At 60.8% G+C, this 113,823-nt stretch carries 102 protein-coding genes (1 of these 102 cut by a window edge); 41 read left to right on the forward strand and 61 right to left on the reverse strand.

Going from position 1 to position 113,823, the window contains the following annotated elements:
- The 7 genes from ACRCYW_RS15035 to ACRCYW_RS15065 form a co-directional block, all read right to left on the reverse strand.
- Positions 1 to 447, reverse strand: partial view of a substrate-binding domain-containing protein gene (locus tag ACRCYW_RS15035; protein WP_438550862.1) — the start only. 564 nt of this gene lie to the left of the window's left edge; 447 of the gene's 1,011 nt are visible here — the first part of the coding sequence; the start codon lies at positions 445 to 447; its stop codon lies off the left edge, out of view.
- Positions 447 to 1,379: a ribokinase gene (gene rbsK, locus ACRCYW_RS15040; protein ID WP_438550863.1), complete on the reverse strand. Its 933-nt coding sequence runs from the start codon at positions 1,377 to 1,379 to the stop codon at positions 447 to 449. Before rbsK ends, ACRCYW_RS15035 begins: the two co-directional genes overlap by 1 nt.
- A gap of 132 nt (positions 1,380 to 1,511) precedes the next feature.
- Positions 1,512 to 2,387, reverse strand: a complete 876-nt coding sequence (gene rbsB, locus ACRCYW_RS15045; protein WP_438550864.1) for a ribose ABC transporter substrate-binding protein RbsB — start codon at positions 2,385 to 2,387, stop codon at positions 1,512 to 1,514.
- A 34-nt stretch (positions 2,388 to 2,421) separates the two neighbouring features.
- Positions 2,422 to 3,390, reverse strand: a complete 969-nt coding sequence (gene rbsC / locus ACRCYW_RS15050) for a ribose ABC transporter permease (protein ID WP_349922308.1) — start codon at positions 3,388 to 3,390, stop codon at positions 2,422 to 2,424.
- Positions 3,387 to 4,919 carry a ribose ABC transporter ATP-binding protein RbsA gene (rbsA, locus tag ACRCYW_RS15055; protein WP_438550865.1) on the reverse strand — a complete coding sequence of 511 codons (1,533 nt, stop codon included), beginning with the start codon at positions 4,917 to 4,919 and terminating at the stop codon, positions 3,387 to 3,389. The genes rbsC and rbsA overlap by 4 nt, the downstream gene beginning before the upstream one ends.
- A gap of 45 nt (positions 4,920 to 4,964) precedes the next feature.
- Positions 4,965 to 5,384: a D-ribose pyranase gene (gene rbsD / locus ACRCYW_RS15060; RefSeq protein WP_438550866.1), complete on the reverse strand. Its 420-nt coding sequence runs from the start codon at positions 5,382 to 5,384 to the stop codon at positions 4,965 to 4,967.
- Positions 5,385 to 5,600: 216 nt separating this feature from the next.
- Positions 5,601 to 6,218 (reverse strand): glutathione S-transferase family protein, encoded by a 618-nt coding sequence (locus tag ACRCYW_RS15065; protein ID WP_438550867.1) that lies wholly within the window; start codon positions 6,216 to 6,218, stop codon positions 5,601 to 5,603.
- A gap of 266 nt (positions 6,219 to 6,484) precedes the next feature.
- Here ACRCYW_RS15065 and ACRCYW_RS15070 point away from each other — a divergent pair, with 266 nt between their 5' ends.
- Positions 6,485 to 7,264 carry a hypothetical protein gene (locus ACRCYW_RS15070; RefSeq protein WP_438550868.1) on the forward strand — a complete coding sequence of 260 codons (780 nt, stop codon included), beginning with the start codon at positions 6,485 to 6,487 and terminating at the stop codon, positions 7,262 to 7,264.
- Positions 7,265 to 7,289: 25 nt separating this feature from the next.
- Positions 7,290 to 7,961, forward strand: coding sequence for a DUF2987 domain-containing protein (locus ACRCYW_RS15075; RefSeq protein ID WP_438550869.1), 672 nt, complete (start codon positions 7,290 to 7,292; stop codon positions 7,959 to 7,961).
- Positions 7,962 to 8,030: 69 nt separating this feature from the next.
- Here ACRCYW_RS15075 and ttcA read toward each other — a convergent pair whose 3' ends face one another.
- The 11 genes from ttcA to ccoN form a co-directional block, all read right to left on the reverse strand.
- Positions 8,031 to 8,939 (reverse strand): tRNA 2-thiocytidine(32) synthetase TtcA, encoded by a 909-nt coding sequence (gene ttcA / locus ACRCYW_RS15080; protein WP_438550870.1) that lies wholly within the window; start codon positions 8,937 to 8,939, stop codon positions 8,031 to 8,033.
- Positions 8,940 to 9,006: 67 nt separating this feature from the next.
- The gene (gene uspE / locus ACRCYW_RS15085; protein ID WP_438550871.1) at positions 9,007 to 9,954 is read right to left on the reverse strand and encodes a universal stress protein UspE; all 948 of its coding nucleotides are present in this window, start codon (positions 9,952 to 9,954) and stop codon (positions 9,007 to 9,009) included.
- Between the two features lie 142 nt (positions 9,955 to 10,096).
- Positions 10,097 to 10,852 carry an FNR family transcription factor gene (locus ACRCYW_RS15090; RefSeq protein ID WP_042653802.1) on the reverse strand — a complete coding sequence of 252 codons (756 nt, stop codon included), beginning with the start codon at positions 10,850 to 10,852 and terminating at the stop codon, positions 10,097 to 10,099.
- Positions 10,853 to 10,920: 68 nt separating this feature from the next.
- Positions 10,921 to 11,607, reverse strand: a complete 687-nt coding sequence (locus ACRCYW_RS15095) for a sulfite exporter TauE/SafE family protein (RefSeq protein WP_438550872.1) — start codon at positions 11,605 to 11,607, stop codon at positions 10,921 to 10,923.
- Positions 11,591 to 11,800 carry a cbb3-type cytochrome oxidase assembly protein CcoS gene (gene ccoS, locus ACRCYW_RS15100; RefSeq protein WP_438550873.1) on the reverse strand — a complete coding sequence of 70 codons (210 nt, stop codon included), beginning with the start codon at positions 11,798 to 11,800 and terminating at the stop codon, positions 11,591 to 11,593. Before ccoS ends, ACRCYW_RS15095 begins: the two co-directional genes overlap by 17 nt.
- Before the next feature lie 126 nt (positions 11,801 to 11,926).
- Complete coding sequence (locus ACRCYW_RS15105) at positions 11,927 to 14,329, reverse strand: heavy metal translocating P-type ATPase (protein WP_438550874.1); 2,403 nt, start codon at positions 14,327 to 14,329, stop codon at positions 11,927 to 11,929.
- Between the two features lie 71 nt (positions 14,330 to 14,400).
- Positions 14,401 to 14,889 (reverse strand): FixH family protein, encoded by a 489-nt coding sequence (locus ACRCYW_RS15110; RefSeq protein ID WP_438550875.1) that lies wholly within the window; start codon positions 14,887 to 14,889, stop codon positions 14,401 to 14,403.
- Positions 14,890 to 15,007: 118 nt separating this feature from the next.
- Entirely contained in the window at positions 15,008 to 15,997 is a 990-nt protein-coding gene (ccoP, locus tag ACRCYW_RS15115; RefSeq protein ID WP_438550876.1) for a cytochrome-c oxidase, cbb3-type subunit III, read from the reverse strand.
- On the reverse strand, positions 15,997 to 16,176 hold the full coding sequence (locus tag ACRCYW_RS15120) for a cbb3-type cytochrome oxidase subunit 3 (protein WP_438550877.1): 180 nt from the start codon (positions 16,174 to 16,176) through the stop codon (positions 15,997 to 15,999). The genes ccoP and ACRCYW_RS15120 overlap by 1 nt, the downstream gene beginning before the upstream one ends.
- A gap of 11 nt (positions 16,177 to 16,187) precedes the next feature.
- Positions 16,188 to 16,802: a cytochrome-c oxidase, cbb3-type subunit II gene (gene ccoO / locus ACRCYW_RS15125; RefSeq protein WP_438550878.1), complete on the reverse strand. Its 615-nt coding sequence runs from the start codon at positions 16,800 to 16,802 to the stop codon at positions 16,188 to 16,190.
- A 16-nt stretch (positions 16,803 to 16,818) separates the two neighbouring features.
- Positions 16,819 to 18,243, reverse strand: coding sequence for a cytochrome-c oxidase, cbb3-type subunit I (gene ccoN / locus ACRCYW_RS15130; RefSeq protein WP_438550879.1), 1,425 nt, complete (start codon positions 18,241 to 18,243; stop codon positions 16,819 to 16,821).
- A gap of 283 nt (positions 18,244 to 18,526) precedes the next feature.
- Between ccoN and ACRCYW_RS15135 the strand changes: the two genes are divergently transcribed.
- From ACRCYW_RS15135 to rmf, 14 genes are all read left to right on the forward strand, one after another.
- On the forward strand, positions 18,527 to 18,985 hold the full coding sequence (locus ACRCYW_RS15135; RefSeq protein ID WP_438550880.1) for a hypothetical protein: 459 nt from the start codon (positions 18,527 to 18,529) through the stop codon (positions 18,983 to 18,985).
- Between the two features lie 110 nt (positions 18,986 to 19,095).
- Positions 19,096 to 19,554 carry a GAF domain-containing protein gene (locus tag ACRCYW_RS15140; RefSeq protein WP_438550881.1) on the forward strand — a complete coding sequence of 153 codons (459 nt, stop codon included), beginning with the start codon at positions 19,096 to 19,098 and terminating at the stop codon, positions 19,552 to 19,554.
- A 101-nt stretch (positions 19,555 to 19,655) separates the two neighbouring features.
- On the forward strand, positions 19,656 to 20,294 hold the full coding sequence (proQ, locus tag ACRCYW_RS15145; RefSeq protein WP_438550882.1) for an RNA chaperone ProQ: 639 nt from the start codon (positions 19,656 to 19,658) through the stop codon (positions 20,292 to 20,294).
- Positions 20,295 to 20,302: 8 nt separating this feature from the next.
- Entirely contained in the window at positions 20,303 to 22,318 is a 2,016-nt protein-coding gene (gene prc / locus ACRCYW_RS15150; RefSeq protein WP_438550883.1) for a carboxy terminal-processing peptidase, read from the forward strand.
- Positions 22,319 to 22,447: 129 nt separating this feature from the next.
- Positions 22,448 to 25,072, forward strand: a complete 2,625-nt coding sequence (gene pepN, locus ACRCYW_RS15155; RefSeq protein ID WP_438550884.1) for an aminopeptidase N — start codon at positions 22,448 to 22,450, stop codon at positions 25,070 to 25,072.
- Positions 25,073 to 25,145: 73 nt separating this feature from the next.
- Positions 25,146 to 25,367 carry a DUF2835 family protein gene (locus ACRCYW_RS15160; RefSeq protein ID WP_438550885.1) on the forward strand — a complete coding sequence of 74 codons (222 nt, stop codon included), beginning with the start codon at positions 25,146 to 25,148 and terminating at the stop codon, positions 25,365 to 25,367.
- Positions 25,368 to 25,858: 491 nt separating this feature from the next.
- Positions 25,859 to 30,697, forward strand: coding sequence for an NAD-glutamate dehydrogenase (locus tag ACRCYW_RS15165; protein WP_438550886.1), 4,839 nt, complete (start codon positions 25,859 to 25,861; stop codon positions 30,695 to 30,697).
- A gap of 65 nt (positions 30,698 to 30,762) precedes the next feature.
- Positions 30,763 to 31,773 (forward strand): quinone-dependent dihydroorotate dehydrogenase, encoded by a 1,011-nt coding sequence (gene pyrD / locus ACRCYW_RS15170; protein ID WP_438550887.1) that lies wholly within the window; start codon positions 30,763 to 30,765, stop codon positions 31,771 to 31,773.
- An 85-nt stretch (positions 31,774 to 31,858) separates the two neighbouring features.
- Positions 31,859 to 32,395 (forward strand): cell division protein ZapC, encoded by a 537-nt coding sequence (locus tag ACRCYW_RS15175; protein ID WP_438550888.1) that lies wholly within the window; start codon positions 31,859 to 31,861, stop codon positions 32,393 to 32,395.
- 360 nt (positions 32,396 to 32,755) lie between these two features.
- Positions 32,756 to 34,960 carry a bifunctional 23S rRNA (guanine(2069)-N(7))-methyltransferase RlmK/23S rRNA (guanine(2445)-N(2))-methyltransferase RlmL gene (gene rlmKL / locus ACRCYW_RS15180; protein WP_438550889.1) on the forward strand — a complete coding sequence of 735 codons (2,205 nt, stop codon included), beginning with the start codon at positions 32,756 to 32,758 and terminating at the stop codon, positions 34,958 to 34,960.
- Positions 34,960 to 35,205 carry a glutaredoxin family protein gene (locus tag ACRCYW_RS15185; protein ID WP_438550890.1) on the forward strand — a complete coding sequence of 82 codons (246 nt, stop codon included), beginning with the start codon at positions 34,960 to 34,962 and terminating at the stop codon, positions 35,203 to 35,205. Before rlmKL ends, ACRCYW_RS15185 begins: the two co-directional genes overlap by 1 nt.
- 66 nt (positions 35,206 to 35,271) lie before the next feature.
- A complete protein-coding gene (gene uup / locus ACRCYW_RS15190; protein WP_438550891.1) occupies positions 35,272 to 37,182 on the forward strand; it encodes an ATP-binding cassette ATPase Uup in 1,911 nt (636 codons plus the stop codon).
- Positions 37,183 to 37,190: 8 nt separating this feature from the next.
- Positions 37,191 to 38,900: a DUF3466 family protein gene (locus ACRCYW_RS15195; RefSeq protein ID WP_438550892.1), complete on the forward strand. Its 1,710-nt coding sequence runs from the start codon at positions 37,191 to 37,193 to the stop codon at positions 38,898 to 38,900.
- Positions 38,901 to 39,059: 159 nt separating this feature from the next.
- Positions 39,060 to 39,239, forward strand: coding sequence for a ribosome modulation factor (rmf, locus tag ACRCYW_RS15200; protein WP_005315693.1), 180 nt, complete (start codon positions 39,060 to 39,062; stop codon positions 39,237 to 39,239).
- A gap of 141 nt (positions 39,240 to 39,380) precedes the next feature.
- Here rmf and fabA read toward each other — a convergent pair whose 3' ends face one another.
- The 3 genes from fabA to ACRCYW_RS15215 all read right to left on the reverse strand — a co-directional run bounded on the left by fabA (position 39,381) and on the right by ACRCYW_RS15215 (position 42,435).
- Complete coding sequence (gene fabA, locus ACRCYW_RS15205) at positions 39,381 to 39,938, reverse strand: 3-hydroxyacyl-[acyl-carrier-protein] dehydratase FabA (RefSeq protein ID WP_438550893.1); 558 nt, start codon at positions 39,936 to 39,938, stop codon at positions 39,381 to 39,383.
- A 77-nt stretch (positions 39,939 to 40,015) separates the two neighbouring features.
- Entirely contained in the window at positions 40,016 to 41,992 is a 1,977-nt protein-coding gene (locus tag ACRCYW_RS15210) for a Lon protease family protein (RefSeq protein ID WP_438550894.1), read from the reverse strand.
- A gap of 80 nt (positions 41,993 to 42,072) precedes the next feature.
- Positions 42,073 to 42,435 carry a helix-turn-helix domain-containing protein gene (locus tag ACRCYW_RS15215; protein WP_438550895.1) on the reverse strand — a complete coding sequence of 121 codons (363 nt, stop codon included), beginning with the start codon at positions 42,433 to 42,435 and terminating at the stop codon, positions 42,073 to 42,075.
- Positions 42,436 to 42,560: 125 nt separating this feature from the next.
- Here ACRCYW_RS15215 and ACRCYW_RS15220 point away from each other — a divergent pair, with 125 nt between their 5' ends.
- The 9 genes from ACRCYW_RS15220 to ACRCYW_RS15260 all read left to right on the forward strand — a co-directional run bounded on the left by ACRCYW_RS15220 (position 42,561) and on the right by ACRCYW_RS15260 (position 49,464).
- Complete coding sequence (locus ACRCYW_RS15220; RefSeq protein WP_438550896.1) at positions 42,561 to 42,812, forward strand: hypothetical protein; 252 nt, start codon at positions 42,561 to 42,563, stop codon at positions 42,810 to 42,812.
- Complete coding sequence (locus tag ACRCYW_RS15225; RefSeq protein WP_438550897.1) at positions 42,778 to 44,274, forward strand: replication initiation factor domain-containing protein; 1,497 nt, start codon at positions 42,778 to 42,780, stop codon at positions 44,272 to 44,274. The genes ACRCYW_RS15220 and ACRCYW_RS15225 overlap by 35 nt, the downstream gene beginning before the upstream one ends.
- 26 nt (positions 44,275 to 44,300) lie before the next feature.
- On the forward strand, positions 44,301 to 44,621 hold the full coding sequence (locus tag ACRCYW_RS15230) for a hypothetical protein (RefSeq protein ID WP_438550898.1): 321 nt from the start codon (positions 44,301 to 44,303) through the stop codon (positions 44,619 to 44,621).
- Between the two features lie 302 nt (positions 44,622 to 44,923).
- Positions 44,924 to 45,136, forward strand: a complete 213-nt coding sequence (locus ACRCYW_RS15235) for a Flexible pilin (RefSeq protein WP_438550899.1) — start codon at positions 44,924 to 44,926, stop codon at positions 45,134 to 45,136.
- 129 nt (positions 45,137 to 45,265) lie between these two features.
- Positions 45,266 to 46,753 (forward strand): hypothetical protein, encoded by a 1,488-nt coding sequence (locus ACRCYW_RS15240; RefSeq protein ID WP_438550900.1) that lies wholly within the window; start codon positions 45,266 to 45,268, stop codon positions 46,751 to 46,753.
- Positions 46,754 to 46,756: 3 nt separating this feature from the next.
- Positions 46,757 to 47,071 carry a DUF2523 family protein gene (locus ACRCYW_RS15245; protein WP_438550901.1) on the forward strand — a complete coding sequence of 105 codons (315 nt, stop codon included), beginning with the start codon at positions 46,757 to 46,759 and terminating at the stop codon, positions 47,069 to 47,071.
- A gap of 3 nt (positions 47,072 to 47,074) precedes the next feature.
- Positions 47,075 to 48,277, forward strand: a complete 1,203-nt coding sequence (locus tag ACRCYW_RS15250) for a zonular occludens toxin family protein (RefSeq protein ID WP_438550902.1) — start codon at positions 47,075 to 47,077, stop codon at positions 48,275 to 48,277.
- Positions 48,278 to 48,340: 63 nt separating this feature from the next.
- Positions 48,341 to 48,583 carry a hypothetical protein gene (locus tag ACRCYW_RS15255; RefSeq protein WP_438550903.1) on the forward strand — a complete coding sequence of 81 codons (243 nt, stop codon included), beginning with the start codon at positions 48,341 to 48,343 and terminating at the stop codon, positions 48,581 to 48,583.
- Between the two features lie 326 nt (positions 48,584 to 48,909).
- Positions 48,910 to 49,464, forward strand: coding sequence for a hypothetical protein (locus ACRCYW_RS15260; protein ID WP_438550904.1), 555 nt, complete (start codon positions 48,910 to 48,912; stop codon positions 49,462 to 49,464).
- 393 nt (positions 49,465 to 49,857) lie between these two features.
- On the opposite strand, the gene ACRCYW_RS15265 is transcribed toward ACRCYW_RS15260, so the two are convergent.
- From ACRCYW_RS15265 to ACRCYW_RS15275, 3 genes are all read right to left on the reverse strand, one after another.
- A complete protein-coding gene (locus ACRCYW_RS15265; protein ID WP_438550905.1) occupies positions 49,858 to 50,208 on the reverse strand; it encodes a DUF3653 domain-containing protein in 351 nt (116 codons plus the stop codon).
- Between the two features lie 118 nt (positions 50,209 to 50,326).
- The gene (locus ACRCYW_RS15270) at positions 50,327 to 51,604 is read right to left on the reverse strand and encodes a tyrosine-type recombinase/integrase (RefSeq protein ID WP_438550906.1); all 1,278 of its coding nucleotides are present in this window, start codon (positions 51,602 to 51,604) and stop codon (positions 50,327 to 50,329) included.
- A gap of 268 nt (positions 51,605 to 51,872) precedes the next feature.
- Positions 51,873 to 52,181 carry a YebG family protein gene (locus tag ACRCYW_RS15275; RefSeq protein WP_438550907.1) on the reverse strand — a complete coding sequence of 103 codons (309 nt, stop codon included), beginning with the start codon at positions 52,179 to 52,181 and terminating at the stop codon, positions 51,873 to 51,875.
- Between the two features lie 267 nt (positions 52,182 to 52,448).
- Here ACRCYW_RS15275 and ACRCYW_RS15280 point away from each other — a divergent pair, with 267 nt between their 5' ends.
- From ACRCYW_RS15280 to rsmF, 4 genes are all read left to right on the forward strand, one after another.
- Positions 52,449 to 53,093: a paraquat-inducible protein A gene (locus tag ACRCYW_RS15280; protein WP_438550908.1), complete on the forward strand. Its 645-nt coding sequence runs from the start codon at positions 52,449 to 52,451 to the stop codon at positions 53,091 to 53,093.
- Positions 53,071 to 53,679, forward strand: coding sequence for a paraquat-inducible protein A (locus tag ACRCYW_RS15285; RefSeq protein WP_438550909.1), 609 nt, complete (start codon positions 53,071 to 53,073; stop codon positions 53,677 to 53,679). The genes ACRCYW_RS15280 and ACRCYW_RS15285 overlap by 23 nt, the downstream gene beginning before the upstream one ends.
- Positions 53,680 to 53,736: 57 nt before the next feature.
- The gene (locus ACRCYW_RS15290) at positions 53,737 to 56,289 is read left to right on the forward strand and encodes an MlaD family protein (RefSeq protein WP_438550910.1); all 2,553 of its coding nucleotides are present in this window, start codon (positions 53,737 to 53,739) and stop codon (positions 56,287 to 56,289) included.
- A 138-nt stretch (positions 56,290 to 56,427) separates the two neighbouring features.
- On the forward strand, positions 56,428 to 57,858 hold the full coding sequence (rsmF, locus tag ACRCYW_RS15295; protein ID WP_438550959.1) for a 16S rRNA (cytosine(1407)-C(5))-methyltransferase RsmF: 1,431 nt from the start codon (positions 56,428 to 56,430) through the stop codon (positions 57,856 to 57,858).
- Positions 57,859 to 58,113: 255 nt separating this feature from the next.
- Here rsmF and ACRCYW_RS15300 read toward each other — a convergent pair whose 3' ends face one another.
- The 15 genes from ACRCYW_RS15300 to yceD all read right to left on the reverse strand — a co-directional run bounded on the left by ACRCYW_RS15300 (position 58,114) and on the right by yceD (position 70,347).
- Positions 58,114 to 58,380 carry a RepB family protein gene (locus tag ACRCYW_RS15300; RefSeq protein WP_438550911.1) on the reverse strand — a complete coding sequence of 89 codons (267 nt, stop codon included), beginning with the start codon at positions 58,378 to 58,380 and terminating at the stop codon, positions 58,114 to 58,116.
- Between the two features lie 218 nt (positions 58,381 to 58,598).
- A complete protein-coding gene (locus tag ACRCYW_RS15305) occupies positions 58,599 to 59,540 on the reverse strand; it encodes a tyrosine-type recombinase/integrase (RefSeq protein WP_438550960.1) in 942 nt (313 codons plus the stop codon).
- Between the two features lie 371 nt (positions 59,541 to 59,911).
- The gene (locus tag ACRCYW_RS15310; protein ID WP_438550912.1) at positions 59,912 to 60,691 is read right to left on the reverse strand and encodes a TatD family hydrolase; all 780 of its coding nucleotides are present in this window, start codon (positions 60,689 to 60,691) and stop codon (positions 59,912 to 59,914) included.
- A gap of 27 nt (positions 60,692 to 60,718) precedes the next feature.
- Positions 60,719 to 61,666, reverse strand: coding sequence for a DNA polymerase III subunit delta' (gene holB / locus ACRCYW_RS15315; protein ID WP_438550913.1), 948 nt, complete (start codon positions 61,664 to 61,666; stop codon positions 60,719 to 60,721).
- Positions 61,651 to 62,292 (reverse strand): dTMP kinase, encoded by a 642-nt coding sequence (gene tmk, locus ACRCYW_RS15320; protein WP_438550914.1) that lies wholly within the window; start codon positions 62,290 to 62,292, stop codon positions 61,651 to 61,653. Before tmk ends, holB begins: the two co-directional genes overlap by 16 nt.
- Positions 62,292 to 63,293, reverse strand: a complete 1,002-nt coding sequence (gene mltG, locus ACRCYW_RS15325) for an endolytic transglycosylase MltG (protein ID WP_438550915.1) — start codon at positions 63,291 to 63,293, stop codon at positions 62,292 to 62,294. Before mltG ends, tmk begins: the two co-directional genes overlap by 1 nt.
- Positions 63,283 to 64,089 carry an aminodeoxychorismate lyase gene (gene pabC, locus ACRCYW_RS15330; RefSeq protein WP_438550916.1) on the reverse strand — a complete coding sequence of 269 codons (807 nt, stop codon included), beginning with the start codon at positions 64,087 to 64,089 and terminating at the stop codon, positions 63,283 to 63,285. Before pabC ends, mltG begins: the two co-directional genes overlap by 11 nt.
- 78 nt (positions 64,090 to 64,167) lie before the next feature.
- Complete coding sequence (gene fabF, locus ACRCYW_RS15335) at positions 64,168 to 65,409, reverse strand: beta-ketoacyl-ACP synthase II (RefSeq protein ID WP_438550917.1); 1,242 nt, start codon at positions 65,407 to 65,409, stop codon at positions 64,168 to 64,170.
- Positions 65,410 to 65,491: 82 nt separating this feature from the next.
- Positions 65,492 to 65,728 carry an acyl carrier protein gene (gene acpP, locus ACRCYW_RS15340; protein WP_005300909.1) on the reverse strand — a complete coding sequence of 79 codons (237 nt, stop codon included), beginning with the start codon at positions 65,726 to 65,728 and terminating at the stop codon, positions 65,492 to 65,494.
- Positions 65,729 to 65,885: 157 nt separating this feature from the next.
- Positions 65,886 to 66,620 carry a 3-oxoacyl-ACP reductase FabG gene (gene fabG / locus ACRCYW_RS15345; RefSeq protein ID WP_438550918.1) on the reverse strand — a complete coding sequence of 245 codons (735 nt, stop codon included), beginning with the start codon at positions 66,618 to 66,620 and terminating at the stop codon, positions 65,886 to 65,888.
- Positions 66,621 to 66,633: 13 nt separating this feature from the next.
- Positions 66,634 to 67,569 carry an ACP S-malonyltransferase gene (gene fabD / locus ACRCYW_RS15350; protein WP_438550919.1) on the reverse strand — a complete coding sequence of 312 codons (936 nt, stop codon included), beginning with the start codon at positions 67,567 to 67,569 and terminating at the stop codon, positions 66,634 to 66,636.
- A gap of 73 nt (positions 67,570 to 67,642) precedes the next feature.
- Positions 67,643 to 68,602: a beta-ketoacyl-ACP synthase III gene (locus ACRCYW_RS15355; RefSeq protein WP_438550920.1), complete on the reverse strand. Its 960-nt coding sequence runs from the start codon at positions 68,600 to 68,602 to the stop codon at positions 67,643 to 67,645.
- A gap of 6 nt (positions 68,603 to 68,608) precedes the next feature.
- Positions 68,609 to 69,628: a phosphate acyltransferase PlsX gene (plsX, locus tag ACRCYW_RS15360; protein ID WP_438550921.1), complete on the reverse strand. Its 1,020-nt coding sequence runs from the start codon at positions 69,626 to 69,628 to the stop codon at positions 68,609 to 68,611.
- Between the two features lie 9 nt (positions 69,629 to 69,637).
- The gene (gene rpmF / locus ACRCYW_RS15365) at positions 69,638 to 69,805 is read right to left on the reverse strand and encodes a 50S ribosomal protein L32 (protein ID WP_005300935.1); all 168 of its coding nucleotides are present in this window, start codon (positions 69,803 to 69,805) and stop codon (positions 69,638 to 69,640) included.
- 20 nt (positions 69,806 to 69,825) lie between these two features.
- On the reverse strand, positions 69,826 to 70,347 hold the full coding sequence (gene yceD / locus ACRCYW_RS15370) for a 23S rRNA accumulation protein YceD (RefSeq protein WP_438550922.1): 522 nt from the start codon (positions 70,345 to 70,347) through the stop codon (positions 69,826 to 69,828).
- 328 nt (positions 70,348 to 70,675) lie between these two features.
- Here yceD and ACRCYW_RS15375 point away from each other — a divergent pair, with 328 nt between their 5' ends.
- Positions 70,676 to 71,065 carry a hypothetical protein gene (locus ACRCYW_RS15375; protein ID WP_438550923.1) on the forward strand — a complete coding sequence of 130 codons (390 nt, stop codon included), beginning with the start codon at positions 70,676 to 70,678 and terminating at the stop codon, positions 71,063 to 71,065.
- A gap of 39 nt (positions 71,066 to 71,104) precedes the next feature.
- On the opposite strand, the gene ACRCYW_RS15380 is transcribed toward ACRCYW_RS15375, so the two are convergent.
- Complete coding sequence (locus ACRCYW_RS15380; RefSeq protein WP_438550924.1) at positions 71,105 to 71,722, reverse strand: START domain-containing protein; 618 nt, start codon at positions 71,720 to 71,722, stop codon at positions 71,105 to 71,107.
- Positions 71,723 to 71,951: 229 nt separating this feature from the next.
- Between ACRCYW_RS15380 and ACRCYW_RS15385 the strand changes: the two genes are divergently transcribed.
- A complete protein-coding gene (locus ACRCYW_RS15385) occupies positions 71,952 to 72,533 on the forward strand; it encodes a Maf family protein (RefSeq protein ID WP_438550925.1) in 582 nt (193 codons plus the stop codon).
- Between the two features lie 85 nt (positions 72,534 to 72,618).
- On the opposite strand, the gene ACRCYW_RS15390 is transcribed toward ACRCYW_RS15385, so the two are convergent.
- The gene (locus ACRCYW_RS15390) at positions 72,619 to 73,266 is read right to left on the reverse strand and encodes an HAD family hydrolase (protein ID WP_438550926.1); all 648 of its coding nucleotides are present in this window, start codon (positions 73,264 to 73,266) and stop codon (positions 72,619 to 72,621) included.
- Positions 73,266 to 74,210 carry a 23S rRNA pseudouridine(955/2504/2580) synthase RluC gene (gene rluC, locus ACRCYW_RS15395; protein WP_438550927.1) on the reverse strand — a complete coding sequence of 315 codons (945 nt, stop codon included), beginning with the start codon at positions 74,208 to 74,210 and terminating at the stop codon, positions 73,266 to 73,268. The genes ACRCYW_RS15390 and rluC overlap by 1 nt, the downstream gene beginning before the upstream one ends.
- Positions 74,211 to 74,624: 414 nt before the next feature.
- Between rluC and rne the strand changes: the two genes are divergently transcribed.
- Positions 74,625 to 77,777 carry a ribonuclease E gene (gene rne / locus ACRCYW_RS15400; RefSeq protein WP_438550928.1) on the forward strand — a complete coding sequence of 1,051 codons (3,153 nt, stop codon included), beginning with the start codon at positions 74,625 to 74,627 and terminating at the stop codon, positions 77,775 to 77,777.
- A gap of 723 nt (positions 77,778 to 78,500) precedes the next feature.
- On the opposite strand, the gene ACRCYW_RS15405 is transcribed toward rne, so the two are convergent.
- The 4 genes from ACRCYW_RS15405 to apbC form a co-directional block, all read right to left on the reverse strand.
- A complete protein-coding gene (locus ACRCYW_RS15405) occupies positions 78,501 to 79,973 on the reverse strand; it encodes an inorganic phosphate transporter (protein ID WP_438550929.1) in 1,473 nt (490 codons plus the stop codon).
- A 357-nt stretch (positions 79,974 to 80,330) separates the two neighbouring features.
- The gene (gene dcd / locus ACRCYW_RS15410) at positions 80,331 to 80,912 is read right to left on the reverse strand and encodes a dCTP deaminase (RefSeq protein ID WP_349922219.1); all 582 of its coding nucleotides are present in this window, start codon (positions 80,910 to 80,912) and stop codon (positions 80,331 to 80,333) included.
- Positions 80,913 to 80,975: 63 nt separating this feature from the next.
- On the reverse strand, positions 80,976 to 81,620 hold the full coding sequence (gene udk, locus ACRCYW_RS15415; RefSeq protein ID WP_438550930.1) for a uridine kinase: 645 nt from the start codon (positions 81,618 to 81,620) through the stop codon (positions 80,976 to 80,978).
- Between the two features lie 111 nt (positions 81,621 to 81,731).
- Positions 81,732 to 82,814, reverse strand: a complete 1,083-nt coding sequence (gene apbC / locus ACRCYW_RS15420) for an iron-sulfur cluster carrier protein ApbC (protein ID WP_438550931.1) — start codon at positions 82,812 to 82,814, stop codon at positions 81,732 to 81,734.
- 185 nt (positions 82,815 to 82,999) lie between these two features.
- Between apbC and metG the strand changes: the two genes are divergently transcribed.
- A complete protein-coding gene (gene metG, locus ACRCYW_RS15425) occupies positions 83,000 to 85,033 on the forward strand; it encodes a methionine--tRNA ligase (RefSeq protein WP_438550932.1) in 2,034 nt (677 codons plus the stop codon).
- Between the two features lie 72 nt (positions 85,034 to 85,105).
- On the opposite strand, the gene ACRCYW_RS15430 is transcribed toward metG, so the two are convergent.
- Both ACRCYW_RS15430 and ACRCYW_RS15435 read right to left on the reverse strand, forming a co-directional pair.
- Positions 85,106 to 85,882, reverse strand: a complete 777-nt coding sequence (locus tag ACRCYW_RS15430; protein WP_438550933.1) for a CHAD domain-containing protein — start codon at positions 85,880 to 85,882, stop codon at positions 85,106 to 85,108.
- A gap of 19 nt (positions 85,883 to 85,901) precedes the next feature.
- Positions 85,902 to 86,174 (reverse strand): acylphosphatase, encoded by a 273-nt coding sequence (locus ACRCYW_RS15435; protein WP_438550934.1) that lies wholly within the window; start codon positions 86,172 to 86,174, stop codon positions 85,902 to 85,904.
- A gap of 83 nt (positions 86,175 to 86,257) precedes the next feature.
- On the opposite strand from ACRCYW_RS15435, the gene ACRCYW_RS15440 reads away from it, so the two are divergent.
- Entirely contained in the window at positions 86,258 to 87,688 is a 1,431-nt protein-coding gene (locus ACRCYW_RS15440) for a methyl-accepting chemotaxis protein (RefSeq protein WP_438550935.1), read from the forward strand.
- A gap of 158 nt (positions 87,689 to 87,846) precedes the next feature.
- Here the strand turns inward: ACRCYW_RS15440 and ACRCYW_RS15445 are convergent, their stop codons facing one another.
- Positions 87,847 to 91,062 (reverse strand): ExeM/NucH family extracellular endonuclease, encoded by a 3,216-nt coding sequence (locus ACRCYW_RS15445; protein WP_438550936.1) that lies wholly within the window; start codon positions 91,060 to 91,062, stop codon positions 87,847 to 87,849.
- Between the two features lie 328 nt (positions 91,063 to 91,390).
- Between ACRCYW_RS15445 and ACRCYW_RS15450 the strand changes: the two genes are divergently transcribed.
- Both ACRCYW_RS15450 and ACRCYW_RS15455 read left to right on the forward strand, forming a co-directional pair.
- A complete protein-coding gene (locus ACRCYW_RS15450) occupies positions 91,391 to 92,584 on the forward strand; it encodes a class I SAM-dependent methyltransferase (RefSeq protein ID WP_438550937.1) in 1,194 nt (397 codons plus the stop codon).
- A 293-nt stretch (positions 92,585 to 92,877) separates the two neighbouring features.
- Positions 92,878 to 94,071, forward strand: a complete 1,194-nt coding sequence (locus tag ACRCYW_RS15455) for an acyltransferase family protein (RefSeq protein ID WP_438550938.1) — start codon at positions 92,878 to 92,880, stop codon at positions 94,069 to 94,071.
- An 80-nt stretch (positions 94,072 to 94,151) separates the two neighbouring features.
- Here ACRCYW_RS15455 and ACRCYW_RS15460 read toward each other — a convergent pair whose 3' ends face one another.
- A complete protein-coding gene (locus tag ACRCYW_RS15460; RefSeq protein ID WP_438550939.1) occupies positions 94,152 to 94,796 on the reverse strand; it encodes a glutathione S-transferase family protein in 645 nt (214 codons plus the stop codon).
- 106 nt (positions 94,797 to 94,902) lie between these two features.
- The gene (locus tag ACRCYW_RS15465) at positions 94,903 to 95,355 is read right to left on the reverse strand and encodes an EamA family transporter (RefSeq protein ID WP_438550940.1); all 453 of its coding nucleotides are present in this window, start codon (positions 95,353 to 95,355) and stop codon (positions 94,903 to 94,905) included.
- A gap of 362 nt (positions 95,356 to 95,717) precedes the next feature.
- On the opposite strand from ACRCYW_RS15465, the gene selD reads away from it, so the two are divergent.
- The 3 genes from selD to ACRCYW_RS15480 are packed head-to-tail and all read left to right on the forward strand — an operon-like array spanning position 95,718 to position 98,511.
- Positions 95,718 to 96,755, forward strand: a complete 1,038-nt coding sequence (selD, locus tag ACRCYW_RS15470; protein WP_438550941.1) for a selenide, water dikinase SelD — start codon at positions 95,718 to 95,720, stop codon at positions 96,753 to 96,755.
- Positions 96,752 to 97,873, forward strand: a complete 1,122-nt coding sequence (mnmH, locus tag ACRCYW_RS15475) for a tRNA 2-selenouridine(34) synthase MnmH (RefSeq protein WP_438550942.1) — start codon at positions 96,752 to 96,754, stop codon at positions 97,871 to 97,873. The genes selD and mnmH overlap by 4 nt, the downstream gene beginning before the upstream one ends.
- Positions 97,867 to 98,511 (forward strand): MBL fold metallo-hydrolase, encoded by a 645-nt coding sequence (locus tag ACRCYW_RS15480; protein ID WP_438550943.1) that lies wholly within the window; start codon positions 97,867 to 97,869, stop codon positions 98,509 to 98,511. The genes mnmH and ACRCYW_RS15480 overlap by 7 nt, the downstream gene beginning before the upstream one ends.
- A 126-nt stretch (positions 98,512 to 98,637) precedes the next feature.
- Here the strand turns inward: ACRCYW_RS15480 and rplY are convergent, their stop codons facing one another.
- The 5 genes from rplY to ACRCYW_RS15505 form a co-directional block, all read right to left on the reverse strand.
- Positions 98,638 to 98,925 (reverse strand): 50S ribosomal protein L25, encoded by a 288-nt coding sequence (gene rplY / locus ACRCYW_RS15485; RefSeq protein ID WP_025326956.1) that lies wholly within the window; start codon positions 98,923 to 98,925, stop codon positions 98,638 to 98,640.
- A gap of 175 nt (positions 98,926 to 99,100) precedes the next feature.
- Positions 99,101 to 99,919 carry a hypothetical protein gene (locus tag ACRCYW_RS15490; protein WP_438550944.1) on the reverse strand — a complete coding sequence of 273 codons (819 nt, stop codon included), beginning with the start codon at positions 99,917 to 99,919 and terminating at the stop codon, positions 99,101 to 99,103.
- Between the two features lie 96 nt (positions 99,920 to 100,015).
- Complete coding sequence (gene hrpA / locus ACRCYW_RS15495) at positions 100,016 to 103,915, reverse strand: ATP-dependent RNA helicase HrpA (protein WP_438550945.1); 3,900 nt, start codon at positions 103,913 to 103,915, stop codon at positions 100,016 to 100,018.
- A gap of 177 nt (positions 103,916 to 104,092) precedes the next feature.
- On the reverse strand, positions 104,093 to 104,515 hold the full coding sequence (locus ACRCYW_RS15500; protein WP_438550946.1) for a CBS domain-containing protein: 423 nt from the start codon (positions 104,513 to 104,515) through the stop codon (positions 104,093 to 104,095).
- A gap of 84 nt (positions 104,516 to 104,599) precedes the next feature.
- Entirely contained in the window at positions 104,600 to 105,670 is a 1,071-nt protein-coding gene (locus ACRCYW_RS15505) for a helix-turn-helix transcriptional regulator (RefSeq protein WP_438550947.1), read from the reverse strand.
- 455 nt (positions 105,671 to 106,125) lie between these two features.
- Between ACRCYW_RS15505 and ACRCYW_RS15510 the strand changes: the two genes are divergently transcribed.
- A complete protein-coding gene (locus ACRCYW_RS15510; RefSeq protein ID WP_438550948.1) occupies positions 106,126 to 107,448 on the forward strand; it encodes a YjiH family protein in 1,323 nt (440 codons plus the stop codon).
- Between the two features lie 80 nt (positions 107,449 to 107,528).
- Here the strand turns inward: ACRCYW_RS15510 and ACRCYW_RS15515 are convergent, their stop codons facing one another.
- A complete protein-coding gene (locus ACRCYW_RS15515) occupies positions 107,529 to 108,395 on the reverse strand; it encodes a pirin family protein (RefSeq protein WP_438550949.1) in 867 nt (288 codons plus the stop codon).
- Between the two features lie 109 nt (positions 108,396 to 108,504).
- Between ACRCYW_RS15515 and ACRCYW_RS15520 the strand changes: the two genes are divergently transcribed.
- Positions 108,505 to 109,413 carry a LysR family transcriptional regulator gene (locus ACRCYW_RS15520; RefSeq protein ID WP_438550950.1) on the forward strand — a complete coding sequence of 303 codons (909 nt, stop codon included), beginning with the start codon at positions 108,505 to 108,507 and terminating at the stop codon, positions 109,411 to 109,413.
- Between the two features lie 144 nt (positions 109,414 to 109,557).
- Here ACRCYW_RS15520 and ACRCYW_RS15525 read toward each other — a convergent pair whose 3' ends face one another.
- From ACRCYW_RS15525 to ACRCYW_RS15540, 4 genes are all read right to left on the reverse strand, one after another.
- The gene (locus ACRCYW_RS15525; RefSeq protein ID WP_050716988.1) at positions 109,558 to 109,887 is read right to left on the reverse strand and encodes a YbaB/EbfC family nucleoid-associated protein; all 330 of its coding nucleotides are present in this window, start codon (positions 109,885 to 109,887) and stop codon (positions 109,558 to 109,560) included.
- A gap of 126 nt (positions 109,888 to 110,013) precedes the next feature.
- Positions 110,014 to 112,563, reverse strand: a complete 2,550-nt coding sequence (gene dnaX / locus ACRCYW_RS15530) for a DNA polymerase III subunit gamma/tau (RefSeq protein WP_438550951.1) — start codon at positions 112,561 to 112,563, stop codon at positions 110,014 to 110,016.
- 181 nt (positions 112,564 to 112,744) lie between these two features.
- The gene (gene apt, locus ACRCYW_RS15535; protein WP_434662368.1) at positions 112,745 to 113,290 is read right to left on the reverse strand and encodes an adenine phosphoribosyltransferase; all 546 of its coding nucleotides are present in this window, start codon (positions 113,288 to 113,290) and stop codon (positions 112,745 to 112,747) included.
- Positions 113,291 to 113,421: 131 nt separating this feature from the next.
- A complete protein-coding gene (locus ACRCYW_RS15540) occupies positions 113,422 to 113,799 on the reverse strand; it encodes a YbaN family protein (protein ID WP_438550952.1) in 378 nt (125 codons plus the stop codon).
- Positions 113,800 to 113,823: the final 24 nt, after the last annotated feature.

Raw genomic sequence — 113,823 nt, forward strand, 5'->3', positions numbered from 1 at the left:
CATGCCCCAGTCCATCACCACTACCGGCAGGCTCTTGAGCCAGTCGAGTTGATTGAACACCTCCTGCTGCCCCTCGCTGCACATGATGAGCAGGCCATCGACCCGTTTCCTCAGCATCATCTTGAGGTAGGAGAGGGCCGTCTCGGCCTGACCCTCTGTGTTGCCGAGCATCAGGTTGTAGCCCTGTTCGAAGCAGTAGCGCTCCACCCCGCGCACCACCTCCGCGAAGAAGGGGTTGCTGGAGGTGGTGACCAGCATGCCGATGCTGTTGGTCTCCTTCACTTTGAGGCTGCGGGCCACCAGGCTGGGGGCATAGTTGAGGGCCTGCATGGCGGCGAACACCCGCTCCCGGGTCTCCTCGGCCACGAAGCGAGTCTCGTTGATGACGTGGGAGACCGTGGTGGTGGAGACCCCGGCCCGGGCGGCCACTTCCTTGATGTTGGCCATCAGCGACCCTGAACCGCTTGGGCCTGCAGGAAGGCGTCCACCTCGGCCTTGGTCGGGATGGAGCTCTGGGCCCCCAGACGGGTGACCGAGAGGGCCGCCGCGCCGTGGGCGAAGCGCACCGCAGCGTTAAAATCTGCTCCCGCGAGCTCGGCCGCCAGCAGGGCACCGTTGAAGGTATCCCCCGCCGCCGTGGTATCCACCGCCTCGACCCGGAAGCCCGGCACCAGGATCTGGCGATCAGGGCTGCTGCAATAGACTCCCTGAGAGCCCAGGGTGATCATCACCTCCCTAATGCCCATCTGATGGAAGCGGGAGGCCGCCTCGGCGGCGCTGCGCTCGTCGGTCACCCGGATCCCGGTCAGCAGCTCGGCCTCGGTCTGGTTCGGGGTGATGAGATCCACCAGGGCCAGCAGCTCGGTCGACAGCGGCCGGGCCGGGGCCGGGTTCAGCACCACCCGGGTGCCGTGGGCACGGGCCAGACGGGCGGCTTCGAACATGCTCTCAAGCGGCACTTCGAGCTGCAACAGCAGGGTGTGGGCGGCGGCTATCATGGCCTCGTGCTCCCTGACCATGGCGGGGGAGAGGGCGCCGTTGGCCTCGGCGGAGATGCCGATGCTGTTCTCCCCCTCATCGCTCACATAGATGATGGCGATGCCGGTGGGGAGGGCCTTGTCGAGGATCACGGCGCTGACGTCTATGCCGTCGTTGGCGAAGCCATCGCGCATCTGGCGGCCGATGGCGTCATCCCCGACTCGTGCGATAAAGGAGACTTCTGCACCTAACCGGGCGGCGGCCACCGCCTGATTGGCGCCCTTGCCGCCGGGGACAATCTGGTATCCGTGGCCGGTCAGGGTCTCACCGGGGCGGGGAAAGTGGGGGACGCGCAGCACATGGTCCGCATTGACACTGCCGAGCACAACGAGACGATTCATATCAGTCACCCTTGGTTGAGAACATCTTGGCTTGAGTGGGCCCAAGCCGGGAGGTTCTGCTGGAGCACGGTGCGTTTGACACCGAGTGTCAAAGACTCGACGAGGGGGAGGCGAGCCTCCCCCTCCACGCACTTATTTGCTGACGATCTGCAGGGGAACCGGGATGGATTGCTCCACCGGCTGGCCCTTGAGCACCTTGTCGGCGGTTTCCACGCCGATGGCGCCGATCAGCGCCGGCTGCTGGGCCACGGTGGCGGCCAGTTTACCCTTGGCGACGGCGGCCTTGCCATCGTCCGTGCCGTCGAAGCCGACGATCATCACCTCTTTGCCGGCTGCCTGCACGGCGCGGATGGCACCCAGCGCCATCTCGTCATTCTGGGCGAACACCGCCTGCACGCTCGGGTGAGCGGCCATCAGGTTCTCCATGACGTTCAGGCCCTTGGTGCGATCGAAGTCGGCTGGCTGGGAGGCCAGCACCTGCAGCTTGTTCGCGGCCACCGCCAGGGCGAAGCCTTCACCGCGGTCACGGGCGGCTGAGGTACCGGCGATCCCTTCGAGCTGGATCACCTTGGCGCCGGTGCCGAGCTTCTCGGTGATGAAGTCACCGGCCAGTTTGCCGCCCGCCACGTTGTCGGAGGCGATATGGGCCTTGACCTCACCCTGGGCGGCGCCGCGGTCCAGGGTCAGCACCGGGATCTTGGCCTTGTTGGCCAGGCGAATGGCGTTGCCCACGGCTTCTGAGTCGGTCGGGTTGATCAGGATGGCGTTGACCTTGCGCACGGTGAGATCTTCCACGTTGGAGAGCTCCTTGGCCGGGTCATTCTGGGAGTCCAGCACCACCAGGGTGTAGCCGAGCTCCTTGGCCTTGGCCTCGGCCCCTTCCTTCATGGTGACGAAGAAGGGGTTGTTGAGGGTGGAAACCACCATGGCCAGGGTGTTGTCGGCGGCGTGGGCCGTGCCCAGCACGGACATGATGGCGGCGGCGAGCAGGGTATTGAGCTTTTTCATCGTTTCATTCCTTGTGTGTGCGTGGTTAACGTTCTTATCGGGTGCTTTTGTTATCGATCATCACGGCGAGCAGGATCACGCTGGCCTTGGCAATCATCTGGTAATAGGAGGAGACGTCGAGCAGGTTCAGGGCGTTGTTGAGGAAGCCGATGATGAGGGCGCCGATCAGGGTCCCCATGATGCGGCCCTTGCCCCCCATCAGGCTGGTGCCACCCAGTACCACCGCGGCGATGGCGTCCAGCTCATAGCCCATGCCGGCGGTCGGCTGGGCGGACGACAGGCGGGAGGTGACGATGAGGCCGGCCAGGGCCGCGAGGGCGCCACAGAGGCCGTAGACCGCGAGCTTGACCCTGTCCACGTTGATGCCGGAGAGGCGGGTGGCGGATTCGTTGCCGCCGAGGGCGTAGATGTAGCGGCCGAGGCGGGTGTGGTTGAGCATGAACCAGGCCAGCAGGAAGACGATGGCCATCAGCCAGATGGGGGCGGGCAGGCCGAACAGGTAGCCGGTCCCGAGCCAGGCGAAGTGATCCGCCCCATCGCTGAAACCGGTGGAGATGGGACGCCCCTCGGTGTAGACCATGGTCACGCCGCGCAGGGCCGTCATGGTCACCAGGGTGGCGATGAAGGCCTGTACCTTGCCCTTGGCGATGATGAGGCCGCTGATGCTGCCGAGCACGGCGCCAGCCCCAATGGTGAGGGGGACCACCAGCCAGATGGGCAGTTCCATGGCCACCAGGGTCGCGGCCAGGGCACCGCACAGGGCCAGCACCGAGCCCACCGAGAGGTCGATGCCGCCGGTCAGGATGACCAGCGTCATGCCGACGGCGATGATGGCGTTGACCGAGGTCTGGCGCAGGATGTTGAGCAGGTTGTCGGCGGTGAAGAAGTTCGGGCTCAGGAAGGAGACCACGCCGATCAGCACCAAGAGGGCGACCAGGGATTTGTTCTCGATCCACCACGCCTTGCTCATGAGACCGCGGCGGGGAAGGGTTTGGGTTGTCATCGTTGTGCCTCTTGCTCTGCTTGCCACTGTTTGCCCACGGCGGCCGCCATCAGTTTCTCCTGATTGGCGTCCTGGGTGTTAAATTCTGCGCTGATGCGCCCTTCGTGCATCACCAGGATGCGGTCGCTCATGCCGAGCACTTCCGGCATCTCGGAGGAGACCAGGATGATGCTCATCCCCTCCTTCTTGAACTGGTTGATGAGCTGATAAATTTCCTTCTTGGCCCCCACGTCCACGCCGCGGGTGGGCTCGTCCAGGATCAGCACCTTGGGGCGGGTGAGCAGCCCCTTGGCGATGGCCACCTTCTGCTGGTTGCCGCCGGAGAGCAGCTTGATGAGCTGTTCGCTGCTGGGGGTCTTGATGTTGAACAGACGCACGTAGTCAGCCACCGCCTGGCGCTCCGCCTTGCCGTCGATCTTGCCGCTCTTGTTGAACTCGTTTAAGGCGCACAGGCTCATGTTTTCACGCACCGAGAGCTCCAGCACCAGGCCATCCCCCTTGCGATCCTCGGAGATGTAGGCGATGCCGGCCCCCAGCCCGTCGGCGGGGCTGCGGGGTTGCAAGTCATGACCATCCACCTGGATCTGACCACCCGTGATGTTGCTGGCGCCGTAGATAAGCTTCATCAGCTCGGTGCGGCCGGATCCCATGAGGCCGCTGAAGCCCAGGATCTCTCCCTGGCGCAGGGTGAAGCTCACCCCTTGCACGCCGGGGCCTGCCAGATCCCGCACCTGCAGGCTGACGGGGCCGAGCTCGCGCTTGAGGCGCGGATACTGCTCCTCCAGCCGGCGGCCCACCATCATCTCGATGATCTTGTCTTCATCGAGCTCGCTCACGGACGCCTGGCCTATCCACTTGCCGTCCCGCAACACGGTGACCTGATCGCAGATCTGGAAGATCTCTTTCAGGCGGTGGGAGATGTAGACGATGCCGCAGCCCTGCTCGCGCAGCTCGCGGATGACCGCAAACAGCTGATCCGTCTCTGTGTCGGTGAGGGCGTCGGTGGGCTCATCCATGATGATGACGCTGGCATCGAACGACAGCGCCTTGGCGATCTCCACCATCTGCTGCTCGCCGATGGAGAGATCTCCGAGCCGGGTATCCGGGCCGTGCTTGACCCCGAGGCGCGCCAGCAGGGCGCTCGCCCGTTCCCGCAGTTGCTTGTGATCGATGTTGCCAAAGCGGGTGCGCGGCTCGCGGCCGAGGAAGATGTTGGCGGCGATGGAGAGCTCGGGCAGTAGGTTCAGCTCCTGGTGGATGATGCTGATCCCCTGATCCTGAGAGTCGCGCGGCCCCTTGAAGTGGACCGGCTGGCCGCGATAGCTGATGCTGCCCGCGTCGGCCTGATAGATGCCGGTCAGCACCTTCATCAGGGTTGACTTGCCGGCGCCGTTTTCACCGAGCAGGGCCATCACCTGACCCGGATAGACCCGCAGGCCCGCCTCATCGAGGGCGCGCACCCCGGGGAAGGTCTTGACGATCCCGGTGAGCTCCAGAATGGGCGAGGGGGCCGAGGAGGTTGTGCTCATTTGCAGCTTCCTTTGAGGGCTGGTTTGAGGGCCATGTCTGGCCGCTTAGAACGCCACGCCGGCGCAGAGAATGAGGTTGGCGTAAGGGGTGACCTCGCCGCTGCGGACGATGGCCTGGCTCTGGTGGGAGCGGGCCTTGAACACCTCGTGCAGGCAGTACTCGATGGTGATGGGTTTGCCCTGATCACGGGCGTGCTCCGCAATCTGATCGAGCAGGGCCTGATGGGCCAGGGGGCTGACCGTCTTGAGCTCGCTCGCCATGATGACCTTCTCCACCACCAGATCGGTGAACAGGGCGGCCACTACTGTCTGCAGGCTGGGGGTGCCCGCCATCAGCGCCAGATCGATGCGCTCTGGACCGACCGGAATGGGCAGCCCTGCATCGCAGACGGTGATCTCGTCGGTATGACCCATACGTGCCACCAGGGCACTCAGGGGAGCATTGAGCAGTACGCCTCGTTTCATACAACACCTCTTTCTCGCAGCCGGGGGGCGCCGCCCCTCTGTGCTTGCGTTTATTCAGCAAGGCAACCGGTTACGCAACCGGTTGCGTCATGGGTGCAAGATAGGCGTTATCCGTTAACAGATCTAGAAACAGATGGCGAAAATGTGAAAACGATCTCAATGCGGGGTCAGGGTGGAGCACAAATGGGGCCAGCAGGGTGCTGGCCCCGTGAGGTGTCAGATAATCAGGCCTTGCTGCACGGCGGGGCGGGTCAGCATACGCCGGGTATGGGCCGCCACCCTGGGGAAGGCTTCGATGTCGACACCATCGCTCTCGAGCCAGCTGGCGACCACGAAGAGATAGATGTCCGCCAGGCTGAAGTTATCCCCCAGCACCCAGGGACCGGCCAGATAGTGGTTCTCTATCTCGGCGAAGCCGTCGCGCATGTTCTGCGGCATCTTGGCCTTCATGGCGGCGATGGCCTGATCGTCATCGGCCCAGCGGCTGCCACGGCGGCCATGGGCGTGGGCGACGTGCACGGTGGAGACCAGGAAGCTGTTGACCTCCTGCATGCGGGCCAGCAGGAAGGGATCGTCCAGGGGGGCGAGCCCGGCAGCCGGGAAGCGCTGGGCCACATAGAGCAGCAGGGCCGGGGTTTCGGTCAGCACGCCACGCTCGGTCACCAGGGCCGGTACCCGTCCCTTGGGGTTGATGGCCAGGTATTCGGGGGAGCGCTGCTCGCCGGCGGCGAAGTCCACGAGCCTGACTTGGTGCGGGGCATTCGCCTCCACCAGGGCGATGCGTACCGCCATGGCGCAGGTGCCGGGGGCGAGATAGAGGGTCAGTTCTGACATCTTGAGATCCTTAGGCTAACGATGTGGCAGGGAGAGAACGCCCGGGGAGCTCCGGGGCGCCTTGGGCATCCTACCCCCATGTCGTGCGAGGGCCAAGCGAGTAGGATAGAGTGCCGCGAAAGAGGCGCTGATTCCAGGGATCTTGTAGGGAAAAACCGGGGACTTATGCGTGAAATCAATGGCTTTCTGAACAGAAGATAACAGGAAAAACGGCTACGCATGCCCGGTCAAATCGCTATAATGTGCCACCTTGATAGTCGTTTTCGATGTTGGATAGTCAATTGAGTAATAAAATTCGGATCGGTGGAACCCTCGAACAGTCCCTCAACCAGGGATATCGTCTGGACCTGCAAGGGGTGCTGAAGGAGGGCTGGCAACAGACACGGCGCACCGGTTTCGGCCTGGCGCTGGCCATCGCCGGCGTCATGGCGATCTGGATCCTGTTGAGCAATACCCTGCTGACCCCCTATGTGGGCGCCGAGGGGGATATGGACATGGCCCTGGTGCTGAGCCTGCTCATCACCGTCATCATGTCCCCTATGACCTCCTCCCTCGACATGCTGGGCTTGCAGCAATCCGTGGGGGTCCGAGCCCGGCCTAACCAGGTGTTCGACTTCTTTCGCCACTTCCTGCGCCTGGGTTCCCTGAGCCTGCTCGGCAGCCTCATCACCAGCCTGTTTGGCCCCTTGTTCGAACTGGTGGGATTGCCTGTGATGCTGGCTTTCATCCCCTCGGCCCTGGTCGGCATGGGGTTGGTGTTCACCGTCCCCCTGGTGCTGGAGCGCGGCTTGTCCCCCGCCCATGCCATCCTGGTCTCCCTCAAGTTGTTTGCCCGCGGCTGGCCCAGTATAGTGCTGCTGCACGGCGTCATGCTGGCGCTCTTCTTCGTGGCGCTCATCCCCATGGGGCTTGGCCTCATCTGGGTGGCCCCCCTCTACTTCAACTGCAAGGGGATCCTCTATCGGGATCTGTGCGGGGTCGCCGTCGAGGTGACCGAGGTGGGGGAGAGCGGCCCGTCCCAGGGGCCGGACCATTTCAACGCCTGACGGGCGCATTGCAAAAGGATTGCAGATGAAAAAGACAGGCGCGGCCACCCTGCTGCTGTTACCGGTACTCGGGCTGGCGCAGCCCGCCCTTGCGTCGCAGCAACTGGAGCTGCAATACGCCACCTTCTACAGCCAGATGAAGACGGCCGCCAAAGGGGATTTTGGGGATGCCCGGCTCGGCTTTTATCTGACCGATCCGCAAAATGGCCGGCGCTGCACCCTGAGCTCGGCCCGTGTCTCGACCGCGGAGCGGGAGGTGCCCGCCGAGGTGACGGTGGATGACGAGCTGCGCCTGCCCTACGACGACGATCTCAACCTGGACAAGGCCAGCGTCTGGGTCGAACTGGGCGAGCCCCACGAGCGCTGCGATCTGTCGGTGCAGGTGATGGCCGACGCCCCTAGAGGGGAGCTAATGGTGAGCGAGTTGCAGGCTCGCCAGCTGCAGATGCAGGCCCTGCTGGACAAGCTGGCGGGCATGATCGGCAAGCACTTCCTGCCGAAGATGGAAGGGGTGCGCATCAGCCTGGTCAGCCCGAGTGGCACCGCCTATCTCATCGACGGCGCCCGCCAGTTGGCGCTCTCCTGGAAAGATGGGCAACTGCTCTTGAGCCAGGCCCAGCTCGCGGACTTCGCCAAAGGCAAGCTGCAACTTGATGTGGAGGTCTTGCGACTGACCCCCTGGCTACATCAAGGCTGAACCTTGGGAAAATGAGACATAAAAAAGGAGCGCCAGGCGCTCCTTTTTTGTTGCTCGTGGGATGAGGGTTCAACGCACCTCGATCACATCCAGCACGTCCATCTCGTCGATGTTGAGCAGAGGGGCTGTGGGCAGCTCGGGGGGATCGAACGCCTTGTCGCCACCATCTATGATGCCGGAATCCCGGTTGATGCTCTTGAAGTCAAACAGGTTGTGGTCGAGCAGATGGCTCGGCACCACGTCCTGGATGGCGGTGAACATGGTCTCGATACGACCCGGGAAGCGGCGATCCCAATCCTGCATCATCTGCTTGATGGCCTTGCGCTGCAGGTTCTCCTGGGAGCCGCACAGGTTGCAGGGGATGATGGGGAAGGCCTTCACCTCGGCGTAACGCACGAGATCCTTCTCCTTGCAGTAGGCCAGCGGGCGGATCACCACGTTCTTGCCGTCGTCGCTCACCAGCTTGGGGGGCATGGATTTCAGCTTGCCGCCGTAGAACATGTTGAGGAACAGGGTCTCGAGGATGTCGTCCCTGTGATGGCCGAGGGCAATCTTGGTGCAGCCGAGCTCCTGGGCGGTACGGTACAGGATACCGCGGCGTAGGCGGGAGCAGAGGGCGCAGGTGGTCTTGCCTTCCGGTACCTTGTCCTTGACGATGGAGTAGGTGTCTTCCTCGACGATCTTGAAGTCGACGCCCAGGGTAGCCAGATACTCGGGCAGCACGTGCTCGGGGAAGCCGGGTTGCTTCTGATCCAGGTTCACGGCCACGAGATCGAAATGGATGGGGGCGCTGGCCTTGAGGCTCATCAGGATGTCCAGCATGGCGAAGCTGTCCTTGCCGCCGGACAGGCACACCATGATCTTGTCGCCATCTTCAATCATGTTGAAGTCGGCGATGGCCTGGCCCACATTGCGCCGCAGGCGTTTCTGCAGCTTGTTGAAACTGTATTTCTCTTTGGCGTTAAGCTCTTCTAGCATGGCCTCAAACCCGGGACAAAAATAAGCGGCTTATTATAGCCATGTCCCGGGGCAGGGCAAGAAACGCTTATGTCGGATGACGTCTGTCATCAACCGGGCAGCTGTAATCGTCCGGCTTGAGGATCAGGATGTCGCAGTTGAGCCGATCGACCACGTGTTCGGCTGTGTTGCCGAGCAGGGCGGCGGAGAGACCGGTGCGACCGACGCAACCCATGATCATCAGGGTGGACTTCAGGTTGTCGGCCATGTCGGGCAGTACCTCCTCCGGCAGGCCCTCCGCCACTCGGGTCCACATGTGGCCGATGCCGAACTGATCCGCATGCTCGCGCAGCAGATCCTCGTGATGCTTGCGGATGGCGTCGTTGTAGGCGTTGGGATCAAACTCGGGCAGCTCGATGGCCACGTTGACCGGGGTGCCCGGGTAGGTGTTGACCAGATAGAGGTTGGCGCCGAGCAAGTCGGCGATGGCAGCCCCCTCGCGGGTGATGCGCTCGTTGAGCACCTTCTGCTCCAGATCGTCGCTGGAGCAGTTGATGGCGGCGATGATGTTACCACCCCGCTGCCAGTGCCCCTCTTTCACCAGCAGCACGGGGCAGGGGCATTTGCGCAGCAGATGCCAGTCGGTGGGGGTGAAGATGAAGGTCTGCAGGAAGGAGTGCTTGTGGGTCGCCTTGACCACGAGATCGTGGCGCTGGGCCAGCACCTCCTGGATGACGCATTCGAACGGGCGGTTATGCCACATCACCTTGACGTCGCACTCCAGCCCCCTGGCGCGATAGGGCTGCAGTATCTCTTCCAGCCACTCCCGGCGCTGGGAGATCACCCCGTGACGCATCTCTTCGCGCTCATCCACCGACAGCATGGCGGTCATCTCGTATGAGAAGTCGTAGATGGTCAGCAGCAGGGTCAGCTGGGCGCCCGCGTCCAGCTCGGCAACCTTGACCGCACGCTCGAGGGCGATCTGGCGCTCCTCTTCGGGGTTGATCACCACCAGAATGTTTCGGTATTTGACCATGGTTCTCCTCCTTGGCAAAAAACGCCAATGATGGCAGCTCTTTAGCCTTTACAGCTTAGTCCAAGGGGAGGGGCAATAAGGTGGGCCGGATCAAAATTCGGGGCGAACAGACCCGGCCGAGAATGAATTAAGGGAGGGGGGATCAGCCGCAGGCGGGACGGGTTGCACCGGCCATGACGCCGAGGGCCACATGATCCAGCACCGTGATGTACTTGCCCTTGACGCTGATGAGGCCGGACTTCTGGAAACGGCCGAGCAGACGGCTGATGGTCTCGACGGTGAGGCCGAGGTAGTTGCCGATGTCGCCACGGGTCATGGAGAGGCGGAACTCCTTGGCGGAGAAGCCGCGCTCGGAGAAACGCACCGACAGGTTGTGCAGGAAGGCGGCGAGGCGCTCCTCCGCATTCTTCTTGGAGAGCAGCAGGATCATCTCCTGATCCCCCATGATCTCGTTGCTCATCAGTCGCATGATCTGCTGGCGGAGCTTCGGCATCTTGCCGGAGAGGTCGTCCAGCACGTCGAACGGGATCTCGCACACCATGGCGGTTTCCAACGCCTGGGCGAAGGAGGGGTGGGCCTGCTTGTGGATGGCGTCGAAGCCGACCAGATCACCGGCGAGGTGGAAGGCGGTGATCTGCTCGTCCCCCTGCTCTGTGATGGTGTAAGACTTGATGGTCCCGGAGCGGATGGCGTAGAGGGACTTGAGCTCATCGCCGGCCTTGAACAGTTCTTCACCCTTCTGGATCGGCTTCTTGCGCTCGATGATGCTGTCGAGCTGATCGAGTTCGTTGTCGTTCAGGGTGAAGGGGATGCAGAGCTGGCTGATGCTGCAATCCTGGCAATGAATTGCACAGCCACCGCTCTGAATACGTCTGCCAGGTTTCTTGTCCGGGATCATAGGCTCAAATGAATAATTGATTTATATCAAACAAGTTTACCACCAACTCATCCGTTTTGGATAGGGTTTCAAAAGGATGTGATCCCGTTCCAGAGGGTGTGCAGGCCGTAGAAGATGAGCAGCAGGGCTCCTCCCAGGCGCAGGCTGCGCAGGGTCAGCCAGTAGCGCAAGCGGTCGGCCAGGCCCCCCAGAGCAAACAGGGTCGGCAGGGTGCCTAGGCCGAAAAAGAGCATGATGAGGGCCCCGCCGCGGGCCGATCCCGCCGCCGCACTCCAGGTCAGCATGGAGTAGACCAGGCCGCAGGGTAGCCAGCCCCACACCATGCCAAAGGGGAGGGCCTGCAGGGGGGTACGGAAGGGGAGGAATCGACCGGCCAGCGGTTTGATATAGGGCCAAAGCGTCGCCCCCATGCGCTCAAGCAGCAGCACCCCCTGCCACCAGCCCACGAGATAGAGGCCGAGGGCTATCATCAGGAGCGCCGCGATGAGGCGCAAACCGGCGAGGGCATGCTTGCCGGCCCCCAGTTCACTGGTGGTGGCCAGCAAGCCGCCCACCAGGGCCCCCGTGATGACGTAGCTCAGGATCCGCCCGAGGTTGTAGTTGAGCAGATAACCGAGGCGTCCCCAGAAGTGCTGACTCTTCGGGGGAATCGCCATGGACAGTGCCGCCGAGACCCCGCCGCACATGCCGATGCAGTGACCCGAGCCCGCCAGCCCCACCAGCAGGGCCCCCATCAGGTCAAGGCTGCTGGTCATGGCGCCCCTTGCTCTCATCCTCTGGGCCCTTGTCCTCAGCCTTGGCGACCGGTTGCTCCTCATCGAACAGGATGTTCGAACCCTGCCGGTCGAGATCCTCGAACTGCTCGGAGCGAATGGCCCAGAAGAAGACCACACCCGCGATGATGACGAACAGGATGGCGATGGGAATGAGGACGAAAATGATGTTCATGGTCTCTACCTGAGTGTGCCGCTCGCGACTAAGCCCCATGGTAACCCTGTTCGGGCCCGGCGCCAGCCGCCATCGGCGAGAAATGTGGCCTGCCACGCAGGCAGGCCGTGCAATCGATAGTTGGGATCAGCGGTTGAGCCGCATGGAGTTGGTCACCACGATGAGGGAGCTCAGAGACATGCCCGCCGCCGCCAGATAGGGGGGCAGCCAGCCACTCGCCGCCAGCGGCAGCACCAGCAGGTTGTAGCCGATGGACCAGGCGAAGTTCTCTTTGATGATCTTGCGGGTACGCAGCGCCAGGGTACGGGCCGCCAGCAGACGGGAGAGATCGTCCGCCAGCAGGATGGCATCGGCGCTGTTTTTCGCCAGATCCGTGCCGCCCGCCATGGCGAAGGAGGCGTGGGCTCCCGCCAGCACGGGGGCGTCGTTGATGCCATCCCCCACCATGATGCTGATGTCTCCGGCGGCTTCCCGCCCCTTGAGATAGGCGAGCTTGCCATCCGGGGTCGCCCCCTTGATGAGCTCATCCACCCCGAGCTCGCGCGCCACCACATCGGCGGCGGCCGAGCCATCGCCGGTCAATATGGTGGTCTTGAGGCCGGCAGCCTGGAAGGCAGCAATGAGCTCCCTGGCGTCCGCCCGCACCGTATCGGCCAGGGTGAAGCGGGCGAGCAGTCGGGTCTCATCTGCCAGGTAGATGACGAGGCCGCCCTCCTGCTTGTCCGCGTCCATATCGTCAGCCAGACCCAGCCAGCGGGCGCTGCCGATCCGGTATTGGGTACCGGCAATCATGCCCTGGACGCCGTGACCTATGACCGGGGTCACGTCGCTCGCCGCCAGCAGCAGATCCGTGGAGGTAGCGCGTTTGAAGGCGCGGGCGATGGGATGCTCTGAGTAGGCCTCCAGGGTGCGGGCGATGGCGAGGCACTCGGCCTCGTCGAGTCCGGCCAGGGGCTGGGTGCTCACCAGGCGGATGTTGCCCGTGGTCAGGGTGCCTGTCTTGTCCATCACCACCCGGTTGGCGCGAGTCAGCACGTCCAGCACGTGCCCGCGGCGCAGCAGTATGCCGCTGCGGGTGAGGTGGGCGGTGGCCGAGGTGAGCGCCGTGGGGGTGGCGAGCGACAGGGCGCAGGGGCAGGTCGCCACCAGCACCGCCAAGGTGACCCAGAAGGCGCGCTCGGGGGCGTGGAAGTGCCAGAAGGTCCAGACCCCGGCGGCGATCACCAGCAGCACCAGGATGAAGTGGCGGGAGAGTACGTCCGCCAGTTGGGCGATGGCGGGCTTGTCGTCCAGTGCGTGATCCTGCAGTCGCATGATCTGGGCCAGACGCGACTCCTCGATGGGGTGGCTGACCCGGATCTCCAGCGGCGCATCCGTATTGATGGTGCCGGCGAAGACGGGCTCCCCAATCTGCTTGAGCAGGGGCAGCTGCTCGCCGGTCAGCATGGACTCATCGAGGCTGGCGGCCCCCGTCACTATGATGCCGTCGGCGGGCAGGGTGGCCCCCGCCAGCACCCGCACTCTGTCGCCTGTGCGCAGCGTCTTGGCGGCCACCTCGTGCTCCCCCTCCTCGTCGATGCGGGTGGCCATGATGGGCACTAGCCGCGCCAGGTTGGAGCTCGACTCCGATGCCTTGCGCCTGGCCCGCAGCTCGAGCAACCGCCCCAGCAGCAGGAAGAAGACGAACATGGTGATGGAGTCGTAATAGACCTCCCCCGTGTTGAACACCGTGGCCCAGATGGAGGCGACGAAGGCGCCGATGAGTGCCAGGGAGACCGACACATCCATGGAGAGGTGGCCCTGTTTCAGGGCACGCCAGGCCCCCACGTAGAACGGCTGGGCGGAGTAGATCATGATGGGGGTCGAGAGCAGCAGGCTTATCCACTTGAAGTAGATCATGAACTCCTCTTCAACGCTGATGAAGAGGTCCATGTAGAGCGCCACCGCACACATCATCACCTGCATGGAGCCAAGTCCAGCCAGCGCCATGCGGAACATGTAGCTGCGCACCTCGCGGGCGTAGAGCGCCTCCTGTTGGTGGGTCTGGAAGGGGTAGGCGCGATAGCCAATCTTGGCGAAGCCCTTGAGGATGTCGCTCAAGGAGAGCCGGTCGGGATCCCACTTGATGCGGGCGCGATGGGTGGTGGTGTTGACGTTGACATAGTGCAGGCCGGGGAGTCCCATCAGGTGGCGTTCAATCAACCAGGCACAGGCGGCACAGGTGAGCCCCTCTACGCTGAGCTGGATCTCGCGAAGTGTCTGACTGCCAGAGCCGGTTTCCACGACGAAGTCCTGCTGCACCTCAGCCAGATCGTAGTGGGTCATGGCGGCCAGTTCGCTCGGCACCAGTTCCCCCTTGATGCCGGGGGCGGTGCGATGCTCGTAATAGCTAGCGAGGCCGCATTCGAGGATGGTCTGCGCCACGGCCTGGCAGCCGGGACAGCACATGGGTTGCACTATGCCCTTGATCTCGAGGGCATAATCACTGCCAGTGGGAACCGGTTCACCGCAGTGAAAACAGCCGGTCATGGTATATCCCTCCTTGGGAGTGGCGGGGAGCCTGGGGAGAACGCCGGCTCTGAGCGAACCGGTCACTGAGCTCAGCGGCCCTTGGGATCGAGCTCTACCGCCGTGCCGGTCGGCAGGTGCACCGTCTCTTGCAGGCGCCACTCGTGGTTGAAGGCATCGACCCGGATGTGCCACTTGCCGCTGAGGGGCTTGTCCAGCATCAGGCGATAGACGCCCTTGCCATCGGCGGTCACCAGATGCTCGCTGTCATGGCCTGCCAGAGTGGGGTGGAACAGGGAGACATGCAGGGCCTGGCCACGGGGGAAATCCCCGGACAGGGGATTTAAGGTCAGTTCGTTGCCCTTGACCTCGAGGGCGATGCGGATGCTCAGGGCTGCGGCGCGATCGAACTTGCTGAGATCCTGATTGATCTCCTTGCCCTGTTTGTAATAGTCCTCGGCCACCAGATTGACCCCATCCTTGCTGGCGATGATGGCGGTGGCGATGCTGCCGACCACGGCGGCACAGGGGAGGGCGATGATGAACCAGGGCCAGAACTGGCGATACCAGGGTTGAGTCATAGTTGCTACTGCCGTGAAACTTATGCTTAACGAATGGAGGGGTTTTAGCCAACACAAGATAACAAAAAGCCCCGAAGAGTCGAGGCTTTTTGCTGCGTAATCACGTGCTTATCACATGTTACTGCGCTTTTTGTCCCTCGTTGTGGGACAGGCTGTAGACATAGGATGCCAGCAGTTGCACCTTGTCTTCCCCCAGGATGTCCTTCCAGGCGGGCATGACCCCGTGACGACCGTGGGTGATGGTCTGCTCCACCACCTGACGGGAGCCGCCGTAGAGCCAGGTGTTGTTGGTGAGATCCGGCGCGCCGAAGGCGATACCGCCCTTGGCATCCGGGCCGTGACAGGCGGCACACATGGCAAAGCGTGCCTCGCCCTTCTTGGCTTCCACCAGATCCACCTTGCGACCGGACAGGCTCAGCACATAGGAGGCCACCTCCTTCACCCCGTCCTGACCCAGGATCTCACCCCAGGCGGCCATGACCCCCTGACGACCACCCATGATGGTGGTCTTGATCTGGTCAGGCGCGCCGCCCCATTGCCATTCGCTGTCGGTCAGGTTCGGGAAGCCGCGACCGCCGCGGGCATCGGAGCCGTGGCACTGGGAGCAGTTCTGCAGGAAGAGGCGCTGACCCACCTTGCGGGCCTCCGGATCGGCGGCGATCTCCTCGATGGGGCGATAGCTCTTGCCGTCCGCCTGATAGGCCAGTTCCCGGAACTTGGCGCCATAGACCTCGTCAGCCTTGGCGAGCTCCCGATCGTACTCGACCGCGCGTCCCTCGGCCTTGGCGGAGGCCGCCGCCGCCTTGGACTCTTCCAGGGAACGAATGTCCTGGTTCGAGCTCTGCCAGCCCAGCAACCCCTTGAAGTTGCCGAGGCCCGGGAAGGCGAGCAGGTAGATGAGTCCGGTGACGATGAAGAAGATGAACATGTAGGACCACCACTTGGGCAGCGGGTTGTTGATCTCCTCGATACCGTCGAAGGCGTGGCCCATGGACTTGCCTTCCTCGGCCCCCAGCTTGTCCTTCATGCACCAGAGCAGCAGCAGGAAGCAGCCGATGATGGTGCCCAGACTTATCACGGTGACAAAAATGCTAAACAGAGTGCTCATTATTGCTTCGCTCCTGCGTTCTTGTTATCAGCACTGGGTTGCTCATCGTCGGCAAAAACCAGGTTGGCGGCCTCGTCGAAGGAGGCCTTGCGGCGCTTGCTGTAGGCCCAGACGATGATGGCGATCATGATGACCATCAGCAGCAGGGTGTACAGGCCGCGAAATGTACCGTAATCCATTTCCCGACTCCTTATTTCAGGGCATGACCCAGTGATTGCAGATAGGCGACCAGGGCATCGAGCTCTGTCTTGCCCTTCACCGCTTCGCCGGCGTCCGCGATATCGGCGTCGGTATAGGGCACGCCGAAGTGATCCCGGAACAGGGCCAGCTTCTTGCCGGTCAGCTCGCCGCTCAGCACGTTGGTCTCGAGCCAGGGGAAGGCGGGCATGTTGGACTCGGGCACCACGTCCCGCGGGTTGATGAGGTGGGCACGGTGCCAGTCATCGGAGTAGCGGCCGCCGACCCGGGCCAGATCCGGACCGGTGCGCTTGGAGCCCCACAGGAAGGGGTGCTCCCAGACGCTCTCGCCGGCGACCGAGTAGTGGCCGTAGCGCTCGGTCTCGGCGCGGAACGGACGGATCATCTGGCTGTGGCAGACGTTGCAGCCTTCGCGGATGAAGATATCGCGCCCTTCCATCTGCAGGGCGGTGTAGGGCTTGAGGCCCTCCACCGGTTCCGTGGTCTGCTTCTGGAAGAACAATGGGGTGATCTCCACCAGGCCCCCCAGGCTGATGGCAAAGATGATGCCGACCACCAGCATGGGAACGCTTTTTTCAAATATTTCGTGACGGTTATTGTTGCTCATGGCGTGACCTCTTCAATCAGGCTGGCTGTGCGACGGGTTCGAGGGAACCCTTGGGCGCAGTGATGGTGCGATAGGCGTTGTAGGCCATCAGCAGCATGCCGGTGACGAAGAAGCAGCCACCCAGGAAGCGCACGAAGTAGAAGGGGTAAGAGGCCTGCAGGGCTTCCACGAAGCTGTAGGTCAGGGTGCCGTCGTCGTTGACCGCGCGCCACATCAGGCCCTGCATCACACCGGAAATCCACATGGAGACGATGTAGAGCACGGTGCCCACGGTCGCCAGCCAGAAGTGAACGTTGATGAGCTTGATGCTGTACATGCGACCTTGGTTGAACAGGTTCGGGATCAGGTGATACACGGCGCCGATGGATACCATGGCAACCCAGCCCAGGGCACCGGAGTGGACGTGACCTATGGTCCAGTCGGTGTAGTGGGAGAGGGCGTTGACCGTCTTGATGGCCATCATGGGGCCTTCGAAGGTGGACATGCCGTAGAACGACAGGGAGACGATCAGGAAGCGCAGGATGGGGTCATAGCGCAGTTTGTGCCAGGCACCGGACAGAGTCATGATGCCGTTGATCATGCCGCCCCAGGAGGGGACGAACAGGATGAGGGACATCACCATGCCGAGGGACTGTGCCCAGTCGGGCAGCGCTGTGTAGTGCAAATGGTGCGGACCGGCCCAGATGTAGAGGGAGATCAGCGCCCAGAAGTGCACGATGGAGAGACGGTAGGAGTAGACAGGGCGACCGGCCTGCTTGGGCACGAAGTAGTACATCATGCCGAGGAAGCCCGCGGTCAGCAGGAAGCCTACCGCGTTGTGGCCATACCACCACTGCACCATGGCATCCATGGCCCCCGAATACATGGAGTAGGACTTCATGCCGGAGAGCGGTACCTCCATGTTGTTGACGATGTGCAGCACGGCCACCGTGATGATGAAGGCGCCGAAGAACCAGTTCGCCACATAGATGTGGGAGGTGGTGCGCTTGGCCAGGGTCCCGAAGAAGACCACGGCGTAGGCGACCCAGACCACGGTAATGGCGATGTCGATGGGCCACTCCAGCTCGGCATACTCTTTGGAGCTGGTGTATCCCAGTGGCAACGAGATGGCGGCCGAGAGGATGATGGCCTGCCAGCCCCAGAACACGAAGGAGGCAAGGCCGCCACCAAACAGCCGGGTCTGGCAGGTGCGCTGCACCACGTAGAAGGAGGTGGCCATCAGGGCGCTGCAGCCGAACGCGAAGATGACCGCGTTGGTGTGCAGGGGACGCAGGCGGCTGTAGGTCAGCCAGGGGGTGTCGAAGTTGAGGGCAGGCCAGATCAGCTGGGCTGCAATCAGTACGCCCACCGACATACCGACAATTCCCCAGACAATCGTCATGACGGTGAACTGACGTACAACGGTGTAGTTGTACTCAGGATGGTTCGTTGTGTGGCTCATCGTTGTATTCCGCTTCCGATGCTGTTGTTTGTTTTTTGTCCGGCAATCAGGACCATTTTCATGCCAAATTTGCCGACTTCCTCTCGTTAACATCTGTTAATAAAAGGAAAAGCAAAATGTGGATAAATGAAAATTCATTGGGAATGATACTGAACTGACCGGTAAAATAACAGTACAAACAGTGATATATTTGGCTCTGACGGGTCTCGTTGTCGCCAGTTTTTTACCTTGCGCGAGATCACGAAAATGGCATTTTTTACGTACCTTACAAGGTTGTTTTTTCATGAAAGAGAGACTCACTTCACGCAAAATCGGGCACTTGATGCTGGTGCTGGCCATTTTACTCGCCCTGATGGCGTATCGAACCTGGTTCTGGTCCCCGAACGGGGCGGATATCGCGGGGAAAAATGATCAGATTTGTGATCTGTCCCACAGCTCCTGCGCGCTCGTGATCGGGGACAAGCCCCTCTCGGCCAGTGTCGCGAGCCTGCCGGTCAAGGCTGAACATGACTTCAGTCTGCGTCTTCAGGGGGGGGATCCCGCCATCACCCCGACCCAGGCCTGGCTCGAGGGGAAGGAGATGTTCATGGGCCGGATCCCGGTACAGTTTGACGCCATCGAGGGGGGCTGGCAGGGAACGGCCCAGGTGGGTTCCTGCACCTCGGCGACCATGACCTGGCTGCTCAACATCCAGTGGAGCAATGGCCAGCGCCAACAGCTGGCGCTCTCCGTCGTCCGTTAAGTCTGCGTATTATTTGGCGCCAAGCGGGGGGCATCCGTGAAATTTGATTTGAATTTTTCAGGTGGGACTGTACCTTGCATTCATTATCAAGGAGTGAAGTTCATTTAATCATGATTGAAAAACAAGCATTTTATCGCACCCTGAACCAGCAGGCCCAGGCGCTGCTGGAAGGGGAGCCGGATCGTATCGCCACCCTGGCGAACCTCTCCGCCCTGCTCAATCAGGAGCTCGCCGACATCAACTGGGTAGGCTTCTACCTGCTGCAAGGGGAGACGCTGGTGCTCGGCCCCTTCCAGGGCAAGCCCGCCTGCGTGCGTATTCCGGTTGGCCGCGGTGTCTGCGGTACGGCGGTGTCCGAGGGCAAGACCCAGCTGGTGGACGACGTGCATCAGTTCGTCGGTCACATCGCCTGTGACGGTGCCAGCAACTCGGAAATCGTGATCCCCCTTCGCCACAATGGCAAGATCATCGGGGTGCTGGATATCGATAGTCCGATTTTTAACCGTTTCGACGAGCAGGACCGACTCGGCCTCGAAGAAACGGTGCAAATTTTGGAAAGCATGCTCTAAGTCATTGCTAGATGGTTCGCAAAAGGCCCCAAGCTCTCTATAATAGGGCCTTTGTTGTGTTCGGGCATGCCCGTGCGTCTATATGAAAGCCAAGGTTATACATGGAAAACACTGAAAAGCTGAAGAACAGTAAAGAGATCGTTGCCTACCTGGTCGAGAAATTCCCGGCCTGCTTCATCGCTGAAGGAGAGGCCAAGCCACTCAAGATTGGCATCTTCCAGGATCTGGCCGCGCGTCTTGCTGACGACGAGAGAGTCTCCAAGACCATGCTGCGCTCTGCTCTGCGTCAATACACCTCCAGCTGGCGTTACCTGCATGGCCTCAAGGCTGGCCAGGCCCGTGTCGATCTGGACGGCAACCCCGGTGAGCTCTTGACCGAAGAGCACATCGAGCATGCCAAACAGGCCCTCAAAGAGAGCAAAGAGCGTGTCTTTGCCAGCCGTCGCACCAACACCAAGGAGAAGGAAGACAAGCCCAAGCAGCCCCGTCGTCCGGCTCCGCGCAAGGCCGATGCCGCTCGCGCCGACAAACCCAAGGCCGCGCCCAAGGCAGCTCCCGCAGTGGACGCTCCCCTGGTGAAGGTGGATGCCGCTACCCTGAAAGTGGATCAGGGCGTGCGCGTCGTGCTGGGCAAGTCGCCGGTGCCCGCCACCATCAAGGAAGTGACCAAGGATGACGTACAGGTTCAATTGCAGACCGGCATGATGCTGCGGGTCAAGTTCGAGCACCTGGTTCTCTAAGGAGACACATGTTGAAGCATGGCGTAATTCGTTTTTCCCTCGTTGCCTGTAGCCTGGCGCTTGCCGGGCTTGCACAGGCCATCGAGCCGGTGCTCAAGGAAAGTGATTTGCCTGTGTTGGCTCAAGAGAGCCAACATGCTACGGCCAGCAAGCGAATTACCAATCTGTTTACCCGCTCCCATTACAAGCAGTTCAAGCTGGATGATGCCTTCTCCACGGTTGTCTTTGACAAATACCTGGAGAATCTGGATTACAGCCGCAACCTGTTTTTGGCCTCTGATATCAGCCGCTTTGAAAAGTACCGTAACGGTTTTGACACCGACCTCGAGAGAGGACGGCTGGCGCCCGCCTACGAGATGTTCAACCTGAGTCAGCAGCGGCGTTATGAGCGGTTCGAATACGCCCTCAAACTGCTCGACACTCCCTTCGATTTTACCCAGAAAGACAACTACATCTTCGATCGGGAAGGGGCTCCCTGGCCCAAGGATGAGGCCGAACTCAACGAGTTGTGGCGTCAGCGGGTCAAGTTCGACGCCCTGAGCCTCAAGCTCAGCGGCAAGGAGTGGCCCGAGATCAAGGAGCTGCTTGGCAAGCGTTACAACAACGCCATCAAGCGGATGTCCCAGACCGAGAGCGAGGACGTGTTCCAGCTCTTCATGAACTCCTTCGCCCGCGCCATCGAGCCACACACCAGCTACCTGTCACCGCGCAGTGCCGATCGCTTCAACACCGAGATGAACCTCTCGCTGGAAGGGATTGGGGCCGTGCTGCAGGCGGAAGATGACTTCACCGTCATCCGCTCCTTGGTGCCGGGCGGCCCGGCCGCCAAGTCCAATCACCTGAAGCCCGATGACAAGATCACCGGGGTAGGGCAGGACGATGGTAAGATTGTCGATGTGATCGGCTGGCGTCTCGATGACGTAGTCGAACTCATCAAGGGCCCGAAAGGCAGCAAGGTGAAGCTGGAGATCCAGCGCGGCAAGGGCGCCAACGCCAAGACCGAGCTGGTGGAGCTGACCCGCGACAAGGTGCGCCTGGAAGACAGGGCCGCCAAGTCCAAGGTGATCACCGCGGAAGGCAAGAAGATAGGGGTACTCGAGATCCCGAGCTTCTATGTCAACCTGCACGATGACGTCATCAAGGAGCTCTCCAGCCTGAACAAGCAGAAGATCGATGGTCTTATCGTCGATCTGCGCGGCAACGGCGGTGGCGCCCTGACGGAAGCCTCTGCCCTGAGCGGCCTCTTCTTCGGCAGTGGTCCCGTGGTGCAAATTCGCGATCACATGGGCCGGATCACGGTCAATGGGGACGACGATGGCAACGTCTACTATGGCGGCCCCATGTCGGTGCTGATCGACAGATACAGCGCCTCGGCCTCCGAGATCTTTGCCGCAGCCATGCAGGATTACGGCCGCGCCCTGATCCTGGGTGAGAACTCGTTTGGCAAGGGCACGGTGCAGCAACATCGCAGCCTCGCCAAGGTGTACGACTTCTACGAGCAGCCACTCGGCCACGTGCAGTACACCATCGCCAAGTTCTACCGGATCAACGGTGGCAGCACCCAGAACAAGGGCGTCGCACCGGACATCAGCTTCCCCACCGCCGTCTCGCCGGACGAGACCGGGGAGAGCCGGGAGTTCAACGCGCTGCCCTGGGACAAGATCGCCTCGGCGGGTTACACCAGGCTCGGGGACTTCAGCGGCATGCTGGCCAAGCTGAAGACGGATCACGAGGCGCGGATCAACAAGGATCCCGAGTTCGCCTACGTGTTGCAGGACATCAAGGAGTATCAGGCGGACAAGGACAAGAAGTCTGTCTCCCTGAACGAAGCCGAGCGACTGGCCGAACAGGCCAAGCAGGACGAGAAGGCGCTGGCGCGAGCCAACGAGCGACTGGCCCGTCTTGGCAAGCCGGTGGTGAAGAGCCTGGATGATCTGCCGACCGACTTCGAGGCACCCGACGAGTATCAGATAGAAGCCGCCAACATCACGGCGGATCTGGCCACCCTCAGCAAGAAGAGCTGATGCTGGCAAAGTAATGGCAAGGGCGACTCGGGTCGCCCTTTCTTTTGCCTGAATGCAAACTATTTGACCCTGTCCGAGCCTTGTGACAGCCTCTGACACGTCAATTACAAAGCGTGGAAGCACACAATAATGACTGAACAACCCCAGGCCATGACGGCCAAGTATCGCCAGGACTATCAAGCCCCCCTCTACTGGTGCGACAGCATCGATCTCGATTTCCAACTGCAGGAGCCCCTGACCCGGGTCACCGCCATCTCCCGTCTGCGTCGCAACGGGGAACACAAGGAACCCCTGGTGCTGGACGGTGAAGGGCTTTCCCTCGTCAGCGTCAGCCTGGATGGGGTGCCCTTCACGCAATACGAGCAGGGGGAGAGCAGCCTGACCCTGCTCAACCTGCCGGCCGAGTGTGTGCTGACCATCGTCACCGATCTCGATCCCGCCGCCAACACGGCGCTGGAGGGACTCTACAGGTCCGGCGACGCCTACTGCACCCAGTGCGAGGCGGAGGGCTTTCGGCGCATCACCTATTACATGGACAGGCCGGACATCCTGGCCCGTTACAGCACCCGCATCAGCGCCGACAAGGGCAAGTTCCCCTATCTGCTCTCCAACGGCAACAAGGTGGCGAGCGGCGATCTGGACGGCGGCCGACACTTCGTGCAGTGGCAGGATCCCTTCCCGAAACCCAGCTACCTGTTCGCCCTGGTGGCCGGGGACTTCGACGTGGAGCGCAACCACTACGTCACCCAGAGCGGGCGCAAGGTAGCCCTCGAGATCTTCGTGGACAAGGGCAACCTGGACCGCGCCGGTTTTGCCATGGAGAGCCTCATCAACTCCATGCGCTGGGACGAGCAGCGCTTCGGCCTCGAGTATGACCTCGACATCTACATGATCGTCGCGGTGGACTTCTTCAACATGGGGGCCATGGAGAACAAGGGGCTGAACATCTTCAACTCCAAGTTCGTGCTGGCCAACCCCGCCACCGCCACCGACACCGATTACCACGGCATCGAGCGGGTCATCGGCCACGAATACTTCCACAACTGGACCGGCAACCGGGTCACCTGCCGCGATTGGTTCCAGCTCAGCCTGAAAGAGGGGCTGACCGTGTTCCGGGATCAGGAGTTCTCCTCCGATCTGGGTTCCCGCGGGGTCAACCGCATCAACAACGTGCGCACCGTGCGCGGCCCCCAGTTTGCCGAAGACGCCGGCCCCATGGCGCACCCCATCCGCCCGGATGTGGTGATCGAGATGAACAACTTCTACACCCTGACCGTCTACGAGAAGGGCTCCGAAGTCATCCGCATGCTGCACGTCTTATTGGGGGAATTGAACTTCCAGGCCGGCATGAAGCTCTACTTCGAGCGCCACGACGGCTCCGCCGCCACCTGCGACGACTTCGTGCAGGCGATGGAGGATGCTTCGGGCGTCGATCTCGGCCGCTTCCGCCGCTGGTACAGCCAGTCCGGTACCCCCGAGCTCAATGTGACCGACGAGTACGATGCCGCCACCGGCACCTATCGCCTGCACGTGCGCCAGCATACCCCGCCGACCCAGGATCAGCCCCAGAAGCTGCCGCTGCACATCCCCCTCGACATCGAGCTGTATGATGCCGACGGCGCCGTGATCCAGCTCCAGTATCAGGGGGAGGTCATCGGCCAGGTACTGAACGTGCTGGAAGACGAGCAGACCTTCGTGTTCGACCAGGTGCCCGTGAAGCCCGTCCCCTCCCTGCTGCGGGACTTCAGTGCCCCGGTCAAGCTGCACTACGACTACAGCGACGAGGCGCTCGCCTTCCTGATGCGCCATGCCCGCAACGAGTTCGCCCGCTGGGATGCCGCCCAGATGCTGGTCAACAAGGCGGTGATCGCCGGCGTTGCCCGTGTGCAGCAAGGCCAGCCGGTCGCCGTTTCCGACTCCCTGCTGGCGGCCTTCGTCGCCATCTTCGACGACGCCGCGCTGGATCCAGCCCTCAAGGCCGAGATCTTGACCCTGCCGGGGGAGGCGACCCTGACCGAGTTGTTCGACACCGCCGATATCGACGCCATCCATCAGGTTCGTGGTGCCATCCAAAGCCAGCTGGCCCAGGCTTTCGGGGCGCGCCTCGCAGCAACCTACCAGAGCCTGCGCCTGACCGGGTACAAGGTGGTCCACGAGGATGTGGCCAAGCGCGCCTTGAAAGCCGTGGTGCTCGGTTATCTGGCGGCTCTGGACCCAGTCCAGGCCGATACCTTGGTGCGGGAGCAATATGCCCAGGCCGACAACATGACCGATACCCTGGCCGCGCTGCAGGTGGCCAACGCCTATCTGCTGCCATGCCGCGCCGCGCTGCTCGCCGACTTCGAGGGCAAGTGGGCCCACGACGGCCTGGTGCTGGACAACTGGCTGCGACTGGTGGGTGCGAAACCCGCCGCTGATGTGCTGGTCGAGGTGAAGCAGGCCATGGCGCACCCCACCTTCAGCATTCGCAACCCGAACCGGCTGCGGGCCCTGGTGGGCAGCTTTGCCATGAACAACCAGGTGCAGTTCCACGCGCCTGATGGCAGCGGCTACCGCTTCCTGACCGATCTCCTGATCGAGCTGAACGAGGTCAATCCCCAGGTGGCGTCCCGCCTCATCACCCCGCTTATCCAGTTCAAGCGGCTGGATGAGGGACGCAAGGCCTTGATCCGCGCAGAATTGAGTCGACTGGCCGCGCTGGACGGGTTGGCACGGGATCTGTTCGAGAAGGTGAGCAAGGCGCTGGCACAGTAAGCCGGCCTTGCTGACGGGCAGGGGAGCCAGGCTCTCCTGCCCGTTTTATTGAGAACCATTGCAGGAGGATGTCATGCGGCACTATACCTTCCGGCTCGCCCTCAGCCGGGATGAGATCATGCTGATGTATCAGGGCCATGCCAAGCGGCTGGTGGTGCGCACCGAGCAGGGACTGACCCTGGAACTCGGGCTGGAGAAGATCCGCGCCTTCGTCGCCACCAACGGGGTCCATGGTGCCTTTCGGCTGACGACGGAGGACGACCACCGTTTTGTTAAGATAGAGAGGATCCCCTGAACGGCAAAGGGTCCATTTGCATTGCCGTCGTCACCCGCGGTGCCCAGGGCCATTTTTGGCTTATCGGGGAGGATGATCACCGCTTCTCGAGGCTCGAGAGAGTCAATCAGCGGCGCACAATCTGGCGATCCACGCCGAGATGGGCAGCGGGGATGACCGCATTTGGCGGTAAAACCAGCAGGGATCTCTATCCGTTTCCCCAAAACGCATAAATTAACAAAACGCGAACATATTTCCGGGTAAATATCTGCTTTAAGTCACTATCTATCCGGCAAATAGGCTTACAGCCAGTGCGTTTTTCTGAAAATGAACGACTTGGCAAAATTTTTCACAACCCAAGCCGTGATCTGCCCCTTGTTTTTAACATCCCGTTATCACCTTTGCTCGCCTTCCTCGATCCAAGCCATTACACTTCGCAGCAACTCTGAACCGGCTGGCATCCAGGGTGGATGTCGCCGTGTCTGTGATGTCGTCCGATAAGGAAACTAGCAATGGCATTGAAAGACGCCCCTACCTCAGTTCTGCTCGAAAACGTTCTCAGCCTGATCCATCAGAAGTTGCCCAAGAAGAGTGCCTCTCTGGTGGAGCGCTTTGTCGCCAAGTTCTACGGCAACATGGCCAGCACCGATCTGCACGATCGCAATGACAGCGATCTCTACGGCGCGGCCCTGAGTCTGTGGAATGCGCTCAACCAGCGCACCGGCACCGACCCCTATATCCGGGTCTACAACCCCGAGCTGACCCGCCACGGATGGCAGTCTCCCCACACCATTGTTGAAATCATCCTGCAGGATTCCCCCTTCCTGGTGGACTCCATCCGCATGGCCCTGAAACGTCGCGGCATCACGGCCCACATGATGCTGCACCAGCCGCTGCACCTCATCCGCGGGGAGGAGGGCAAGATCAGCGCCATCCTGGCCCTGGATAACACCGCCGAGCAGACTTCGGTGGAGACCGCCTTCCTCATCGAGATCGATCACCTCACCAGCGAAGAGGAGATGGAAGGGCTGACCGCCGAGCTGAGATCCGTCGCCGGTGAAGTGGCCCTGGCGGTGGGGGACTGGCAGCCCATGCTGGCCCGTCTGAACGAGATCATCGAGGAGTTGCCCAAACGCAAGAACCCGGTGAGCAAGGCCGAGGTGGACTCCTGCGTCGCCTTCTTGAAATGGGTCGCCGCCCACAACTTCACCCTGATGGGTTATCGCCGCTACGACGTCCATGCGGTGGAGGGGGATCACGAGATCCTGCCCCAGGCGGATTCGAGCCTCGGCCTGATGAAGAATTCCATCAAGGACGAAGGCCAGCGCCTCGGCAACATGCCCGCCAGTGCCCGCCACGCGGCCCTGAGCTCCGATCTGCTGATCCTCACCAAGTCCAACAGCAAGGCTCGCGTGCACCGTCCGGCCTACGTGGATTACATCGGCATCAAGCGCTTCGACGAGCACGGCAAGGTGGTGGGGGAGGATCGCTTCATCGGCCTCTATGCCTCCTCCATCTACAACACCAGCGCGACCCAGATCCCCCTCATCAGCCATCGCCTCGAGCGCATCATGGCCGCCTCCGGTCACGAGAAGGGCTCCCACGCCTACAAGGCGCTGCTCAACGTGCTGGAGACCTACCCGCGCGATGAACTCATTCAGGCCCGTGAGGAAGAGCTGCTGGCCACCGGTCTCGGGGTGCTGGAGATGCAGGAGCGGGACATGCTTCGCCTGTTCGTGCGCCGGGATGTGTACGGCCGCTTCTTCTCCTGCATGGTCTATGTCACCAAGGAGCGCTACAACACGGCGCTGCGGGTCAAGACCCAGCAGATCCTGCAGAAATATTTCGGCAGCAACGACGAGGTGGAGTTCAACGTCTACTTCTCCGAAGGCGTGCTGGCCCGGACCCACTACATAGTGCGGGTCAACAACAACAACGTGGATGTGGATGTGAACGAAGTACAAAACAACCTGATTGAAGCCGCCCGCAGCTGGGATGACCGCCTGGACTCCGTCTTGCTCTCTCACTATGGGGAGGCTCGTGGCAACGCCCTGCGCCGCCGTTTCAGCGCCGCCTTCCCCCGCGCTTACAAAGAGGACGTGCTGCCGGGCTCCGCGGTGGCGGACATCATGGCCCTCGACGGCCTGAGTGAAGAGGCGCCGCTGGGCATGCAGTTCTACCGTGCCCAGGAAGAGGAGAACGATCGCCGGGTTCGCCTCAAGCTGTTCCACCGCGCCGAGCCCATCCACCTCTCCGACGTTTTGCCCATGCTGGAAAACATGGGGCTGAGGGTCATCGGTGAGACACCGTACCAGGTGCGCACCCCGGCCGGCGAGGTGTTCTGGATCCTGGACTTCTCCATGCTGCTGCGGGGCGATCAGCCGTTCGATCTCGCCCAGAGTCAGCAGCGCTTCCAGCAGGCCTTCGCCGCCATCTGGAACAAGACCCTGGAAGATGACGGCTTCAACCGTCTGGTGCTGGGGGCCGGCCTCTGCGGCCGTCAGGTCTCCGTGCTGCGGGCCTATGCCAAGTACATGCGCCAGACCGGCGTCTCCTTCAGCCAGTCCTACATCGAGGAGACGCTGACCCGTTACCCCGACATCGCCGAGCTGCTGTTCACCCTGTTCGATCTGCGCCTGAACCCGGCCATCAAGCAGGACGCCAAGGCCCAGGCCAAGCTGCATGAGCAGCTCGCCGCCAAGCTGGATCAGGTGGCGAATCTGGACGACGATCGCATCATCCGCCGCTACATGGAGATGATCGACGCCACCCTGCGCACCAACTACTACCAGCTGGACAAGGCGGGCAAGATCAAGCCCTACATCTCCTTCAAGCTGGCCCCCGCCAGCATCACCGACATGCCGCTGCCGCTGCCGAAATTCGAGATCTTCGTCTACTCGCCGCGAGTGGAAGGGGTGCACCTGCGCTGGGGCAAGGTGGCCCGGGGCGGCCTGCGCTGGTCCGATCGCAAGGAAGACTTCCGCACCGAGGTGCTGGGTCTGGTGAAGGCGCAGCAGGTCAAGAACACCGTCATCGTGCCGGTCGGCGCCAAGGGTGGTTTCTACTGCAAGCAGATGCCGGTGGGCGCCGCGCGCGCCGTCATCCAGGAAGAGGGCAAGGCCTGTTATCGCCTGTTTATCCGCGGCCTGCTGGATGTCACCGACAACATCATCGGCGGCGAGGTGATCCCGCCCCGTGACGTGGTACGCCACGACGAGGATGACTACTACCTGGTGGTCGCGGCCGACAAGGGCACCGCCACCTTCTCCGACATCGCCAACGAGATAAGCCAGGAGTATGGCCACTGGCTCGGCGATGCCTTCGCCTCCGGCGGCTCGGTCGGCTATGACCACAAGAAGATGGGGATCACCGCCCGCGGTGCCTGGGAGTCGGTCAAGCGTCACTTCCGTGAACTCGGCATCAACTGCCAGACCACAAATTTCACCTGCGTGGGCATCGGCGACATGGCCGGCGACGTGTTCGGCAACGGCATGCTGCTCTCAGAGCACACCCAGCTGGTGGGCGCCTTCAACCACATGCACATCTTTATCGACCCGACCCCGAACGCCGCCAAGAGCTTCGTCGAGCGCAAGCGCCTGTTCGAACTGCCGGGTTCGAGCTGGGAAGATTACAGCAAGGAGCTCATCTCCAAGGGGGGCGGCATCTTCCTGCGCTCGGCCAAGTCCATCAAGTTGAGCCCGGAGATCCAGGCCCTGCTCGGTACCGACAAGTCCAGCATGGCGCCGAATGAGCTGATCAAGGCGCTGCTCTGCCTGAACGTGGATTTGCTCTGGAACGGCGGCATCGGCACCTATGTGAAGAGCGCCCGTGAGAGCGATGCCGATGTGGGTGATCGCAGCAACGATGTGCTGCGAGTCAACGGTCGCGATCTGCGCGCCCGCATCGTGGGGGAGGGTGGCAACCTCGGCTTCACCCAGCTCGGCCGGGTGGAATACGCGAGCCAGGGCGGCCACATCAACACCGACTTCACCGACAACGTGGGCGGGGTGGATTGCTCCGATAACGAGGTGAACATCAAGATCCTGCTGAACCAGCTGGTGGCCGCCGGCGATCTGACCCTCAAGCAGCGCAACCAGATGCTGTACGAGATGACGGACGACGTCGCCCAGATCGTCATCACCAACGCCTATCGCCAGTCCCAGTCCATCTCGGTCACCGCCTTCCGCGGCGCCGAGCAGTTGAAAGAACAACAGCGCTTCATCCAGGGGCTGGAGCGTGAAGGCAAGCTGGATCGTGCCCTCGAGTTCCTGCCAAGCGACGAGGAGCTGTCCGAGCGCATGGCGGCGGGCCAGGGGCTGACCCGTCCCGAGCTCGCGGTGCTGGTGGCTTACGGCAAGATGGTGCTGAAAGAGCAGCTCAACTGCCCCGAGGTGACCGACGAGCCCTTCCTCGCCAACATGCTGGTGACCAGCTTCCCGGTCCAGTTGCAGCAGCAGTTCGGCACGGCCCTGGCCCAGCATCCGCTGCGCGGCGAGATCATCGCGACCCGCGTCGCCAACATGCTGGTGAACGACATGGGGCTGAATTTCGCCAGCCGTATGAAGGACGAGACCGGTGCCTCGGTGGCGGAAGTGGCCTGCTGCTTCGCCATGGCCCGGGAGGTGTTTGGCCTCAACAAGCTGTGGCGCGACATCGAAGGGTGTGACAACGGGGTGGATGCCAACACCCAGCTCGAGCTGATGTTCTACAGCCGCCGCATCGTGCGCCGCGCCACCCGCTGGTTCCTGCGCGCCCGCAATCGCAGTTGGAGCATCGGTGAGAACATCGCCTTCTTCCGTCCGGCCTTCGAGACCCTGGCAGAGCATCTCTACGAGGTGATGGACGAGAGCGAGGTGGCCGAGCATCAACAGAGGGTCGCGGAGCTGGTGGCCAAGCAGGTGCCCGAGCACATCGCCCGCCAGGTGGCCCACATGAGCAGCCTCTTCTCCAGCCTGGATCTGGCTCAGATCGCCGCTGAGCACAAGACCGACATAGTGCGTGCCGCCAACGTCTACTATCGCCTCGGCGCCAAGCTGGATCTGCACTGGTTCCTGGATCAGATCAACCATCAGCCGGTGGGTAACCACTGGCAGGCGATGGCGCGGGCCTCCTTCCGCGAGGATCTGGACTGGCAGCAACGCAGTCTCACCTCCGTGGTATTGGAAGGGTGCAAAGAGCAGGGGGAATGCGCTACCATACTGGCCAACTGGATTTCGGAGCATGAACAACTCTTGTCCCGTTGGACCCACATGTTGGCCGACTTCAAGACCTCCGGCACTCACGAGTTCGCCAAGTTCTCGGTGGCCTTGCGAGAGTTGAACCTGCTCCAGTTGAATTGCCGCACTCTTTAATCGCAAAGATTGGCATCACCCCAAAAGCCCCGGCCAGTTGCCGGGGCTTTTTTTAAGGAGCAAACATGCTGTACCCCATCGCCAGGCATTTTCTGTTCAAACTCAATCCGGAACAGGCTCACGATCTCTCCATCAAATATTTGCCCCGCCTTCTCGGTACGCCACTCGATTGTTTCTTCCGCCACTCCCTGCCAAAACGCCCCGTCACCTGCATGGGGCTTAATTTTGCCAATCCGGTGGGTCTGGCTGCCGGCCTCGATAAAGACGGGGAGTGCATCGATGCATTTGGTGCCATGGGGTTCGGCTTTATTGAAGTGGGTACCGTGACCCCTAAACCCCAGAGCGGTAATGACAAGCCTCGCCTGTTCCGGGTTATTCCGGCGGAGGGGATCATCAACCGGATGGGATTCAACAACAAGGGGGTCGATCATCTGGTGGCCCGGGTGCGGGAAGCCAAATATCAGGGTGTCATCGGGATCAATATCGGCAAGAACAAGGACACCCCCATCGAGCAGGGCAAGGATGATTATCTGATCTGTATGGACAAGGTCTATGATCACGCCGGTTATATCGCGGTCAATATTTCCTCGCCTAACACCCCGGGTCTGCGGCAATTGCAATACGGCGAGGCGCTTGATGAGCTGCTGGCGGCATTGAAGGCGCGTCAGCAGGAGCTGGCCGCCAAATATAAGAAGTATGTGCCGCTCGCCGTTAAAATCGCGCCGGATCTCAGCCAAGATGAAATAAATCAGGTGGCCGGATCCTTAATCAAGAACGGGATCGATGGGGTGATTGCCACCAATACCACCCTCGAGCGTGACATGATTTATGATATGCCCCATGCCGGTGAAGCGGGTGGGCTGAGCGGCCGTCCGCTGCAGCACAAGAGCACCGAAGTGATCCGCCAGCTGGCCAAGGCGCTGGATGGCGCCCTGCCTATTATCGGGGTAGGGGGGATCGACAGTGCCATGGCGGCCCGGGAGAAATTGGCCGCGGGTGCCACTCTGGTCCAAATTTACAGTGGCTTTATTTATAAGGGCCCGGCCTTGGTCAAAGAGATCGTTACCCATATTTAAAAAATAATCGGTTACCCTTATTTAAAGTTGCTCAATTTCTCGACATGGAATAAAGTCGAGTAACGGCTTAAGTAAGGGTAATCTCATGTGCATCCAACCCAATGACAATTGGCAATGGCATTATGACGCTCAGGATGATCGTCTGATGCTGGATTTATCCGATCGCATGATATTCGCCACCGAATATAAGGGGCGGCAACTGGTGCCCTGCTCCTTCACCACCCAGCCTTTTTGTGTGGACGATGCCGCCCTCTATTATCAGTTGATGGACAAGATTGCCGAACTCGATTGGAGCGTACCCCATCAGGTTCAGCTGGTATTGAATGCCATCGCCGTCAGTCGCTTTTATAAACCCCTGATGCCGCAAAGCTGGTTCTTTAATGAACAGTCGTCTTCCTGTGCACTGGAAGTCGGAACCTTGGTCTGTATGCAGACGTCTCATGGCCGTGGTGAATTCATGGTGATCGAGGCGGGGGATCAGGCGAGCGTCTGCCTGAACCTGACCGATGAATTAATTCTGACCACCAGCAAGACATTGCCACGCTTCGGGGTGATCAAGGTGATGAATAATCGCATGCAGGCAAGGATCACCCCGGCGGCGCAATATCGTCAGGTCAGCTGACGGATAGCAGGCGCATAAAATAATCGTCAGACAGACGCGTTATTGCTGTTTATTTTTTATCCCTTCCTATCATCCCGGCTACCCGCTTATTTCGATTCGAAAGGCGAGGGGCCAGTCACATCGATGACTAGCCTCGCTAGACTCCTTCATTCGACGGTTCTGCCACAGACCTTCATGCTGCCTACCATCGATTAAACAGATCAAAGTCACTACCAGGTGGCGTACTGACCGCGTCCCCACCGTTTGCAGGCCGATTTCATGAGATATCCTCCCATTGACTGACGCTGCTTGCCCGGGGTCACCCCTTATATTCCCGTGAGGCCCAAGGTTCGGATGCCGAGCGCAGGCCGATAAGGTATAATGCGGCACTATTTTTATGGCATCCCCGTGAGCGTGATGAAAGAATTTTTTGCAACCTGCCCCAAGGGGCTGGAAAACCTGTTGGCCGATGAGCTGACCACCCTGGGCGCGGAGCAGGTCCGTGAGACCGTTGCCGGCGTGCATTTCAAAGGCGAGCTGGCCATTGGCTACAAGGCCTGCCTGTGGAGCCGTTTCGCCTCCCGCATCGTGCTGGTACTGTCCGAATTCCAGATGAACGACGATCTGGATCTCTATCTCGGCGCCCACACCATCCCCTGGGAAGAGCACTTCTCCGGCACCGCCACCATCGCCGTGGACTTCACCGGTACCAACCCGGCCATTCGCAACACCCAGTACGGGGCGCTCAAGATCAAGGATGCCATCGTCGATCGCTTCACCAAGCGCGGCCACGTGCGCCCGGACGTGGACAAGAAGTCCCCGGACATCCGCATCATGGCGCATCTGGGCAAAGGCAAGGCCAACATCACCCTGGACCTCTCCGGCCCGGCCTTGCACCAGCGCTTCTATCGCCAGGGCACTGGTGAGGCACCGCTCAAAGAGAACCTGGCCTGCGCCATGATCGCCCGTAGCGGCTGGGCCGGTGAGCCCATGATGGACCCCATGTGCGGCTCCGGCACCCTGCTGATCGAGGCGGCCTTCATCGCCGCCGACATGGCGCCGGCCCTGCGCCGCGAGCGTTTCGGTTTCGATCGCTGGCTGCAACACGATGGCGAGCTGTGGCAGAGCCTGATGATGGAAGCCCAGGTCCGTGCCAAGCGCGGCATGCAGCGCTGCGAGGTGAAGCTGTTTGGTTGCGATGCGGACACCCGGGTGCTGATGAAGGCCCGTGACAACGCCAAGGCCGCCGGTGTGGCGCACCTCATCACCTTCAAGCAGGCCGATGTGACCCAGTTGCAGAACCCGCTGCCCAAGGCCGCCCCCGAGGTGACTGACGCCATGGCGCAAGAGGATCAGCCTAAGGCTCAGGTGGGCATGCTTATCTCCAACCCGCCCTACGGCGAGCGTCTGGGGGAGTTCCCGGCACTGCTGGAAGTACACCAGGCGCTCGGCGATGCCCTGCGCCGCAGCTTCCAGGGCTGGCGCGTCTCCATTCTTTCTGCCTCACCCGAGCTGCTCAGCTGCCTGCGCCTGCGGGCCGACAAGCAATATCGCCTGTTCAACGGGGCGCTGGAGTGCCAGCTGCGCAACTACCAGATCGCGCTGGATTCTGTCGCCTCCCAGAAAGAGGTGGCCCAGGACTTCGCGAACCGTCTTCGCAAGAACCTCAAGACTCTGGAGAAGTGGGCGAGCAAGGAGAACCTCGACTGCTACCGCATCTATGACGCGGATCTGCCGGAATACAACGCCGCCATCGACCGCTACAAGGATTACCTGGTGGTGCAGGAGTACGCCGCACCCAAGGACATCCCCGCCCAGAAGACCCGCCAGCGTCTGCTCGACATGGTACAGGCCGCCATCAAGGTGACCGGCATGGACGGCGAGAAGGTGATCCTGAAAGTGCGCGAGCGTCAGGAAGGCAAGCAGCAGTACCAGAAGCTAGGGGAAGAGCAGCACCGGATGGAGGTGCAGGAGTACGGTGCCCGTCTGTGGGTCAACCTCTACGACTACCTGGATACCGGTCTGTTCCTGGATCACCGTCAGACCCGCCGCATGCTGGGCCAGATGGCCAAGGGCAAGCGCTTCCTGAACCTGTTCGCCTATACCGGCAGCGCCACGGTACATGCGGGCCTTGGCGGGGCGAGCGAGACCACCACGGTGGACATGTCTCACACCTACCTGAACTGGGCCCAGGACAACATGCGCCTGAACTCCCTGGTGGGCCGTCAGCACAAGTTCGTGCAGGCGGATTGCCTCAAGTGGCTGTCGGAAGCCGATGGCCAGTACGATCTCATCTTCATCGATCCGCCCACCTTCTCCAACTCCAAGCGGATGGACGAGAGCTTCGACGTGCAGCGCGATCACCTGGTGCTGATGCAGCACTTGAAGCGCCTGCTGGCGGCGGACGGCACCCTGGTGTTCTCCAACAACAAGCGCCACTTCAAGATGGATCTGGCCGGCCTCGAGGCCGCCGGCCTCAAGGCCCAGAACATCACCGGCAAGACCCGGCCCAAGGACTTCGAGCGCAACCAGCACATCCACAACTGCTGGATCATCACCCACGCTCCCGAGGGGAGCGCCGAGTGATGCTGACCCTGTTTCACACCGACGGCTGCCACCTGTGCGAACAGGCCTGGGAGCTGGTGGAGCAGGCAGGGCTGGCCGATCAGACTCATCGCCGCGACATCATGGCGAATGATGCCTGGCTCGCCGCCTATCGGGTGCGTATTCCGGTGCTGCGTGATGAGGCCGGCCGGGAACTCGGCTGGCCCTTCACCCTGGCGGAACTCAGTGCCTGGGTCGATGCCAGTGCCCCCCATGGGGCGAGATAACAGAGTGAAAGGGTGGGGGAAGGCAGGACCTTCTTCCGTCTTTTTGGCAGGTAACAAGGAAACTTCATGGCTTTATTAACATTGCACGACGCTTGCCTGTCGTTCAGTGACTTCCCGCTGCTGGACAAGGCGGAACTCTCCATCGAGCGGGGCGAGCGCCTCTGTCTGGTGGGTCGCAACGGGGCGGGCAAGTCCACCCTGATGAAGGTGATCGCAGGCGAATTGCCCCTCGATGACGGGCGCGTGGTCCTGCAGCAGGATCTCAAAGTCACTCGCCTGGAGCAGGATCCGCCCGCTTCCAGCGAGCTGACGGTGTTCGACTACGCCGCAGAAGGGCTGGCTGGAGTCGGGGAGCTGCTCAAGCAGTATCACCACATCTCCCTCGAGCTTGCCCACGATCCGAGCGATGCCAACATCCGCACCATGAGCGAGCTGCAAGAGAAGCTCGACTATCAGAATGGCTGGCAGCTCGAGACCCGCATCAACCAGGTGCTGACCCTGCTGGGGCTGGATCCCGACGTGACCCTGGACAGTCTCTCCGGCGGCTGGCTGCGCAAGGTGGCCCTGGCCCGCGCCCTGGCCTGCGATCCGGATCTGCTGCTGCTGGACGAGCCGACCAACCACCTCGACATCGAGGCCATCAACTGGCTGGAAGATTTCCTCAAGGATTTCCGCGGCGCCATCGTCTTCATTTCCCACGATCGCGAATTCATCCACAAGCTGGCGACCCGGATCATCGATCTGGATCGCGGCGAGATCACCTCCTGGCCCGGCAATTACGATCAGTACCTGCAGGGTAAAGAAGAGTGGCTGCGGGTCGAGGAGCTGAAGAACGCCGAGTTCGACCGCAAGCTGGCTCAGGAAGAGGTGTGGGTCCGTCAGGGCATCAAGGCCCGCCGCACCCGCAACGAAGGTCGCGTCCGTGCCCTCGAGGCGATGCGCATGGAGCGCAGTCAGCGCCGCGAGCTGCAGGGCAAGGCCAAGCTGCAGCTGGACGAGGTCAATCGCTCCGGCAAGCTGGTGTTCGAGACCGAGGGGTTGGGGCTGGACTTTGGCGATCGCACCCTGTTCCAGGGGCTGGATTTGCAGGTGCTGCGTGGTGACAAGCTCGCCCTGGTCGGCCCCAATGGCTGCGGTAAGTCTACCCTCATCAAGCTGCTGCTGGGTCAACTCGCTCCCAGCCGGGGCAAGGTCAAGGGGGGCACCAACCTGGAGGTGGCCTATTTTGATCAGTACCGCGAGCAGCTCGATCCCGAGCAGACCGTGGTGGACAACGTGGGGGAGGGCAAGCAGGAGGTCATGGTCCGCGGCCGCTCCCGCCATATCCTCGGCTACCTGCAGGACTTCCTGTTTGAACCCAAACGGGCCCGTACCCCGGTCAAGGCCTTGTCAGGGGGCGAGAAAAACCGTCTACTGTTGGCCAAGCTGTTCCTAAAACCCAGTAACTTGTTGATTTTGGATGAACCAACCAACGATCTGGATGTCGAAACGCTGGAATTGCTGGAGGAGCTGCTGACGGATTACCCCGGCACCCTGCTGCTGGTCAGCCACGATCGCCGTTTCATCGACAACACGGTGACCGGTTGCTGGCTGTTTGAAGGGGATGGGCGGATCAGCGATTATGTGGGCGGTTACGCCGACATGATGGCGACCCGGGCATTGCAAGAGGCGCAAGCGACAAGCAAACCGGCACCGAGCAAGACGCCAGAGCCTGTCGTGGCGGCGAGCCCCGTCGCCACAAAAGCCAAGAAACTCTCTTACAAGTTGCAGTTGGAACTGGATAATCTACCGGCCCGACTGGAGCAACTGGAGGCTGAACTAGATGCCCTGCAAACGGAGATCAACCACCCCGGTTTCTTCTCCCTGCCGGCAGAGCAGACTCAGTCCAAACTGGATGCATTGAATGCGGCCGAGTCCGCATTGGAACATGCCTTCTCCCGCTGGGAGGAGTTGGAAGCGTTGAAACATCAAGAATAAGGAAGTAGATGAAAAAGCAATTATCCATACTGGCCATACTGGTCGGCGCCAGCCTCAACGCGCAGGCGGCACAAGGTTCCTTCTTCACTATTGTCGATGTATCTGACAAGGCATATGCCAGCGGGATCAGCATCAATGATAATAGCCTCATAGGGCTCAACGTTGATGCCAGTGGCACACATACCAACAACACGGCAGAGTACTTTTCGACTGTACAGTTTGCTGATTTTCTGGCTGATCGCTTCCGCTTTACTCTGAATGGGTATGGTAGTGAAAGTTGCCTATTGTCTAGTGCTGTTTGCAGTTCATTTTGGGAGGATACTAAGAATTTTGCTTATCAATGGCGTCAAGATTTTCTTCTTGGCATTGATCAACGCCAAAATGTTGGCGTGAAAACAACGAATGAAACTGATGGTTTTGTGGTTGCAATGGGGGGGGATAGTAGTACCTATGTGGGTTATAAAGCATCTCCCAATGCAGTAAATGGTACCCCGAATAGCCGGACTGCCTTTGCAGTCTTAAGCAGTAACCCTGGTAGTCCAATTACATTGGAAGGAACTTATAAAGTTAATGGGGTCAATGTTTTTAGCTCGGCGAATGGCATCAAAACGATAGATGGCCATATCTTGGTGACGGGCACAGCTGCAACGGGGAAAAATAAGGGCGTCGGGACTGACGGCTATAACCGGTGCTATAGGAGTGATGCAGGGGAATATGAATTTATCTATTGCCCGGGTTTGGACACCCAAGCAAGCTTCTGGATGTTGAATGACGCTGGCAATGTCGAGGGCTTGTTGCAAGCCAGCGATTATGGTCGAGAGGATAATTCTGTTGTACAGACAGCCGCCGCACTGGATGTTGCAAAATACAATGGTTCCGTATATGGAGTGGGGTATTCATCGACAGGGGAGGCGGGAGACGACTTCTTGAGTGGTCGTAATTTAGCTAGTTACTGGAACTTGGATCTAAATGCTAAAACGATGGGTTCCACCCGGATTATCCCGCTGCCACAAGGGGAGCCAGGAAAGGATGATGCACAGTTACAGCATAGCTGGGCGGTGGCGGTTAATGGTAACGGTTATGTGATCGGCAACCAGCGCTATCGGATCAGCAAGGGCCAGAACCGACCGGTCGAGATGTTCCTGTATGACCTGAAGACCCCGTCCAACTCGGCCGTGGTGCCCTTGCAAGACAAGCCGATCTCCGGCTCTGGCTCCGAGGCGGCCGGCATCAACGATCACAACATGGTGGTCGGCTGGCGCGATTCCCGCCATCAGACCCAGCCCGTAGTCAATGGCACCAACCGCATGCAGGAGGCTTTCCTGCTCAACGCGGCGGCCCCGAACAACAGCTGGTATCTGAACGATCTGATCTGTGGCCTGGATGATGCGGGCAACAAGCAGTGTGCCCAGAATGGCAAGTACTACCACATCGCCTTCGCCAGCGGCATCAGCGCCGATGGCACCATAGCGGCGACCGCTTATCGCTACGACAGCGAGAGCGATCTGAAGAACCGCACGAACGCGACCGTAGTCGCGGTGAAGCTGGCGCCGACCGTGAAGGATTATCAGGGCAACACGCCGGCCAACTATGTGGTGAGCAATGCACCAGGCAATAACCAGACCGGGCAGGATAGTGAAGGGGGTGGTGGTGGCAGCCTGTTCTGGCTGACGCTGCTGGCCCTGCCATTCGCCTGGCTGCGCCGTTATCAGCGCTAAAAAAGGGGGTCATTAAAAGTTAATGCAGTTCAGTATCTTGTGTCACATTGGCTGAATAGCATGGAAATTTTTGTTTGACCCTGCTCCCCCCCTGGGGTAAAGATGAAAGCGACCGGTGAAAACTTGGTCGCTTTTTTTGTTCCACGAAGAGGGTCGTAGATGATGAAGAGACAGAAACGGGACCGTCTGGAAAGAGCTCGCGCTCGTGGTTATCAGGCTGGCGTTGTCGGCAAACAAAAAGAAGCCTGTCCGTATCAATGCCTGGATGCCAGAGGCCATTGGCTTGGTGGTTGGCGCGATGCCATGGAAGGGCGAGGCTCAGGCCTCTTCATGAAGTAATTGTTACTTCATCACTCATTGAAACGAGAAAGGGGCCATGATGGCCCCTTTACGTTGCTGTCTCTCACCACAAGATGGATGTGCTGCAGAGAGAAAAGGGGCCTCTCTCTCGGCCCCTTTTCTCGGTGATCCCAACCCGGATCAGAAGGCGGTGGTGTCCTTGAACAGGCCCACTTTCAGGTCGGTTGCACTGTAGATGGGACGACCGTCCACCTCTACCACACCATCGGCAATCCCCATCACCAGCTTGCGGTTGATGACGCGCTTGAAGGTGATCTTGTAGGTGACCTTCTTGGCGGTCGGCAGGATCTGGCCGGTGAATTTCACTTCACCCACACCGAGTGCTCGGCCCTTGCCGGGGCCGCCTTTCCAGCCGAGGAAGAAGCCGACCAGCTGCCACATGGCGTCGAGGCCCAGGCAGCCAGGCATGACGGGATCACCCGGGAAATGGCAGTCGAAGAACCAGAGATCCGGCGTGATATCGAGTTCGGCCAGGATCTCGCCCTTGCCATGCTCACCGCCGTTGTCATTGATCTTGACGATGCGATCCATCATCAACATGTTGGGGGCGGGGAGTTGGCTGTTACCTTCACCAAATAATTCGCCACGGCTGCAGGCGAGCAGCTCTTCACGGGTAAACGAGTCTTTGCCTTGTTCACACAGGGAAAGGCGGGGATTGGTGTCGTTATCTAGGGTCACGCTGATTATCCTTCATATGGGTCAAAGCCGGGCCAATTTAGCGTACAGTTGTTCGCTAAACAACTCCGATCTCTTTATTACAAGCCAAACAGGCGGCCAAGCAGGCTGCGCAGCAGTCCGCTCTTGGGCGCCGTGCCATTGAGTTCATCCAGTCTTTCCTGGATCCGGCCAAACAGGGTATCCGGCATGTCCGGTTCGCCCGCCACGCAGCCGGTCAGCAGTTCGATGGCTTCCTCCACGTGATCCACCGGATGGATGTGGAATTGACCCGCCTCGACGGCGGCGATCACCTCGTCGGACAGGTTGAGCTGCTGGGCGTTGGTGCCGGGCAGCAGAATCCCTTGCTTGCCGGTGAGACCATGGATCTTGCACACCCGGAAGAAGCCTTCAATCTTCTCGTTCACGCCGCCCACGGCCTGTACGTTGCCAAACTGGTCGACGGCGCCGGTCACGGCGAAGTGCTGATAGATGGGCTGGCGGGCGAGGGCGGAGAGCAGGGCGCACAGACCGGTCAGGGAGGCACTGTCACCGTCGATCTCGTGATAGGACTGCTCAAACACCAAGTTGGCCGAGAGGGGGGAGGGATTCTCGGCGCCAAACTTGTTGGAGAGATAACCGTGGATGATCATCATCGCCTTGGCGTGGATGTGGCCGGCAAGCTCCGCCTTGCGTTCGATATCCGCCACGTCGCCATCCCCCAGATGCACGGTCGCGGTCAGCCGCACTGGCTCACCGAAGTCGTAAGGGTGACCGGCCACCTGGATGACGGAGAGGCCGTTGATTTGGCCCACCTCCTCACCATCGGTCTGTAGCAGGATCTGGCCATCGATGACTCCCTGATCGGACTGCTCCACCAGGTAGTTGAGGCGATAATCCTGCTCCTCCAGTGCCAGCACTATGTGTTCGTCGGTGACGGCTTCGGCCTCCATCTCTCTGGCCAGGCTGTCTGCCATGCGCATGAGGGCGCTGAGTTGCACCTCAGACAGGGCGAGCCACTCCTGATGATCGCACAGCCGGCTTGCATGACGGCACAGGGCGAGGAGGGCGGCCGGCGTAAAGTCCAGCAGATTCCAACGCATCCGCAGCCAGGCTAGGTATTGCAGAAACTCAGGCAAATCCTCCTCGATGTTCACCTCGGAGACCAGATCGGCCCGCAGGAAGATGCGCTCCGACATGTCTCTGTCCAGCATCTGGAACTCCGCTACCTCGAGACGATCGCCTACCAGAATCAGCTTGAACCGGATCGGGGTTGCTTCGGGCGTGAAGAAGGGGGTGAGTGTCTTGCCTTCCTGATAGGCGTTCCAGTCCAGCTCGCCCTTGAACATGGCGTTCTTGAGCTTGAACCAGAGATGAGGCTGATCCAGCAGCTCGTCGAGCTGGAGGATGAGATAGCCGCCATTGGCCTCGCGCATCAGTCCAGGCTCAAGCAAGTGCTGGTTGGCATACACAGAGCCTTGTTCGGTCTGGTAATTGATGGAGCCAAACAATGTGTCCCAGTTCAGATCCCGGCCATAGACAACCGGAGCCTGTTGCTCCTCATGATGGATCAAGAGGTTGATGAGTACCGGATGCTGGAATTCGAGCCCTTGGGCAACATGGGCCGCCAGGTCGGAGAGGAAATCAACGATCTTGGGGTCATTTTCCTGCTTGCGAATGATCCGTGTGACCAACCGCTCGGCGTCCAGATGGTGGCTCATCAGCTTGAGCAGCTCGCCAACCATCTCGCAGAACTCGAATCCGGTGCCGGGCTGCAGACGCAGCCAGATAGGCTTGAACGGGTTGTTGAGGTTCTCGGTGTAGCAAAGGTCGAACAGATCGCCATCCTTGCCGTTGGAGGCGGCGATAAGTGTCTGGCAGACGTGCTCGTAATCCGCGCCGGGGAATCCATTGAGCAGCATGACCGGGCAGTCACCGTCAAAACTGGCCAGTCTCTTGATGCCTGAAATGGCCCTGGGTTGCAGAGCGGCGAAAGGGATGGGTTCGAGTTCACTCAGGGCAGGAAACTGCTCAATCGAGAAAGCGGGTTTTAATTGTTCTGATGTTAATTCAGCCACTTAAGACATCCGGTCGGGGATAGGATCAATTGTTCCCATTATACACAGTTCGATGGGTGGAAAAAGGAAACCAATACACTCTATTTAACATAATATACATTATGCGCGGTTAGGTCAGGCCCGGGACTTGGCGCCAGGAGCACAGCCATACCAAGGGCTAGCGCCGCACTGGTGCCCTTGGTGTACTTTGCCAGGATGTCGTACCAAGCCTGTTTTAGCTCGGGATCAGTCTCTCTGACTGCCGCCATGCTTAACAGCACTTCGCTGACATCCAGGCCAGCTTCCTCAGCCATCTTTTTCGCAGTCGCATCAGTGAGTTGCGACTTGCCGTGATTAATCGAGGATATGTAAGAGCTGGTAAATCCTAGGTCGGCGGCGACTTCCTGAAACTGGCTGTACTTTTTGGCCCTCATGTAGGCCAGAAGCAGCGTTTTCGAGTCCATGTTTCTGTCTCCTGAGTAGTTCGACAATCGGGCCCATCATACCGATTTTGGCCAAAATAGCCCCGTTTCTATTTAAGTAGTTACATGATTCAATCCACTTAAGTAACTAGTTAAGTACATAAGCCATGACCTACTTTAGCCCACAGAACACTGATTTGCCTGCGTTCCAGGAGCGCAAGGTCTATTGGCAGGATGAGCCCACGGGCGACATTTCCGCGTGTGTGGCGGGTCAAGTCGAGATGTTCCGCGACCTGCACGAGCTGCGGATCTACCTGGTCATGACGTACCCCGATACCGCCTTTGAGCTGGTCGAGGTCACCGAAGAGACCTGGCAAGGCTTCTATGACCAGGGAGTGTTCTTTGATGACTGGTCATAGCTCCGTGATGCCGATAAATGGGGTTATCGGCAACAAAACCCTGATCGACTATCTGTCCTTTACCTGGGCACCCGAAGAATTGCGCCGGATGACCGACTTGGCCAAGCAAGGCGCACTGCTCAAGGCCATCCCGCGCTTTGAGACCAGCAACAAGGCTATCCAGGCCGCCTTCTCCGCCTTGCCGGTCGATGGCCTGCGCTACCTCTGGAAGCGCCCTGCCGGCTTCAACCCCCTCGCCCACTTCGACAAGGTGAGCGAGCGCCTGTGCGAGAAGGTCGCGCCCAAGCCGCTGGCGGTGCCCGCCCCCTCCCCTGTGTGTACGCCCTCCATGACGGAAATGATGGAGCGTGCCCTGCACTCCGGTTACAAGTCCCGCGCCGACATGCGCAACGAGCTGAAAAGCGTCTGCACTGCCCTCCTCGACTTCTCCGAATTCGAGGTGGTGCCCGATGCGAAATACTGGCAGACCTACAACGACATGATCGACAGCTACGGTGTCCAGTTCCTGGATGCCCTCTGCTGCGCCGAGATCGATCTCTGGCTGGAAGAGTTGAACCAACGGATTGGGGTGCCCATCCCTGCCCCGCGATTCAGCAAACGGGATCGCCGCTCCGGTCTGCACGGTTACGCCCACTCGGCCGACCTGCTGTGTGATGGATTGCCCTGTGGCCTCATCGGTTGGGGTGCGGCTAACCATGGCTGCATGGTGAGTTTTTCCGGCGTGGGTTGTGCCGCCCTGGATCTCCAGGCTTTGCACGATGTTATCTCTCACGTTCCTGGTATTCGCATAACTCGGGTGGATCTCGCCCTGGACGATTACCAGGGAGAGACCATTTCTTACCTGGAAGCGGTCGAGTCGGCCAAGGCGGGCCAGTTCCATCCGCAACGGGGCAAGGCGCCCTGCTGGATGGCCATCGAGTCCGGCGAGTTCGTGCCCGTCGAGGTTGCCAAGGGCATCGTCAAACGCTACGGCCTCAAGCCCTCCAAGGGCTGCTCCTTCTACGTGGGCAGTCGCATCAATGGCAAGTGCGCCCGCATCTATGAGAAAGGCAAACAGATGCAGTCGGCGGATTTCCCGAATTGGGTGCGGGCCGAAGGCGAGCTGCACAATAAGGATCGCGTCATTCCCCTGGATGTGCTGATAAACCCTGATCCCTATTTCGCGGGCATGTATCCGCAATTTGCGTCCTGGTTGGAGCAAATCGCCCAGGTAGAGAATGAGCCTATCCGCATCACCACCTTTAAAAACCGCTTTAAAACTTCGCGGGATAATGCGGTGTTCAATATGTCGAGAATGGCGGGCCGCCTTGTCAATTGGTTAGCGAATATTGAGGGGCTATCCCCAGACAAGATCGTTAACCAATTAACAGCGCACCTGGAACCGTTGGATATTCCCGCGCGGTTAAGAATGCCATTACCGCCCGATATTATATCGGGTGACTATATGCTGCTATCGACCTAAACAAGGTTCTTCAACGAGGAAATAACATGTCTATTCTGTCCGGTGTTCTGGTCACTCGTGTGACCCATGGTTATGGTGTATCCCGTAAGTCTGGCTCTCCAGTGCCCTATGATTTCGCCCAGGTGGAATATCTGGCTCCGGCGAATAATGTCAACAAGCCGGAATGCAATATCACCTCCTGGGGCTATGAGGTTCGCCAATTGGCGCTGCGCAATGACGCCGCCACCATTAAAGATCTGTCCGACTGCCCGAAATTGGTGGCCGTGGATCTTGTCCTGGAAGCCGACCCCAGTAATCCGACCCGCAACGTGGTAGTGGCCTTCCAGGCAACCAAGAAACCCCTCTAATACGCGGCGCGCGAGGAGGAGGAGCGAGGGCGCGCAGCGACCGACGACGAGAGCGCGAGAATATGCTCTGTTTAGATATCACCGCTGAGGGATATACCAGACTCGCTCAGCCGGATAACTGTCAATATGTGCTCCTGACGATTCAGGAGCATTCCAAACTCACCGATATATCCAACTGGTTTCAGTTTGATATGACGGAGGTAGGAATAGCCTTTAGCTCTGGCATTGTTATATGGGCTTTAGGTTTAAAAGTGGGCGCAATTGCCCGAATAATCGTAGGTGCAAAAAGAGGATAAACGAAAATGCAAAATTATTTCCGTAATGGCTGTATCGCCCTGGCGGGCTCCGTGGCTGCAATGGGTGCCAATGCTGCTGATGGCGGTATCGCTGCCGCTGCCGGGGCTGCTCTGGATGCGGCTAAATCCGATGTGGATATGACAGCTCCCAAGGTGATGATGGTCGTCGCCTCTGTGGTGGGCTGCGTTATCCTCCTCGGACTTATCCGCAAGGCCTAAGCCATGTCCCTGCTCATCGGGACGCTGTGGTTTTTGTTCTTTGTCGAAGGCTACAGATCATCGTTTTCGATATGACACAAGGCGGCTTCGGTCGCCTTTTTTATTGGGGGTCGTGTGAGAGTTCTTTATTTGCTGCTCCTGGTGCCGCTGAGCGCGCTGGCGAGCTGTCCAATGGGCCTTCAGCTGTCTAATGTGCCGATAAGCGTTGAGCTGCCGTTCTGCGTTAAATGGGAGTCATCCAGCCTGGGTGGTTGTGCTGTGGCTTGTCCGGATGTGTGTGTCGAGATCCCTGGGGCGGGCACCAAGGGCCCCATTCAGACAACGGGGAGTGAATGCAAGCTCGGTGGCAGTGAAGGTGGCAGTGAAGGTGGCGGTGAAGGAGAAGGTGGTGGTGAAACGCCAAATCCTGGTAATGGGGGATTCAGCACGCCGCCCAAGCTCGTCGGCGAAATGAATATTGGTGGCAGCAATATTACCAATATTTCCTCTGGCTTTAATTCCTTACTAAATGAATCTTGGTGGATAAAGTCTGGCATTGGCGATATTAGGCGTAATTCTTTTGACTTAAACACTCATGCCATATCCATCCAGGAAAACACGGATAAGATGGCTTTTCACTTAAAGTTTCTTTCAGATAAAGCGATAGAGTCATCGGATAAGCTGGATGCAAATTTCAAGTCGGTGCTGGATGCACTTAATTCTGGCGGTTCGGGCTCTCCTGGTGACGGTGATTCAAAAATATATAACGAACTGAGCCAGCTCCATATTGATATGTTTGGCCAAAATTTCGCTGAGAATAGCGGTGGCTTTAGCATGATGGCTCAGTTGAGAGGCTTGTCATATGATGTTTTGTCGATGAAAGATCGAGTGCATGAGGCTGCCAGTGATATACATAATCTTTATACCTATGTGATGCCGGACTTGAGAAATAACAGCATTGAAATGAACCGTAATGTTAAGAGTATTGCCGATGCTATCAAGAATGGCGGTATTGGCGGAGGTGATGGTGGTTCATCCGGTGGCGGTCTGGGGCAGGCATACTGGGATAATAAATTCGGTGAAGCGTTTGGGCGTTTAGATAGGGATTATTTTGGCGGTACTCAAAACATTGACCGTTCGACCAGCTCTATGGCTCAAAACATGGCTGCAATGACGTCACAGCTTGGTCTGAATGGTGTCAATGGCCATCTAATTGACATCAAAGAAGCGCTTAAATCTGGCGGTTCTTCTGGTGGTGAAGGCGGTGGGGATATTGATTACTCAAAAATGCCAGGTGCAGCGGGTAATCCATTACAGGTGGCGGGCGCCGAGTATGAATCCGGCTTGTGCCAGGAAGGTGATAATTGCGCCTTTGACTTGGGCAATATAAATAAACAGTATGATGATAAAAAGGAAGAGCTTAAGGATAAATACAAGGCGATAAAGGATGAAGTTGCCGAGATATTCAAATTCGATTTGAGCGGTTCAGGTTCGGTGCCCAAATGCTTCGAGCTGTATTCACTATTCGGTAAATCCTATTCGGTGTGTCCATCGGTGGGCGGCTATTGGGAAGCGTTAGCGGCCATCATGATGTTCGTATTTTACTTTCTCGCATTGATGATTGTTGCCAGGAGATAAATCATGGAGTGGTTAGGCGATTTGTTTAGCGGGTTATTCAATGACATTTATAACCTTGCTGTCCAGGTAACTGCCTGGATTGCGGTTAAGCTGGCGATCCAGTGGGTTGAGTTCAAATTGTTTATGCTGATGTTTTCTTGGGACGTTGCCAGGGAAATCTTGATTAACCTGCAATTCAGCGACTTGATCTCGCAGTCCTTTAATAACCTACCGAGCGATGTGCGAGACATATTGCTCTATCTGCACCTGGACAAAGGCTTGTCGGTGATTACACAGGCGTTTGTGACCCGCCTCTTGCTCAATATTATGGGGTGGTGATCCATGTCCATTAAAATCCACCACGGCGCCCCTGGTTCTTATAAGTCCTCCGGGGCCATTCATACCGATGTGATCCCGGCTATCAAGGCAGGCCGCTTTATCGTTACCAACGTGCGGGGCTTCTCGGTAGAGCGTTGCCGTGAGGTACTCGGCAAAGAGGTGCCGGATAGCTTTGAGGTGCTCTATATCGAGACGGAATCCCAGGAAGGCCGCGACCGTTTGGCAAGGTTCTATCACTGGGCACCCAAGGGGGCATTCTTCCTGGTCGATGAAGTGCAGCGAGTATTTCCGCCTGCCTGGCGCCAGAGCGATTTGGATGCACTCGCTTTTCCTGGAGGGCCGGATAAAGCCAAGGAAGAAGGCCGACCGGAGACCATTGAGGTGGCCTTTGATATGCACCGTCACCATAACTGGGACTTTGTATTAACGACTCCGAACATCAAAAAGGTTCACCAGGTAATCCGCGCAGCTGCCGAGACAGCCATTCGTCACACCAATATGGCAGTGCTGGGGATTGGTGGCCGTTATAAGACCGTGCTTCACCTCTCCGATAACTCCGGCAGCTCTATTTCAGATGTGCTGCAGGCCAAGCCATTCAACAAGGTGCCTAAATATGTTTTCAAACTTTATGACTCGACTACAACCGGTAAAGTCTCGGATACAATCGCAGGCAGCTCGGTACTGCGAGATCCTAAAGTTCTCTTTATTCTGGCGGTGTGGGGACTCTGTTTATACTTTGGCTTCATCAAGCCTGAATATGTTGATGCTCCTGCTAAGGCCCCTGCGCCCTCTCCTGCCGCTTCTGAGGCTCCTGGGGCGGTGGGTGCTTCGCCCACTGCTGATGTACGTCCTAGCGGCGCTCCTGCTGCGTCTGCTGATGGCGTCCTTGCTGTAGGCCCGTTCGCGGGTTATCGCCTCATCATTAACTGCCATGTGCTCACCAAGAGCAGCCGAGATGTCTACAGCGTCGAATACTGCTTTGCCCTGCGCAAGGGCGACGACGAGCAAGCCATCTATGCTGAGGAGTGGCCACAATACTTCGTCGATTTGAAGCCGATGACGGCCTGCCATGCGGTGATCCAGTACCAGGGGCAACCCGTGGATGTGTACTGCGACCCTGACGGGGATGCACTGCGCAAACGGGTCAACTCCGCCCTCTTCGCGGGTCGGGATAATAAGGCGGCACCCAATGATGACCGGACATGACAAGGTGGTCGAATATTGCTACCGCGATACTGGGTTTCTTATGTTAAAGGCAGGGGTTTCAGAATGAATATGGTGCTGGGTGTTATCGTTGTTTGCCTGGATATTGCCATCCTGGTCGCTCTGGGGATGAATGCTGAGTATTCCGACGAGGTGCGCTGGGTCTGCTTTGCCCTGGTGGCGCTGTTCTCACTGCTTCCCCTGCTCTGGCTCTTTGGGGGCTACATCATGGAGCTAGAGATGATGTGGCAACACCACTGTCGCGCTAAACGCCGTGCTGCTGCCGCTCGTCTCAAGAATGGCCGCTGACTTCCAGGAAGTTGGGCACCCATAATCTGCCGCAGCCCATCAGCATATGGTGAGCTGCGCGAACCATGATCAACGCCTTGCCGGAGGGCGCTTGCGTCCCGAGGACCTATGCCCCTCAAGTGTCCGCCTCCCCAGGGTGATTCACGACATTGAGCGTCTACGCGGCAATATCCCCTTCCCTGCTAAACCGGCTTTTGAGGTATTCTGGCTCAGAAGGAGGTAAACGCTGCAGCGCTACTGTGAATAGAACTGATCAGAGATTATTTTATATAATTAAGCCGTGAACATAAATTCAATTATTGCCATGTTAATTTTAGGGGGAGTAAATGGATAGTAGGACTAGTGATTTTGATTCGGTTTTTATTAAAATACATGAAAATCAAATTTACTTACAGAAGCAAATTATACTTCTTCAACAGGAGGAGGAAGCGCGACAAAGAGCGCAGCACATTGAGGGACTTAAAACAATATACTGCAGCGCATGGTCAAGCGCGGCCACATATACCAACTTGATTACACTCGCCGGTTATGCCGGTTTTTTTGGGCTGCTTTCTATTGTAAAGGATCATATTGCACCTTTTGGACTTGTTCTCTCCTCGTTTTTCATTGGGATCTCACTAACTATTTTTGTTCTCTACGAAGTGTTTAAAATGGCGCATAATAATATTCACTTTAAGAAAACAATTTCTTTAATTAACGAGAGAGGTGAGAATTTAGTTGAAGGTATCAACCAGCATGCAAACAAATATAGCGCTCTCGACAGTAAAGTTTGGATTTATTCATTCATTCCCACGGTAGCATTTGGATTGCTTGGTGTTTTAACCATCCTATATTTCTTCTTTTTATCTATTCATGAGATGTTGCTAACACAGTTAGGCTAGATGTGCTTGGCAACCACCCCCCCGTGTAGTAATACGGGGGGAATTCCTTGCACAGAGCCTACTGGCACCCTGGATCACATCTTTAGTGGTTTGTTCTATGCTGTAGTAACTTATTGACTCCATTAACTATAAGGGGGTTGTTGTGGCACTTTTCTACTTTGTGAACAAAAATCCCGAGGAAAATGGTGATCATGAAGTGCATGCTGCTTACTGTGACCAGCTGCGCAAGATGAAGGATCCAGTGACTGACCTTGCTAACCTAGGTTTTCACGATCATTGCGACACTGCGGTGGCTGCGGCGAAAGTGAGTTTTCCAACAGCAGACGGGTGCTTTTTCTGCTGTAAGCCTTGCCATACCAGATAAGAAAAGGGGGCTTGCGCCCCCTCCCCTGTCTAGTTAATGCCCAACTTCTTCCTCCAGTAGAAAGCTACCATCTGTCGTTCTGATCTCTCCGCCTGGATGACGGCCATCGCCTCGATCCTTCGCCTGTCGTACGTCACGCCGTTAGGTGCAACAAGGCAGTCATTCTTCATCCGCCAGCCTTCCCAGGCTTTGAAGATGGTGGGCAGCTCCCGCCCCGATGCCATCCGCATTAGCCGCTTACAGACAGGTGGGATCTCTTTACCCTTATCCCAATTCGTGACTTGCCTCACAGAAACGAAACATAAATTTGCCGTCTCTTCCTCAGATAAACCGCACTCGAACCAGCGAAAAATGAAGTTTTTGGTCAACTCTCGTTCCATCCAAGTAAATACCTGATAAACCAGCAAAATTGCGTGGGCTGGCTTATCGGCAGGTTTCAGATGGGCATTTAACAAAACCGGACATTATGCGCGGTTTTAGTGGTTTGTTATGGATGGCTCATTCGTGCAGATGGTCCAGAGGTTTGTGGTTGGCACTCTCGTGGCGTTCGCTGTGGCCGGTATGCAGGTATTTGGAGGTGGTGTCTATGCTGTCGTGACCCGCATCGGCTTGTACGTGGGACAGCGGTCTGCCGTTCAAGTTGATGTCGTGGGTGATGCCGGTGTGGCGGATGGAGTGTGGCGTCAGGCTGCGCATCTCGGCGGCATCCTGGGCAAAGCCATCCTGTTCGGCCAGATTGGCCGCCTGCTCGAGCACCGCCATCACCAGCTCCCGTAATTGGCGGATCCCGAGGTTGGCATTGAGCTCGCCTTGCTCTCGACCGTGGGCCGCGGCCTTGTGGCGTATGAAGAGCGGCGTCTGCTCGTTGGGCGCCGGCAAGGGTGATAATCCTAGGAAGGTGCGATAGCGTTTCAGCGCATCCAGCAAAGCCTGGGAGACCGCCACGGTGCGCCGTTTGCCACCCTTGCTGCGCGGGATGAAATAGCCCCAGACGCCCGTCTTGCCGTCGCGGCGGAACTGACCCATGACGGGACTGAAGCCGGGTCTGGCCGCCACCTCGGAGATCCGCAGATAACAGGCGTACATCAGGCAGATGAGAAAACGGCTGCGCTCGTGCTGGGCCGGGTTTTCGCTGGCGAGTTGCTCGGCCGCCTGCATCACATAGGCCCACTGCAACTCGGTAAAGGATTGGCTCTGCTCCTCCAGCAATGGCTGCACGGGGCGATTGACCCGTTGCAGCAACAAGGCGGGATTGCGGTCCATATACTCTTCCTGGACGAGGAATTGAAAGAAGCTCGAGAGGATGGCGAGCTTGGTCTTCATGGCTTGTTCGCTCAGGCGGTATGGCAGCTCGCGACCCAGATCCCGCTTGCCCAGAAATGGCCGCCACTGGGGGTTGGGCAGCCGTTCTCCCCACTCCTTGTCCTGCACGAACTGGGCAACATTTCGGTAAGCGATCAATTCCTGTGGTGGTGACTGGCAGTAGTCGAGGTAGCGCATCATGATGCGCCGGGTGAGATTCTTGGGACTGATGGCCATCTCGGCGAAACACCAGTGAAAAAAGGTGGTCAGTTCGCTGCGATAGGTCTTGTAGTTGTTCTCGTTGTGGCGTTGCTCCAACAGCCAGTCGACGGCCAGCTCGTAGACGAGCCCCGCATCCGGTACATCCCCCAGGCTGAGATTGGCCAGATACTGGTTGACCAGGGGGTTGCCCGCCTCCAGATGGAGCAGGCTATCGAACAGTGGCATGGCGGGTGGCAGAGACGGATGAGTCATGGCGGTGCTTATGGTTGTGAAAAAAGGTGTGAGATGGCCCAAACCTGATGCCGATAAATGGGGTTATCGGCATCATTGCCCAGAATGGCGGGATGGACACCTGTGCTGCCTGGCAGCCTATCCATCGCCGAGCTTTTCATTTATTCAATGGATATGCAGCCTGGTTGGAAAATTCTCGGGGTAAATACCGAGAAAAGTGAATTAAAAGTCTTATTTTATGAATGGGGCGCGTTTGTTCTGATGTTGCCAGTCTTCGCGCACCCTCCCCTCAGGCCACGCTCTTGAGCGACTTTCCCTTGGGCTTGTCAGTGGCCTCGGTTTTCTCTTCTCTGGGTGGGATCCCCTGCCCTTTCCCCCCCCGCAAGACGCTTTGCAGCAGATCCCGCTGCTCGGCCAGGTAGAAGGCCAACCCCTCTTGCTGCTCGGGAGCCAGCTCAACCGGCGCGCCGGCGAGCAAGGTCATCAGCTCATCGGCGGTATCCAGCAGCTTGTCATAGGCATCCGCCTCTTTCTTGCTGGCAAAGGTCATCTTCTCCACTCCCCCACGCACCACAACATACTTGATCTCAACGGCCATACTGGCGTCCTCCTCATGGTAGTGAGGATAATTATATGTATGGATATACAGTATTGCAAACGGCTAGCCGTCGAAGGCACCGGCGAGGAGCAAAGCCGCCACAGTGTTAAAGCCAGGGGATGGTAAAGCAAGGCAGGTTAGCGCCCGCAAGCCATTATCGGCGCGCAACATGATGACACACTTTTCTTGGTGCCGGCCCTCGCCAGGGCAAGACAGCTGGCCGGTTTTAGGGTAAATTTTGTCAATTCCTTCAACAGGTTGAATCGTATGTCGGATACCCGCTCCGTGATCGTCTGCCCGGCCTGCGACTTGCTGATCGAACGCAAGTTATTGCCGCTGCGCCGTCACGCCCACTGCCCCCGTTGTCATCAGCATCTGTACGGGCGCTATGCCTTTCGCTCCTCCCAATTGATGGCGCTCACCATCACCGGGCTGTTGTTGTTGCCGTCAGCCTTCTTTGAGCCCCTCCTCTACCTGCGCCTGGCGGGTGTCAACTCGGACGCCAACCTGGTCAAAGGGATACTGGTGCTGCTGGGGGAGAACGAATTCTGGGTGGCGGGGCTGGTGCTTTGGTGCGCCGCCCTGGCGCCCACGGGTCTCTTGCTCGGGATCTTTGCCCTCGCCTCCGGCCTTGCCAAGCGCTGGCACATACTGGCGCCGACCCTCAGGGCGGTGGAGGTGTTTCGCCACTGGGCCATGCTGGAGGTCTATATCGTCAGCCTGCTGGTCGCCCTGTTCAAGCTCATCGACATCGCCGACGTGCGGTTGGGAGGCGGTCTGCTGAGCCTCGGGATCCTGATGTTGCTCAACATGACGCTGCTTATTCTGTTTGATCCCTCCCCCTACTGGGAGAAGATCCCCCTTAACACCCCCTCACAGGAGCCTGACCATGAGCCAGACCAGCGCCCGTGAGCTGGGGCTCTGCCGCTGCCACACCTGCGGCCTGCTGGTGCGTTATCAGCCGGGCGCAAGCTGCCCCCGTTGTCACAGTCATCTGCAGATGCGGATCCCCCGCTCCCTCGCCTGGTCCTGGGGCCTGCTGGCGCTCGCGACCTTCATGTTGCTGCCCGCGAATCTCTTGCCCATCACCCACTTCTACAACAAGGGGTTATTGCAGTCAGATACCATCTTCAGCGGTATCATGGCGCTCTACCGCAGCAAGATGTCAGGCATCGCCACCATAGTGCTGACCGCGAGCATCATAGTTCCCATCGGCAAGATCCTGGGGCTGGGCTGGATCTGCTGGCAGTTGCAGCGGGCCAAGCCGGTGCGGCGCAAGCGCCAGCTCATCATGTATCGGATCATCGATTTCATCGGTCGCTGGTCCATGCTGGATCTCTTCGTCATCTCGCTGATGGTGGCTCTGGTGGATCGGGGGGTCTTGCTGAACGTGCGGGCCGGCCCGGGGGCCACCGCCTTCGCCGGCGTGGTGGTGCTCACCATGATGTCGGCGCGGATGCTGGATACCCGTTTGCTGTGGGACAAGGCGTCTCGCTAGTCTATTTTTCGTCTGTATCTGAGGTGCCGTGTACCACGGCCCATGTAAGGAGTCGGTATGGTCGGGGCTGAACCCGTCATTGAGAAACACCGCTGGTTATCTCCAGTCTGGTTATTGCCCGTGATCGCACTGCTGCTGGCGGGGGGCTTTCTCTACCAGCAGTGGACCAACAGCGGTCAGCTCATTCGCATCAACTTCGCCCAGGGCAACGGCATCTTGCCGGGCAAGACCCAGCTGCGCTATCAGGGGGTGGCCATCGGCGTCGTGCAGGATCTGGAGCTGGCGGCCGACGGTCGCAAGATAGCCGTGCTGGCCAAGGTGGACAGCCGTGCCCGTTCCCTCATTCGCAAGGGCTCCGATTTCTGGCTGGTGAGCCCCAAAGCGTCCCTCACCGAGATCTCCGGCCTCGATACCCTGGTCTCCGGCAACTACATCAACCTGCAGCCCGGGCGGGAGAACAACCCGCTGGAGGATGAGTTCGATGCCCTGGACGGCCCTCCCCCCGGCTATCAGGCCCAGGGGCGCACCCTGCACCTGACCGCCGATTCACTCGGGTCGGTCGGCATCGGTGCCAAGATCTATTTCCGCGGCATCGAGGTGGGCAGCGTCATTAATACCCGTCTCGGCGAGGAGAACCAGAACGTGATCCTGGATCTGGTGATCGAGCCTCGCTTCGAACACCTCATCAAGACCGACACCCGTTTCTGGAATATCAGCGGCATCAAGGGCTCCTTCAGCCTGGAGGGAGTCAAGGTGGAAGCCGGGAGCCTCACCTCCATACTGAGCGGCGGCATAGCGTTTGACTCCCCCAAGGAGTCCCAGGTGGCGCAGAAGGGCCAAACCTTTGTGCTCTACAAGGGCCTGGCCGAGGCGGCCCGAGGGGAGCGCATCGAGATCCAGGCAGGCAGCCTGCCCATCAAGGAAGGGATGCCCATCCTGTTCGAGGGCATCGAGATCGGCCGCATCGATCCCATTCGCCTGACCGAGTATGGCCGGGTGGTGACGGCGCTGATCAACCCGGAGCAGGCATTTCGGGTGACCGGCAAGAGCCGCTTGGTGTGGGAGGCGATCTCCCTCTCCCCCTCCGGCCTCAAGCATGCGGATCGCCTGCTGGCCGGCCCCGCCATTCGTCTCGATTACGTGGCCGGCGATCGGGTCAAGGCCATGACCCTGGAGAGCCAGGGGCAAGTGGGCGGCATCCCCCTGACTCTGCAGGCCGACGATCTCGCCGGCTTGAGCGAGGGAGTCCCGCTCTGGTTCAAGGGGTTGCAGATAGGTCAGGTGGGCCCCCTCAGTCTGGATGCGAGCGGTAACGCCAGGGTAGCGCTTCGGGTGGAGGAAGCCTATCGCCACCTGTTGAACCGGGCCCGCTTCTACCGGGCCTCTCCCCTGCAGATCGATGCGAGCCTCGCGGGGATCAAGGTCGATACCAGCCCGGCCAGCGCCTGGCTCGGGGGGGGCGTCAAACTCGTTCAGGCGCCGGCGGGCGAGCGGATCGACAGACTCTATCCCAGCGAGGAGCTGGCCCTGCTCGGTACGCGTCACGCCAAGCCACAACGCTGGCTGCTCCGTGCCGAGCAGGCCGACGGGGTCGGCATCGGCTCCCCCGTGTTCTACCTGGGGCTGGAGGCCGGGCGGGTCAAGGCGCTCAAGGCGGACGCCAAGGGGGTCGAAATTGCCCTCGAGATTGATGCCACTTATGCCCCCCTGCTCAAGCAGCAGCCCCAGTTCTGGAAGAAGGCGGCCATCGACGGCAAGATCCGGCTCGACGGGGTGCAGGTCAAGATGGGCAACCTCGCCACCCTGCTGCGGGGCGCCATCGAGTTCGACCGCCTCGGCACCGGCCGCAGCAGCCATCAGCTGTTTGACAGCAAGGAACAGGCTCAAACCCAGGTGCGCACCCTGACCCTGGTGGCAGACACCAACCCGGGTCTCGGAGTTGGCAGCCCCATCCGCTATCGGGGTGTGGACATCGGCAAGATTGAGCAGGTTTTGCTGGATCCCTCCCTCGGTCAGGTGAGCTTCAAGGCCGAGCTCGACAACCAATATGCCGATCGCTTCCTGCAATCCGGCGCCCGTTTCACCCTGGTGCAAGCCAAGCTGGGGCTGGGTGGCGTCTCCCACCTCGACACCCTGATCAAGGGATCCTTCGTCGAGGCGAGCCCGGGTCAGGGTGCCGGCAAGGAGCGTTTCCCCCTGAGCCAGAGCGGCCCCACCGGGTTGGCCCTGACCTTGAAGAGCCCCTCCGTCAGCGGGATCAGCGTCGGCAGCCCCCTGCTGTTTCGCAAGCTCGTGGTGGGCAGCGTGACTAAGGTAGCCCTGGCCCGGGATGGCAGCGAGGTGCTGATCGACGTGAGCATCGACAGGGAGTATGCCCATCTGGTGCGGGCCAACAGCCGTTTCTGGAATGTCTCCGGCGTCAAGGCCGACATCGGCCTCACCGGCGGCACCATAGAGGTGGAGACGGTGCAGAGCCTGCTGGCGGGCGGCATTGCCTTCAACACCCCGGAGCGGGAGATGGGCCCCACCGTCAAGGGGGGTCACAGCTATCTCCTTTATGGCAAGGCGGAGAAGGAGTGGCTGGAGTGGAGCCCCCGCATCCAGCCTTGACCTCTCAGCGAGCAAAAAACCGGCCCTTGGCCGGTTTTTTATTGGTCGTGTGTAAGCCCCATAGTGAAAGTGGCCTGAAGGAGGAGCACACCCTGTGATAAGATGTCGCCCCTTATTTTGGGTCTGCGAGATTGCACCGTGCACGACAACACCTACCTCCCCGATCACTTCCTGAGCCATATCGCCGCCATCATGCCGGCTCACCTCTCCATGGACGAGTTCGTGGCGAGCTGCCGGCGCCCGCTGCGTCGCAGCATCCGGGTCAATACCCTGAAGATCGGCGTTCAGGACTTTGCCACCAAGATGCGGGGGCTGGGTTGGCAGCTGGATCCCGTGCCCTGGTGCGATACCGGTTTCTGGCTCAGCCGGGAGGATGAGAGCGTGCCCCTTGGCAATACCGCCGAGCATCTGAGCGGCCTCTTCTACATCCAGGAGGCGAGCTCCATGCTGCCGGTGACGGCGCTCTTTGCCAGCGACCAGGTCAAGCGGGACGGCATGCTGCTGGACGCGGCGGCTGCGCCGGGCTCCAAGACCACCCAGATAGCGGCACTGATGGATAACCAGGGGATGCTGGTTGCGAACGAATACTCCAGCAGCCGGCTCAAGGTGCTGAGCGCCAATATCCAGCGCTGCGGTGTGACCAACGTCGGCATGACCCACTTCGATGCCAAGGTGTTCGGCCAGTGGTTGCCGGAGACCTTCGACGCCATTCTGCTGGACGCCCCCTGCTCGGGGGAAGGGACGGTGCGCAAGGACGAAGATGCCCTGCGCAACTGGAGCCTGGAGAGCATCGATGAGATCGCGGCCGTGCAGGCAGGCTTGTTGGAGAGCGCCTTCCATGCCCTCAAACCCGGTGGCGTGCTGGTCTACTCCACCTGTACCCTAAGCTCGCAGGAGAACCAGGCCATCTGCCAGTCCCTGCTGGACAAGTTCGGCGATGCCCTGAGCTTTGACTCCCTGGCGGATCTCTTCCCGGGCGCCGAGCAGGCCTGCACGCAAGAGGGCTATCTGCATGTCTGGCCCCAGATCTTCGACAGCGAAGGCTTCTTCGTCGCTCGCCTGCGCAAGCACCACTCCGTGGCCAACACCATGTTCAAACCGGGCAAGCTAGGCAAGTTCCCCTATCTGCCGCTGCCGGCCAAAGAGAGCGAACCCATGGTGCGAGAGATCGAAGGGAACTTCGGGGTGGCGCCCCGCGGTGTGCTCTATGGCCGCAACGACGAGATCTGGCTCTTTCCCGAGCTGTTCGAACGGGTGCAGGGCAAGCTGCGCTTCGATCGTATCGGCATCAAGCTGGCGGAGACCTTCAAGAAGGGGTATCGGCTGACCCACGAGTGGGCGCTGGCCTATGGCGGTGCGGCGACCCGGGGCGTGGTCGAACTGGATGCCGCCAACGCGCGGGAGTACATGATGGGACGGGACGTCTGGCCGGAGCAGGAAGCAGGCTCCGGCGAGGTGATCGTCCGCTATCAGGGGCAGCCGCTCGGCATGGGGAAATGGGTCGGCCGTCGGGTCAAGAATGCCCTCCCCCGTGAGCTGGTGCGTGACAACAACCTGTTCAACGTCTGAGGCGACGACGCAAGAGAGGAGCCGCTCAACGGGGCAGACGTAGAGTAGAGGGGAGGCTCTAAACCTGAACGAGTCTTAAAAACCTCCACTCTGGTTGAACTTTTACTCAGATCTTGAAATGCCCCCGGCCTTGTCTACGCTTAAGGCTATCTGTACACCAGTTAGCGCACGGCTCTGCAAGGAGCCAATTCCCCTATGCCAGGTACAAGGAATTCGTACCTGGCTTTTTTTATCCCTGCGATTTGATCGGTCTGCTCAGTCGATGGTATCGGCTTGCGATGGCTCTTCACGATTTTCGTCATGACGTGCTTCAACATACTGGGGTACCAGCTCATGTTGATAGAGCAGGTCGATCGCCTGCTCGATGAGGGATGCCTGACTGTCTTCCAGATGTAGGCCGAGTTCATGCAGCCGCTCGGCGTGGCGATTGCTTATCCAGCACTGCAACCGGCTGTGACTCTCCTGCTTGCGCTTCACGTGTTGGCGCTGGCGCTCGGCGTTGTCCTGAGGCTCTGAATGCATTTTTTCTGGCGTATTTTTCTGGCTCATATGACCTTGAAAGATCCTGTTTTCGGGAATGTTATCTCTCACTGGCATGCTGATCATTTTGAGAGACGCTTCCCCTGCCCTGTTTTCCTCCTATCTTGGGAGGAGGTTGTGGCAGTAAAGGGAGACGGCTAAATATATCATCAGATCAACAAGATGTAATTTAACATAAATAAATGAGTGACGCGGTTTTATTAAAGCAGACCATCGAGTGCGTGATCGGAGAACTTGTTGGCATCGTCGAAGTACTCCTGCAGGGTGCGCATGTCCTTGTGCCGGGTCACCTCGATGATCTTGTTCATGGGTTTGCCGGCGGTGACCGCCGAAGTGATAAATCCGCGCCGCAGGCTGTGGCCACTGACATAGAGATCGTCGATGACCTGGCCGGTGCGCCGCTTGATCATCAGGTTGATGCCCTGCGGACCCAGGGCGTCCGGCATCAGCTGCCCCCAGCGGTTCATGCGTCGAAACAGCGGCCCCTCGTCGATCCGGCTCTTCTTGAGCCAGTGTTGCAGCGCCGCCACCGGGCAATAATGTTTGCCTGGAATGAGGGCAATCTCGGTCTCGTGTAGCTGATGCTTGCTCGGTTTGAGGCGAAGGCGGATCCCCTGCCCCACGAAGTCGAGATCACTGACCTCGATGCGGGCTGCCTCCGAGCGACGCAGGGCGCCGCTGAACATCAGCAGCAGCAGGGTGTGATCCCGCAAGCCTGCGAGGTTGCTGGTGTCTATCTCATCCAGCACCCGGGACAGGGGTTGCAGGGTCAGGGCCCCGGTCTTGCGCTTGCGATTGTCGCCGAGGCGCACTATGCCGCGCATCATCTCCTTGATCTCCGCGTGCTCCGTCGGCATGGGGTGAATGCCTTTCTGCTTGAAGGCATAGCGAATGCCGGCGAGGCGCCGTACCAGGGTTGCGGGTTTGCGCGGTTCGCCGTTGCGAAGCTCCCCCTTCCCCGCCTCCTTATCCAGCCATACCCAATCGGCGAGAATGCCGTCCGCCTGATCCGCCAGGAAGTTCATGATGTCGTGATGGGTGCTTTGCAGCGGATCCAGCCGCTGCAGCTGACACCAGTAGACGAAGATGCGGGTATCCGCCTCATAGGCATTGAGGGTCGAGTCCGATTTGGCACTGCGCAGGAAGCGGCGGGCCCGGCTATTGAGCCCGGGATCGAATACGCTCTGCAATGACTGGGAAACGGAGGCCGAGACGGTTGGAAAGGTCACTTAAGTATATGATCCACATCGGAGTTTAGGAGGATCTTACAGGATCTTTCAGACTCATCAAGTATCGATAATGAATATTATCGATATCTATAGATAGTCAGTTTTAACCCCTTCAGCATCAGTGCTCACCTCCACCCTCCGAGTGCCATTTCACCAGTCCCCAGAAACTCTGCCTCTTCTATTCTTCCATCTGTGAGAGATAACGATGGTCGACATTCGTTTTTATCAGGTGGATTGTGCTCTCGATTGAAAATAAAAAGGCCCCGTTGATGGGGCCTTGTCGGTCATTTTTTTGCCAGCCTGAACAACTCGAAGAAGTTGTGGCTGGTGGCCTCGGCCAACTCCGCCAGCGGGATCTCGCGAAGGTCCGCGATAAACTGGGCGACGTCGCGCACGAAGGCGGGTTCGTTCTCCCTCCCCCGGTGGGGAATGGGGGCCAGATAGGGCGAGTCGGTTTCGACCAGCAGCCGCGCGAGGGGCAAGGCCTTGACCACGGACTGCAAGGCGACGGCATTCTTGAAGGTAACTATGCCTGAGATGGAGATGTAGAAACCCATCGCCATGGCGGCTTCCGCCATCTCGAGGGATTCGGTGAAGCAGTGCAACACGCCGCCCACCTGCTCGGCCCCCTCTTCACGCATGATCCGCAATGTATCTTCCTGGGCATCCCGGGTATGAATAATAAGCGGCTTGTCCAGCGCCCGCGCCACCCGGATGTGCTCGCGGAAGGAGGCCTGTTGGACCTCCTTGTTCTCCGGGGAATAGAAATAATCCAGCCCAGTCTCGCCGATGGCGACGACGCGGGGGTCTGCAGCCTGAGTCAGCAGCAGCGCCGCATCGACCCCGGGATCCTGGTTGAGGGGGTGAACCCCGCAGGAGGCAAACACCTGGGGATAGGGGGCTATCGCCGCCAGCATGGTCGGGAACTGGGCCTGGGTCACACTCACGCAGAGGAAATATCCCACCTCCAGGGCCGCGGCTTTCGCCAGCACATCGGCCATGTCGGTCTGCTTGCTGCCGTAGCTCAGGCGATCGAGGTGACAATGGGAATCAACGAGTAACATAGCTAACCTTGTGTGCTTGAACGCCGATCATAACCAGCGATTGAGCCAGTTCATCAGATGGATCGTGGGGTTGGAGAGCTGACCAGGCTGACAGGCAGCCTTGAGCCCGACGAGTTGTTGCTCCGCCTCCAGTAGTTTTTCACTGGAGTGGCGCTCGGCCAACTGCTGGCTGAGGGCCGCGAGATCCGGCATGGCCAACTGGTGATGGCCACAACCGGCCTGGGTCTTGAGCGCATCGCACAGAAACAGCTGCAACCAGTGCAGGCGAACCTGACTCTCCTCCGCCAGCTGGGCACAGACGCTGGCCGTACGGGTCGGGGTCTGCGACAGGGAGACGAAACTCTCCAACAGGGTCCGGCGAGCCTCATCTTGCTGGGTTTCCATATAGTTCAACACCCGCAGCGGCGCCCCCTGGCAGATCCGCACCTGAGCCTGGGTCGCCTGATGCCCTTGCGCTGCGAGCCAGTTTAGCGTCTCCCCTTCCGCCGGCAACTGGCAGACGTGTTTATGACAGCGACTCAAGATGGTCGGCAGCAGGCGGGAGACCTTGGAGGCGATGAGCAGCAGCAGGCTGTCGCCGGCCGGCTCTTCCAGGGTCTTCAGCAGGGCGTTGGCGGCAGACTCCGTCATCCGCTCCGCATCCGGGATGATCACCACCTTGCCACGACCGAGTTGGGAGGTACTCTGCAGGCGGGTGCAGATCTCGCGAATGGCCTCGACGCCTATGGTCTTGCTCTCTGTGCCTATGGTGCCGAGATCCGGGTGATGACCCTTCTCCAGCAACTGGCAGGAGTGGCAACGGCCACAGGGCTCGCCCACCTCGGGTTGCTGGCAAAGATGCAACCTGGCCAAGCGCTCGGCCAGTTGCTCCTTGCCAAGACCGGGATCCCCGAGCAGCAGCCAGGCGTGACCCAGACGACCACGCTGGGCACTTTGACTCAAGGCCTGCCAATCCGGGATCAGCCAGGGATACATAGGCCCTCGCTCGTGAAATACGCCTCGAGGGCAGCCTCAATGGCGGCCTTGACCTCGGCCGGCGTCTGGCCTGCGTCGATCACCTTGATGGAATCATCCTGCGCCGCCAGCTCCAGGTAACGAAGACGGGTGCGCTCGAAGAAGCCGATCTTTTCCAGCTCGATGCGATCCAGCTCGCCGCGATGACGCGCCCGCTGCAGACCGAGGGCGGGATCGATGTCCAGATAGAGGGTCAGGTCCGGCTTGAAGTCGCCGAGCACCGCCTGCTTGATGGCGCCGATGAGTTTGGCATCTATGCCACGGCCGCCCCCCTGATAGGCCTGGGAGGAGAGATCATGCCTGTCCCCCACCACCCAGACGCCGTCCGCCAGGGCGGGTTTGATCCGGGTCTCCACCAGTTGCACCCGGGAGGCGTACATCAGCAGCAGTTCAGCTTCGATGGTGAGGCGCTCGTCGTGCACCTCCTTGACGATGGCGCGCATCCGCTCGGCGAGCGGTGTGCCCCCCGGTTCACGGGTGCACTCGATCCGCCCAACCCCGTGAGCCTGCAGGTAGTCGGTGACATAACGTACGGCGGAGCTCTTCCCTGCCCCTTCGAGTCCTTCAATCACGATAAATTTTGACATTAGGGTTTCTTCAATATGTATTCGCGCACCGCCCGATTGTGTTCATCGAGGGTCTTGGAGAATTGATGGGCCCCGCCCCCCTTGGCGACGAAGTAGAGATAGTCGGTCGACAGGGGATTGAGGGCCGCCTCGATGGAGGCCTTGCCCGGCATGGCGATGGGAGTCGGCGGCAGCCCGTCGATCACATAGGTGTTGTAGGGGTTGATATCGGTCAGATCGCTGCGGCGGATGTTGCCATCGTACCTGTCCTTGACCCCGTAGATGACGGTGGGATCGGTCTGCAGCTTCATGCCAAGGCGCAGGCGGTTGACGAAGACGGAGGCGATCTGCGCCCGCTCGTCCGGCTGGCCGGTCTCTTTCTCGATGATGGAGGCCATGATCAGCGCCTCATAGGGACTCTTGTAGGGCAGATTAGCCTGACGCTTGTCCCAGCTCTGCTGCAGGAAGGCCTGCATGTCCTGATAGGCGCGGCGCAAGATGGAGATATCGCTGGCGTGAGTGGTATAAGCATAAGTCTCTGGCAAGAACCAGCCTTCCAGCTTGCCATTCTCTATGCCCAGCTCCTGGGCTATCTCCGTCTCGTCCTGCTCCACCGTCAGCCGCTCCAGATAGGGGGCGCTGGCGAGCTGCTTTTGCCAATCCTCGAAGCGGGACCCTTCCACGAAGGTGAGGCTGAAGTGGAACTCCTTGCCGGAGGCGAACAGGGAGAGGGTTTCCTTGAGGGGCGCCCCCTCCTTGATCTCATAGGTGCCGGACTTGATGGCCACCAGTTCGGGATGGCCGCGCAGCCACAGACGCACCGCCCAGGGAGCGGGTTCCCCCTCCCCGAGCTCGGTGATGAGACGCGCCGCGTGGGCGCCCTTCTCGACGGTGAAGAGGCGGGTCGGCCCCTTGTTGGTGAGGGTCTCCACCTCTTGCCATTTGTAATACACATAACCCCCGGCGACGGCGACCGTCAGGGCCGCCCCCGCGAGCAGGGTGTAAAGCCGATTAAACTTCAATGACCAAACGCTCCTGTAAACGGCGGATCAATACCGGGTTGGGATAGTCTTGATCGCCGATGCGATTGAGCGGCACTATGCCCATCAGGGTATTGGTCAACCATACTTCTTCAGCCTGCCACAGTGACTCCAGCGGAGCCTCCACGACACGCAGTTCAATGCCCATCTGTTTAAGCATTCCCATCACACGTCGCCGCATGATGCCGTCCACGCCCCCATGGGAGAGATCCGGGGTAAACACCGTCTTGCCGCGACGCCAAAACAGATTCGCGCTGACACCTTCTACCAGAAATCCGCGGCTGTTCAATACTATACCTTCGACCCCACCGCGCGCGGCAAGTTCGCTCTTGAGCAAAACTTGCTCGAGGCGGCCGAGAGTCTTGAGCCCCGCCAGCATGGGGGCATCCCCGAGCCGCTGCTGGCAGATCAGCGCCTCTATGCCGGCCCGCTGCCAGCCCGGGTAGTGGGCCGGGTAGTCGGCCAGCGAAACGATACGGGTGGGTGAGTCGCAGTTCGCCCCGTCATAGCCGCGGCCGCCGCGGCCACGGGTCAGCACGACTTTCACGACAGCCTGCGTCTGACCCGCCGCCAGACTCGCCACCTCGGCGGCAAGCCGATCCCAGGGGATCGCGGCAAAGCCGAGCCGACTGCTGGCCTGCTGCAGACGAGCCAGGTGATCCGGCCACCAGACGACCACCCCTCCCTGCACCAACATGGTGGTGAAGTGGCCATCTGCATATGCCAGACCCCGATCCCTGGCAGACAGGGCTTCTGTTGACACTCCATTGATCAGCATGCGGGTCCCTTTGATAAAAAAGGCCCGATACTGGCGTATCGGGCCCGACACTTCGCTTAGCAATCTGCCCAGCGAGAATTATACGCGTTTGAAGATCAGGGAGCCATTGGTGCCGCCGAAACCAAACGAATTGGAGAGGGCATATTCAAACTGACCGGCCTTGGCCACGTGGGGCACCAGATCCAGATCGCACTCCTCGTCCGGGTTGTCCAGGTTGATGGTAGGGGCCACCTTCTGATCCCGCAGAGACAATACCGTGATGATAGCCTCGATGGCGCCGGCGGCACCCAGCAGGTGACCGGTCATCGACTTGGTGGAGCTGATCATCAGGGCGTTGGCGTGCTCGCCAAACACCGTCTTCATGCCGCGCAGCTCGGCCACATCCCCGAGGGGTGTAGAGGTGCCGTGGGCATTGATGTAACCGATCTGCTCGGGGGTTATGCCCGCATCCTTGATGGCGTTCTTCATGGCACGTGCGCCACCGTCGCCGTCCGAGGGAGGCGCCGTCATGTGGTAGGCGTCGCCGCTCATGCCAAAACCGACCAGTTCGGCGTAGATCTTGGCGCCGCGGGCCTTGGCGTGTTCGTACTCTTCGAGCACCAACACACCGGCGCCATCACCCAGCACGAAGCCATCGCGATCCTTGTCCCAGGGACGGCTCGCCTTCTGGGGCTCGTCGTTGCGGGTGGAGAGCGCCTTGGCCGCCGCGAAGCCGCCCATCCCCATGGGAGTGGAGGCCTTCTCGGTACCGCCGGCCACCATGACGTCCGCATCGCCGTAGGCGATCATGCGACCGGCCATGCCGATGGCATGGGTGCCCGTGGTGCAGGCGGTGGTCACGGCGATGTTCGGGCCTTGCAGCCCCTTCATGATGGAGAGATGACCGGACACCATATTGATGATGGTGGACGGCACGAAGAAGGGGCTCAGCTTGCGCGGGCCGCCGTTGACGAGGCTGCTGTGGTTCTGCTCGATGAGACCCAGGCCGCCGATGCCGGAACCGATGGCGACGCCCACCCGCTCGGCGTTCTCTTCGTTGATGACCAGACCGGAATCATCCAGCGCCTGCACACCCGCCGCCACGCCGTACTGGATGAAGAGATCCATCTTGCGGGCTTCTTTGCGGTTGATGCCGTATTGTTCGGGATCGAACTCTTTGACCAGGCCGGCGAAACGGGTCGCAAATTCACTGGTATCAAAGTGGTCGATGAGGGAAATGCCGCTCTGCCCGTTGAGCAGGGCTTGCCAGCTGGATTCGGCAGTGTTGCCCACCGGGGAAAGCATCCCCAAGCCGGTCACCACGACTCTGCGTTTTGACACTGAGGTAGTCTCCGAGAGGTGTTTTATGAGGGAACAAACATAAAAGAAGCGGCCCTTGGGCCGCTTCTTTCAGAACAGGATCTTATTCCTGATTAGCGGTGATGTAGTCGATAGCCGCTTGAACAGTGGTGATCTTCTCGGCTTCTTCATCAGGAATTTCGGTATCGAATTCTTCTTCCAGCGCCATTACCAGTTCAACGGTATCCAAAGAGTCAGCGCCCAGGTCGTCGACGAAGGAGGCAGCGTTCTTAACGTCTTCCTCTTTAACACCCAGTTGTTCGATGATGATTTTCTTTACGCGTTCTTCGATGTTGCTCATGACCTGAATTTTCCTTTAAAAATACGCTATTGCGTCTGGTTGGGGTAGTGTATTCAATTGACTGGAGTTTGCAAGTAGCTTGCCGCTGGTCAAACCACGAAATGTGCCAAACTTCGGCGTACTATCGCAAATTTGAACAGATCTCACGACAAATTGATTACACCATGTACATCCCGCCATTAACATGCAGGGTTTCGCCGGTGATATAAGCAGCGTCATCAGACGCCAAGAATACCACAGCGGCGGCAATTTCTTTCGGATCGCCCAAACGGGCGGCAGGCACCTGGTTCATGATGCCGGCGCGCTGCTCGTCGTTGAGCGCCTTGGTCATGTCGGTCTCGATGAAACCGGGGGCCACCGCGTTGACCGTGATGCCACGGGACGCCACTTCACGGGCCAGGGACTTGGTGAAGCCCACCAGACCGGCCTTGGCGGCCGCGTAGTTCACCTGACCCGCATTGCCCATGGTGCCGACCACGGAGCCGATGCTGATGATGCGGCCATGGCGCTTCTTCATCATGGCACGCAGCACCGGCTTGCTCAGGCGGTACAGGGAGGTGAGATTGGTGTCGATGATCTCGTTCCACTCGTCGTCTTTCATGCGCATCAACAGGTTGTCGCGGGTGATCCCGGCGTTGTTGATGAGGATGTCGATGTCGCCGAAACGCGCCTTGATGTCGGCAAAGACGGTTTCGATGGATTCCTGGCTGGTCACGTTCAACGCCATGCCACAACCCTGCTCGCCAAGATAGGCGCTGATGGCGGCGGCGCCGCTCTCGCTGGTGGCGGTGCCCACTACCTTGGCGCCACGGGCCGCGAAGGTTTCGGCAATCGCACGGCCGATGCCACGACTGGCACCGGTCACCAGAACCACCTTATCGGTAAAACTCATCTTCTGCTCCTGTTTACTTGGCTTGGGCCAGCGCCTGCTCGAAAGAGGCGGCATCGTTGGCGTGAATGCCTTCCACGCGCGGATCGATACGCTTGGCGAGCCCAGTCAGTACCTTGCCCGGTCCCATCTCGACTTCGAGAGTGACGCCGTCGTTTGCCATCCGCTCAACGGTCTCGGTCCAACGGACCGGGCTGAACAGCTGGCGCACCAGGGCTTGCTTGATGGCGGCCGGATCCTGCTCACAGGATACGTCCACATTATTGATGACTGCGATGACAGGAACCTTGATCTCGATCCCATCCAGCGCGGCGGCCAGTTTTTCGGCGGCCGGCTTCATCAGGGCGCAGTGAGACGGCACCGAGACCGGCAGCGGCAGCGCACGCTTGGCCCCGGACTCCTTCATCAGCACGTTGGCGCGCTCCACCGCTTCCTTGTGACCGGCGATGACCACCTGGCCCGGGGAGTTGAAGTTGACCGGGGAGACCACCTGACCCTGGGCGGCCTTCTCGCAGTTGGCGGCGATGGAATCGTTATCCAGGCCTATGATGGCGGCCATGGCACCCGTGCCTTCCGGTACGGCTTCCTGCATGGCGAGGCCACGCAGCTCGACCAGCTTGACCGCATCGGCAAAGCCCAGGGCGCCGCTGCACACCAGAGCGGAATATTCGCCCAGGCTGTGGCCGGCCATGACGGTCGGGGTCGCCCCACCCTGCTGCTGCCACAGGCGCCAGAGGGCAACGGAGGCGGTCAGCAGCGCAGGCTGGGTACGCCAGGTCTTGTTCAGATCCTCGGCGGGGCCATTCATGACCAGGGCCAGCAGATCGTAACCCAGCACCTGGCTCGCCTCGGCGAAGGTCTCTTTAATCACGGCGTGTTGCTCGGCCAGCTCGGCCAGCATGCCGACGCTCTGGGAGCCCTGTCCCGGGAAGGCAATGGCAAATCGGGTCATCATTGATTCCTTTAAGGTAAGACGAAATCGGAAAGCGAGCGCCCGAGACACATGGCAAGGGCGCGGCTTGCTATCAGAAGCGCACCAGCGCCGAACCCCAGGCGAAACCACCGCCGAAGGCTTCCAGCAACACTAGCTGGCCTGGCTTGATCCGGCCATCCCGTACCCCTTCATCGAAGGCAATGGGCACGGAGGCGGCAGAGGTATTGCCGTGCTTGTCGAGGGTCAGCACGACCTTGTCCAGCCCCATGCCGAGTTTCTTGGCGGTGGCACTGATGATGCGGAAGTTCGCCTGGTGCGGTACCAGCCAGTCGAGCTCGCTCGGTTCGATGCCGTTGGCGGCCAGGGTCTCGGTCACGATCTCGCTCAGGCGCGTCACCGCGACCTTGAACACATCGTTGCCCTTCATATACATGTAGGCTTCGAGCTCGGCCCCCGGCATACCGCGGTGGGGCTGCGGCAATTTCAGCAAGTCGCCGTAGCGGCCATCGGCGTGCAGATGGGTGGAGATGATGCCCGGCGTCTCGCTCGCCCCGATCACCACGGCCCCAGCCCCGTCACCGAAGATGATGATGGTGCCGCGATCCTTGGGATCGCACATGCGTGACAACACGTCCGCACCGACCACCAGGACGTTGCGGGCGGCGCCGGACTTGACGAACTGATCGGCCACGGCGAGGGCATAGGTGAAACCGGCGCAGGCGGCGGCCACGTCGAAGGCCGGGATCCCCGGCACCCCCAGCAGCCCCTGCAGTTCGCAGGCGGCGGCCGGGAAGGCGTTTTCGGCACTGGTGGTGGCCAGCACTATCATGTCCAGATCGGCGGCGGTCAGACCGGCCGCGTCCAGTGCCCGCAAGGCAGCCTGATGAGACAGGGTGGCGACAGTCTCGTCGGCCCCGGCGATGCGGCGCTCACGGATCCCGGTACGTTCCACGATCCATTCGTCACTGGTTTCCACCATCTGTTCAAGATCGGCATTGGTACGCACCGAACTCGGCAAGTAACTGCCAGTACCCAGAATTTTGCTATGCATAGAGTTTTATAAATCCCTGTCGGAAAAGACAGATTCAAGGCGATCTGCAATTTGCAATGGAAGCTGATGCTTGGCCTCTTGTGCGGCCAGCAGGATCGCATGACACAGAGCGCGCCGTTCGGCCCGCCCATGGCTTTTTACCACAATGCCGCGCAATCCTAACAGACTCGCGCCATTATACTGGTCGGGGTTCAGGTAAGAAAAACGCCGTTTGAACATAAATCCGGCGAGTCGGCCAAGAAAACTGCGTTTTTTGCGGGGATATCCGGCCAGTTCGGCCATCATACGCACCACCCCTTCGGCGGTCTTGAGCGCCACGTTGCCCACAAAACCGTCGCAGACGATCACATCACTGTCACCGCTGAAGATCCTGTCCCCCTCGATGAAGCCGACGAAGTTGAGGGCGGGACACTGACGCAGCAGCTCGGCGCTGTGGCGCACTAGGTCGTTGCCCTTGATCTCCTCCTCCCCCACGTTGAGCAGCGCCACCCGGGGGGATGGGATCCCCTCCACCCGCTCGGCGACCACGGATCCCATCACCGCAAACTGCAGCAAAGTATCGGCATCGCAGCTCACGTTAGCGCCGAGATCCAGCATCACGGTGCGCTTGCCCCCCAGGGTGGGCAGCGCCTTGATGAGGGCGGGTCGGTCGACACCGGGCAGGGATTTGAGCACGCACTTGGCCATGGCCATCAGGGCGCCGGTGTTGCCGGCGCTGACGCAGGCATCGGCCTCACCGGCCTTGACCAGATCCAGCACGACCCGCATGGAGGAGTCTTTCAGGGTGCGCAGTGCGACTATGGGTTTCTCGCCCATGCCGACCACCTGGGAGGCATGCACGAAACGAACGCGGGGGTGATCCAGCAAACCATGTTGCTGCAAGAGCGGGGTGATCTGGTGTTTGTCACCGACCAGGATGAGATTGAGCTGAGGCAGAAGAGACAGTGCCTGCACGGCGGCAGGCACTGTTTCCGAGGGGCCAACATCTCCCCCCATTATGTCTAGCGCGACAGTTTGCGTAGACAAAGGCAATCCTTAAGCGATTACCTTTTTACCGCGGTAGAAACCATCGGCAGTCACGTGGTGACGACGATGAATTTCGCCACTGGTCTGATCAACAGTCAGTGCAGCGGTGGTCAGGGCATCGTGGGAACGACGCATGCCACGCTTGGCGCGGGTTTTACGGTTCTGTTGTACGGCCATGGTAGGCTAACTCCTAAAATTCACTTACGTTTGAGCTCTTCAAGAACTGCAAAGGGATTCGGCCGCTCATCAGCAGGTTCGATTTCACCCCAGGTCATCTCCATGTTTCCTCGCGGGCAGACATCCAGAGGATGCATGGCCACTTGAGGCAACGAGAGGATGAGTTCATCCTCCAGGATTTGATGAAGATCTATCTCGCCGTTTTCGTCCAACTCAATGGGCTCATAAGCTTCCGGCAGTTCTTCCTCGTTTGTTCTCTCGAACAGCGGAGTGTAGATAAAATCAGCTTCACAAAGGTGTTCGAACGTCTCTCCGCAACGCTGGCAAACCAGGTCGACCTTGGCATGGGCAGTGCCTTTCATAACGGTCAACTTCTGGATGTCTTTACCAAAGTGCAGGGTGACATCAACATCACTTCGCAAGCCTTCGGTTGATTCTTCCAATCTGGGCATCTGCGACTTTTCCACTATCCCGACATAGTCGAGTAGCTTCAAGGCATTACGGACTGGATCAACCTTAACGGGCAACTTCACCTTTTGCATAGGGCGCGAATATTATAGGTCCAACAAGGGATAGTCAAAGGAAAAAGTCCTTACCGCCGATGATTTTAACCGCAAAAGCCCCTTTATGGCAGGACCTCGGGATCATCGGTGGCTGATTATGCCATAAACAGCCGGATCCCACACTGGATCCTGCACGGCATGGGCACCACAGAGGCCGATATGCCACAAGAATCCCCCTTCCCCGCACTGTTCCTCCCCGCCTGAATCGACCAAATTTGACGCTGTGCTCGAAAACTCCCCCCTGGGGCCCGATTTTCTGTCTTAGGATAATCAGGGAGATGACGCGGGATTTGTCTGGAGGTTGTCGATGAAACGTGCAGTTCCCTGGTGGTTTATGCTGATTTTTCTCCTCGCAGCCCTACAACCTGTGACGGGTCTCTGCGAAGAGAAGAGCAGCGGCCATGTCTACCTGGATGACGAGATCCCCGTCTTCATTCCCTGCGGATCGGACAACGCCTTCCTGCTGATGGGCCCGGAGAAGATGTTGCATTCCTTGCAAGGTCAGTGGCGCATGCTCAATGGGCGGCAACCTGCCTCCTCTCGCCCCCTTTATGTGGACCTGACCGGGCATTTCGAAGAGAACCCCGATGCCGAGGGACGCTCGGCGGATTTCGATGGCCTCTATCGCATCGCGTCGGTGCTGCTCAGTCAAGCCGAGAGCCCGGCCACATGTCCGGTATTGGTGGTTGAGGACTAGTCGAGGGCTAAAGGCAGGCTGCATCATCCCTCCCCCTGATCAGGGTCTGGCCATACACTTCTCCTTGCCCGTCAGCAGGGAGGCCTGGCGCCGAGGGGCCGCCTCCATCAGGCGACGAATGGCCTGGAAGCTCTCGAGGGCCGCCTTGATGGCGATGGGATTGACTATCCAGCCAGGCAAGTTGTTGCCCGGGTTGGTGTAGGTCTCGAGCCGAATGAGGGTGGAGCCATCCGGCTGGGGCAGGGCTTCCCAGCGGCCGCTGCTGGCCCGGATCCGCACCAGACCGGGGCGCTCGCGCAGGGCATCGGGCTCGGCCCAGACCTTGAGCTCCAGGCCACAATCCGCCCGCCTCGAGACATGGGAGCGGGTGATAAGCTCCCTGTCCTGCACCGGCCAGGGGGACTCCAGCCGGGTGTAGACCAGTTCATCATCGGCGCCGGATCTTGCCAGCACCCGTACCTCGCGGCTCTTGGGGAGCCATTCGCGGTGCCTGGCGGTATCACGCAGCACGGTCAACAGGGCCTCGGGCGCGGCCATCACACGCATCTCCAAGCGCAATGCCAGATAGGGCCCCGGCGGGCGAGGCTGGGTCCAGAGGCTGACATTCCCCTCCCCCTGCCCGGGCTGCCATCCCTGCCCCCAGCTTGTAAATGTCATCAAGACCGCCATCAGGGCACCGTATTTGATCATCCCATCTCTCCCAACCCGCTGCTTTATCCGTATGCCAGCCCGATGTGACGCCCACCCCATGCATGGCCGTTAACCCTGACGCCCCTGTGATGAGGGCGGTGCAATCATCCGCGCCGATGCCAGCTCCCCCGTTTGCACCGGGCCCGCTGGCCTTATAGAATCAACCGATTGATTTATCACTGGATATCACCACATTATGGCCGCCACTCTGATCCTTGCCTCCACCTCCCGTTATCGCAAGGCCCTGCTGGAAAAACTCGGTCTGCCGTTTCGGTGCGCGGCGCCCGAGGTCGATGAAACCCCGCAACCCCAGGAGTCAGCCCAGGCGCTGGTCGCTCGACTGGCCCGCGCCAAGGCGAGCGCCATTGCAGGCCTGCATGATCATGGGTTCATCATCGGCTCTGATCAGGTGTGCGTCTGTGACGGGCGGATCCTGGGCAAGCCGGGCACGATGGAGAACGCGGTGGCCCAGCTGATGGCCGCTCAGGGCAGGAGCGTCATCTTCTATACGGGCCTGTGCGTACTGGATGCGGCGAGCGGCCGGGTGGAGCAATGGGTGGAGCCTTTCACCGTGCATTTCAGGACCCTGGACGAGGCCGCTATCCGCCGCTATGTAGAGGCGGAGTTGCCCCTGGATTGCGCCGGCAGCTTCAAATGCGAAGGCATGGGCATAGTGCTGTTCAAGGGGTTGGAGGGGCGGGATCCCAACGCGCTGATCGGCCTCCCCCTCATCGCCCTGATCGAACTGCTGGATCGCCACGGGCTGGCCCTGCCATAGCCTGGGTGGCTGGCTTGGCTCGAAGCGCACCGATATAAAAAACGGGAGCCATAGTGGCTCCCGTTTTACGATCTCCGGCATTGATTCAGCCTAACAGCTGCCGCAACTCCGCCATGGTATCGACGATGGCGACGGGCCCGTGCTGCACCAGCCTGGCCCTGTCGTGCACGCCCCAGGTCACCCCGATGCGCGGCATGGCGAGGGCCTCTGCCATCCCCATGTCGTGGATGGAGTCCCCTATCATCACCGCCTGGTGAGACGCCAGCCCCAGCTCATCCAGGATCTGAGTCAGCATCAGGGGATCGGGCTTGGAGTTCGCCTCGTCTGCCCCACGGGTGGCGGCAAAGAGCGGGCGCAATCCCGTCTCGTCCAGCACCCTGTCCAGACCTCGCCTGGACTTGCCGGTGGCGACCGCCAGCTGGATCCCCCGCCCTCGCCAGTGATGAAGCAATTCACTCGCCCCCGCAAACAGCGGGCTCGGCGTGTCGTCGTGCAAATAGTGGTGGCGATAGCGGGCGATCAGGGCCTGGGCCCGCTCGCTCCCCTCCTCCAGGGCGAACAACCGAGGGTTCCCCACCGCCAGGCTGAGGCCGATGATCTGATGGGTCTGCAGCGCCGTCGGCACCACTTCCCCACAATCGCGGGCGGCCCCCTGCACGCAGGCGACGATCCGCCCCACCGAATCCATCAGGGTACCGTCCCAGTCGAAGATGGCGAGGCGGATAGCTTGCATCAGCGGGCCAGCTTGCCGAGGAAGGTTTCGAGCTCGGGGGCTAGCGGTGCCTCCACCTGCATCTCCCTGTCATCCACCGGGTGGGTAAAGCTCAGCTTCCAGGCGTGCAGGAAGAGGCGTTTCAGCCCCTGGTTGCGCATGCTCTCGTCAAACGCCGCCTCACCGTACTTGTCATCGCAGGCGATGGGGTGACCGGCATGTTGGGTATGGACCCGGATCTGGTGAGTACGGCCGGTGATCGGGCTGCACTCCACCAAGGTCGCCTCGGAAAACTGGCGGGCAATGCGGAAACGGGTTTCGGACGGCTTGCCGTCGGCACTGACCCGTACGACTCGCTCGCCGGATTGCAGATCGTTCTTGCGAAGCGGCGCATTGACCACCTTGACGTGGGGCTGCCACTGACCGCGCACCAGTGCCAGATATTGCTTGCGCATGGTCTTGACCCGCAGTTGCTCGTGCAGGCTGCGCAGGGCGCTGCGCTTCTTGGCGACCAGCAGCACGCCGGAGGTGTCGCGATCGAGGCGATGCACCAGTTCGAGGAAACGGGCCTCGGGGCGCAGGGCCCGCAGGCCTTCGATGACGCCGAAGCTGAGGCCGCTGCCGCCGTGTACCGCCATGCCGGAGGGCTTGTTCAGCACTATCATGGCCTCGTCTTCGAACAGGATCTGGCTCTCCAGACGCTGGATGCTGCCGAGGTTGGCCGAGGGCAGCTCGTTCTTCTCGGCGACGCGCACAGGGGGAACCCGCACCTCGTCACCGGCGCAGAGCTTGTATTCGGGTTTGATCCGCTTCTTGTTGACGCGCACTTCGCCCTTGCGAAGGATGCGATAGATCAGGCTCTTGGGGACGCCCTTTAGCTGAGTCTTGAGAAAATTGTCGATGCGCTGCCCTTCATGCTCAGCTTCGATGGTGAGCAGCTGCACTTGTTGATGTATCTGTGTCATGGCGCAGATTTTAACACTGCCGGTGGCCCTTGGCTCCATGCTTTGTTAAAAAATGGCGTCTTGCTATAAAAGTGGTTTAAATGGGATAATAAACAAGGTTTTGTCATTGTGTTCAAGCCTTGTACTAAGTGGCCAAAGTTTATGCCACCCAATCCCGAAACACCGTGTATACAAGAACATGACGGTTCCCGGGTGCGAGGTACAACGCATGGAGAATGCAAACAGAACCGGTTTAATTGTCTCCACATCGGTATCCGTTTATCCGCGTCTTCTCGAGAAGGCAGGATCAGAGTGCCCTTAGTTTGCGCCTCATGCATGCCCCAACCGGGAGGTTGCCCAAGCATGCTGAAGACCCGAGGCCGGCGCCGGCAGGACCCTGTGGAGGGATCAAAATGACACAATAATGAGAACTCAATGAAAAGAATGCTAATCAACGCGACTCAGGAAGAGGAGTTGCGCGTAGCGCTGGTTGACGGACAACAGCTCTACGATTTGGATATTGAAAGTCCGGGGCACGAGCAGAAGAAAGCGAACATCTACAAGGGCAAAATCACCCGCGTAGAACCCAGTCTCGAAGCTGCTTTTGTCGATTACGGCGCCGAGCGCCACGGTTTCCTGCCGTTAAAGGAAATCGCCCGCAATTATTTCCCCTCCGGTTATTCCTATCAGGGTCGTCCCAACATCAAAGAAGTGGTCCGCGAAGGCCAGGAAGTGATCGTCCAGATCGATAAGGAAGAGCGTGGCACCAAGGGTGCAGCCCTCACCACCTTTATCAGCCTGGCCGGCAGCTACCTGGTGCTGATGCCGAACAACCCCCGTGCCGGCGGCATCTCCCGTCGCATCGAGGGTGACGAGCGGACCGAGTTGAAGGAAGCCCTGAGCGGCCTGACCGTGCCGGACGGCATGGGCCTCATCGTGCGTACCGCCGGTGTGGGCAAGTCCCCGGAAGAGCTGGAATGGGATCTGAACGTTCTGCTCAACCACTGGGATTCCATCCACAAGGCCTCCCAAAACCGCTCCGCCCCCGTGCTGATCCACCAGGAAAGCAACGTGATCGTGCGGGCTATCCGTGACTACCTGCGTCGCGACGTCGGCGAGATCCTGATCGACAACCCTGTCATCTTCGAGCGCGCCAAGTCCCACATCGAGCTGGTCCGTCCCGATTTCCTCAATCGCGTGAAGCTGTACAAGGGTGACGTCGCCCTGTTCAACCACTTCCAGATCGAGAGCCAGATCGAGTCGGCCTTCCAGCGCGAAGTGCGCCTGCCCTCCGGCGGCAGCATCGTCATCGATCCGACCGAAGCGCTCACCTCCATCGATATCAACTCCTCCCGTGCCACCAAGGGCGGCGATATCGAAGAGACAGCGCTGCAGACCAACCTGGAAGCGGCCGACGAGATTGCCCGTCAATTGCGTCTGCGCGACCTGGGTGGCCTGATCGTCATCGACTTCATCGACATGACCCCGGTTCGCCATCAGCGCGAAGTAGAGAACCGTCTGCGTGAAGCCGTGCATCAGGACAGGGCTCGCATCCAGCTCGGCCGTATCTCCCGTTTCGGTCTGCTGGAGATGTCTCGCCAGCGCCTGCGCCCCTCCCTCAACGAGTCCAGCAGCCATATCTGCCCCCGTTGCCAGGGCCAAGGGGTGATCCGTGACAACGAATCACTGGCCCTGTCCATCCTGCGTCTCATCGAAGAAGAGGCCATGAAGGACAACACCGAGCAGGTTCATGCTCAGGTGCCGGTTGATGTGGCCGCCTATCTGCTCAACGAGAAGCGCAGCTCCATCGCCAGCCTGGAACAACGCAATGATGTGCGTGTGTACATCATTCCGAACCAGCATCTGGAGACCCCGCACTACGAAGTGACCCGCATCCGCCAGAACGAAATTCCGGAAGCGGCCAGCTACGAGCTGAAAACTGAGGTAGCCAAGCCGGTCTATCAACCGAAGCAGGCCCAGGTGATCGAGCGCGAGCAACCCTTGTTGCAAGGCTTTGTGCAGGCGCCGCAACCCGCTGCTCCGGCGGCAGCCACTGCCGCCCCGGCTCCCCAGGCCACTGCCGCCGCCGAGCCGGGTCTGTTTGGCAAGTTGTTCAAGGCCATCTCTGGCTTGTTCGGCTCCGACGCCGCCCCGAGCGAGGCGAAGGCTCCCGCCGAGAAGCCGGTAGCCCGTGAGGCGCGCAAGGAAGAGGGTCACCGTCACCAGCGTGACGAGACCCGCAGCCGTGGCCAGCGTGGCCGTCGCGACGACAACCGTGGCAACCGCACCGAAGCCGGTGAGAAGCGTGAAGGCGCCGCCAATCGCGAAAGCGGTGAGAACCGCAATCGTCGTCCGCGCAAAGAACGTGAGCCGCGCCAGGAACGTGAAGCCCGTGGGGAAACCCGCAGCGAACAGCGCATGGAACGTGAACCGCGCGAGGCTCGTGAGCCCCGTCAGGAACGCGAACCCCGCGCCCCGCGCCCTACTCGTGAGCCCCGTGCTCCCCGTGAGCCGCGCGCCGAGGTGGTGGAAGCCGTCGAGGCCGTTGAGGTGAATGTCGCAGCGACTCAAGCCGAGCCCCGTCAGGAGAAAGAGCAGAAAGTGGCCGAGCGCCGCGAGCGTCGCCAGCTGCGCAAGCAGGTTCGGGTCGATGTCGCTGCCGCAGACACCCCTGCCCTGCCCGTTGACGAGCAGATCTCTGACGTCGTGGAAGCCCAGGCCGTTGCCGGTGAGCAAGAGGAGCAGGCCGATGGCCAGCGCCGTTCTCGCCGTCCCCCCCGTGGTCAGCGTATCGAAGGTCAGCGTCGTAAGCGCATCAACGAAGAGGCCCGCGGCCAGCGCGATGATGAGCCCCAGGCCGAGGTCCAGCTGACTGCTGCCGCCCAGGCCGATGCCGCTCACGTGAAGGTGGAAGAGCCGGCCGTACCGGTCATCACCATCCCGAGCGCCGAAGCCGTGGCCGCCGCCCTGCAAGCCTCCTCCGCGCTGACCGAGCATGTGGTCGTCGAAGCCGTGGCAGAAGAGGCCGCCGAAGCCGCCGCCGCACCTGCCGTTGAGCAGGTGGCTGCTGTGATCGCGCCTGTGGTTGCTGAAGTCGTGGCCGAGGTCGCCCCTGTCGCTGCCGAGCCGGTTGTGGCGCCTGTTGCTGACGTGGCCGTTGCCGAGGAAGCAATCGTTGAGGCCCACGCCGAGGTAGTGGAAGCCGACCAGGCCCCTGCCGTGGTTGAGACAGCGGCCGCTGTCAGTGCCGAGGTCGCGCCAGTGGTTGAACCCCAGGTTGCCGTCGTCGAAGCCAAGGCCGTTGAGGTTGAAGTGGTCGCCGCCGAGCCGGTTATGGCCCCTGTGATCGCAGAGGTTGCGCCTGTCGCGACTGCTCCCGTGGCCAAGCCGGTCAACAAGGGCGGCGTATTGGCCCGTGCCCGCAAGGCCTCTGCCCCCATGGCAACCCCGGCCGCCGTGCCTGCCCAGCCAGCCCGCGAACCAGTTGTCCATGCACCGCTCGAGCGCAGTGAAGTGACCACCTCCGGTCGTCACGCCGGCAGTACTGCTGCCAGCAACGTGGCAACCAGCCCGGCCGGTCGCCCCTGAGCCAGCTTGCTAGTCTGATTAAAAGAGCCACACATGTGTGGCTCTTTTTTTACTCCCCTGATCTACTTCTGTCCCCTTCCCTCCAGCGACACCGGAATCGCTGGTCAGCCTCTTCCGCACTTCCTCTCCGCTCTTGTGCCTGAGTGGCGACCTATTGCCGCAATACATTGATGAGCATCCACGACAGTATGTTTATCAACCTTGGCGAATAAGAAGATCTCAATCTGACGCCAATGACCAACTTAAGCCATATCTTCTCATCGCCAGGGATGGATGACCAATATCCAGCCCCTATCAAGGCCAACGGCAACGCGTACCGACTCTCCTCTAATTTGCCTGCCAGCATCTGCCGGTTGAGTTAACCCCCTCACCTGCCAGCCCGTTGCGCCCATGCACAGCCACCCAGCTGTGATTGCCGGAGCACCTACTACAGAGCATATGAACGGAGGGTTCGGAGGTGGGCGGATGCCCTATCGGATCAGAGCCAGCCCCACCAAAGCATCCCCATGGCACAAGGCATCTTGGTCTGGTGACAGGGTTTGCTCGGGTTGGTGAGTCAAGGTGGGATCGGGGATGATTTTATGAATGACAATTCCAGTTTGATGGCATACAAGCCACTCTGGGATACGGCGTCGGTGGGACTGACAGAGCATTTTCTTTGGTAACTGATGGCAATAAAAAAGGGCCCGCAGGCCCTTTGATAAGATGGATGAGGTGCTGGCATCAGCCACCGAACAGATGGTTGCTCACGATGAACAGGCCACCGGAGAGCAGCATGGTCAGCGGCAGGGTCAACACCCAGGCCAGCAAGATGGTCTTGATGGTCTGACTCTGCAGCCCGGATTTGTTCGCCACCATGGTCCCCGCCACCGCAGAGGAGAGGATATGGGTGGTGGAGACCGGCATACCGGTCAGGCTGGCGACCCCGATGGAGGCGGCCGCGGTGATCTGGGCGGCGATGCCCTGGCTGTAGGTCATGCCGGAGGAGCCGATCTTCTCGCCTACTGTGTAGACGATACGACGCCAGCCCACCATGGTACCGCAACCCAGCGCCAGGGCGATGGAGACGATGACCCAGGTCGGTGCGTATTCGGCGGTCGCGGTCAGATCCTTGCGCCATTTGGCCAGATCCGTCAGCTCCTTGGCCGGCAGCGGCAGCTTGGAGACCTTACGGGCGGTGTCGTCGATGCAGAGCAGCAGACGACGCACTTCGCGGCGATCGGTCAGGCTCATCTCTTCATAGGTACGTACCTGGCCGAGGCGGTCGTCCAGAGTGGCCATGGCTTCCAGCACTTCACCGGCGGCGCAGTGGGTCATCAGCTCTTCCTGGGCCTGGGCCGGTACATTGAAGTCCACCAGCTTGGAGACCTGCTGATGGTTGCGCTGGAAGATCTCCATGATGCGCTGGTTGGCATCCTGGGTTCTGTCCAGATCGTAGGAGCGGCTGTTCATGTCCAGGGCGAAGTAGGCGGGTGCCATGCAGATCAGCACCAGCATCACCAGGCCTATGCCCTTCTGGCCATCGTTGGAGCCGTGCACGAAGCTCACGCCCATGGCGGAGCAGATGAGGGTGACACGGGCCCAGAACGGCGGGTGCTTCTTGCCGTCCACCAGCAGACGCTCTTCCGGGGTCTTGTGGATCTTGCTGCCTTGCCAGACGCGCTTCATGGCGAACAGCAACAGGGCGGCAATGACGAAGCCCACGGTGGGAGAGATGATGAGGGAGAGCATGATGTCGATGGCTTTACCGACGTTGATGCCTTCCTGCAGGGGCTGATGGGTCATCCAGGCATAGGCTCCGCCTACCCCCAGAATGGAGCCGATCAGCGTGTGCGAGCTGGATGCCGGGATCCCGAAGAACCAGGTCCCCAGGTTCCAGACGATGGCGGAGAACAGCAGGGAGAAGACCATGATCAGTCCCTGGGTGGAATCCATCCCGAGCAGCAGATCGATGGGCAGCAGATGCACGATGGCATAAGCGACCCCGAGACCGCCCAGCATGACCCCGGCGAAGTTGAACAGACCGGAGGCCACCACAGCCATATGGGCCGGCATCGCCTTGGTATAGATAACCGTTGCTACCGCGTTGGCGGTATCGTGGAAGCCGTTGATGAATTCATAGGCCAACACAAAAAAAACGGCCAATACCAAACCGATTGACCACCAAAAACCCAAACCACTAAACATTTCAAACATAAAAACGAACCTGTTTATGAGTTGCGGCGGATTATGCCAGAAGGCTCGGTGCGCCATAGCCGTAGTTGAAATATTTCAGTAAGAAAAAAAAAGGGCATTCCGTCAGAAAATGTCTTAGGCCCAACAGGAATGCGCCTTGTCAGGGATTAATTAAACGCCCTTCTCGCCGTGGGAGTATGAGCCAAACAAGGCCATATCTTGCACTAACTCCCCGTTTTCGCCCGCGTTTCTGTCACAAAACTATGAGCCTTCGCACAAAAGAGGCGCCATAGGGACATCCTCTCCCCTCCTTCGAATGCAAAGGAAAGGAGGGTGCCTCGGCCCCCTCCTCGTTCACTCGCTCGCGGTGTCGTGCGCTCAGTCCTGATTGATCCGGCTGGCGACCGCCCCTTGCTGGCTCTTGTACTTGGCGTTCTCCCGCTTGTTGTACGGGCGAGCCGCGACCCCCGAGAGCATCTCGAAGTTCAGCGCCCCTATCTTCATCTTGGGGCGCAGCGCCAGGGGCAGCTTGCCGCCGTTGTAGAACTCCAGCACGATGCGACCGGACCAGCCCGGATCGATACGGTGGGCGGTGACGTGTACCATCAGGCCGAGGCGGGCGAGAGAGGAGCGACCGTCCAGCCAGCCGACGATATCCGCCGGCAGGGTGACGGATTCGTAGGTCACCGCCAGCGCCAGCTGACCCGGGTGCAGGTAGAAGGCTTCGCCGTCCGGGATGTGGATCTCCTCGCTCATCACCCGCTCGATGGCATCGGCCATCTCGGCACTGGTACCGCCGAGGTCGATATAAGGCGCGGTATGATCGCGAAACACCCGAAACTCGTTGCCGAGCAGCACATCGACGCTGACGCCACTGATCCGCTCGATGCCGGGGCGCGGCTCAATCACTATCTTGCCTTCATCCAGATGGCGTTCGATATCGGTATCACAAAGACGCATTCGGCGACTCTCCTGACAAAAGATTCATTTTAAAAAGCCGGGCATCACCCGGCTTTTTCCTGATTAACCGATCAACATGTGGCGGATACGCGCCTTGAGCATGTCGATGGCGATGCGGTTCTTGCCGCCGCGGGGCACGATCACGTCCGCGTACTGCTTGGACGGGTCGATGAACTGCATGAACATGGGGCGCACCGTCTTCTGGTACTGCTTGAGCACGGAGTCCATGGTGCGGCCGCGTTCCTGCACGTCCCGCACCAGGCGGCGCAGCAGACAGATGTCCAGCGGGGTATCCATGAAGATGGAGGCATCCATCAGCTCCCGCAGCCGGCTGTCGGTCAGCAGCAGTATCCCTTCCAGGATGATCACCCGACGCGGCGCGAAGGGGGTGATCTCGTTCATGCGAGTGTGTTCTGTGTAGGAGTAGCGGGGAATGTCGACCGCTTCCCCGTTCACCAGCTGGGTCAGATGTTGCACCAGCAGATCGTGATCCAAGGCATTCGGATGGTCATAGTTGGTCTTGACCCGCTCTTCCATGGTCAGGTGGGTCTGATCACGGTAGTAGCAATCCTCGGTGATCACACCAATCTGACCTGCGCCCAGTTCGGCCACCAGCTCTTCATAGATGGTTTGAGCGATAAGACTCTTGCCGGACGCGGACGCACCAGCAATACCGATGATCACGCAAGAATGTTGAGTATCAGACATTGAAAATACCTAAAGAAAGAAGAGCACTGGGGATTGTTTAAACCGATCCATTATATAAAAAAGGGTGAGCCATGCCCACCCTCAAATCCGCAGCAAACGGCCGACAGCCGATTATTCGTCCAGCGCCACAGTGTATAGCGGGGTCGCAATCGGTTTACCGCTGAAATAGAGCTCGGCACCGACCCGTCTGGCCAGTCTCAGATAGGACTGTGCCAGCTCCCCTTCCGGAGTTCCGAACACGGTTGGACGCCCCTCATCCATGTGCTGGCGGATGTCGATGTGCAGGGGCAACTGGCCAAGCAGTGCCACATGATACTGCTCCGCCATCTTCTTGCCGCCACCTGTGCCGAACAGGGGTTCGTGGTGACCGCAGGCACTGCAGACGTGATAACTCATGTTCTCCACGATGCCGAGCACGGGCACGTTCACCTTGTTGAACATGGCGATGCCCTTGCGCGCATCCGCCAGTGCCACATCCTGGGGGGTGGTGACGATCACCGCCGCCGTGGTCGGTACCTGCTGGGCCAGGGTGAGCTGGATGTCGCCGGTGCCCGGCGGCATGTCCACCACCAGGTAATCCACCTCGCCCCAGCGGGTCTCGTGGAGGATCTGCGCCAGCGCCTTGCTCGCCATGGGGCCGCGCCAGATGGTGGCATCCTGCTCGTCCACCAGATAGCCGATGCTGTTGCTCTTCAGCTCGCAGGCCATGACGGGTTCCATCAGCTTGCCATCCAGGCTGTGGGGGCGCTCCTTTTGCGTACCCATCATGGTGGGGATGGAGGGACCGTAAATGTCTGCATCCAGGATGGCGACCCGGGCCCCTTCCTTTTGCAGCGCCAACGCCAGGTTGACGGCGGTGGTGGACTTGCCCACCCCGCCCTTGCCGGACGCCACCACCAGGATGTTGCGAATGCCCTGCACCGCCGCGAGCTGCTGGGCGCGGGGCATGCTGGCCACCTCTATCTCTCCTTGCCAGTCGATGCGGGTGGCACCGGTGGCGCTGCGCAGCCTGGCATCGAAGCTCTCCTTGAGCTCGTCGAACAGGGACTGCCCGGCGAAGGGCAGCACTAGCTTGATGGTCAGGGTTGGCCCTTGCTGGTCGATGGCGCGCACGAAACCGGCCGCCACCAGATCCTTGCCCCAGCCGGCTGGCTTAAATTCGGCCAGGATCAGTTTTACTGAATCAATCACCATTAACTCCCCATTATGTTGTCGTTATGCTGAGGTGAAAGGTTACCGCACATAAATCAGTGGGTTGCCGACTTGTAGCAGATGCCGCCAGCCGCGCTCAGGCGGGCCACAACCCTAGGCAGGCTGCCCCCAATTCGGGTAACATGCTCGGCACTGTATCATCCCAACAGGCACATAAAGAACGTATTATGGCAACTGATCCTCGTAGAATGCTGGTAACCTGCGCCCTCCCCTATGCCAATGGCTCCATCCACCTTGGCCACATGCTGGAACACATCCAGGCCGATATCTGGGTCCGTTATCAGCGAATGCGCGGCAATCAGGTGCATTTCGTCTGCGCCGATGATGCCCACGGTACTCCCATCATGCTCAAGGCGCAGCAGATGGGGATCACGCCGGAGGCGATGATCGCGGCCGTCTCCGAGGAGCACCAGGGTGACTTCGCCGGCTTCAACATCAGCTTCGACAACTATCACTCCACCCACAGCGACGAGAACCGCGAGCTGTCGGAGCTGATCTACGGTCGCCTGAAAGAGTCCGGCAAGATCAAGATCCGCACCATTTCCCAGCTGTTCGATCCGGAAAAATCCATGTTCCTGCCGGATCGCTTCGTCAAGGGCACCTGCCCCAAGTGCAAGTCCCCGGAGCAGTACGGTGACAACTGCGACAGCTGCGGCGCCACCTACAGCCCGACCGAGCTCATCGATCCGAAATCCGCCGTCTCCGGCGCGACCCCGGTGATGAAGGACTCCGAGCACTACTTCTTCGACCTGCCCCAGTTCGAAGCCTGGCTCGCCGACTGGGTACGCGGCTCAGGCGCCATCCAGGAAGAGATGGCGAACAAGATGCAAGAGTGGTTCGAATCCGGCCTGCAGCAGTGGGACATCACCCGTGACGCCCCCTACTTCGGCTTCGAGATCCCGGGTGCCCCCGGCAAGTACTTCTACGTCTGGCTGGATGCTCCCATCGGCTATATGGCGTCGTTCAAGAACCTGTGCAACAAGCGCGGCGACATCGACTTCGACAGCTACTGGAAGGCGGACTCCGACGCCGAGCTCTACCACTTCATCGGCAAGGACATCGCCTACTTCCACTGCCTGTTCTGGCCAGCCATGCTGGAAGGGGCGGGTTTCCGCAAGCCGACCAAGGTCAACGTACACGGCTATGTGACCGTCAACGGCGCCAAGATGTCCAAGTCCAAGGGCACCTTCATCAAGGCGAGCACCTACCTCAAACACCTGGATCCCGAGTGCCTGCGTTACTACTACGCCGCCAAGCTCAACAGCCGCATCGACGATCTGGACCTGAACCTCGAAGACTTCGTGCAGCGGGTCAACGCCGACGTGGTCAACAAGCTGGTCAACCTGGCCTCCCGTAACGCTGGTTTCATCGCCAAGCGCTTCGACGGCAAGCTGGCCGACGTGTGCAGCGAACCCGAGCTCTACGCTGAGTTTGCCAACGCCAGCGCTTCCATCGCCGAGGCCTACGAGAGCCGTGAGTTCAGCCGTGCCATTCGCGAGATCATGGCGCTGGCCGACAAGGCCAACCGCTACGTGGATGACAAGGCCCCCTGGGTCATCGCCAAGCAGGAAGGGGCGGATGCCGAACTGCAGGCGGTCTGCTCCGTCGGTATCAACCTGTTCCGGGTACTGATGGCTTATCTCAAGCCCGTGATGCCCGAGCTGGCTGCTCGCGCCGAGGCCTTCCTGGGTGAGACGCTCTCCTGGGACGGCATCGCTGCCCCCCTCACCGGCCACCAGCTGACCCCGTTCAAGGCGCTCTTCTCCCGCATCGAGTCCGCCAAGGTGGACGCCATGGTGGAAGCCTCCAAGGAAGACTTGGCCAAGGAGCAGAGCAAGAAGCCGGCCGGCCCCCTGGCGGATGACCCCATAAGCCCAACCATCTCTTATGAGGATTTCGCCAAGCTGGATCTGCGCGTCGCGCTCATCAAGAAGGCAGAAGCCGTGCCGGAGGCGGAGAAGCTGCTGAAACTGCAGCTGGATCTCGGTGGTGAGACCCGTCAGGTATTCGCCGGCATCAAGTCTGCCTACAACCCGGAAGATCTGGAAGGCAAGCTGACCGTGATGGTGGCCAACCTGGCGCCGCGCAAGATGCGCTTCGGCATGTCCGAGGGCATGGTGCTGGCCGCGGGCCCGGGGGGCAAGGATCTCTGGATCCTGGAGCCTCAGGAAGGCGCCCAGCCCGGCATGCGCGTCAAGTAAGCACGCCGTATCAGGATGCAAAAAGAGAGGCCGAGGCCTCTCTTTTTTATGGCTGCCTTTTTGTGTGGCCCTTCAGATATTGCCGGCGCAATCCTGATCATGGCCCTTGGCCGGACGCTCCATCGCCATCCTGAGCCCCACCAGCTCCGCCTGCTGGCAGTTGAGCTGCTGCAACTGGCACCCGATCGCTTCTTTCAGCTGTCGCCGCTGGCGACGCCTCTTGTCACTGCCCCCCTCGCGTCCCAGCTGCCTCTGCCACTGGCGGGCATCCTGCAACTGACCCAGCCTGGTCTGCCACTCCACCAGCATGGCCAGCCAGGCCGGATCCCCCTCCCCCTGTCCCAGCAAGAGCTCCACCCCGTAACGGGTCTGCTTGAGCACGAGGCGCAGCTTGTGCCACTGGCGCAGCTGCTCCTTGGGACTGCCTGACAGCCCATCGAGACCGGCCACCCCGTCCGCCAGGGAGAAGGCCAGCTGCATCTGATAGAGCGGCAAGGGGTTGAACGCCGCAGGCACCTGCCCGAGGCGCGTCAGCCAGCGATCGAGGCGCACCGCCAGCAGGGGGACGCGCAGCTTGCCACGCTTCGCCGGCTTGCCCCCGAAGCGCTCGGCATAGACCTGGGCATCCCGCAGGGCGGAGAGCCGGCTCGTCGCCCGCAGCAATCGCCGCTCCAGGCCGGGCTGATGGATGAGCGGTCGCCAGAGGGCGAGCAAGGCCAGCAGGCGCCGTGCGGCTATGCGATAACCGTGCACCTCCTCTACCCCGGCCTGAGCGCGCAGGGCCAGGGTGGCGGCGCCATACTGTTCGACAAGCAGCCGTGCCTGCTCGTGCCACGTCATCTGCGACATGCTCTCTCCTTATCCGCCGTCAGTTGGTATGAAAACCGCTGCCCGTGGGCGGTGATGCCCTGGCGTACTCCATCTTCTCGACGATGGCAGTCCTGGGGCCGTGTTCCAGCCAGCCCAGCATCATCTGCACCTGCTGCTCCGGCCCGGCGATAAGGATCTCCACGGAGCCATCCTCCAGGTTGTAGGCATGACCCCGCAGCCCTAGCTGCAGTGCCCGCTCCCGGGTGAAGTAGCGAAACCCCACCCCCTGCACCTGGCCCCAGACCCGGACGACAAACGATTGCTCTCCCATTTTCGGTACCTTTCCCTTAAGAAATTCCACCTCGGGGCGATAATAGGGACGACCCCCTTCCCCCTGCAGGACGCAATATCATTATGAAAGAAGTAAAATTCCGTTGGGTTGACCGTTATCTCATTCACCTCACTATCAGTGAAAAATTTCTCATCACCTTCTGGTGCCCCCTCCTGTTCATCGCCGCCCTCACCTGGTATCTGCTGGCGGATGGCCATGATCAGCAGATGCAAGTCAGGCTGGATCAGCTCAAGCAACGCGTCGAGACCACGGCGCAACTGGTGAGCCAGCAGCCGACCCTGACTCTGCCCGCCGAGCTGACCCTGAGCCCCACCGGCAGCCCGGGTCTGACTCAGCAGGGGGATCACTACAGCGTCAGTGCGAGCGCGGGGCAGGCCGGCTACGTCACCGGTTCCCTCGACGCCAGCCGTTACTCCATGTGGGAGGGTCAGGGCACCGCCCTCATCGTCATCGCCGTGCTGGCCGCCCTGCTGGCCCTCATCACCCACTACCTGATGACCTTCGTCTCCGGCGCCCTCTACTCCACCAACAAGGCGCTGCAGACGGTGGCGAACGGGGATCTCACCTTCCGCCTCAACTTCTTCCCGGTGCGGGACGAGTTCTCCGTCCTCGCGGGCAGCATCGACAAGTTCACCGATCGCCAGCACAAGATAGTGCAACTCGTTGACGAGTCCGCCGAGGCCCTGGCCATGGCCGCCGACGAGTTCCGCGAGCATGCCAGCGACGGGGAAGAGCTGGCCCGCACCCAGCGCCAACACATGGACTCCCTGGCCGCCGCCATGGAACAGATGTCTGCCGCCATCCGGGAAGTGGCCCGCAACGCCAACGACACCCTGCTGCAGACCCGCCAGTCCAGCGAGGAGGCCGCCAACGGCGCCGAGCGGGTGGCTCGCACCATCAGCGCCATCGGCACCCTGGCGGACGAGATTGGCAACGCCTCCGGCGCCGTGGAGCGGCTGACCCACAACGCCAACCGCATCAACGAGGTGGTGAGCGTCATCAACGCCATCTCCCAGCAGACCAACCTGCTGGCCCTCAATGCCGCCATCGAGGCGGCCCGGGCGGGCGAACAGGGTCGCGGCTTCGCCGTGGTGGCCGACGAGGTACGCACCCTCGCCAGCCGCACCCAGCAGGCCACGGTGGAGATCCAGCAGATGATCGAGGAGCTGCAGGCCGGCACCGGGGCGCTGAACGACATCATGGAGAAGACGGTCGGGCGCGCCGCCAGCAGCCAGCAGCTCATCACCGAGGTGGGCCAGGACATCGACAAGCTGAGCCATCACAGCGATGCAGTGCTGGAGATGAGCACCCAGATAGCGACCTCCAGCGAGGAGCAGAGCTCGGTCGCCGAGGAGATCAGCCGCAACCTGGATCGGGTGCGTCAGGAGGCCAACCGGGTCGAGGAGGCCGCCAGCGCCTCGGTCGCCGGTACCGCCGGCATCAAGACCACGGCCACCGAGCTGACCCAGGCCATGACGGGCCTGCGGATCTGACGCTTGTGAAACTGATTTGAGTGACACAACAAAAGGCCATCCAGCGGATGGCCTTTTTTATAGGGGCATGAATATCATCCCGAGTCAGAATTGATGTCATGGCCCAATAAGAAGGGACCCTAAGGCCCCTTCATCTCCGCATTCGGACTCACCCCGCCTTAGTGGCCGAAGGGCCACCAGGGTTTGTCGTTGTCCTGGATCTCGATGCGGCTTTGCGGCAAGGTCCCGGCTTGCGCCCCCTGCAAGCGTTGCAGGCTGACCCCGAACTGCTCGGTGGGCTCGACGAACCAGTCGTCGATGATCAGCACCTTGATGGACTTGACCCCACCCTCACCGGCGGCCCAGCTCACGGACTGACCGAACCAGGGCAGGAAGTCCAGCCCCCAGCGGGCCGTACCACTGTCCAGCCCCAGTTGGGCACGGGCCGGCTTGCTCAGATCGCCGCTGCGCACCAACGGGATCTCCGCCAGCCACTGCCCCTCGCTCACCTTGATCACAGCGCTCTGCAACGAGATGGTGGAGGGAGCCAGCTTGTCCTTGATGGTCACCAGGGTCTGGGACTGGGCCCCCAGGCTAGCCCCGCTCGCGTCGTGCAATACCAGGGTGAAGGTCTCGTCCCCCTCGTTTTTCGTATCGCTGAACGTCGGGATCTGCAGGGTCTTGTCCTGCTCGTCCCCATCCTCCCAGTTCAGGGTGCCGCTCAAGGGGGCCAGATCCTGGCTATCGGCGCTGCCATACTGCACGCTCCAGCTGACGCGGGCGGCGCCACGGCTGCCGCCCTTGCGCTGCACCGCCAGAGCCAGGGTGCTGCCCTCCTCCACATTCGCAGCGCTCACGCTCAGACCAAGCTCACCGGTAGGCGGCAAGGGATACTGGATGGCTACCAGCACGGGATCGTGATCGGAGGCGCTGAACGGCCCCTCAGATTTGCCAAGCTGCCCCGAGTATTTCTTGCCGTACTCGAAGAAGTTGCTCTCCGCCGAGTTGATGTGCCAATCCTCGATGCCGACGACCTTCTTCGCGAGGCTGGGGTTCGCCAGGGCGTGATCCAGATTGCCGAGCTCCCCCTCATAGCTGTAGGAGTAGGTATCCGTGCCGTGGAACTGGGTGTTGAGGTTGATAAGCCCTGCCCCCTTGCCCACAGCGCTGGCCTGCTCCTCATAAGGCTGACCCGCCAGCTGGGTGAAGGCGGCACTCATGATCTGGCGGCTCTGGGCGGCCGGATCATAATCCGTCAACACCCGCACCGGATCTTCCAACCCGTAGGCGTTGAGATCGCCTATCACCAGCAGATCCCCCGGCTCCTGCTTGAGCCGCTCCCCCAGCACGTTGGCGGCGGAGACCCGCAGGGCGTTGCAGTGACCCTGCCCATCCAGGGGATCGGCGGTCCCATAGTCGGGGTAATCCTCATAACAGGCCGAGCCCTTGGATTTGAGGTGATTGACCACCAGGGTCAGAGGCGCATCCCCCTTGGGCGAGCTGAAGCGCTGCAGCAGGGAGTCGCGCATGCCCTGGCGTATGCTGACCGGCTTGCCCGCACCGTCGACGGTCTCGGCCACCTGCACCGGCAGCGGGATGAGCTGGGCGACCCCCTCCAGACTGACCTTTGCGGGCTTGTAGATGAGCCCGACCGTGATGGCGTCCGTGCCCATGGGCTGATCATCGGGGGAGTGAACGAAGGCGTAGTGACCCTGCTCATCCGGCAGGGCAGCGTTGAGGGCCCCCACCAAGTTCGCGATGGCGGAGTTGTCGCCGTAGCCGTTGTTCTCTATCTCCATCAGCCCGACCACATCCGCGTTGAGGCGGGTGATGGCGCTGACGATCTTGGTGCGCTGCAGCTCGAACTCCCCTACGGTCAGGGCGCCCCGGTTGCTGCCCGTGGGGTTGGCATCCCCCCCCACCACGGTCGTGAAGAAGTTCAGCACGTTGAAGCTCGCCACCCGCAGATCCCCCGCCGTGGCGAGCTCAGGGGTCTCGACCCTGTCCCAGCCGCTGTGATCCACGTCCGCCGGGCTTATCTTGTTGTCCGCCACCAGGCGGTAGAAGTCGTAGGAGTAGCCGATGGCCCCCTCCAGGTTGCTCAGGCGATCGCCGATGCGCAGATACCCCTGCTCGGCATCGAAGGCGGGATACCAGGGCAGCACGCCGTCCGGCGCCTTGGCATCCGTCTCCACCACCAGCTGATTCACCCGGTTACGTTCGGCCCACTGGCTCGCCTCCGTGCTCATGGCCGGGAACTTCTGGGTCGACTTGATGAGGGGCGCCCCGTAAGCCAGCACCAGGTTGTTGCGCTTGCCGTCGTAATCGAAGCTGAAGTTGCGGGTCACCACCAGACTGGAGGCCGGCACCAGCCGCACCCGCATCCCCTCGTGGCGCTCCAGCAGGGTCGTCAGACTCTCACCCGCCACCGGCACCAGATCCACCGCCGGCACCAGACCCACCATGGGTTGGGTCACCGTCATCTCATCGGCGCTGAGCTGGGTCTGGTTGTAATACTCCTTCACCTTGCCCGAGACACATACCTCGGCGCCGGGCACCAGGGCGGCGTTGGTCTGATTGCTCTGCACGAAGAGGCCATCCGAGCTCGCCGGATCCCCGTCCCCCTGCAGGTCCTGAATGAAGAAGCCCTTGTAGAGGCCGCCCACCACCTGGGTCACCACGCCGCGGGTGGCATAGGCCGTCTCGGATTCAAACTTGCCGGCCGGCACCAGGGGGCTGCGATCGCCGCTGCCCTGAATGGCCGGCACTGGGATGAGGCTGTCCACCGGGCAGACGAAGGCCGGCGGCTGGCTGCCATCGCAGTTATCCTCGCCGCTGCAGCCAAGCCCGGCCGCCTCGTCACGGGCAAGGCCCAGGTATTCGGCGGCGGGATCGAAGGATGCCGTGGCATCGCTGCGCCCTATATTGACGCTGGCCTTGCGCCTGAGCGTCATGTCCAGGGTCGAGACGGCGCCTGAAACCCAGGCCGTCCCGGGATCCACCCCAATCTGGCCCAGGCTGTCGACTATCTCGTCCCCCCGATAGAGCACCAGCCCATCGTCGCCGTTGAACACCAGGTTGCCGCTGGTCAGGTTGGCCTTGGCCAGGGTGGCGGGCAGCGCCGAGGGGTGCGCCAACACCAGGCTGGCGCCGGGGGCCAGGGTCCCTTGCAGGGCCAGACTGTTGGTGGGGCCGGCCGCCAGGGTACGGCCATTGGCATAGAGGGCTAGCCGGTATGGGGTGAGATCCAGCGCGCTGTTGCCCAAGTTGCTCAGCTCCAGCGCCTTGTTGTTGCCAGAGCCTTCCAGGTATTCGGTGATGAGCAGCTGAGCCTGGGCCTGACCGGACAGCGCCAAGGCGACCGAGAGGGCCAGCAGGGAATGTCTTCCTGACATCGTGGTTATTCCTTCTTGATTATGTTGCCAGTTGAATCGCGATCGGGTGATCGCTGCACCTTGTGATGACGCCGTAAAAAGAGTCATACGGCGCACATACTCTGCCCGTTTTTTCTTGAGGGCACAGCGAGCTGGCTAACAATTGCAGAACTTTGTTGCCGGCAAGTGACAGGTTCTGGCGAGCATTGAGGCGCATGCTTGACCAATTTACGCAGGGCGCTGACCCCGGGAACCATGGCTAATGTACTGCCTCTGCGACAAGGCTGGCGTAAACCCAGTGTTGCCACTAAAATACGCCCCCTCTCATTCCTGGCATCGGTAACATCCCATGAGCGCTTCCATCTATCTCGTCAAAGGCCGCGAAAAGTCCCTGCTGCGCCGTCACCCCTGGATCTTCTCCAAGGGGATCGACAAGGTGCAGGGCAACCCCATCGATGGCGACACCGTCGAGATCTATTCCAACGATGGCAAGTGGCTCGCCCGCGGCGCCTGGTCCGGCAGCTCCCAGATCCGTGCCCGGGTCTGGACCTTCGACAAGGACGAGACCGTCGATCTGGACTTCTTTATCCGTCGCCTCAAGTACGCCCAGGAGTCCCGTGATCCCCTGATCAAGCGCCAGGGCCTCACCGGCTATCGCCTCTGCGCCGCCGAGTCCGACGGTCTGCCGGGCCTGACCATAGACCGCTACGCCGATTTCCTGGTGTGCCAAATCCTCTCCGCCGGCGCCGAGTTCCAGCGTGAGCTCATCACCCAGGCCCTGCGCACCCTCTACCCCGAGTGCAGCATCTATGAGCGCTCCGACGTAGCGGTGCGCAAGAAGGAGGGGCTGAAGGAGCGCACCGGCGTCATCTATGGCGAGACCCCGACCGATCCCGTGGTGATCGAGGAGAACGGCGGCGTCAAGATCCTGGTGGACATTCGCAACGGTCACAAGACGGGTTTCTACCTGGATCAGCGGGACAACCGCCAGGCGGCGGCGAAATACACCGAAGGCAAGCGGGTGCTCAACTGCTTCTGCTACACCGGCGGTTTCGGCGTCTATGCCCTCAAGGGCGGCGCCAAGGAAGTCGTCAACGTGGATCTCTCCCAGAACGCCCTGGACATCGCCCGCCAGAACGCCGAGCTGAACGGTCTGGACACCGCCAACACCCAGTTCGTGCGTCACGACGTGTTCAAGCTGCTGCGGGAATACCGCGAGAAGGGCGAGAAGTTCGACGTCATCGTGCTGGATCCGCCGAAGTTTGCCGAGAGCAAGGCCCAGCTGCTGGGCGCCTGCCGTGGCTACAAGGACATCAACATGCTGGCGTTCCAGCTGTTGGCGCCGGGCGGCGTGCTCTTGACCTACTCCTGCTCCGGCCTGATGGAGCAGAGCCTGTTCCAGAAGATCGTGGCGGATGCGGCGCTCGACGCCGGTCGCGATGCCCAGATCCTGGAGCTCCTGTCCCAGGCGTCCGATCACCCCATCGGCACCGCCTACCCGGAAGGCTTCTACCTCAAGGGGTTGGTGGTGCGCGCCCGCTGATCTACGCCTGATCAATTAAGGCATCAACACCCTGATCAAACAGGCCCGCAATTCATGCGGGCCTGTTTTTTTATGCACCCACCCTCTCCCGCCCTCACGCACATCACATCCCTCCAGCCCTGCCTGTTTTTTCTTCATCAATGCATATTTATGATAAAAATCACATCCATATGACTCTCTTTTGCGTACTGTGATCCCGCCTGCGACCGCCATGAGTCGAGGCTGCGGGCCCAAGGGGTCTGCAAAACAACAAAAACGATGTCAGGCCAAGCTGAACATCACAAGGGTCCCACATGAATCAATCATTGCCGCTGTTAACGTCGCTGCGGGGCATTGCTGCCCTGATGGTGGTGCTGTTCCACGCCAGGCTACTGCTGTTTCCCCAGTGGAAGGAGCCCATCGCCGAGGTGACACAACTCATCGAGAACGGCTACCTCTGGGTCGATCTCTTCTTCATTTTGAGCGGACTGGTGCTGGCCCACGTCTATGGGCAGGCCTGCGCTGGCCCTAATCGCACCATCGGCTATGGCCGCTTTCTCTGGCTGCGGTTGACCCGGGTCTACCCCCTCTATCTGCTCACCCTGTTGCTGCTGGTCGGCTGGGAGCTCTACAAGGCCCAGCATCAGATAGGCTTCTTTGCAGGTCCGCTGTTCAAGATGTGGGAGTGGGAGGGCATGCCGCCTTTTGGCTCCCCCTTCACCCCGGTGGAGGCCCTGCCGAGCGCCCTCTTGCTGCTGCAGGTGGTGACGGATCATGGCCTGACCTGGAACTTCGCCGCCTGGTCCCTGAGCGTGGAGTGGATAAGCTACCTGCTGTTCCCACTGCTCATCCCACTCGCCCTCACCCACAGCCGCTGGAGCCATCTCGCCCCGCTGCTGGCCTTCACTGTGCTGGCGTTTATCGTTCACCGCCAGGGCACCCTGGATGTCACCAGCGGTGTGCTGGCGGTGGGACGAGGGGTGAGCGAATTCGTGCTCGGCCTCTGGCTACTGCCCAGGGTCAAGGCGAGCCGGCAGCTGCCCATGATGAGGCAGGATCTGCCGCTCTTGCTGGCCTTTGCCCTGCCCTGGGTGCTGCTGCAATTCACCATGACGGCGCCATTGACCCTGCTGCTGATTGGCGCCTATGTGCTGCTGATCTGGATTGCCGCAGCCCAAGGCGAGCGCCAAAGCCCGCTGCTGCGCCTGCTCGACAATAGAATCACCAACTGGCTCGGGGATCTCTCCTACTCCCTCTACCTCTGGCACGTTCTGGTGCTGCTCACGGGCATAGAGCTCATCCATCATCTGGCCCCCGGCCTCACCGACTGGTGGTATGCCCAGACCAACCCGCTGCTGGGGTTGCTCGCGACCCTCACTATGCTGACCCTGCTGCTCGGCATTTCCTGGCTGAGCTACATCGGGTTTGAGCGGCCTATGCAGCGCAAGCTGCGCCGCTGGCAGGGCATCAAGCGACCGTGGCCAAGGCCAGTGAAGCAAGAGGAATAAACCGGCGTCACCGCGCCTTCCAGCGCCATAAAACAGGCCCGCAATCCATGCGGGCCTGTTTCTTATTGAGGCTTTGAGCCTCAGTCCCGCTGAGGCGCCCCCAGGGGGAAGTAGTGGCGATAGGGTCTCGCCTCGTCCACCACCCGGGCGACGCTGGGGTGGGCCAGCAGCCGGGCGCGATAGGCTCTAAGCACGGCGCAGGCGGGCGGGATCTCGTGGGCCCAGTCCGCGTAGAAGAGGGAGGGCGCGGCGGCGCAATCGGCCAGGGTGAAGTGCTCCCCCGCCGCCCACTCTCGTCCGGCGAGGTACTTGTCCAGCCAGGGGTAGATCTTGTCCAGCACAGCCTTCGCCTCGGTGACCCCGAAACCGTCGCGCTCGGGGGCCGGACGCAGCCTGTCCAGAACCACCTTCTGCATGGGGGTCATCACATAGTTGTCGAACAGGCGGTCCAGCATGTGGGCCTCAATGCCCGACTCCCCGGTGGGTACCAGGGTGCTGGGGCCCGGGTGCTGCAGCTGCAGGTACTCGATGATGGTGCTACTCTCCAGCAGGGTGCGCCCCTCATCCACCAGCACGGGGAAGCGCTTGAGGGGCCAGAGGCCGGCGAGCTCGGCCTTCACCGTGGGGGACTCCAGGTTGTGGTACTCGAACGACAGGGCGTTCTCGTAGAGGGCGATCAGCACCTTCTGGCTGTAGGACGAGAAGGGATGGGCATAGAGTTTCATATCACCGGATCCTTATGTGTCATTGCATTTATCCAATAAACAGTGCGTGTCATTCATAAAATCCAACCAAGACAGCGAAATATGTCACCAATGGCAGATTCTGTGTTTATCCCTGCTCCTTGAAGGCGAGCACCATGACGCCCCCGGCGATGAGGGCGATGCCGCACCATTCCCGCAGGGAGGGGCGTTCTCCCAGAAACAGGACGGCGAAGATCACCACCAACACCAGGCTGAACTTGTCGATGGGGGCCACCTGGGCGGCGTCACCTAGCTGCAGGGCGCGAAAATAACAGAGCCAGGAGGCCCCGGTGGCCAGCCCGGAGAGGCCGAGGAAGAGCCAGCTGTGGCCGGAGAGCGCCAGGGGATTGCTCCACTGACGAGTGGTGGTCACATAGAGGCAGAGCAGCAGGAAGATGATGGCGGTGCGGATCAGGGTCGCCAGATCCGCGTTGATCTGCGCCACCCCGAGCTTGGCAAAGATGGCGGTCAGGGCGGCGAACAGAGCCGACAGCAGGGCCCAGCCAAACCAGTTCAGGGTCGAAAAAAACGAGTTGCTCATGATCTTGCCTTGCAACACGGGGGTGAGCTAGTTGTAGCAGAGCCTGGGGAGGACGGGATCCTGTCCATCAATGGATGCAGGCACTCCGCCCGGTCTGCCCTCCTCCACTTCTTGCCCCGAGCGTCACCGCCCTCTTCGCTTCAGGTTCCACCTCAATTGCGAATCGGATCCCTCACCCTCTTTGTGGCATAATGCCCCGTCCCGTGGCCTTGGGTGGCACGGTCTGGGGCCAGTCCCCACGCGGCGCGCTCCGTCAGCTCGCCCCGCCACCCAGGCTCACCCGTTTTCTGCGATTATCCGCAATGCGATGACCGCACCCATATCGAACCGCTTCATGCGAGCTTGAACCAAGAGGGGTCAGTATGTCTTCCATTCGTCTCACCCAATACAGCCACGGCGCTGGCTGCGGCTGCAAAATCTCCCCCAAGGTGCTCGACACCATCCTCAAGAGCCAGATCCCGGGATTTGACGACCCGACCCTCATCGTCGGCAACAGCAGCAAGGATGACGCCGCCGTGGTGGATATCGGCAACGGCCAGGGCATCGTCTCCACCACCGACTTCTTCATGCCCATCGTCGACGATCCCTTCACCTTCGGTCGCATCGCCGCCACCAACGCCATCAGCGACATCTACGCCATGGGGGGCAAACCCATCGTCGCCATCGCCATTCTGGGCTGGCCCATCAATACGCTCGCGCCGGAAGTGGCCCAGCAGGTGATCGACGGTGGCCGCCAGGTGTGCCACGAGGCTGGGATCTCCCTGGCCGGTGGTCACAGCATCGACGCCCCCGAGCCCATCTTCGGCCTGGCGGTGACCGGCATAGTGCCGCTCGATGCCATCAAGCAGAACGACACCGCCAAGGCGGGGGATGTGCTCTACCTGACCAAGCCGCTGGGCATCGGCATCCTCACCACGGCCCAGAAGAAGGGCAAGCTCAAGCCCGAGCACGAGCAGCTGGCCCCCGAGGCCATGTGTACCCTCAACAAGATTGGCCAGCGCTTCGCCACGCTCCAAGGCGTGCACGCCATGACGGACGTCACCGGCTTTGGTCTCGCCGGCCACCTGCTGGAGATGTGCGAAGGCTCCCAGCTCTCTGCCCGCCTCGAGTTCAATGCCCTGCCGCTCTTGCCCGAGGTGGATCACTACCTCGCCGAGGGTTGTGTCCCCGGCGGCACCCTGCGCAACCACGACTCCTACGGCCACAAGCTCGACGCCATGGACGATCGCACCCGCAACATCCTGTGCGATCCCCAGACCAGCGGTGGCCTGCTGGTGGCGGTCGGCAAGGAGAGCGAGGCCGAGCTGCTGAGCATTGCCCGCGAGGCCGGTCTCTCCCTCTCCCCCATCGGGGTGATGAAGCCTCTCGTGGGTGCACGCTTTATCGAGGTCATCCAATGAGTGAATTGCCCCAGGCGACGGATCTGGCCCGGATATTCCTGGAAGATGTGCCGCTCATCGATCTGCGCGCCCCCATCGAGTTCAACGAGGGGGCCTTCCCCCATGCCGTCAACCTGCCGCTGATGACGGATGAGGAGCGCGCCCAGGTGGGTACCTGCTTCAAGCAGCAGGGCCAGGCCGCAGCCATCGCGCTGGGTCATCAGCTGGTGGGTGGAGATGTGCGGGCCCAGCGCCTGGAGGGCTGGCTGGCCCAGTTGCGCCAGCAGCCCGACACCCTGCTCTACTGCTTTCGGGGCGGCCTGCGCTCCCAGACGGTGCAGCAGTGGCTGGCGGATGCCGGCGTCACCCGCCCTCGGGTGGCCGGTGGCTACAAGGAGCTGCGCCGCTTCCTCATGGATACTCAAGACAAAGCCTCGGCCGAGTGTCACTGGACCGTGCTGACCGGCATGACGGGCTCCGGCAAGACCCACATGCTGGGGCAAGTTGCCCAGGCGGTGGATCTGGAGGGGCACGCTCACCACAGGGGCTCCTCCTTCGGCCAGCTGCCGGGTGGCCAGCCCAGCAACATCAACTTCGAGAACAGGCTCGCCATCGAGCTGCTCAAGCGCCGCCACCTCGGAGAATCCGCCTTCGTGGTGGAGGACGAGAGCCGCCTCATCGGTCGCTGCGCCCTGCCGCTGAACCTCTATGAGGCCATGTGCCAGGCACCGCTGGTGGTGGTGGACGTGCCACAAGAGGAGCGCGCCGAGCAGATCCGGGCCGATTACGTCGAGGATCTCTGGTTGCGCTATCGGGAAATGTACGGCGCCGAGGAAGGCTGGCCGCTGTTTGCCGCCTACCTGACCGATGCCCTGGCGCGCCTCAAGCGCCGCCTCGGGGACAAGGATCACCGGGAGCTGGATGCCCTGATGCAGGCAGCCCTCGCCGAGCAGGCCAATAGCGGCGACACCGAGCCGCATCTGGCATGGATCCGCCTCTTGCTGACCCGCTACTACGACCCCATGTACCTCTATCAACTCGACAACAAGCGAGAGCGGATCCGCTTCCGGGGTGATAAGGCGGCATGCCTCGCCTACTTTGCCGAGCAACACGCCAATCAGAAGAGTTCGACATGCTGAAATTTGAAATCATTCCTGTCACCCCCTTTGCCCAGAACTGCTCCCTCATCTGGTGTGACGAGACCCGTCAGGCGGCGTTGATAGACCCGGGCGGCGAGGCCGACAGGCTGCTGGCTGCCATCGCCAAACATGGGCTGACGCTCGCCAAGATCCTGCTGACCCACGGTCATCTGGATCACGTGGGAGCCGCCGACCAGCTGCGCAAGCAGACCGGCGTGCCCATCACAGGGCCCCACCAGGAAGACGCCTTCTGGCTCGACATGCTGCCCCGGCAGAGCCAGATGTTCGGCTTCCCCCACACCCCGGCCTTCACCCCGGACGCCTGGTTGGCAGAGGGAGACAAGGTGGCGCTCGGCAACTGCGAGCTGGAGGTCTATTTCTGCCCGGGCCATACCCCGGGTCACGTGATCCTGCTGAGCCAGGCCGAACGCCTCGCCTGGGTCGGTGACGTGCTCTTCGCCGGCGGCATCGGCCGTACCGACTTCCCCCGCGGCGATCACGCCACTCTCATTCGCTCGATCACCGAGACCCTGCTGCCTCTCGGGGATGACATCGTCTTCATCCCGGGCCACGGCCCCAGCTCCACCTTCGGCCACGAGCGGGTTAGCAACCCCTACCTCAGCCAGCCTGCCTGGTAGCCGCACATCCCAAAGAGAAGGGCGACCCCAGGGTCGCCCTTCTTCTAGATCCACACCCTGGCCCAAACGCCAGAATGCAAAAAGCCACTCCGAGGAGTGGCTCTTCATTCAACCGGACTGACGCAATTAGATGCGTACGAAGTCCAGGTGAACCAGCTTATAGCGAACCGGGTGACGCTGGATAGCCTTCACGTTCACTTTAACTTCTTCGCCGTTGATGACCAGGGTCAGCTCGGAGGAGTAGAACTCCGGCTTCTCTTGGGCCAGGATCAGCTTTTTGTGGTCCAGGGTAACGGACACGGCTTCTTTGCCTGCACCGTAAACGATGGCAGGAACTTGGTCAGCATGACGCAGGCGGCGGCTCGCACCTTTCCCCAGGTCAGAACGGACTTCAGCTTGGAATACGAAAGACATAGTAGTTATCTCTTTTAAGATGAATGTATGGTGTTGACTGCGACCGGTCAGCACCTCGCAAAACGAGCGCGAATACTAGCATGGGGCCTTGGTGGATACAAGCCGCCGGGGTGCTCTTCGCCGTATTCCCTCTTGGCTCATGGCTGGCCGATGCCGTGCAAAGGCCGCCATCCCCTCAGTGCCCCTGCTCCAGACGGGCAAATTGCTGCTGACGCTGGGCCGGGCTCATGGCATCGAACCGGGCCAGGGTCTCGGCCCGCGGGCAGTAGAGGCGCTGGCCCGTCCTGACCCGGATCCCCGCCCCCATGCTGGATCGGTTCTCCTCCACCAGCGCCAGCAGGTAGCTGTAGGTATCCGTCCCCCTGCTCCCCTGGGAGACCAGCTCACTCGCGATGCGCCAGAGGGTCTCCCCCGCCGCTACCCGATGACAAGGCTGAGAGCCTCCGGCCGCGGGAGCCGACAGGGTCAGCGTGGCTTCCCCGCCTTGCTCAGGGACACTCATGGGGCGAGAGGCCAACTGGGTGGCGCCCTCAAGGGAGGGGCCATACCCCAGATTGGCCAGCAGAGGCTCTCCCGCCTGCCGGCGCACAGCGCCCCGGGTGGGCAAGGAGAACTCGGCGATAAAGGGCTGCATCCCGGGCTCAATCTCCGTGGCCACCGCCTGCACAGGCGTGCTCCCCTGATGGGGGGAGACTCCGTAGGCCATCTCGTCGATACGCTTGAGGCGCGCCAGATAGGCCTTGGAGAGCTGGGCCTCTCCCTCGAACAAGTCGAAAGGGGGCACCAGGCGAGCGGGGAAGAGGATCTGCCAGCGGCCATTTTTCTTCTTCTGCTCCAGCGGCGGGAACTGATTGCCCCGCCAGGCCACGAAGATGGGCGGCACGGCGCGGTGCGCCGGATAGTACTCCGGATTGAGCTGCACCCAGGTCTGCTCCGCGATGGGTTGATAGCCGCTGATATTGACCAGCGCGGCCCCTAACCAGATCCCCCACATAGTTGCGCCTCCCCGTCTCTTCTTGTTCGCGCCCTGCCCCTGACTCTTCCTGTCACCCCATCACACAATGATTCAGGAAAACAGATAGATAGCAGCTTAGCACTGGGCAATCGCATTGAGCACCCGTTTATCGGAAACCGGATAGGGGGTGCCCAGTTGCTGGGCGAAGAAGGAGACCCGCAGCTCCTCTATCATCCAGCGAATGTTGGCCACCTCGGTCGGGATCAGCTGGGATTTCGGGATCTTGGCGAGCAGCGCCTTGTATTCGGACTCCACGCTCTGCACCTTCAGCATGTAGACCCGATCCCGGTTCGGATCGATGGCCAGTTTCTCGAGGCGCCGCTCGATGGCACGCAGGTATCGCAGCAAGTCCGGCAGCCGCTGCCAGCCGGTCTCGGTGACGAATCCCTTGTGGATGAGCTTGTCCAGCTGCAGCTGGATGTCGGACATGGCAAAGGCCGTGTCGAGCTGCATCTTGCCCTTGAGCCGCTTCTTGATCTCGTGGGACAGGGTCAGCACGGCCTCCACCTGCTTGGCCACCTCCACCACGGCATCGTTCAATTCGGCGCGCACGAACTCCTTGAGGGCCTCGAAGCCCGCCTCGTCCCAGGCCAGGCCGCCGTGCTGCTCGATGAGCTTGTCGCAGCCGCAGGCGATGCAGTCATCGATGAGATCGGCCACCTTGCCGAAGGGATTGAAGTAGAGGCCGAGCTTGGCCTTGTTCGGCAGCTTCTCCTGCAGGTACTTGATGGGAGACGGCACCCCCAGCAGCACCAGCCGCCGTTGGCCCGCCCACATCAGCTGCTGCTGTACCACAGGGCTCTCCACCAGCTGGATAGAGACCGAATCCTTCTGATCCACCAGGGCCGGATAGGCTTTGACCTCGAAGCCGGCCCGCTTCTGGCTGTACTCCTTCGGCAACTCGCCGAAGCTCCACAGGGTCAGGCCGGACTGCTCGATGTCATCGTCCGCCACCTGGGACAGGGTCTCCTGCACCCGGCCGCGCAGGGATTCTTTCAGCGCCTCCAGATCCTTGCCTTCAGCCACCTTCTTCTGTTTGTCGTCCACGACCCTGAAGGTAAGTTTCAGGTGATCGGGCACCGCAGCCCAGTCCCAGGACTCGCGGGGCACTGTGACCCCCGTCATGCGGCGCAGCTGGCGCTCCATCTCGTCCAGCAGCGGCCCCTGCTCGGGGCTGATGCTGGCGAGCAGGGCGTCGGCGTAGTTCGGCGCCGGCACGAAGTTCTTGCGCATGGGCTTGGGCATGGACTTGATGAGGGCCACCAGCAGCTCGTGACGCAGCCCGGGGATCAGCCACTCGAACCCCTTCACTTCCACCTGGTTGAGCAGGGGCAGCGGGATATGCAGGGTGACGCCGTCCGCCGCCTCCCCCGGTTCGAACTGGTAGCTCAGTTTCAGCTTGAGGCGCCCCTGCTGCCAGACGTTCGGGTAGTCGAGATCGCTGATGTGGGCCGCATCCCCCTTCATCAGCATCTCTTTCTCGAAGTTGAGCAGCTCGGGAGCCCGCTTCTGCGCCTCCTTCCACCACTTGTCGAAGTGGCGGGTGGAGATGATCTCCTCCGGCAGGCGGGCATCGTAGAAGCGGAACAGATCCTCGTCGTCCACCAGGATGTCGCGCCGGCGCGACTTGTGCTCCAGCGCCTCCACCTCCGCCAACAGCTTTCTGTTCTCGGCGAAGAAGCGGTGACGGGTCTCGAAGTCCCCCTCCACCAGGGCGCGGCGGATGAAGAGCTCGCGGCACTGGGCGGGATCGATGCGGCTGAAGTTGATGAGGCGCTCGTTGACCAGGGTCAGGCCGTAGAGGGTCACCTTCTCCTTGGCCATGACGGCCCCATTTTTCTTCGACCAGTGAGGGTCGCTGTGGTGCAGCTTGATGAGATGCCCCGCCAGCGGCTCCACCCACTCGGGTTCAATCTTGCCGTTGATGCGGGCGTAGAGGCGCGAGGTCTCCACCAGTTCGGCAGCCATCACCCACTTGGGCGGCTTCTTGAACAGGCCGGAGGCTGGGAACAGGTGGAAACGGCCGTTGCGGGCGCCGAGGAACTCGGGCTTCTCCAGATCCTTGTTGCCGATATGGCTGAGCAGCCCCGTCAGCAGGGCGCAGTGCACCGTCTTGAAGTCAGCGGGTTCCACATTGGTCTTGAAGCCGAGCTCCTTCACCGTCTGGCGCAGCTGGAAGTGGATGTCCTGCCACTCGCGCACCCGCAGGTAGGAGAGGAACTCCTTCTGGCACAGGCGGCGGAACGGGTTGCTGCCGAGCTGATCCTGCTGCTCTTTCAGGTAATTCCAGAGGTTCACGAAGGCGAGGAAGTCGGAGTCCTTGTCTTCGAAGCGCCTGTGCTGCTCGTCGGCGGCCTGCTTCTTCTCCATGGGGCGCTCGCGGGGATCCTGGATGCTCAGACCCGCGGTGATCACCATGACTTCGCTGAGACACCCGGTTTGCGCCGCCGTGATCACCATCTTCGCGAGCCGCGGATCGAGGGGGATGCGCGACAGCTGGCGACCTGTCTCGGTGAGCTGCAGCTTCTCTTCCAGCTCCCGCCCGTTCAGATGGCGGGCAGGCAGCTCCTTCACCGCCTCCAATTCTTTCAGCAGGGTCAGGCCGTCCTTGATGTGGCGGGACTCCGGCGGCTCGACGAAGGGGAAGGCCTCCATGTTGCCGAGCCCCAGCGCCAGCATCTGCAGGATGACGGAGGCCAGGTTGGTGCGCAGGATCTCGGGATCGGTGAAGGCTGGGCGATTGTTGAAGTCCTCCTCCGAGTAGAGACGAATACAGATACCGTCCGCCACCCGGCCGCAGCGCCCCTTGCGCTGGTTCGCGCTCGCCTGGGAGACCGGCTCGATGGGCAGGCGCTGCACCTTGGTGCGCCAGGAGTAGCGGCTGATGCGGGCGGTGCCCGGATCGATGACGTAACGGATGCCCGGCACGGTAAGGGAAGTCTCCGCCACGTTGGTGGCGAGCACGATGCGCCGCCCCGCGTGTTGCTGGAATACCTTGTTCTGCTCGGCGTTGGAGAGGCGGGCGTAGAGCGGCAGCACCTCGGTGTCCCGCAGGTTCAGCTTGCGCAGGGCGTCGGCGGTGTCGCGGATCTCCCGCTCCCCATTCATGAAGATAAGGATGTCGCCTAGCCCTTCCCGGGCCAGCTCTTCGACGGCGTCGAAGATCCCCTGCAGTTCGTCGCGATCCCCTTCTCCCTCCATCAGCGGGCGATAGCGTACCTCCACCGGGTAGGTACGGCCGGAAACCTCGATGACAGGCGCCTGATTGAAGTGGCGGGAGAAGCGCTGGGGGTCGATGGTGGCCGAGGTGATGATCACCTTGAGATCCGGCCGCCTCGGCAACAGCTGCTTGAGGTAGCCGAGGATGAAGTCGATGTTGAGGCTGCGCTCGTGGGCCTCATCGATGATGATGGTGTCGTACTGGGTCAACAGGCGGTCGTTCTGGATCTCCGCCAGCAGGATCCCGTCCGTCATCAGCTTGATGTGGGTCTGCTCGCTCACCTGATCCGTGAAGCGCACCTTGTAGCCCACGAATTGGCCGAGCTCGGACTCCATCTCCTCGGCGATGCGGGCCGCCACGGTACGGGCCGCCAGACGGCGCGGCTGGGTGTGGCCGATATAGCCCTTCACCCCGCGTCCGAGTGCGAGACAGATCTTCGGGATCTGGGTGGTCTTGCCGGAGCCGGTTTCCCCCGCGATGATCACCACCTGGTGTTCGCTGATGGCTTTCGCGATCTCCGCCTGCTTCTGGCTGACCGGCAGGTTGTCCGGATAGGTGACTTTTGGCACGCCGGCCAGGCGAGACCGGTAGCGCGCCTCGGCCACCTCCAGATCCGCAGCTATGGTCGCCAAGACGGCGGCCTGTTTGGCCTCTGGCAGCTTCTTGACCCCGTGCAGACGGCTGGAGAGACGGCGGGCGTCGAGATTCATGCAGGCGGACAAGCGGCGACGCAGCGCCTCGAGAGAGAGAGACAAGGTACTGATTCCTTATGAGAAGCCCGCAAGGGGCCAATGCGATAGCTGGGGCAGATCCTAAAGAGCGGGGGGGAGCGGTGCAAGCCTTAAAGCAGTCCCTCCCAGGCGAAGGCATTCAGATGACATAAAAAAGAGCAGGCACCCTGCCTGCTCCCGTTTCTTATTAACCACCAGGGCTCATACCCTGGCCTGGCGCACGAAGCAGGTGCCGAGCTGGGCATGGATGGCCTGCATCACGTTGTGACGGCTGATGACTCCAAGCAGCCGTCCCCCCTCCACCACCGGGTAGATCTTGGGTTTTTGCCCCATCATCATCTCCGCCAACTCCAGAATGCTGGTGTCGGGGTCGACCGCCAGCACCTCCTTGCGCATCACATCCCTGACCTGAGCCACCTGCTCGCAGTGATAGGCCTCTTTGAGCATGACGGCGATGCAATCCTGCTCCGATACCCAGCCGATCAGATGGCCCTGGGGATCCACCACAGGACCGCCGAGCTGATGGCTGTTGAGAAACTTGGTGACGGCGGCCTGTACCATCATGTCTGCGCTGAACGTGATGGGCCGGGTCTGCATATAATCCTTCGCCTTGAGTGATTCCATGACGCTTCCCCCAACAGGCCTCCCGGGCGGGAGGCGCGAGCCGGGCGGGATGTCCGGCTCACCCCAAGCATAGCCCGCCGGGCCTCAGGAGATGGACTGCAGCAGCAGCAAGAGCTCGTTCTGACTGTGGCAGTCTGTCTTCTTGAAGACCCCCTTCAGGGTGGATCGCACCGTCTCCACCTTGACCCCGCGCAGCTCGGCAATGTCGTTGCTGCTGTAGCCCTTGCTCATCAACACCAGCAACTCCTTCTCGCCGATGGTGAGGGGATAGAGGCTCGCCAGGGCCTCGATGTCCGGGTTGAAGGCGTGCTCGGGGTCGCGCAGCACCACTTCCACGTAACGCTCGAAGCGGTTGAGACCACTCATCAGGGTGCATTGCACCAGCAGCGGTCTTAAATCCGCCTGACGGGGAATAGACATATAAGCGCTGGCCCCCGGCAGCAAATAGGCGAAGCCGTTCAATATCTCCTTGAACTGACGCTGCTGCTCCTTATTTTGTAGCGAGAAGATACCATTCATGGCCCGCAACTCCACATTTTCATCGGAGATGCGATTGAACGCCACATTGGAATAATGAATATGCCCCTTGTCATCTATGATGGCACTGGGCTTATTATGGTTTTTAACCAGTTGTTGCAGTTGATAATTCTGCGTTTCCAGGGCGAGCAGGTTCCAATAATGCTGACTCCAGGCCGCCAGACCGGAATAGATCTCGGTGAGGGAGGAGATATCCTGGGCGCTGAAATCATCCTGGGCGCTGCCACGATAACTGCACAGACTGCTGAGCCCCCGCCCCTTCACCCGGCAGACACCGCCCGCCGCATACTGGGCACCAAAACTCGCCAGCAGCCCCGGTGAACTGGAGATGGCATTGGCGTTGACTATCCCCTGGCAGCCCTTGTCCAGATAATGATTGAACCACACATCCTGGCGATGGTGTTGCACATAAAACTGCTGCTGGGCCTCGGTCAAGCCGCTCGCGAAGAGCTTGATGCCGGCGCTCTTGTCATCATCCCGCAATAAGAACAGGGACGAGCTGCCGGACAGTTCAACGCGAAATTGGTCCACCACCAACTTAATGTCAGAATCATTAATACCGCACTCATATAACTGGCTGATATAGGGCGATATCCTTTCTTTTACTAATGCCTTCACACCCGAACTCCTAATTCTTATTTTTATTGAAGAGGCATCTTACTCTGCAATGGGAAACTCGAGAAGCCATCAAATCAATAAAGCCTTTATAACTAATCCATGAATAGTCATGAAAACGATACATATGAAAGCAGGCAACAAAAGTTTTTAAATCCAAACTAATGTTTCAACTTGTTCTTGTCGCTTGAAAAGGGGTTTATCTGCTTAACGAGGTTCCCGTCACTGCCCTTTCCCTTTGTGCCGACCCCTTCCCTTCCTTCAGGCCTCGGCCCCACTCAGCCATGAACCCGAGCGTCCCCTTGTCAGACCCGACTGCATAAAACCCATACGGGTCTTCACACTAAAGTTGTTACTTTTTAGTGAATTTTTTGCTTTCATTTTGCTTCCTAGCCGATATTGTATATACAAATCAACATTCGACAGGAGTTGACCCATGAGGATCACAAGGAGGAACAATGGAGCCTGAGAATACCCTGACCGCCCCCACCCGCACCGGAGCCGGCATCAAGCTATGGCTCACCAGCCTGATCGGGATCGCCATCTTCTTCGTTCCCTTCGAGCTGGCGGGTCGCAGCACCATACTGGTGGATCACCTGGCCGGCTTCCTGATAGCCAAGCGCCCCCTCGCCGTCGGTCTCATCCTGCTGCTGATCGCCTATGGTGCCATCAGCCCCCTGCTGGACGGTCGCTGGCGTGCCCGCCCCATCGATCGGGTGCTGAGCCTGTTCAAGCTGCTGGGGCTGGGGCTGGCCATCCTCTATGTCACCGATCTGGGCCCCGCCTGGCTGATGACGCCGGACAGGCTGCCCTTCCTGTTTGACAAGCTCGCCATGTCGGTAGGCCTCATCGTTCCCATCGGCGCCATGGCCCTCACCTTCCTGCTCGGCTTCGGATTGCTGGAGTTCATCGGCGTCCTGATGCAACCCGTTATGCGCCCGCTCTGGCGCACCCCAGGCCACTCCGCCATCGATGCGGTGGCCTCCTTTGTCGGCAGTTACTCGGTCGGCCTGCTCATCACCAACCGGGTCTTCCTCTCAGGGAAATACACGGTGCGGGAGGCGGTCATCATCGCCACCGGCTTCTCCACCGTCTCCGCCGCCTTCATGATCATCGTGGCCAAGACCCTCGACCTGATGGGGCACTGGAACTTCTACTTCTGGTCCACCCTGGTGATCACCTTCGTCATCACCGCCATCCTGGCCCGCGTGCCCCCCATCAGCACCATGAACGATGAAGGGGAAACCGACGAACCGCTGCCTGCGGGCCAGAGTCGCTGGCAAGCGGCCCTCGCCTGTGGTCTCTCCCAATCCCGTCAGGCGGACTCTCTCTCGCGCCAGCTCATGGACAACCTGAAAGATGGCGTCACCATGGCCGCCGCCGTGGTGCCCACCATCTTGTCGGTGGGCCTGCTGGGCTTGCTGCTGGCCCAGCACACCCCCTTGTTTGATCTGCTGGGATGGCTGCTGTGGCCGCTGACCTGGTTGCTGGCGTTGGGTGAACCGCTTGAGACGGCGCGGGCGCTGTCGGCGGGGCTGGCTGAGATGTTCCTGCCCGCCATCCTGCTCAAGGATGCGGACTTGCTGGTGCGCTATGTGACGGCCGTGGTGTCGGTGAGCTCAGTGCTCTTCTTCTCCGCCTCCATCCCCTGCATTCTGGCCACCAAGATCCCGGTGAACCTGGGGCAGCTGGTGGTGATCTGGCTGCTGCGAACCCTGCTCGGCATCTTGCTGGCCGCCCTCTGCGGTCGACTGGCGATAGCCCTTGGTTGGCTGAGCTAGCCCGGCATCCTTTGCCGCAAAACAACAAAGCGCCCAATGGCGCTTTGTTTTCTTATCTGTGCAACTTGATGACGCTGGGCTCAGGGCGCAATCTGGGCGAAACGCCCGCTGTTGAAATCGTCGATGGCCTGCACGATTTCGGCCTGGGTATTCATCACGAAGGGGCCGTAACCGACGATGGGCTCATCAATGGGCTCGCCGCTCAGCACCAGTAACACCGCATCCTCGCTCGTCTCAAGTTGCACCTCGCTGCCACTGGGATCCAGCAGCACCAGCTGCGCCTCGGTCGCCTCCTCCTGGCCATTGATCCGCACCCGCCCCTTGAGCACGATCAGGGCGCTGTTCCAGCCATCCACCAGTGGCAGTACCATGCTGGCACCACCGTTCAATCTCAGATCCCAGACATTCATGGGGGTGAAGGTGCGGGCCGGCCCTCTCGCCCCGGTCAGCTCACCGGCGATGATGCGTACCACCCCGGCCCCATCGGCAAGGGGCTGCACCGGAATGCTGTCGCTGCCGATGGCCTGATAACCGGGGGCCGACATCTTGTCCCTGGCGGGCAGATTGACCCAGAGCTGCACCATGTCGAGGGTGCCCCCCTGCTGGCTGAACCCCTCGGAGTGAAACTCGTCGTGCATGATGCCGGCCGCCGCCGTCATCCACTGCACGTCACCCGGCCCTATGACCCCCCCCTGTCCGGTGGAGTCGCGATGGGCCACCTCCCCCTTGTAGACGATGGTGACCGTTTCGAAGCCCCGGTGCGGATGTTGACCCACGCCTCTTGGGGCCGTGGCCGGGCCAAACTCCATGGGACCCGCCCGATCGAGCAGCAGGAAGGGGCTCAGGGCCTTGCCGTGGCTCTGGTAGGAGAACAGGGAACGAACCGGGAAACCGTCGCCCACCCAGTGAGCGCGCGGCGCACTGTAGATACCGATGACTCTTTTCATGATCCTCTCCAACTCGATGATGGTGCCTGGGATCATTATGTGGATGGAACGACAACGGCGGTAGGCGTAATATTGGGCCTCAGCGTCCTATATTGTGAACGATAAAGCCATGACTCCCGATCTCAACGATCTCTATTACTACGTCCAGGTGGTGGACAACGGCGGCTTTGCCCAGGCGGGACGGGCCCTCGGCATCCCCAAATCCAAGCTCAGTCGACGCATCGCCCTGCTGGAGGAGCGGTTGGGGGTGCGCCTCATCCAGCGCTCCAGCCGCAGTTTTCAGGTCACCGAGCTGGGCCAGGCCTATCACGCCCGTTGCCGGGCCATGCTGGTGGAGGCAGAGGCGGCCCAGGCCATCATCGACTCCACCCGGACCGAGCCCTGCGGCGTGGTGCGTCTCTCCTGCCCCATCGATCTGCTCCACGCCCATGTGGGCAAGATGCTGGTGGAATTTGCCCTGCAGTACCCCAGGGTCGGCGTGCAGCTCATCGGGGTGAACCGGGCGGTGGATCTGGTGAGCGAGGGGCTGGATATCGCCATCCGGGTGAGGCCCCTGCCCCTGGAAGACAGCGAGCTGGCCATGCGGGTACTGGGGTATGCAAACCAGTGCCTGCTCGCCAGCCCAGACCTGCTTGCCCGTCATGGCGAGCCGAAGGGGCCGGCGGATCTGCTGGGTTGGCCGAGCCTTGGCCATGGCAGCACCATGGAGGGTCACCGCTGGCAGCTGCTGGGGCCTGATGGCGCCGAGGTGAGGCAGCATCACAGCCCCAGGTTTGTCACCACTGACATGCAGGGCCTACGGCGGGCGGCCATCGAGGGTCTCGGGGTCGTCCAACTGCCCACCATGATGGTACAGGAGGCGCTGAGTGACGGCAGCCTGCGGCATCTGTTGCCCAGTTGGGCACCGCGTCAGGAGGTGATCCATGCCGTCTTCCCCAGCCGACGGGGTTTGCTGCCCTCGGTACGAGCCCTGATCGATCACCTCGCCCAAAGGTTTGCCCCCCTGGCGACACGGTGAGCGGAGCCATGAGGTTGTTCCGTCTGTGGTTAGAGCCCCCACCTCGGCCCCAAGCCTTAAACAAAGACGCCTTAAACAAAAAGGCCGGAGCATTTGCTCCGGCCTTTTTCAGGATCTGGCACTCAGGTGCCCACATCCAAATCTTTAGAACGGCAGCTTCATGCCCGGGGGCAGTTGCATGCCACCGGTCAGCTCGCCCATCTTTGCCTTGTTCTGCTCTTCCACCCGGCGCACGGCGTCATTGACGGCGGCGGCGACCAAGTCTTCCAGCATCTCCTTGTCATCTTCCATCAGGCTGGGATCGATCTCGATACGGCGCACGCTGTGGCTGCCGGCCATGGTGACCTTGACCATGCCGGCACCGGCTTCGCCGACTACTTCCATCTGGGCAAGCTGCTCCTGCATCTTCTGCATGCGCTCTTGCATCTGTTGGGCCTGTTTCATCAGGTTACCCATTCCACCTTTACCAAACATAGGTCGTCTCTCGTCTTGAAATCCGGCATACGCGCCGGGCTGTGGGCTCGTTCTACCCCAGATGGGGGCAGCCAACGGTGTTTTCAACCGGGAGCCAGGCTCCCGGTCTCCATTAATCCATCGTCTTCAACGGCTCAGGGGCTCGATGCTCTCGGGATGGAGCACGGCGCCAAATCGCTGCTGCAAAAATTGTACATGAGGATCTTCGGCCAGATCCCGGCTCACCTGCTCGCGCACCCCGAGATAGAGACGATGCTCTATCTCGAGCGGCGTCTCGTGCGCCGGATCCGTGCCAAGGGTCACCTCCACCTGCACGGTGCCCCCGAGCTCGGGGCCGATGATCTCGGCCAGATCGGCGCGGGCCCGATCGCTCACCAGATGGCGCTGCTCGGGCTTGAGGGTAAGCAGCACCCTGTCCCCCTGCTGGCTCATCACGGAGTTGATGGCGAGTTGACGCAAGCGCCCCCCCACGCCGGTACGGGCGATGAGCTCGGCCCAGGGGTCGCCGCAGTTGATCAGCAGTGAGGAGGGAATAAGCCGCGAAACCTCCTCCCCCTCATCTTGCTCGGCGTCCCCTTCCAGCTCATCCCAGTCGATGGTTTCCATCAGGGGGGGGGCGGGCTGAGGCTCGCTCGGCTCGGCTGCTGCCATGGGGAGTGGAGCCGGAGCTGCCGACGCGGTAACAGAGGCTGCGGCGGACGGCACCCCGTCCAGATCCCAGGGCGGCAGATCGTCCGGCTCTGGTCGCGCCCTGGTTGGTGCAGGCGCGGCCGCTCGCGGCGTCGGTGCGGCCTGGGGCAAGGGCGCGCTGGCGATGGCGTCACCAAAGCCCTGACTCAGGTACTCTTCGTAATCACCACCACTCTCCTCCTCATAGGCGTCGAGGGGGGGCAAGTCATCGTAGCCCATGGCGGCAGACTGCCGAGCCGGAGTCGTAGGCTGCCGAGCCGGGGCCGCAGGCTGCCAGGCCTCGGCAACCGGCTTAGCGGCCGGTGCGGGAGCGAGTGCTGGCTGGACAGCCGCCACGGGTTTGCCTGGCGCCGCCCTGGACGTTGCCGCCGGGCTGGTGGCATCCCCCCGCAGGCGGCTTCGCAGCAAGTTGCGCTTGCCCAGCAGGCTCTGCATGCTGGACGCGGCGGATGGCGCGGCCTGCTCGGTCGGCATCGCCTCTTGGGGAGCAATGTCAGCTGCATTGGCCTGCTCATGCTGCACGGCAGGCGCTGCCGGTGCGGCGGGCGTGTTCGGCTCAGTGGCCTGGGCCGGGCTCGGTTCGGCCAGATCCGGCGTCCCCTCATAGCCCATCTGCCGGGCGGCCTGCAGCAACTCCTCCTGCTCGGCGAAGAGCGGCGTCAACGTCTCCTGGCCAGCCTCTATGGTCTCGGCATCCTCTTCAAGCACAGGTTCTTGTGTCCCCTCGGCACGCACGGTATCGAGGGGATGGGCCTGTGCCGGCTCCGGAGTGGCCGGCGCGGTTGGGGCAGGCTCAGCCCCGCGAGGCTTTCCCAGGGTGGCGGATGCCGCCCCCCCGGCCACCGGCATGGCCTGCATGGAAACGGGGACGGCGCTCAGGCTGGCGGGATGCAGCACCTCGCGGCGCGGGGAGAAGGCCAGCATGCGCAAACAGGTCATCTCCAGGGCGGTGCGCCCGTCCGGCGCCCAGGGTAGATCCTTGCGGCCCCCGAGCACGATCTGGTAGCAGAGCTGCACCTCTTCCGGGCTCATGGCCCCCGCCAGTTGCAGCAGGGCATCGGCGTCCGCCCCCTGCTCCTGCACGCTGGCGGGGAGCAGCTGCGCCATGGCGACGCGGTGGAGCAAGGCTTCGAGCTCGGCATGCAGCTGATCGAAGTCCGGCCCCAGGGTGGCTATTTCGGTGATCTTGGCCATGGTCGCCGGAGCGTCCTGGCGCAAGATGGCTTCCAGCAGCTGGTGCAGATGATGGTGATCCAGCGTCCCCAGCATGGTGAGCACACTATCCAGCCGCACGCTGCCGTTGCCGTGAGCCAGGGCCTGATCGGTCAGGCTCAGGGCATCGCGCATGCTGCCGTCGGCCGCCTTGGCGAGCGCCAACAGGGCGCGAGGCTCGAACGGCTGACCTTCCTGATCCAGCACCCATTCCAGCTGCTTGGCGATCTGGCTCTGATCCAGGCTCTTCAGGTGGAACTGCAGGCAACGGGAGAGGATGGTGATGGGCAGCTTCTGCGGATCCGTGGTAGCCAGCAGGAACTTCACATAGGGAGGCGGCTCTTCCAGGGTTTTCAGCAACGCGTTGAAGCTGTGACGCGACAACATGTGCACCTCATCAATGAGGTAGACCTTGAAGCGGCCGCGGGCGGGTCTGTACTGGACGTTGTCCAGGAGCTCGCGGGTGTCTTCCACCTTGGTGCGGGACGCCGCATCGATCTCCAGCAGATCGACGAAGTTGCCCTGATCGATCTCCCGGCAGGTGTCGCAGACGCCGCACGGGTGGCTGCTGATCCCCTGCTCGCAGTTGAGACTCTTGGCCAGGATGCGGGCTATGGTGGTCTTGCCTACCCCGCGGGTGCCGCTCAGCAGATAGGCGTGGTGCAACCGCCCCTGATCCAGGGCATTGGTCAAGGCGGTCAGCACATGCTGCTGGCCAACCACTTGTTCAAACGTATGGGGGCGCCATTTACGCGCCAGAACCTGATAGCTCATAGATCTCGATGCTGGAAAACGAGGCTTTGAGCCGGATGCTAACACAAATGCGGGGCGGGCTGTATGGGGGATGAGGCGCCCGGGGCGGGATCGCTTCATTTTCAAACCGATGCCGGGGAGGCATGGGTCATAACGTCGACAGGCAGGCTGACGAGGCCTGCCTGTCGGTCAAACCGGCGGCTTATTCCCCGGCGAGTTCGACCAGGGAAACCACCTTGACGCCAGCGGCGGTCAGGCGGGCATCACCCCCCAGGGACGGCAGGGAGATGATGAAGGCCGCATCGGCCACCTCACCACCGGCGCGGCGGATGAGCTTGACGGTGGCGTCGACGGTGCCGCCGGTCGCCAGCAGATCGTCCACGACCAGTACCTTGTCACCGGGAACGATGGCATCGGTGTGCAGTTGCAGGGTATCGGTACCGTACTCGAGGGCATAGGACTCCTCGATGACGGCGCGGGGCAGCTTGCCAGGCTTGCGAACCGGCACGAAGCCCAGCCCCATGGCGAAGGCGACCGGGGCGCCGAAGATGAAGCCGCGGGCCTCGGTGCCGACGATCTTGGTGATCCCTTGATCACGGTAGTGATTGGCCAGCAGATCGATGGTGGCCTTGAAGGCCTCGGCGTTCTCGATCAGGCTGGTGATGTCGCGAAACAGGATGCCCGGCTTCGGGTAGTCGGGAATGGTCTTGATGCTCGCTTCGATAAACTTCAGGGTATCCGGATTCATTATTTGACCGCTTATTTTTTGAGCCCTGCAGTGGCGGTTTGAGTGAATGCCGCCTGGGGCAATAAAAAGGCCCGTCACGCAAAAATGACGGGCCGACTCCATAGCATTATTGCTGCAATAGCTTAGGGATTTCACTTCTCCATTGCAACTGGCTCCAGCACCGGCAGGCGCATTAACCAGGTGAGCAGGATCACCATAATGGCAACCAGCAGGAGCCGCACCCAGGGCAGGGGTACAACCAGCAGCGACACCGAGAAGGAGATGAGGATAAAGACGATGGCACGGCGCCTGGCATGACGGCGGATGCCGCGATACTGCTGCCAGTCATGGATGGGGGGGCCAAACCAGGGATGAGCCAGCAGCCAGCGATGAAAACGGGGAGATGAGCGGGCAAACAGCGCCGCCGCCAGCAACATGAAGGGGGTGGTCGGCAGCAGGGGCAGAACGATCCCGACGATCCCCGTGGCAAAGGCCAACCAGCCAAGGGCCATCAAACACCAACGCTTCATTAGGACTCCGGTTCAATACATCTT

Origin of the sequence: Aeromonas sp., assembly GCF_051657805.1 — a bacterium.
GTDB lineage: Bacteria > Pseudomonadota > Gammaproteobacteria > Enterobacterales > Aeromonadaceae > Aeromonas.

What these genes read in the sequence shown, in the direction of transcription:
- ACRCYW_RS15185 (WP_438550890.1), top strand. Translation starts at nt 34,960, where the DNA reads ATGCTGACCCTGTTTCACACCGACGGCTGCCACCTGTGCGAACAGGCC.
- pepN (WP_438550884.1), top strand. Translation starts at nt 22,448, where the DNA reads ATGACTGAACAACCCCAGGCCATGACGGCCAAGTATCGCCAGGACTAT.
- ACRCYW_RS15380 (WP_438550924.1), bottom strand. Translation starts at nt 71,722, where the DNA reads ATGACATTTACAAGCTGGGGGCAGGGATGGCAGCCCGGGCAGGGGGAG.
- ACRCYW_RS15510 (WP_438550948.1), top strand. Translation starts at nt 106,126, where the DNA reads ATGGAGCCTGAGAATACCCTGACCGCCCCCACCCGCACCGGAGCCGGC.
- ACRCYW_RS15525 (WP_050716988.1), bottom strand. Translation starts at nt 109,887, where the DNA reads ATGTTTGGTAAAGGTGGAATGGGTAACCTGATGAAACAGGCCCAACAG.
- fabG (WP_438550918.1), bottom strand. Translation starts at nt 66,620, where the DNA reads ATGAGTTTTACCGATAAGGTGGTTCTGGTGACCGGTGCCAGTCGTGGC.
- dnaX (WP_438550951.1), bottom strand. Translation starts at nt 112,563, where the DNA reads ATGAGCTATCAGGTTCTGGCGCGTAAATGGCGCCCCCATACGTTTGAA.
- ttcA (WP_438550870.1), bottom strand. Translation starts at nt 8,939, where the DNA reads ATGCTAGAAGAGCTTAACGCCAAAGAGAAATACAGTTTCAACAAGCTG.
- udk (WP_438550930.1), bottom strand. Translation starts at nt 81,620, where the DNA reads ATGTCTGATACTCAACATTCTTGCGTGATCATCGGTATTGCTGGTGCG.
- ACRCYW_RS15120 (WP_438550877.1), bottom strand. Translation starts at nt 16,176, where the DNA reads ATGGATTACGGTACATTTCGCGGCCTGTACACCCTGCTGCTGATGGTC.
- ACRCYW_RS15435 (WP_438550934.1), bottom strand. Translation starts at nt 86,174, where the DNA reads ATGGGAGAGCAATCGTTTGTCGTCCGGGTCTGGGGCCAGGTGCAGGGG.
- ACRCYW_RS15175 (WP_438550888.1), top strand. Translation starts at nt 31,859, where the DNA reads ATGTGCATCCAACCCAATGACAATTGGCAATGGCATTATGACGCTCAG.
- ACRCYW_RS15405 (WP_438550929.1), bottom strand. Translation starts at nt 79,973, where the DNA reads ATGTTTGAAATGTTTAGTGGTTTGGGTTTTTGGTGGTCAATCGGTTTG.
- ACRCYW_RS15290 (WP_438550910.1), top strand. Translation starts at nt 53,737, where the DNA reads ATGGTCGGGGCTGAACCCGTCATTGAGAAACACCGCTGGTTATCTCCA.
- ACRCYW_RS15465 (WP_438550940.1), bottom strand. Translation starts at nt 95,355, where the DNA reads ATGAGCAACTCGTTTTTTTCGACCCTGAACTGGTTTGGCTGGGCCCTG.
- ACRCYW_RS15165 (WP_438550886.1), top strand. Translation starts at nt 25,859, where the DNA reads ATGGCATTGAAAGACGCCCCTACCTCAGTTCTGCTCGAAAACGTTCTC.
- ACRCYW_RS15480 (WP_438550943.1), top strand. Translation starts at nt 97,867, where the DNA reads ATGCTGAAATTTGAAATCATTCCTGTCACCCCCTTTGCCCAGAACTGC.
- ccoP (WP_438550876.1), bottom strand. Translation starts at nt 15,997, where the DNA reads ATGAGCACTCTGTTTAGCATTTTTGTCACCGTGATAAGTCTGGGCACC.
- ACRCYW_RS15515 (WP_438550949.1), bottom strand. Translation starts at nt 108,395, where the DNA reads ATGAAAAGAGTCATCGGTATCTACAGTGCGCCGCGCGCTCACTGGGTG.
- rlmKL (WP_438550889.1), top strand. Translation starts at nt 32,756, where the DNA reads ATGCGGCACTATTTTTATGGCATCCCCGTGAGCGTGATGAAAGAATTT.
- pyrD (WP_438550887.1), top strand. Translation starts at nt 30,763, where the DNA reads ATGCTGTACCCCATCGCCAGGCATTTTCTGTTCAAACTCAATCCGGAA.
- ccoN (WP_438550879.1), bottom strand. Translation starts at nt 18,243, where the DNA reads ATGAGCCACACAACGAACCATCCTGAGTACAACTACACCGTTGTACGT.
- ACRCYW_RS15260 (WP_438550904.1), top strand. Translation starts at nt 48,910, where the DNA reads ATGGATAGTAGGACTAGTGATTTTGATTCGGTTTTTATTAAAATACAT.
- ACRCYW_RS15195 (WP_438550892.1), top strand. Translation starts at nt 37,191, where the DNA reads ATGAAAAAGCAATTATCCATACTGGCCATACTGGTCGGCGCCAGCCTC.
- ACRCYW_RS15310 (WP_438550912.1), bottom strand. Translation starts at nt 60,691, where the DNA reads ATGTTACTCGTTGATTCCCATTGTCACCTCGATCGCCTGAGCTACGGC.
- ACRCYW_RS15255 (WP_438550903.1), top strand. Translation starts at nt 48,341, where the DNA reads ATGAATATGGTGCTGGGTGTTATCGTTGTTTGCCTGGATATTGCCATC.
- ACRCYW_RS15160 (WP_438550885.1), top strand. Translation starts at nt 25,146, where the DNA reads ATGCGGCACTATACCTTCCGGCTCGCCCTCAGCCGGGATGAGATCATG.
- ACRCYW_RS15215 (WP_438550895.1), bottom strand. Translation starts at nt 42,435, where the DNA reads ATGGACTCGAAAACGCTGCTTCTGGCCTACATGAGGGCCAAAAAGTAC.
- ACRCYW_RS15230 (WP_438550898.1), top strand. Translation starts at nt 44,301, where the DNA reads ATGTCTATTCTGTCCGGTGTTCTGGTCACTCGTGTGACCCATGGTTAT.
- ACRCYW_RS15375 (WP_438550923.1), top strand. Translation starts at nt 70,676, where the DNA reads ATGAAACGTGCAGTTCCCTGGTGGTTTATGCTGATTTTTCTCCTCGCA.
- yceD (WP_438550922.1), bottom strand. Translation starts at nt 70,347, where the DNA reads ATGCAAAAGGTGAAGTTGCCCGTTAAGGTTGATCCAGTCCGTAATGCC.
- rne (WP_438550928.1), top strand. Translation starts at nt 74,625, where the DNA reads ATGAAAAGAATGCTAATCAACGCGACTCAGGAAGAGGAGTTGCGCGTA.
- ACRCYW_RS15390 (WP_438550926.1), bottom strand. Translation starts at nt 73,266, where the DNA reads ATGCAAGCTATCCGCCTCGCCATCTTCGACTGGGACGGTACCCTGATG.
- ACRCYW_RS15300 (WP_438550911.1), bottom strand. Translation starts at nt 58,380, where the DNA reads ATGCATTCAGAGCCTCAGGACAACGCCGAGCGCCAGCGCCAACACGTG.
- ccoS (WP_438550873.1), bottom strand. Translation starts at nt 11,800, where the DNA reads ATGAACATCATTTTCGTCCTCATTCCCATCGCCATCCTGTTCGTCATC.
- ACRCYW_RS15455 (WP_438550938.1), top strand. Translation starts at nt 92,878, where the DNA reads ATGAATCAATCATTGCCGCTGTTAACGTCGCTGCGGGGCATTGCTGCC.
- prc (WP_438550883.1), top strand. Translation starts at nt 20,303, where the DNA reads ATGTTGAAGCATGGCGTAATTCGTTTTTCCCTCGTTGCCTGTAGCCTG.
- ACRCYW_RS15140 (WP_438550881.1), top strand. Translation starts at nt 19,096, where the DNA reads ATGATTGAAAAACAAGCATTTTATCGCACCCTGAACCAGCAGGCCCAG.
- rbsA (WP_438550865.1), bottom strand. Translation starts at nt 4,919, where the DNA reads ATGAGCACAACCTCCTCGGCCCCCTCGCCCATTCTGGAGCTCACCGGG.
- ACRCYW_RS15070 (WP_438550868.1), top strand. Translation starts at nt 6,485, where the DNA reads ATGTTGGATAGTCAATTGAGTAATAAAATTCGGATCGGTGGAACCCTC.
- uspE (WP_438550871.1), bottom strand. Translation starts at nt 9,954, where the DNA reads ATGGTCAAATACCGAAACATTCTGGTGGTGATCAACCCCGAAGAGGAG.
- ACRCYW_RS15445 (WP_438550936.1), bottom strand. Translation starts at nt 91,062, where the DNA reads ATGTCAGGAAGACATTCCCTGCTGGCCCTCTCGGTCGCCTTGGCGCTG.
- ACRCYW_RS15500 (WP_438550946.1), bottom strand. Translation starts at nt 104,515, where the DNA reads ATGGAATCACTCAAGGCGAAGGATTATATGCAGACCCGGCCCATCACG.
- ACRCYW_RS15110 (WP_438550875.1), bottom strand. Translation starts at nt 14,889, where the DNA reads ATGACTCAACCCTGGTATCGCCAGTTCTGGCCCTGGTTCATCATCGCC.
- rmf (WP_005315693.1), top strand. Translation starts at nt 39,060, where the DNA reads ATGATGAAGAGACAGAAACGGGACCGTCTGGAAAGAGCTCGCGCTCGT.
- apbC (WP_438550931.1), bottom strand. Translation starts at nt 82,814, where the DNA reads ATGGTGATTGATTCAGTAAAACTGATCCTGGCCGAATTTAAGCCAGCC.
- ACRCYW_RS15520 (WP_438550950.1), top strand. Translation starts at nt 108,505, where the DNA reads ATGACTCCCGATCTCAACGATCTCTATTACTACGTCCAGGTGGTGGAC.
- ACRCYW_RS15540 (WP_438550952.1), bottom strand. Translation starts at nt 113,799, where the DNA reads ATGAAGCGTTGGTGTTTGATGGCCCTTGGCTGGTTGGCCTTTGCCACG.
- acpP (WP_005300909.1), bottom strand. Translation starts at nt 65,728, where the DNA reads ATGAGCAACATCGAAGAACGCGTAAAGAAAATCATCATCGAACAACTG.
- ACRCYW_RS15280 (WP_438550908.1), top strand. Translation starts at nt 52,449, where the DNA reads ATGTCGGATACCCGCTCCGTGATCGTCTGCCCGGCCTGCGACTTGCTG.
- ACRCYW_RS15095 (WP_438550872.1), bottom strand. Translation starts at nt 11,607, where the DNA reads ATGACCAGCAGCCTTGACCTGATGGGGGCCCTGCTGGTGGGGCTGGCG.
- ACRCYW_RS15105 (WP_438550874.1), bottom strand. Translation starts at nt 14,329, where the DNA reads ATGACCGGCTGTTTTCACTGCGGTGAACCGGTTCCCACTGGCAGTGAT.
- ACRCYW_RS15385 (WP_438550925.1), top strand. Translation starts at nt 71,952, where the DNA reads ATGGCCGCCACTCTGATCCTTGCCTCCACCTCCCGTTATCGCAAGGCC.
- ACRCYW_RS15220 (WP_438550896.1), top strand. Translation starts at nt 42,561, where the DNA reads ATGACCTACTTTAGCCCACAGAACACTGATTTGCCTGCGTTCCAGGAG.
- ACRCYW_RS15285 (WP_438550909.1), top strand. Translation starts at nt 53,071, where the DNA reads ATGAGCCAGACCAGCGCCCGTGAGCTGGGGCTCTGCCGCTGCCACACC.
- ACRCYW_RS15075 (WP_438550869.1), top strand. Translation starts at nt 7,290, where the DNA reads ATGAAAAAGACAGGCGCGGCCACCCTGCTGCTGTTACCGGTACTCGGG.
- ACRCYW_RS15355 (WP_438550920.1), bottom strand. Translation starts at nt 68,602, where the DNA reads ATGCATAGCAAAATTCTGGGTACTGGCAGTTACTTGCCGAGTTCGGTG.
- ACRCYW_RS15250 (WP_438550902.1), top strand. Translation starts at nt 47,075, where the DNA reads ATGTCCATTAAAATCCACCACGGCGCCCCTGGTTCTTATAAGTCCTCC.
- apt (WP_434662368.1), bottom strand. Translation starts at nt 113,290, where the DNA reads ATGAATCCGGATACCCTGAAGTTTATCGAAGCGAGCATCAAGACCATT.
- ACRCYW_RS15440 (WP_438550935.1), top strand. Translation starts at nt 86,258, where the DNA reads ATGAAAGAAGTAAAATTCCGTTGGGTTGACCGTTATCTCATTCACCTC.
- rbsD (WP_438550866.1), bottom strand. Translation starts at nt 5,384, where the DNA reads ATGAAACGAGGCGTACTGCTCAATGCTCCCCTGAGTGCCCTGGTGGCA.
- ACRCYW_RS15135 (WP_438550880.1), top strand. Translation starts at nt 18,527, where the DNA reads ATGAAAGAGAGACTCACTTCACGCAAAATCGGGCACTTGATGCTGGTG.
- ACRCYW_RS15430 (WP_438550933.1), bottom strand. Translation starts at nt 85,882, where the DNA reads ATGTCGCAGATGACGTGGCACGAGCAGGCACGGCTGCTTGTCGAACAG.
- ACRCYW_RS15490 (WP_438550944.1), bottom strand. Translation starts at nt 99,919, where the DNA reads ATGTGGGGGATCTGGTTAGGGGCCGCGCTGGTCAATATCAGCGGCTAT.
- tmk (WP_438550914.1), bottom strand. Translation starts at nt 62,292, where the DNA reads ATGTCAAAATTTATCGTGATTGAAGGACTCGAAGGGGCAGGGAAGAGC.
- rbsB (WP_438550864.1), bottom strand. Translation starts at nt 2,387, where the DNA reads ATGAAAAAGCTCAATACCCTGCTCGCCGCCGCCATCATGTCCGTGCTG.
- metG (WP_438550932.1), top strand. Translation starts at nt 83,000, where the DNA reads ATGGCAACTGATCCTCGTAGAATGCTGGTAACCTGCGCCCTCCCCTAT.
- dcd (WP_349922219.1), bottom strand. Translation starts at nt 80,912, where the DNA reads ATGCGTCTTTGTGATACCGATATCGAACGCCATCTGGATGAAGGCAAG.
- ACRCYW_RS15090 (WP_042653802.1), bottom strand. Translation starts at nt 10,852, where the DNA reads ATGATCCCGGACAAGAAACCTGGCAGACGTATTCAGAGCGGTGGCTGT.
- mnmH (WP_438550942.1), top strand. Translation starts at nt 96,752, where the DNA reads ATGAGTGAATTGCCCCAGGCGACGGATCTGGCCCGGATATTCCTGGAA.
- ACRCYW_RS15270 (WP_438550906.1), bottom strand. Translation starts at nt 51,604, where the DNA reads ATGACTCATCCGTCTCTGCCACCCGCCATGCCACTGTTCGATAGCCTG.
- selD (WP_438550941.1), top strand. Translation starts at nt 95,718, where the DNA reads ATGTCTTCCATTCGTCTCACCCAATACAGCCACGGCGCTGGCTGCGGC.
- pabC (WP_438550916.1), bottom strand. Translation starts at nt 64,089, where the DNA reads ATGCTGATCAATGGAGTGTCAACAGAAGCCCTGTCTGCCAGGGATCGG.
- ACRCYW_RS15450 (WP_438550937.1), top strand. Translation starts at nt 91,391, where the DNA reads ATGAGCGCTTCCATCTATCTCGTCAAAGGCCGCGAAAAGTCCCTGCTG.
- ACRCYW_RS15265 (WP_438550905.1), bottom strand. Translation starts at nt 50,208, where the DNA reads ATGGAACGAGAGTTGACCAAAAACTTCATTTTTCGCTGGTTCGAGTGC.
- ACRCYW_RS15235 (WP_438550899.1), top strand. Translation starts at nt 44,924, where the DNA reads ATGCAAAATTATTTCCGTAATGGCTGTATCGCCCTGGCGGGCTCCGTG.
- rbsK (WP_438550863.1), bottom strand. Translation starts at nt 1,379, where the DNA reads ATGAATCGTCTCGTTGTGCTCGGCAGTGTCAATGCGGACCATGTGCTG.
- rplY (WP_025326956.1), bottom strand. Translation starts at nt 98,925, where the DNA reads ATGTCTTTCGTATTCCAAGCTGAAGTCCGTTCTGACCTGGGGAAAGGT.
- holB (WP_438550913.1), bottom strand. Translation starts at nt 61,666, where the DNA reads ATGTATCCCTGGCTGATCCCGGATTGGCAGGCCTTGAGTCAAAGTGCC.
- ACRCYW_RS15065 (WP_438550867.1), bottom strand. Translation starts at nt 6,218, where the DNA reads ATGTCAGAACTGACCCTCTATCTCGCCCCCGGCACCTGCGCCATGGCG.
- rluC (WP_438550927.1), bottom strand. Translation starts at nt 74,210, where the DNA reads ATGACACAGATACATCAACAAGTGCAGCTGCTCACCATCGAAGCTGAG.
- ccoO (WP_438550878.1), bottom strand. Translation starts at nt 16,802, where the DNA reads ATGAGCAACAATAACCGTCACGAAATATTTGAAAAAAGCGTTCCCATG.
- uup (WP_438550891.1), top strand. Translation starts at nt 35,272, where the DNA reads ATGGCTTTATTAACATTGCACGACGCTTGCCTGTCGTTCAGTGACTTC.
- rpmF (WP_005300935.1), bottom strand. Translation starts at nt 69,805, where the DNA reads ATGGCCGTACAACAGAACCGTAAAACCCGCGCCAAGCGTGGCATGCGT.
- ACRCYW_RS15275 (WP_438550907.1), bottom strand. Translation starts at nt 52,181, where the DNA reads ATGGCCGTTGAGATCAAGTATGTTGTGGTGCGTGGGGGAGTGGAGAAG.
- proQ (WP_438550882.1), top strand. Translation starts at nt 19,656, where the DNA reads ATGGAAAACACTGAAAAGCTGAAGAACAGTAAAGAGATCGTTGCCTAC.
- ACRCYW_RS15225 (WP_438550897.1), top strand. Translation starts at nt 42,778, where the DNA reads ATGACCAGGGAGTGTTCTTTGATGACTGGTCATAGCTCCGTGATGCCG.
- ACRCYW_RS15245 (WP_438550901.1), top strand. Translation starts at nt 46,757, where the DNA reads ATGGAGTGGTTAGGCGATTTGTTTAGCGGGTTATTCAATGACATTTAT.
- fabD (WP_438550919.1), bottom strand. Translation starts at nt 67,569, where the DNA reads ATGACCCGATTTGCCATTGCCTTCCCGGGACAGGGCTCCCAGAGCGTC.
- ACRCYW_RS15460 (WP_438550939.1), bottom strand. Translation starts at nt 94,796, where the DNA reads ATGAAACTCTATGCCCATCCCTTCTCGTCCTACAGCCAGAAGGTGCTG.
- rbsC (WP_349922308.1), bottom strand. Translation starts at nt 3,390, where the DNA reads ATGACAACCCAAACCCTTCCCCGCCGCGGTCTCATGAGCAAGGCGTGG.